The following is a 115,343-nucleotide window of genomic DNA, read 5'->3' on the forward strand; positions in this document are numbered from 1 at the left end:
CACCTGTAAGCGCTCCTGCCCCAGCAGTCCGAACACGTACATGGCTGACAACTCCCGCACACCCAGGTCCGATAGCAACGACACAGACGGCACCACCGACTTCAGAAAAAAAGCGGCAGATACGCCACTGATGTACTCGACTGGACTAAGTCGGACTTCAAAAAGAACGAGTAGCAACACGAATTGCAGGAGAAACACAAAGTAGCGCAACAGCGAAAGTAGCAGCACCCGGTTCATCTCCCCGAAGGTATAGCGCCCCATGATGGCCAGGTATTTCGCCAGTTTGCGAAGCGGTCCCACTGCCGCCACCAAGGCCACCATAGCGCGGGCATTGAAGAGCAGCAGCAGCATAGCCACATTGAGCACGAGCAGCAAGAAGAATACACTCAGGCAAATGGCCGGATAATCATTCCAGTAGAGCAGCACCGCAAAGTACAGCAAGCCCAGCGACCCCACCAGCACAGTAGCTACCAACTGGCAGAACCTTCCGATGAAGACCGCCCCTATACCTTCCAGGCGTTCTTTGCTTTTGAGTTCGAGCACACGGCCCGCATAGTCGCCCAGGCGGTTGGGGGTGATAAAACCCAGCGTGAGCCCCACCATGACAGCCCGGAAGGCCCGCAGGTAAGAGATGCGTTCCAGCTTCTGCCCCAACAGTTGCCACTTCCAGGCTTCCAATCCCCAGTTGGCAGGTATAAGCATAGCACTTAAAATCAGCAGAAAAGTATAATTGCTTTGGCGGGCAGCTTGCAGTATACCTTGCCATGAAAGCAGCGTGTCTGGTGTCGTGAAAATGGCCAGGTATAGGAAGTATAGCGTGAGCAGCAGCACGACAATTTTGCCGACGACTAAAAGGAACCTTCTGTTGCGGGTAATGTTCAAGATATTGTCTTAAATTGCGCCTCTTATGGTTTACTCTTCTGCACTCCCACCCAACAAATTAATTCTTGGCATTGACCCTGGTACACAAGTGATGGGCTATGGCCTGATTGAAGTGACTGGTTCCAAGGTAAAAGTAGTGCAGTATGGCGTGATTCACCTCAAAAGCTACAGCAACCACGCCATCAAGTTAAAGAAAATTTTTGACCGCATGATACAGCTCATCGACGAATACCTGCCCGACGAGCTGGCTATCGAGTCGCCTTTCTTTGGCGTGAACGTGCAGAGTATGCTCAAACTAGGTCGCGCACAGGGAGTTGCCATTGCCGCTGCCCTCTCTCGCGACATTCCTTACGTGGAGTATGCTCCCAAAAAAGTAAAGCAATCGGTAACCGGAAACGGCAACGCCTCCAAAGAGCAGGTGGCCAGCATGCTGGTGCAGATCCTCAAGATCCAGCCGGATCCTAAAATGTTCGATGCTACCGACGCCCTGTCCGTAGCTCTCTGCCATCATTATCAAAAAGGAAACAACGCCAAGCAAGGTGGCAGCTCCTGGAAAGCTTTTCTGACCGAAAACCCTGACAGAAAAGTAGGAAGTTGAATTGTCGGTGATGGAATGGTAGAAGATTCTACTAGGGCAAGTGGCGGCAGGTCCCAATCGTGCACCAAACCATCATTAATCAACAGCTTAGCCATTTAGCCTTACACCAATTAACAGAGTAAGCCCCATTCCATATCTGCCAACTCCCTCTCCAACCCGCAAAAGCCCCAACGCTCAAACCCTTAAACTCCTTTAAGTATAAGCTTTCGAAAATATTTCGCAGATTTGTAAAAAATCGCCTCTATATTTCGTAAGGCTTATAAGCTTGTTTGATTTCCCTTTTGCGAAAGCGAAAATTCAGCCTGCACATAGTGTGTTGCATCGCGCACAAATAAAGTTTAAACATGTTTTTTCACGTACGGTTAAATATAGCATCAGGCTTATTCTTAAAATTAAGTTAATTTGCCGCTCCCTTGTTAATAGGAAAGCGTACAGATGAATCCTAAAAAGCTTAAATGGATTTAGACAAAAATAAACCGGGAAGTGCTCCAGCCCGGCGTAGGTATGTAACAACACGCAGACTCGACAGAATATTTGTTGAGCTGGCCAAGATATACCGTTTCAATGCACGGTTTTTTAAGGAAATGTGGTTTCCGCCTTATGAGTTTAAAGAGATCATAAAGCAGTGTTACGAAATCGGCGTGCGCTCCCTGCCCCTGATTTCCCTGACTGGCTTTATCATAGGCATTGTATTCACGAACCAGTCGCGCCCTTCCCTGGCCGGCTTTGGTGCCACCTCTCTCCTGCCTGCTCTTATTTCGGTGGCCATCATCCGGGCTATCGGTCCGCTGGTGACGGCGCTGATCGCAGCTGGACGAGTGGGCTCCGCTATTGGTGCTGAACTGGGCTCCATGCGGGTAACCGAGCAGATCGATGCCATGGAGGTATCCGCTACTAACCCCTTTAAATTTCTGGTAGTGAGTCGCGTGCTGGCCTCCACGCTAATGATCCCGGCACTGACCATGTACACGACCCTGGTTTCCCTGCTGGGTGGCTACCTGAATGTGCATCAGAACGAACTGACTACCCTGACCACCTTCTTTTACCAGGTGTTCGATGCCATTACTTTTCTGGATATCGTCGCCTCTTCGGTGAAGTCGGTGATTTTTGGCTTTACCATCGGCATGGTGGGTTGTTACAAAGGCTATAATTCTTCTAAAGGCACAGAGGGCGTGGGCAAAGCGGCTAACTCGTCGGTGGTAACGGCCATGTTCCTGATATTTATTGAAGAGCTGCTTATTATGCAGGTCGTTAACGCAATCAGAGCTTTTTAATGGAGGCAAAAGAAATAAATCCCAATATCGATAGGAACAATAAAGTGATTTCTATCTGGGGCCTTAAAAAAGCGTTCGACGATTTTGAGGTTCTGAAAGGTGTGGATCTGGAACTGTATAAAGGTGAAAACCTGGTCGTACTGGGTCGCTCCGGTACAGGTAAGTCAGTATTGATCAAGATCATCTCGGGCCTCTTATACGGTGACGAGGGTTCTGTGAATGTGCTGGGAAAAGAAGTAGGCGACCTCAAGCCACGGGAGCTGGATGCACTCCGGCTTAAGATCGGCTTTTCGTTTCAGAACAGCGCCCTGTACGATAGTATGACCGTGCGTGAGAACCTGGAATTTCCGCTGGTACGGCACGCCAAACACATGTCGGAAGCCGAGCGGGAAGAGCTTATCCATTACGTGCTGGAAGCCGTGGGACTTGCGCAGGCCATCAATCAGATGCCGTCTGAGCTATCAGGTGGTCAGCGCAAGCGCATCGGTATTGCCCGCACCCTGATCCTGAAACCCGAAATCATGCTTTACGACGAACCTACTGCCGGTCTTGACCCGATCACCTGTATTGAGATCAACAACCTGATCAACGAAGTACAGCGTAGGTTCAACACCTCTTCTATCATCATCACGCACGACCTTACCTGCGCCCGCGCCGTAGGAGACAGAGTAGTGATGTTGCTTGACGGACAGTTCCAGCGCGAAGGAAGATTTGAGGAAGTGTTCGACAGTAATGACGAACGCGTACAATCATTTTATAACTACAACTTTATAGACTAGATGAGTTCTGCAGATAATAAACGCACAGTTATAGTTGGCATTTTCACGTTTCTGGCGATCGTGATCCTGGTGGCGGGTATATTCACCTTAGCTGGTCAGCAGAAGCGCCTAATCAGCACAATCACAGTTACCGCTATATTTGATGATGTGGCTGGTTTGCGTACAGGTAACAACGTATGGTTTTCAGGAGTGAAAATCGGCACGATCAAATCCATCAACCTGTATGGCGACTCGCAGGTAGAGGTGGTCATGAACATTGAGGAGAAAGTACAGCAGTACATTCGCAAAAACGCCTCGGCCCGCATCAGTTCTGAAAGCTTTATCGGAAACAAGAACATCGTGATAGACGGAGGCACTCAGTCAGCTGCTCCCATTCAGGATGGCGACAGAATAACGGCCATAAGTCCGCTCAACACCGATGACCTGATGGAAAAACTGCAGCAAAACAACGAGAACCTGGTTGCGATCACTGGGGACTTCAAGCAGCTTACTTCCCGACTCGTCAATGGCGAAGGAACTGTAGGAGCCCTGCTAACTGACACAACCATGGCACAGGACTTCCGCGACGTGGTGGCTAACCTGCAGCGTACCTCACAGAGCACCGTGAATGCTTCCCGTTCCCTTTCCGCTTTCACCAACAAACTCAACTCTCCTGGCGGACTGGCTAACCAACTTGCTACTGACAAAGAAGTTTTTCAGCAGCTGAAGAACTCGATGACACAGTTGGAAGAGGCCACCGCTTCGACTTCGGAGTTAACGGAAAATCTGCGCACGGCCAGCACCCGACTCAACAACAATAACAGCGCTGTAGGGGTGCTACTGAACGACCAGCAATTTGCCCGTCAGCTGCAGAGCACCATGCAAAACCTGGAGACAGGTACCGAAAAGCTGGATCAGAACATGGAAGCGCTGCAAAGCAACATCCTCTTTAGAGGCTTCTTCAGACGGCAGGCCCGGGAACAGGCCAAGCATCAGGAGCAGCAGAAACAGCAGCCTGCACCGCAGCAGGTACAGCCCAAAGATACCACCCGGCAGGAGTTCAAACCTTCTATCCTGATTGAAAACTAAGCACCAAACAAAAGAGGCGCATCATGAAGATGCGCCTCTTTTGTTTGGCTTCAGGTATAGCTATATCTTATTTGCCTTCATATGCCTTTCGGATCTTCTCCGCTACTTCCTCAAACTCCTCTTTGCTGAACTGCTGCTTGTTAGCAAAATTCATATCGGCCATCTTATTTAGCGGGATCAGGTGCACATGCGCATGGGGTACCTCCAACCCTACTACCGCTACACCAATACGCTTGCAGGACACAGCTTTCTCCACTGCAGCCGCCACTTTCTTAGCGAAAGCCATCAGCCCCAGGTATAGCTCGTCGTCCAGGTCAAACAGGTAGTCGATCTGTTGCTTGGGTATTACCAGTGTATGGCCCTTGGCCGTCGGGAACACGTCCAGAAAAGCAAGGTAGCGATCATCCTCGGCTATTTTGTAAGCGGAGATTTCGCCTTTTACAATTTTAGTGAAGATAGATGGCTCCATAAGCTTAGCGACTAATTTCCAGTATTTCGAATTCGATCTTACCAGCTGGTACGGTTATTTCTGCTTTTTCGCCGACTGACTTACCTAGCAGGCCTTTGCCGATCGGAGACTTTACCGAGATCTTACCAGAGGCCAGATCAGCTTCCTCTTCCGCCACCAAGGTATAATCCATCACCATGTTGTTTTTCAGGTTCTTGATCTTCACTTTGGAGAGGATCAGCGCCTTACTTGTATCCAGGTTAGACTCGTCGATCAGACGGGCGTTGCCTACGACCTCCTCTAGCTTCGCGATTTTCAGCTCCAGGTGACCCTGCGCATCTTTAGCGGCATCATATTCGGCGTTCTCGCTCAAGTCGCCCTTGTCGCGTGCTTCAGCCAATTGACGGGCCACCTCCGAGCGACCTTTTGTCTTCAGATCGTGTAGCTCTTCCTTCAGCTTCTGTAAACCTTCAGCGGTGTAATAAGAAATGTTGCTCATAATACTGTCTTCACGTTTTAAAACACAAAAACAAAAAGAACGGCTATGTCAAACATAACCGTTCTTTTTGCCTAATATGTAGATGATTAATTTTTTCTTCTTCAGCCTGGCTGCTTCAAAACAAGCCGGGTGTTCTGGGTAAGCCACAGGCGCACGGGCATCCCCCGGTGGCACTGTGTTGAGCAAATATACAAATTTATTTTAATACAAAATTTTTCGGCGATACTTATTTATCAGCACTAATTATGACTCATTTCTGGTGCCAGTACCTCTCCTATACGTAAATAAAGCAGCGTAGGACAGCCCTTGAGCAGGTATTATCAGGAAAGGCTGCCGGACTCCTGTAAGGCCTGAATTTTACCAACCAGCACCTCGTTTATCTTTACATAAGACTCGTGTGTCCAGCCTGCAATATGGGGGGTCAACACGACATGATCAGCTGATGTGAGATAGTCAAAATGACGGCGTTGCTCCTCTGTCAGGCTTGGGAGCTTTTCATTTTCAAGCACATCCAGCGCAGCCCCTTTCAACTTGCCCGTCTGCAGGTGGCGAACCAATGCGGTCTGATCCACCACTTCGCCACGGGAGGTGTTCATAAACCAGATCGGTTTGCGAAAGGCCCTGAAGAAAGCATCATCTGCGAAGGCCCAGTTCTCTGGAATGTAAGGTATATGCAGGCTCACGATATCGGCTTCCGCCTGCAACTCTTCCAGTGTCACACGCTCAGCTGGTCCTGTAATTTTTTCAGGTGCAAACCGGTCATAGGCCAGGATACGGCAACCGAAGCCACTCAACACACGGGCAAAGCTCTGCCCCATATGACCGTAACCAATTATACCGACTGTCTTCCCACTGATCTCCTCTCCTCTGTTTTCTTCGCGCAGCCATACCCGGCCGCGTACCTGCCTGTCACCACGGGTAATATTCCGCATCAGACTGAGTAGCATACCCAGGGCATGTTCTCCTACCGCCTGTCTGTTTCCTTCGTTGGCACCAAATAAGGCTATACCTTTTTCCTGGAGCGCCTCGGCGTCAATATTATCCAACCCGGCCCCAGCGCGTGCCACAAATTTCAGTTGATCTGCCAATTTGATAGTATCGGCTGTGATACGCATTTTGCTCCGCACAATCAGGCCATCAAACCCAACCAGTGCCTCGCATACCTCAATTGGTTTAATGTCTGGCCGATAGTCATAGGCTATACCTATACCTTCCAGCATCGGAAACAGACTGTCGTGTACTTCGTCAATAATAAGGATACGCATGGCTGACATGGTCTTATAAATCGTAAAGCATATGTGCAACACCAAAGTAGATCGCTAGGCCCAATAAGTCATTCGCCGTTGTGATAAAGGGACCAGCGGCAACTGCGGGGTTCACACCCATTTTATCGAGCAGCATGGGTGTGAGCGTACCCATGAGGGAGGCTAGCATCACAACCGAGAACAGCGCAAAAGACACGACCATGGAGAGTTTTAGATCCTGCCGGAATAGATAAGTGAAGCCGAACACTAGCGCTGAGATGATAAGTGCATTCAAAAACGCCACCATGATCAGCTTTAAGAGACGCTGCGCGAAATTTTCAAAGATCACGGCGTTGGAAGATAGCGTTTGGATAATGATGGATGAGGACTGTATACCTACGTTACCACCCGTCGCTGTGATAAGTGGCACAAACAGCGCCAATGCCGGCAACAGGGCAATGTCAGCCTCAAAGAAGCCCATGAAGTGAGCGGCCAGCAAACCGCCCACCATTCCGATCACAAGCCAGGGAATGCGGGAGCGTGAGATACGGAACACACTGTCATCTTCTTCCACGTTCTCCGAGATACCCGTCATGAGCTGACGGCTGAGTTCGGCCTGCTCCTGCATAACGTCGATCACGTCGTCGATGGTGATGCGTCCGAGCAGTTTACCTTGTATGTTCACGACAGGTATAGCCTCGAGGTCGTACTTCTGCATCACGCTCACCACTTCGTTTTCATCCCGGAACGACTCGATCGAGATCACATCCTCGTTGTAAATGTCTTTTACCAATTTGTCGTCTTTGGATAGCAGAAGTGTTTTAATACTGAGCCTGCCAACCAGTTTGTCACGGTTATCGACTACATACACGGTATAGATCCGCTCTACATCCTCTGCCTGCCTCCTGATCTCTTCAATGCACTGACGGACGCGCCAGTTGATATTCACTTTGATAAGTTCTTTCGCCATCAGACCACCGGCGCAGTCTTCTTCGTAGTGCAGGAGGTCCAGAATGTCATCCGCCTTCTCCTCATTCTCGAGCAGGGCGATCACTTCCTCACGACGCTGCACATTCATCTCATTCAGAATGTCCACCGCGTCATCCGAGTCCATCAGGTTGACGTAGCGGGCGACTTCTTGACTCGTAAAATAACCGAGGAAGTCCGTGCGAATGTCGTAATCGAGATCACTCAGAATTTGGGAACCGACTTCTGGCGCCAACAGGTCCAGCACGTACTTCGATTCGTTGGTATCGAGTTCATAGAGCACCGTCGTGATGTCGGCCGGGTACATGTCGGACATGGACTCGAGAATGAAGCCCTTGTCATCGCGTGCTATTGCCTCTTCAACCTGTTCAATGTATTCGCGTGTGATCTCTACCTGCATGGTATTAAATGTTCTGCTCTACGAGCTGGGTCAATGCTATAAAATCCTCTACTGACAGCTGCTCCGCTCTTTTGTCAAAAACAGGCTGTGTGGTTACCTCCGGCGGGAGATTAAATGTCTTGAGGCAGTTACGCAGCGTTTTTCGCCTTGTTCCGAAACTGTTCTTCACGACAGAGAAAAAGAGTTTTTCATCACAAGGCAGGCTTTGCCGATCGTTGCGCACGACGCTGATGACACCTGACTTCACTTTGGGTGGCGGGTGGAATACATTTTCATGCACCGTGAACTTATAATCTATGGTATAGAAAGCCTGCAAGAGCACACTCAGAATGCCATAGGCTTTAGAACCCGGAGGTGAGGCCAGTCGCTCAGCCACTTCCTTCTGGATCATGCACACGACCTCCGGCACCACATCGCGGTGCTCCAGCACTTTGAAAAATATCTGACTGGAGATGTTGTAAGGGAAGTTTCCGATGATGGCGAACTTGCCCGGGAACAGCTTGCTCAGGTCGGTCTTCAGGAAGTCGGCTGAGATGATGCGGTCGCCCAAAGCCGGAAAATGCTGTTGCAGATAAGCAATGGACTCGCGATCAATATCCAGCACCGTGGTACGATACTCCTTGTGTTCGAGCATGTACTGCGTGAGCACCCCCATACCGGGGCCGATCTCCAGCACATCCTCCACCCCACCGGGCAAAGTCAATTGCTCCACAATCTTGCGGGCGATGTTCTGATCGACCAGAAAGTGCTGGCCTAAGTGCTTCTTCGGACTTACTTTACTCACATGCTATGCGTTATGGTGCCGGCTTGTTGAGACAATTTCGCCGGAAACCCGTTATACCTTATTTATATGCGCCGCCCGATTGCCATACCTATGGCCGGGCTTTTTCGCATTACACTATATACTTACTATATTGCGCACTCAAAGATACGAATGACAAATGCCAACACAACTCAAATACAATACATCGGTAGGTAAAAATACAGACGTAGCCCTGATTGTGCGGGCTGATCAAGCGGATACACTCACAGAGCTAAGCTCAGATGAAACCGCCTACCTGAAACGTCAGCTGGAAGCGGAAGCGAAGATCGTTTCCCTGAACCGCTACACCCAGCGGGTATACGTAGTGGTATACGCCGAGGGGAAAACCCAGCATGCCACCAGAGAAAATCTGCGCCAGGCCGGTTATGCGCTGCTCAAGCAACTCAAAGCCGATAAGGTAGAGGAACTTGCCATACAGGACCTCACCAGGACAGACGCCAGTCCTTACCTGGCTGAGGGCTTATACCTGAGCAACTACCAGTTCCAGAAATACAAGACCAAGAATAACAAGCCAAACCCGCTGCAAACCATCACGCTGACTGACGAGAATTTATCGGAGTTTGACGTCATGGAGCTGCAGAACGTGCTCGACGCCGTGACCGTCACCCGCGATCTGGTGAACGAGCCGAACAGCCACCAGAGTGCTACGCAGTTTAGTGAGCAGCTAGTAGAGCTGGGTGAAAAAGCCGGTTTTACGACACAGGTGTTTGACGAGCTGCAGATCCAGTCATTAAAAATGGGCGGTTTGCTGGCCGTGAACCAAGGTAGCGAAGAGCCGCCTACCTTTAATATACTGGAGTGGAAACCGGAAGGCGCGGCCAACAGCAAGCCTTACGTGCTGGTTGGCAAAGGCGTAGTATACGATACCGGTGGACTCAGCCTGAAGCCTACGCCGCAGTCCATGGACTACATGAAGTCGGACATGGCCGGTGCAGCTGCCGTAACCGGCGTGATGTACGCACTGGCCAAAAACAACATACAGCTGCACGTAATTGCGCTTATACCTGCCACCGACAACCGTCCGGGCGGTAAGGCCTATGCGCCGGGCGACGTGATCACCATGCACAACGGCATGTCCGTGGAGGTGCTCAATACCGACGCCGAAGGCCGCCTGATCCTGGCCGACGCACTGAGCTTTGCGCAACGGTATAAACCGGAGCTGGTTATCGACATGGCAACCCTGACCGGAGCTGCGGCCCGCGCCATTGGTAAAGAAGGCCTGGTAGCTATGAGCAACGCAGGCGAAGAAGTAATGACTGCCCTGAAGAAAGCAGGCGAAGCAGAGCATGAGCGCATTGTGGAGTTTCCACTTTGGGATGAGTATAAAAAACACATTGAGTCGGACATCGCGGACATCAAGAACCTGGGTGGTGCCGAAGCTGGCGCTATTTCAGCGGGCGTATTCCTGGAGTATTTCACGGATTATCCTTGGGTGCACTTTGACATTGCCGGCACGGCTTACTTGTTAGGCGAAGACTCTTACCGAGGCAAACTGGCTACTGGTTCAGGCGTGCGCCTGGTTTACAACTACCTTAGCTCTCAGGCTAACTAAGAAAAAATGGACAACAGATACAAAGCAAAAATAGGCATCAGCATAGGCGATACGAACGGAATCGGTCCGGAGATCATCGTCAAAACCCTTTCAGACCAGCGCATCCTTAACTTCTGCACACCGGTGATCTATGGATCTGCCGGAGTGATCAACAAGGTACGCAAGGCCCTGAGTGCCGATCATTTCCATTATCAGCAAGTGGGCTCGGTGCAGGAGCTTGTCCCTAAAAAGATCAACCTGATCAATTGTTGGGAAGAAGACATCGCCGTAGAACCGGGAACACCAAAGCCGGAGTCCGGCAAGGCTTCACTTGATTCCCTGATGGCCGTCTGTCAGGATTTGAAAGCCGGTTTGCTGGATGGTCTGGTAACCGCGCCTATAGATAAAGACAATATTCAGTCCGAGGACTTCCGCTTCCCGGGACATACAGAGTTCCTGACTTCGTATTTTGACGCTGCCGATAGCCTGATGCTACTCGTGAGCGACGATCTGCGTGTTGCTACTGTAACAGGCCATATACCTGTGAAGGACGTAGCCAGCAAAATTAATTTTGACCTGATCATCCGCAAGATCACCATCCTGCAGGAGTCGCTTCGCCGTGACTTTGGCATTCTGAAACCACGCATTGCGGTGCTGGGCCTCAACCCACACGCTGGTGAGAAAGGCCTTTTGGGCACAGAAGAGACAGAGATCATCCGTCCGGCTGTGATGCACCTGAAAGACAAGGGACACCTGGTATTCGGCCCCTACCCGGCTGATGGCTTCTTCGGGATGCGCATGTACAAGCAATTCGACGCGGTGCTAAGCATGTACCACGACCAGGGATTGATTCCCTTCAAGACGCTTGCCATGGAAACTGGTGTGAATTACACGGCCGGTCTGCCGATCGTGCGCACCTCACCGGACCACGGCACGGCCTATGATATAGCCGGGAAGCACACAGCTGATGAAACCTCTTTCAGAGAAGCGTTGTTCCTTGCCTGCGACATCATAAAAAAGCGCCAGACAGAGCAAAAGCCTGTTTTATAAATAGGGCTGCTATTTTATTTGTCAAAATAATGTTCTAATTTTGCGTCTTGCAATAAAAACACGGTAGTGAAAAAGCTTAGAGACTACGAAATCGGCATTGCCAAACTCAGCAATAAGAAGCACTCTTATGAGTTTGAGATGGACGATTCATTCTTTGCTTTGTTTGAGCAGGAGATCATACTGGGGGGAAAGCTACTGGCCAAAGTAGAGCTCGATAAGACCGAGTCGCTGCTGACGCTGCATTTTGACATTAAAGGGCATGTACGCCTCACCTGCGACCGCAGTCTGGAAGAGTTTGACCAGCCGATGGAGGTAGAGGAGACACTCCGAATCAAGTTCGGTCCTGAGAATGCTGAGTTGGACGAAGATCTGTGGCAAATAACGCCCGAGACGCAGACGCTCAATATAGCGCAGCACCTGTATGATTACATAGGACTGTCGCTGCCAATGAAAAAGCTGCATCCCCGTTTTGTGGAGGAGCTGGATGAAGAAGATGAACGGGATATCCTGATCTACTCTTCACGCAAGGCAGGCGATAGTGAAAGCGATGATAACGATGGAGATGACGACGATGATGTTGATCCACGTTGGGACGCTTTGAAAAACCTGAACTAACAAGCAGTAGAATTATAAAGTATTAAATAACAGCAAGTAAATTATTAACTAAAAATGGCACATCCTAAACGCAAGATTTCGAAGACCAGAAGAGATAAGAGAAGAACTCACCAGAAACTCTCTGAGAAAGCGATTGCTATCTGCCCTACTACAGACACACCGCACCTGTTCCACCATGCTTACGTGGTAGAAGGCGACCTGTATCACAAAGGCAAACTGGCGATCAAAAATTATACAACTAACGCTCAGTAAGCTTAGACTGTACTCTGTTTAGTTCTGTATAATTTAACCCCATCCAGTACATGAGGATCGCCCTGGACGCTATGGGCGGCGACTTTGCACCCGAAGCAACTGTAAAGGGTGCTTTGTTAGCCGCAGAGCAGCTTGACACTGATTACGAAATCCTGCTGATAGGTAAGGAAGACGAAATCAAGTCGCTGCTGAACGAATATGGATACACAGGAACCGGCATTAAAGTAATGAATGCCACCCAGGTCATTGAAATGGGAGAACACCCCACCAAAGCCCTGACCCAAAAGCCTGACTCCAGCATTGCTGTTGGTTATGGATTGCTGAAAGCAGGGAAAGCACACGCTTTCTGTAGCGCCGGCAATACCGGAGCCATGCTAGTTGGAGCCATGTTCAGCGTAAAAGCCACCGAAGGTATACTGCGCCCCGCTATCGGAGGCCTGGTACCTAAACTTAATGGTGACTTCGGCATCATGCTTGACGTAGGCGCTAATGCTGACTGTAAACCAGAGGTTCTGGAGCAGTTTGGTGAAATTGGCTCTATCTATGCCAAGTATGTACTGGACATCGAAAAGCCTAAGGTTGGCCTGATGAACCTTGGCGAAGAGGAAGGGAAGGGAACTGTGAATACACAAGCAGCCCATCAGCGCCTCAAAGCCAACCCGAACATCAACTTCATTGGCAACATCGAAGGACGCGATATGTTCAACGACAAAGCCGATGTGATTGTATGTGATGGGTATACAGGGAACATCATCCTCAAGATGGCGGAATCCATCTACGACATCCTGAACGAGAAGAACATGCATGATCCGTTCTTCGACAAGTTTAATTACGAGGCCGTAGGTGGAAGCCCGATCCTGGGTATAAATGGCAATGCCGTAATCGGTCACGGGGTATCAAGTCCAAAGGCTATTTGCAGCATGGTGCTGCAGGCCCAGAAGATGGTTGCCTCCAACCTGTCAGAGCGATTTAAAAAGCATACAGGCGCCCAATAAGGCGCTGGCTTCGGCCAAACATATTTCTTGGCACAAACTGTCCCCCTACTCTTTTTGCGGTAACGACGGTTTGTGCCAAGTTTTTTTTATTATATTGCCGTCTTAAACTTCCAACACTTATACCTTTCACAACATGAGTAAAATTACTGCCGCGATAACAGGTGTGGCTGGCTACGTTCCGGATTACGTGCTAACGAACAAGGAACTGGAGACAATGGTGGACACGAATGATGAATGGATCCTTTCACGCACAGGAATTAAAGAAAGGCGCATTCTGAAAGGCGAAGGGAAAGGCACCTCGCACATCGCAGTACCGGCAGTACTGGAATTACTCAAGAAAACCAATACCAAAGCAGAAGAAGTAGAACTGCTCATCTGTGCCACTACAACCCCTGACATGGTGTTCCCGGCCACGGCCAACCTGATCACAGCAGAAGTAGGTGCCGTAAATGCCTTTGGTTATGACCTGCAGGCAGCCTGCTCAGGTTTCCTGTACGCATTGGCTACCGCCTCTAAATTCATCGAATCTGGTCAGTATAAAAAAGTGATCGTAGTAGGCGCCGATAAGATGTCTTCTATCATAGACTATACAGACCGCACCACCTGTATTATTTTTGGTGATGGTGGTGGCGCTGTGATGTTGGAGCCAAATACGGAAGGTTACGGCATCATAGACTCAGTTTTAAAATCTGACGGTACCGGTGCTCAATTCCTGCACATGAAAGCAGGTGGTAGCCGCAAGCCGGCCACGATGGAAACCATCCAGGCCCGTGAGCACTATGCTTATCAGGAAGGACAGCAGGTATTTAAGTTTGCTGTGAAAGGTATGGCAGATGTTTCAGCCGAAGTGATGGAACGCAACAACCTCACCGCACAGGATGTTGCCTGGCTGGTGCCCCATCAGGCGAACAAGCGCATCATCGACGCTACGGCAAATCGCATGGGCGTAGGAAGCGACAAAGTAATGCTCAATATTGAGCGCTACGGCAACACGACAAGCGGTACGATTCCACTTTGCCTATGGGAATACGAAAAGCAGTTGAAGAAAGGTGACAACCTGATTCTGGCAGCTTTTGGTGGTGGTTTTACCTGGGGTGCCATCTACTTAAAGTGGGCTTACGATCCGAAATAATCACTATCTTATATAAACAGAAAAAGCGGCTGATCGGCCGCTTTTTCTGTTTATATACAAAGTACAAAGCTTCAGACTAGACTTAGGCTACATCGGCACGCAAAGCGAAGCGCTTCTCTAACTGCGTAAGCAGGTCCTGAAAGCGATCAGATAACTTCTCAATGTCCTTCATACCAGCATGTGCCTGGTCTATACTGCCTCGACGGTACAGGCTGAACAGTTGATTCGCATTTGACAGCAAATCATCATGCGTCTTTTGCAAGCTGTACAACTCAGGCTCGCTGCCGTACTTTACTTTGCCTACAGTCGTAAACCAATTGCTGATCGGGCCAGCATTCGAAAAGAACTGACTGTCGAGCGCCCCACCGTACAGCACAGAACGCACTTTAGACTTAAACAAAATATGCTTAATCCTGATCTGCTGAAAATCTACCTGCGCTGAATTCACCTATCTCTTTCCTGATTGCTTCTCCTGCTAAAATTCATCTACAGCTACACCCAAATCCTGCAGCTTTTTCTTAAGCTGGTATTTGTCAGTCACGTTAAACCCAGCAATCAGAATACCGACGATCTGATCATGCTCGTCAAAAAGTGGTTGGAAAATGAAGGTAAGGTAATTATCCTCCAGTTTTCCCTCGGCGTTCGCAAGCTTTACAATGATCTCTTTGGCTTCGAAGGTTTCGCCTGTCTGGTATACATTGTCCAAAACTTGAATATACCCCTGGTCTGCAACTTCCGGCAGCGCTTCGGCCACCGTTTTCCCGATAAGGTCTACATGAGGGAACAGGTCCTGGTATTTAGGATTGACCATTTCGTAACGGTGCTCAGGACCTTTTAAAATACCAAAAAAGGTTGGGGCTTGCATGATGAGCCGTTCCAACGTCATGCGTTCGGTCTCTACTTTACGAAACGCAAGTTGCACCTGATCAGCCAATTCGGACATTTGTTCGTTACTGGCCAGTAATTCCTGCACGAGTTGTTTCTGCTCATGAATATCGCTGCAGGTCCCCAGCCACATCCTGATCGATCCGTCCTCATTTTGCATGGGTTGGTAGCGGCTCAGGTACCAGCGGTAATCCCCATCTTTGTCACGGATGCGAACTTCCATTTGGCTGGCTTCTTTTTTCTCAAGTGAATGTTTCCAGGCTTTTAAGGCTACCGGAAGATCATCCGGATGAATCGTCTCTTCCCACCTGCCTGCCATCAACTGCTCAATAGGTATACCTGAGTATTTTTCCCATTGCTTATTGAAGTAAGTGGAGTTTCCTTCGGGATCATCAGCATCAATCAGTTGGGGCATAGAGTCCGCCATGAATCTAAATTTCTGCTCTATATCCTGCAGCGCCTTCTTGGCATTCTCCCGCTCAGTTACGTCCTTGGTTTCCTGTATCACATACACCAGCTCACCTTTCTCGTTCAAAATCGGTGTATGGGAGGCTTCCCAGAAACGCTCATGATAACCGCTTCCGTCAGGCCGGGCTATTGCATAACGAATCACCTCCAGGTATACCTTTGTACCTTTCCGGATGGCTTCTTCAATAGAAAGACGAACCGGGTTTTCTTCATAAGACACGTTGGGCTCCGGAAAAGCCTCTAATAAAAAGTGCTTCCCTACAATGTCGTCTAATTGCCGCATTGTCACTTCCAGGTAGCGCTTATTGGCTCCTACAATCTTCATGTCGGGGTCAAGCAGCACCATGGCTTCGGGAGTCTGTTCAAAGATCAGCTTATAATCCATGCAAAAGAGATTTTCATTAAAACATGCACTGGTCAGGCGCAATAAGCATACAACCATACGCAAAAAGGTAAAAAGCGCATATCCTGTAGTAGCTTATTTTCAAAAATAAGGCTAAATTATACATAATATTTTGTTCACCTGTCCTTTCTACAGCCTTTGTTTAACAGAGCCAATTAATAGACCCGTCAGCCGAAATGCTGTAAGCTTTTTAATCAATATTTGAGTATAATACCTAACTTTGTTTGCAAGACAGCGATTTGCGCTATACTTTTATCGTTCCATTTAATATCAAGCGTAACAAAACCATACTATGGCAACCACAGCTGACATCAGAAACGGTCTGTGTATGGAATACAATAATGACTTATATGTTGTTATTGAATTTCAGCACGTAAAGCCAGGCAAAGGCCCCGCTTTCGTAAGAACAAAGCTTCGCAATATCAAGACAGGCAAAGTGCTCGACAACACTTTCTCTGCTGGCCACAAGATCACCACGGCCCGGGTAGAGCAGCGCCCTCACCAGTACATCTACAAAGATGACATGGGGTATAATTTCATGGACATGAATTCCTTTGAGCAGGTAGCGCTTGAAGAAAAGATGGTTCCTTTCGCTGATCTGATGAAAGAAGGCCAGGAAGTTACGATTCTGTATCATGCCGAAACAGAAACTCCGCTTACTTGCGAGATTCCTCCTTTTGTGGAACTGACGATCACCTATACAGAGCCGGGCATTAAAGGCGATACTGCCACCAATGCATCAAAACCAGCGATCGTAGAAACTGGCGCTACTATACAGGTACCGTTGTTTATTGGCCAGGATGAAAAAATCAAAGTAGACACAAGAACTTATTCTTACGCAGAAAGAGTAAAATAGAAAACATGAAAGCTAAAGAAATCCAGGACCTTATTGACTTTATCGCCAAATCTGGTTTGAATAAAGTAAACATTGAGACAGAAGAGTTCAAGATCTCGGTAAAGCGCGATCCAGACCAGCAAGTGACGTATGTAAAAGAGGCTGCTTCCGCTCCGGTACAGCATGCTGCAGCTCCGGCTGCTGCCCCTGCACCTGCTCCGGCAGCTCCTCAGGCGGCCGCCGCTCCGGCTGCTCCTGCTGCAGCGCCGGCCAACGACGACAGCAAGTACATCGCCATCAAAGCGCCTATGATCGGTACCTTCTACCGATCTTCCAGCCCAGACAAGCCAGCATTTGCCAACATAGGCGACGAGGTGAAAAAGGGTCAGGTGATTTGCATCATCGAGGCGATGAAACTCTTTAACGAAATCGAATCAGAGGTTTCTGGTAAGATCGTGAAAGTGCTGGTGGACAATGCCAACCCAGTAGAATACGATCAGCCACTGTTCCTGGTAGATCCTAGCTAATTCATTGATTTGAAAGTTTGAAAATGTGAAGAATTGAAAATGGAGAAGGCGTGTCCCTCTCCATTTTTATATCATTCTCACTAGAATCTCTACATTTCCAAATCGCCAAATCTTCAAAACCGACATTATGTTTAAAAAGATACTAATCGCTAACAGGGGCGAGATTGCCCTGCGCATCATCCGTACTTGTAAGGAGATGGGCATTAAAACGGTAGCCGTATACTCTACAGCCGACAAGGAAAGCCTGCATGTGCGCTTTGCCGACGAGGCCGTATGTATCGGTCCTCCGCCAAGTGCACAGTCGTACCTGAACATGCCAAACCTGATCTCGGCTGCCGAAATCACAAACGCGGATGCTATTCACCCTGGTTATGGCTTCTTGTCTGAGAACGCTGAGTTCTCCCGCATTTGCGCTGAGCACAACATCAAGTTCATCGGTGCTACACCTGAGATGATCAATGCCATGGGCGACAAGGCTTCGGCCAAGGACACCATGAAAAAGGCTGGCGTACCTACTATACCTGGCTCTGACGGCTTGCTTAAGTCAGCGGAAGAAGGAAAGAAACTGGCTAAGAAAATCAAATATCCGGTAATCATCAAGGCTACTGCAGGTGGTGGTGGCCGCGGTATGCGTATCATCAAGAGCGAAGAGGAGTTCGACAAGGCATGGAACGATGCCCGTACGGAGTCCAAGGCTGCTTTCGGTAACGACGGTATCTACCTGGAGAAATTCATCGAAGAGCCGCGTCACATTGAGATTCAGCTGATCGGTGACCAGCATGGTCAGGTAGCGCACCTTTCGGAGCGTGACTGCTCTATCCAGCGTCGTCACCAGAAGTTGGTGGAAGAGACACCTTCTCCGTTCATTACCGACGACCTGCGTGACCGTATGGGGAAGGCTGCTATCAAAGGTGCCAAAGCCATCAACTACGAAGGTGTAGGTACGATCGAATTCCTGGTAGACAAGCACCGCGAGTTCTACTTTATGGAAATGAACACCCGTATCCAGGTAGAGCACCCGATCACAGAAGAAGTGATTGACTACGATCTGATCAAAGAGCAGATCAAAGTAGCAGCCGGTCATAAGATCACAGGCAAGAACTACTACCCGAAGATGCATGCCATCGAGTGCCGCATCAACGCAGAAGATCCGAAGAATAACTTCCGCCCTTCACCGGGTAAGATCACCAACCTGCACGTGCCAGGCGGTCACGGTGTTCGCGTAGACTCTCACGTGTACTCTGGCTACACCATTCCGTCGAACTACGACTCTATGATCGCAAAACTGATCGTGAGTGCGCAGACACGTGAAGAGGCGCTCGTGAAAATGAAGCGCGCCCTGAGTGAGTTTGTGATCGAAGGTATCAAAACTACGGTTCCATTCCACCTGAAACTAATGGATGATCCGGGCTTTAAGGAAGGTAACTTCACAACAGCTTACCTCGACAACTTTGACTTTAGTGCACTCTAAGCAGCTAGCACTTAAAAAAAACCGGTTCAGCAATGGACCGGTTTTTTTATTTTGGCCCGGTATATGTGGTTTCAAAATATAGAGCGTTTAGCATATTTGCATTAACTTAGTTAACTGTCTGAAAGGAAACCGAAATGAAACCTATAAAGCTTATTGCTGCCCTATGCTGGGGTATGCTAGCCTTACAGCTGAGCAGCTGCGTATCCGTGGTTATGATGGAAACAGTGCGTCCGCCCGTCGTGCGTGTAAGCCCCGACCAATGGAAAGTACTGGTGGTGAACCGCTATGACGCGGCTACACAGGCCTCGAATAAAAACAGCAATGTGATAGAAGTGTTACGCGAAGGGGCCTATCAGGCGGCCGGAGGCGTGATGGGAGCCATTTACAGCGACTCTACCTTTGTGCTTATCAACCCTGATCAGGCCGTGACACTCCCCCCCTCCTCTCCACAACTGTGTGCAGGCGAGGTGCAGGAACTCTATAAACAATACAACCCTCACCTGATCCTGACACTCGACAAGTTTGACACGCGGTTCGGGAAGCAAATAGATTCTTATGAAGACGAGGATGGCTACAAGACCAAGACAGCCAACTTTGACCTGGTCGTAGCAAGCATCTGGTCGCTTTACGACAGCACAGGTACTTTGCTGGATCAGTCAACGATAGAACAGCAAACATACTACGATTCGCGCACAGTGATAAGTGGTCTGCTTGCCATTGGACCGGCCATGGGGAAAGCAGGTCCTGTTGTAAATGAGCTAGCTGTGGAAACAGGGTATAGCTATTGGGATCGTTTTTATCCGCAGCCGCTGGTGTTGGCAAGGCAGATCTATACTGGTAACCCCTTTCAGGATCTTAACTTAATGTTGCTGATGGGGCAGTTCCAGCAGGCTATTACCAAACTAGAGCCCTTGGCGCAGGACCTGTCCACTAAAACAGGTATAAGGGCTGCTCACAACCTGGCCATTGCTTACGAAGCCGCAGGTGATTACGAGCTGGCAACGCATTGGGCACGCCAGGCCCAAGGCAAAGGTGATAAGCTGTCCAATAACCTGATTCAACTTTGGGCTACTGCCGGTCTGATCAAATAAATGAAACTCTACATAAAACAGCAAAGCCCGACCTAAGTTGGCCGGGCTTTGCTGTTTTATATGCTATAGCTATAACTTAGGTAGTAGCAGTCTGTTCTTCTTTCTCGATCATTTCTGTCAGTTCGCCATACCACGCTTCGCCATACTTGCGGATCAGCGGTTCTTTCAGGAACTGGTATACCTTCACGCCTAGATCAGCGCCAAAGTTACAGGCAGCGGCGCAGATGCTCCAGCGATCGTAGTTCAGCGCTTCAAAGTCGTCGTATTTCGTAATACGGATAGGATACAGATGGCAGGATATCGGTTTTTTCCAGCTGATCTTGCCATCGTAATAGGCCTGTTCAATCGCGCACTTGAGTATACCTTTGTTATCATAAAGCGCATAGGCGCACTCTCTGTTTTCGATGGTTGGAGTAGAGTAGTCACCCTCAAAATCTTCGATGTAAAGGCCCTGCTCTTCTATAGCCAGCTTTCCAGCCCCTGTCATATAAGGCTTGATGTGCTCGTAGTTTTCCTCCAATATAGTCAGTTCCTCTTCGTCGAGTGGCGCACCGAGGTCGCCCTCTATACAGCAGGCCCCTTTGCATTTTTCGAGATTGCAGACAAAGAAATTATCACGGATGTCGTCGCTGATGACGGTATTTTGAAGAACAATCATGTGTAGGCGGTAAAATAAGCGGTCTTATACCGGTGTCACCGGCAAAGTAGAGACAAAATTAAAGTTAAATAAGTTTAGACTAACGTTTCGGTGCTCTTGCACCTGCCGCCATCAAAATATTCTGCACGCTTTCACGCTTGGCATAGTCCATGGCTGTTTTGCCAGCATAGTCACGCAAACTTGGGTCAGCGCCTGCATTGATCAGCATCACAATCACCTCGTTGCCTCCATCCAGCTGACAAGCCAGCATAAGCGGGGTGATCCCTTCCAGGTTCTGGATATTGGGGTTTGCCCCTCCTTTTAACAAGCGGCTCATCTCCATCATATGCGTTCCGTTGGCGAAGCGCACTGCATAATAGAGCGGGGTGTTGCCTTTGTTATCTACAATATTCGGGTCGGCCTGATACTTAAACAGTGTATCCAGCAACTGTGCCTGCTCTTGTTCGAATCCCTCTGTATTGATGCGGGCGCCGTACATGGCATAATGCAGGGCAGTCATTCCATCCTGATCGGTTGCATTCGCATTTGCGCCACCACGCAATAGAAGACTGGCTACCTCCAGTCGTACATCCGGCTGGTAGATCACACCATAATCTTCAAGCAGCAGCGGAATATAAATACCGTGCATCAGTGGAGTGCGTAGTCTAAAATCAAAGTCATAACCATTGGGAATAGCCAGTGTGTTCACGTTTGCGCCATTGCCAAGGGTACGATGCACGATTTCCGGGTTACGTTCAATTGCAGCCAATACCAGCTTCTGATCAGTGGACTGGTTCAAGTATTTGAGCTGCTCAAAAGCATTGGAACTGCCCTGCGAAATGGCCTCGTGGTAGAGTTTGCGTGCTTTTTCAGGTTCCGGCTTTCCGATATTACCTTCTTCATACAGCAGACCCAAGGTATAGAGCGCTTCCCGTTCGCCAACAGCGGCCCCTTTTTCAAGCCAGTACTTCGCCCGCGCCACATTTTCCTTTACACCCTCCCCTGCCAGGTATAGGTTTGCCAGTGAAGTATAGGCCACCACATCGTTTAGTTCAGCAGCCCGCTTGATATAGGTATAGGCATACTCCTTGTCCTGCATTTCGCCATAGCCGGTGTAATACATACTGCCCAGGATGCGGTTACTGAAGGCATCGCCGGCAATAGCCATATCCCGGATATCGAGAGCGGCACTGCGCATCAGGCGGGTAAAACGCTGTTTGTCCTCTTCGTTGCGCAGGGTCATCAGCTCAGCCAGACCCAGATTACCGAAGAGGCTGCTGCCCTCCAGTGCTTTCTCAAAAAGGATGCGGGCAGTGTCCGGATCAGCTACGTAGAACTTCTCCGGGTTGCGTACATAGGCGACCGAGTCGGATGTGATGATGGTGTTAATGGGTGCTCCATCCTCACGTAGCTCGCCATATTGGTGCATACGGCCCATGAAGTAATAGGCAGCTGCCTCGTCACGAGCCGCCGCCTGTCGGAACTTGGCATAGGCTTCGTTGTATTGCAGCCCGATGTAAAGGTCCATTGCTTCCTGCATTTCAGGTGTACGCCATACCTGTTTGGCAGAGCGAGGCACCTTTGCCTGTCTTAGGGAGTCAGGTATAACCTTGACAACCTGACTGGTATCGGTTTGCGCCATAGCCAGATGTCCGGCCGGGAACAGTGCAAGGAGCAGGAGTAGCTTTTTCATGCGAGGTAATGGGATCATATTTTTTTAGGTATAGCGCAGGCATCAAGTGACTGCAGCAACCCTCTCAATTTTACAAAGATACAGATAATGCGGCGTTTCTCTAAAAAGCCCTGCCCGAAGACACGCAAATCAGAGGCCAAAAACGCATTACTTTATAAGAAACCAATTGGAAGGGCTATCTGGTTCTCTAAATGTGCAAGTGCCGTTCCTAAAACGGATTGGAATGTGTAAATTGCATGAATTATCAAAGAAGCACGCGGAAGAGACGAAATGGATTATATTAGTTTACTGAACGAGTCGCAGCGCAAGGCAGTCCTCCATACCGAAGGCCCTGCCATGATCATAGCGGGTGCTGGCTCAGGCAAAACAAGAGTACTTACTTACCGGATCGCCTACCTGATCAGCCAGGGGGTGGATCCATTCAACATACTGGCTCTGACCTTTACCAACAAGGCGGCCAAAGAAATGCGCCACCGTATCGAAAAAGTGATCGGAAACGAGGCCAAAAACATCTGGATGGGCACCTTTCACTCGGTGTTCTCCCGCATCTTAAGAGCGGAGGCTGATAAAATTGGCTACCCAAAAAGCTTTACCATTTACGATACGGACGACTCCAAAACGCTCATCCGTAACATAGTGAAGGAGATGAACCTGGACGATAAGCTTTACAAGCCGAATATTGTGCTGGGTCGTATCTCTTCTGCCAAGAACAAGCTGATCTCAGTAAAGCAGTACCTCAACGATGCGGTAATTCAGGCCGACGACGAGGCTGCCATGCGCCCGAAGATCGGGAAGATCTATGAACAGTACGCGAACCGCTGCTTCAAGGCGGGTGCCATGGACTTCGACGACCTGCTCTTCCAGACCAACGTGCTGTTCCGCGACCATCCGGACGCGCTCAACAAATACCAGAACATCTTTAAGTTCGTGATGGTGGACGAGTATCAGGATACGAACTACTCTCAGTACCTGATCACACGTAAGCTGGCTGCTCAGAACCGTAACATTGTGGTAGTGGGGGACGATGCGCAGTCTATCTATGCCTTCCGTGGTGCTGATATTCAGAACATCCTCAACTTTGAGCGTGACTATCCGGAGCTGGAAGTGTTCAAGCTGGAGCAGAACTACCGCTCTACCAAGAACATTGTGAACGCCGCTAACTCGGTGATCAAAAACAACTCGGCCCAGCTCAAGAAGGACGTTTATACCGACAATGAGCAGGGACCGCTGATCGAAGTGATCAAGGCCAATTCCGATAACGAAGAAGGCAAGTTGGTGGCCACGACCATTTTTGAAGATAAAATGAGCAACCACCTCTCCTACGACGACTTCGCCATTCTGTACCGCACCAATGCGCAGTCCAGAGCCATGGAAGAGGCCCTGCGCCGCATGAACATCCGGTATAAGATCGTGGGCGGTTTGTCATTTTACCAGCGCAAAGAAATCAAGGACCTGATCGCCTACCTGCGCCTGGTCGTGAACCCGAATGATGAGCAAGCCTTGCGCCGCGTGATCAACTACCCGAAACGAGGTATAGGCGAGACGACAGAGCAGAAACTCTTTGTGACGGCCGATGAAACCAACCACTCCGTGTGGGAAGTGATTCAGAATGCCGGTCAGTTCCTGGGCAACCGCGTAGGTACGGCGATTGAGAACTTCTCGATTATGATCAGGGATTTTGCCCGCATTGCTGATAACCAGGATGCCTTTGAGGTAGCCAAGCATGTAGCTAAGCACTCCGGTATTGTAGACGACTTGTACCAGGACAAAACCGTAGAAGGCCTGGCCCGTTACGAGAACATACAGGAGTTGCTCAACGGTATAAAAGAGTATGTAGACGATCCGGAGAAAGAAGACAAGAGTCTGTCGGCTTTCCTGCAGGACATCGCTCTGATCACGGATGCCGATACCAAAGCTGATATGGATGGGGAGTTTGTTACCCTCATGACGATCCACTCGGCCAAAGGTCTGGAGTTTAAGAACGTGTTCATTGTAGGTATGGAGGAGAACCTCTTCCCGAGCCAGATGATGTTGAACTCCCGTGCTGATCTCGAAGAAGAGCGTCGCCTGTTTTATGTAGCCATTACCCGCGCCGAAAAGAAGCTATACCTGACGTACGCCACCAGCCGCTACCAGTGGGGCAACCTGCGTTCGTGCGAAAAGAGCCGCTTTCTCGACGAGATCGATCCGAAATACCTTAACTTCAAGTATGGCGAGCAGAACACAGCTAGCAGCGGTGGCGGAAACGTGTTTGACCGCGTCCTGCAGCGCAAGAGCAGCATCAGCAGTCTGGTACAGCCTCCGGCCCGTAAGCAGGCCGCTACAGCCTATACCGCTCCTGCCGATTTCAAGCCAAGCGATACGTCCAATCTGGCGGCCGGCATGAAAGTAGAGCACCCTAAATTCGGGTTTGGCGTAGTAACCAAAATAGATACACAGGGAAATAGCTCCAAAGCTATCATCAACTTTGATGAAGTAGGCGAAAAAACCCTGCTGCTGAGCTTTGCCAAGCTGCGTATACATGATTAATTGAGAGCGTTAGTGATTGAGTGAATGATTGTTTTATTTTTGATTTAGTAGTCGAGTGAGGAATTTTTTTTGATTGATTAATTTCGATTTCCAAATTTCTAAGCTCACTAAATTGCCAAACTCTCTCAACCACTAAATCAGTAACTCACTCAATAAAAATATATCCCTACATTTGAGATTCATAAATTGAGATAATGGAAGCAAGTACCACCTTTAAGCAAGACCTGTTGCTGCGCGAATACGGCAGAAACGTTCAGGACCTGGTCAACCACATCCTGTCGGTAGAAGACCGCTCGGAGCGCACACGTCTGTCGCACCTGCTCGTCAACCTGATGGCCAAGCTCAACCCGCAGTTGCGTGACACACAGGACTTTCAGCAAAAACTATGGAACCACCTGTATGTGATGTCCGGCTCTAAACTCGACGTGGATGCTCCTTACCCGCTCAGCGCCATGGAGTACCTCAACGACAAGCCACAGCGCATGCAGTATCCGCTTAACACGCCCAGGTATAAGCACTACGGCCAAAATGTGGAGTTGCTCATTCAGCGTGCTACAGAGCTAGAGGATGACCAGGAGCGGGAGGCCGCAACTATATCAATCGGAAAACTGATGAAGACACTGTACCGGTCTTATAACAAAGACAGTATCACTGACGACGTGATCCTCAACGATATACAGCAGATCTCTAAAGGTAAACTGAATCTGGACCTGGCCATGATCGAGAGCAATAACCTCTTCGAATCTGTGAGCAGCAAGTCACAGGACAGTGGCAGCAACCGGTCACAACAGCAACAAAACCGCGGCGGTGACAACCGTGGCCGCAAAAATACCAGATCAACTTCCAATCAACGAAACAAATAGTATTAAATGGCTTCATTTGAAGTAAAAGGCGGTGCAAAACTGCGCGGAGAGATCATTCCGCAGGGTGCCAAAAATGAGGCGCTACAGATCCTGTGCGCCGTATTGCTTACTCCCGAGAAAGTAACGATTTCTAATATTCCCGATATCCGTGACGTTAACAAGCTGATTGAGCTGCTGCGTTCGCTGGGGGTGAAAACAGAGCGCCTGTCGCCTGATACCTATACCTTCCAGGCCGATGATATCGATGTCAATTTCCTGGATTCCGATCGATTTGTGGAGCTGGGCCGTGCCATCAGAGGCTCTGTGATGATCGTGGGTCCGATGCTGGCCCGATTCGGCAAAGCAAAAATGCCTAAGCCAGGTGGTGACAAGATCGGCCGCCGCCGACTGGACACCCACTTTACAGGCTTCGAGAAACTGGGCGCTTCTTTCCAATACAGTGCTGAGGACGATTTCTATACTGTGACTTCTGAAGGTCTGAAGGGAGCCTATATGCTACTCGACGAGGCTTCTGTAACAGGTACAGCTAACATTCTGATGGCCGCCGTATTGGCCGAAGGCACCACTACGATTTACAATGCCGCCTGCGAGCCTTATGTGCAGCAGCTATGCCGCATGCTCAACCGCATGGGTGCTAAGATTAGTGGCATTGGTTCTAACCTGCTCGTGATAGAGGGTATAGAAAAACTGGGCGGCACCGAGCACCGCATGTTGCCGGATATGATCGAGATCGGTTCTTTTATCGGCCTTGCCGCCATGACCGGATCAGAGATCACTATCAAAGATTGCCAGATACCAGAATTAGGCCTGATACCAGATACCTTCCAGCGACTGGGCATCAAGATGGAGTTCCGTGGCGACGACATCTTTATACCGGAGCAGGATCGCTACGAAGTGGATACCTACATCGATGGCAGCATTCTGAACATCTCGGACCATACCTGGCCGGGCCTGACGCCAGACTTGTTGAGTGTGGCACTTGTAGTAGCTACACAGGCAAAGGGTACCGTGCTCGTACATCAGAAAATGTTCGAGAGCCGCCTGTTCTTTGTCGATAAGCTGATCGACATGGGTGCTCAGATCATTCTCTGTGACCCGCACCGCGCTACTGTGATCGGTCAGAACAAGCAGATTCCATTGCGTGGCATCCGCATGACCTCCCCTGACATCCGTGCTGGTGTGGCCTTGCTGATCGCGGCTCTTTCTGCGGAAGGCACCAGCATCATCGACAACGTAGAGCAGATCGATCGCGGCTACCAGAACATCGATGGGCGTCTGAACGCATTGGGCGCACAGATCAGAAGAATGTAGATTATTGGTGCCAGGCAGTTTGTTTGGGCATCATTTGATACATAGATAAAACAGGAAGAGCACCCTAAACAGGTGCTCTGCTTGTTTCTATACCTATCACTTAGTCCATCCTATACCTGCTTTATATCCTTATCAACCAAAAGAGCACACTCTGCAGCGTGCTCTTTTAATTTTGGGCTTGATACCGTAAAGCTATACCTGCAAGATTAGTCTTGTTGCACTTCTTCTTTGCCTTCTCCTCTTCTACTGCCACGGTATAGCTCGTATTTAAGCAAACGGCAATCGATGGCTCCATTGTAAAGTGGTGTGCGACGGGAGGCACGCAAGCCTATACTCTTGGCGGCGTCCAGGTTTCCGGTAAATACGAAAGCATCGAAGCCCTGGTAGTTGTTCTTGAGCGTGTCCCCGATCTGCTTGTACAGCTGATGGATGTCATCTGACTGGATTCGTTCGTTATAGGGTGGGTTCATAATTAATACACCTTCTTCTACCTGTGCCTTGGTCTCAAAGAAGTCAGCCATTTCAACTTTAATGACATGCTCCAGTCCGGCATTCTCAATGTTCTTGCGGGCAGCCATCACATAATCAGGATCGATGTCATAGCCGATAATCTGGGCCTGTGGCTCACGCTTCTCTTTGGCCTCAGCAGTTTTCCATACCATCTCAAAAAGCTCGGCGTTGTAGTCTTTCCAGCTTTCAAAGCCGAACGGATCGCGACGGAAAATGCCCGGTGCAATGTTCTGGGCCATCAAGGCAGCTTCGATCAGGAAAGTACCCGAACCGGCCATCGGGTCAATGAAGGTCGATTTCTTGTCCCAGCCTGACAGGGCGATGATGCCAGCGGCCAGTACTTCATTCAGCGGTGCTACGTTGGTTTGCAAACGGTAACCGCGACGGTGCAGGGAGTCGCCCGAAGCGTCAAGCGACAGGGTCACCATGTTCTCGTGCATGTGCAGGTTCAGGCGTACATCCGGCCGGATACGGTCCACGGAAGGGCGCTCGCCGGTCGCCTTGCGGAACTGGTCGACAATGGCGTCTTTGGTCAGCTGGGCTACAAACAGCGAGTGCTCAAAGGTAGAATGGCTCACCACGGCATCGATGGCAAAGGTCTGGTTCAGGTCAAACACCTCGGACCAGTTGGTTTTCTGCACCTGCTCGTACAGGTCACGCTCGTTGCGTGCTTTAAAGTTACGTATGGGGCGAAGTATACGTATGGCAGTGCGGCACCACAGGGCAGCTTCGTAAAGTTGACGCAGATTACCTGAGAATGAAACGGCCCGGTTGCCTACTTTAATAAATTCCATCTCGAGCGCACGCAGCTCTTCTGCCAGTACTTCTTCCAGGCCACTGAGCGTTGTGGCAATCATATTAAAATTATCGCTCTGCTTTTGCTTCGCCATCTTCTATACCTGTTTATGCTACAAAAATAAGGTTTTAAGTTGGGAAGTTGGAAGGGTAAAAAGCTAGAAAGTCCTCCCGGCAGCTTAAGATCACCAGAAAGAGCAGTTTATCTTGCTTCAACTGGTGGCTATGGCTTTATAATTTTCCATTTTTTACTACCTCAACTAGGACTCAACTCTTTCAACTAAATGAATGGATCAACTCTTGATTGTGCTATTTCTGCATTTTGTTCCCATACAGGCCTGTAAAATCAGAGAAGTTATACCTTCTAACTTCCTATCTTTTTAATTTTCTAACTTAGAACCCCTATTTTTGCCTTAAATACCCGCTTATGAAATTCGAGAAAGACTTTTCCCTTAAACCTTACAATACGTTTGGCATCGATGTCAAGGCCAGGCATTTTGCACGCTTCGACAGTGTGCAGGAGTTGCAGGAACTGCTGCAGCGGCCTGAGGTAAAGGAAGATCCGAAACTTATTTTGGGCGGAGGCAGCAATTTGCTGTTCACCAAAGACTACGAAGGGATTGTGCTTTTCAATGGCATCAAAGGTATGGAAGTTCTGCGTGAAGAAGGCGACTATAGTTTTGTGCGGGCTGGCGGTGGCGAACTGTGGCATGACCTTGTGCTCTTCTGCCTGGAGCATGACCTGGGCGGCATCGAAAACATGTCGCTTATACCTGGCACAGTCGGAGCAGCGCCTCTGCAGAACATCGGTGCCTATGGTGTTGAGTTAAAAGATGTGTTTGTGGAGTTGGACGCTGTACACCTTGAGTCTGGTGAAGTGCATACCTTTGATAAAGAGGCCTGCCAGTTCGGGTACCGTGAAAGTGTATTCAAACATAGCCTGAAGGGGCAGTATGTAGTCACTTCCGTAACACTACGCCTCCGCAAAAATGCAGAACTGAATACCACTTACGGTGCCATACAGACCACGCTGCAGGAGATGCAGGTACAACAACCTACTATACATGATGTAAGCGCTGCAGTTTGCCACATTCGCCGCAGCAAACTGCCTGACCCCACCCAAATCGGTAATGCGGGGAGTTTCTTCAAAAACCCTGAAATTCCAGTATTGCTTTTTGATGTGCTTAAGGTACAGTATCCCGATATGCCGGCTTACCCGGTATCGGAAACCAGCGTCAAGGTGCCTGCTGGCTGGCTCATAGAGCAGTGTGGCTGGAAAGGCAAAGTGATCGAAAACTATGGTGTGCACAAAAACCAGGCACTGGTATTGGTGAATTATGGCGGTGCTAAAGGTGAAAAACTCCTTCAATTGGCCCATGATATCATACAGTCGGTTCAGGAAAAGTTTGGAATTGCACTACAACCAGAAGTAAATATAATTTAACACTACCATCAGCGGAAAAATGCTGAAATTTTTAACTAAACTTCCCTAACTTATTTATACAAGCTGCGATATATAGGGTATACTTTAACCGCATATCACCCTATGAAACTTAATATATTCCGCTACTTGATTTTAATGCTGGTGATCCCCTTTGTGCTGGCCTCCTGCAAGAAGGATGATCCCAAACCTACGAAAACAGACCTCGCTGTGGCCCATGAGTGGCAAGGCGAACGTGTGCTTGTAAACGGCTTTGACGTGTCCGATCGTCCCGAGATCAAAGATATGCTGCTTGACATTAAAAGCACACGTCTGACATTGCGCCGTGACGGTACCTATACTGCGGTATACGATCAGGCGGGCACTAGCCAAACCACTACCGGCACCTGGGAATTCAAGGAAAATGAAACGATCATTTATTTTGACCTGCTCGGTGATCTCCAGATTGAAAACCTGACGACTACCAACATGGATCTGATTACCACTGTGAACCGTAACAACATGACATTTGATGCAAAGGTCCAATTTGTAAAAAAAGACTAAATTCAGTAAGTTAGATATCTTATACCCTTCTGCTCAATTTTTATCTTTTCTGAACACGGGGCTTTTTCATTTTAACCCAAAACCCATTATATGAAAATCAAAAATTTACTTCCCTTTTTATTTGCCCTGTTTCTGGTTACCAGCTTGACATCCTGTGATAAGGATAAAGACAAAGAGCCATCACAAACAGACTTACTAACAGCTAATACCTGGAATGGCAATTCTCTCTGGGCTTTTGGGCAGGATATTTCAGATTTGTTTTTAGAGCAGATAGGCTTTGACGTCAAGAAGAGCAGAGTGAAGTTCGATAAGGCCGGCACTTATGTAGATTCTTATGAAAGGAGCTCATTAAGCGGCACCTGGGAATTTGCTGATAATGAAAAAACCATCATTTTCGATAAAGGCACTGATGATGAATACAGGGCCAGTGTGTTGATGCTTACAAGCTCCGAACTACGCCTGCAACAAACGCTTGAGTTTGAAGATGATGAACCTGTTGACTTGGAAGTCAGATACACGCGATAAAACAAAAAAGGCTCCTTAACAGGAGCCTTTTTTTATTTCAGTACAGCCAGGGTGGCGCCATCGCCTCCCCTTTCCTCGGCTTCACTGGCCAAGCTGACCACTTCAGGCAAGGAGTATAAGTAGTCGCGCACCACCTGCCGTAGCACACCGTTGCCACGACCATGCACGATCTTGATCTCAGGTATACCTAGCATAATGGCTTCGTCAGTGAAGTTCATCACTTTATTTAAAGCATCTTCGGCATACTCACCCCGAATATCAATAGAGGAGCCAAAGTCAGCCATACGCTGCGTGATGTTCATACCACGGGTATAGCCTTCTGCTGTTTCGGCTTTCTTCTGCTTTTTGGTCTGCGCTTCTGCTCGCTCCAGGTTGTCCACCTTTACGATTGTCTTGAGCCCGCCGAAAAGCACCTCAGCCGTTTTGCCTTTTATACCTACGATCTGCCCCACTGAGTCCTGACCGATCAGTGAAACTGTGTCACCAGCCTTCAGTGGACCGCCGTTGTTAACCGCTCGCTTGTGAGCAGGTCGTGGCTCTTCCTTGCGTACTTTTTCGGTGGCAAACTCCTCCAGTTCACGGCGGGCCTGCTTGGTCTGCTCCTTTTCAGCCTGACTTTGTTTGATCTGCTGTATGGTCGCCTCAATCTTCTGATTTGCATCTTTCAGCAGGAGTTTGGCTTTGCCTTTGGCTTCGCGCATCACATCCTGCTTGCTCTCCTCCAGGAAGTTCTTCAGTTCCTGGTACTCCTTCACATTGCGCTTCAGCTTCAGTTCGAGGGCAGTGGCCTCTTTCAGCTTTTTCTCTAGCTCCTGCTTCTCAGTCTCGAGTTCTTCCAACAGACGGTCGTAACGGATTTTATCCTTGCCCACCAGGCTACTGGCTTTGTCTACAATGTGCTTCGGCAAACCGATCTTGCGGGCAATCTCAATGGCGAAAGAGGAACCAGGTTTTCCGATCTCAAGCTGATAGAGTGGCTGCAGGTTTTTGTGGTCGTAACGCATCGCCCCGTTCACAATGCCTGCCGACCGCTCGGCGAAGTTCTTCAGGTTGGTATAGTGCGTGGTGATCACGCCAAACACCTTGCTGTCGTTCAGGTTCTGCAGCACAGCTTCGGCAATGGCACCGCCTAGCACTGGTTCCGTGCCCGTACCAAATTCGTCTATCAGCACCAGACTCTTGTTATCGGCCACCGTCACAAATTTCTTCATGTTGGTCAGGTGGGAGCTGTAGGTACTCAGGTCATTTTCGATGGACTGTTCATCCCCGATGTCAATAAAGATGTCGTGGAAGATACCCGCTTCTGAATTGTCACCTACCGGAATCAGCATACCTGTCTGTAGCATGTACTGCACCAGACCAACCGTTTTTAAGCTCACCGACTTGCCACCGGCGTTCGGACCCGATATCAGCAAGATGCGCTGGTCTCTGGTTAGCTCAAGGTCCATCGGCACGGTCGGTTTACCCAAAGCTCTGTGGGACAGGAATAGCAAAGGGTGAATGGCCTCTTTCCAGGCGATATGCGGATACTTATGTAGTTTCGGCATCGTCGCCTCTACACGCCTGGCAAAAGCCGCCTTGGCCCTGATAAAGTCCAGCAGACCCAAGTACTGGTAAGCTTTGCGAAGCTCCGGTATAAAATTGCGCAGCGTATTGGTCAGCCCTACCAGAATGCGGATCAGTTCGCGGTGATAGGCATTCTCCAGGTCCTTGATATCGTTGTTGAGTTCGAAGATAGACTCCGGCTCAATGTAAACGGTCTGCCCTGTATTCGACTCGTCATGGATCAGACCTTTGATACGGCGCTTGTGCTCCGCAATGACAGGTATAACCAGACGGCCGCCGCGGATGGTCGGCTCTGCATCGCCGGGCGTCCAGCCTTCGTTTTTGGCGTGGCGAATGATCGAGCTAATGGTCTTGCGCAATTGCCCCTGTTGCGCAATGAGGTCACGCTTGTAGCGCTGCAGCTCAGGCGAAGCATCGTCGCGCACAGCACCGGCATCGTCCACGACTTTGTCAAGGGCGGCTAGTAGTGAGCGTTCGACCATCACATTGGCCCCCAATGCTTTCAGGGCTTCGTACTTGCCTTCTTCAGCACTGGAAATGTAGCGCAATGAGTCGCGTATAGTGCGCAGTGACATTTTGATCTCGAAAAAAGCCTGCACTTCCAGGAAAGTACCAGGTATAGCGGCCCGGTCGAGGTAGGCTGTTACATCAAAGTAGTGCTGCAGCGGAATCTCGGCATCGGACTCGAGCAATTGCTTAAACTCGTTTGTCTGCTCCAACAGGCGCTGCACCAGGTCATGCCGGTTCAGGAAAGTCATGCGGCTGACGAACTGGCGGCCAAGTGGGCTCAGGCAAAGTTCGGAGAGCATTTCACGTACCTGCGCAAAGCCAATCTTTATTTCAAAATTTTCTGGATAGATCAATTGTTATCTCTTAATTTAAAGGCAAATTTAGCATATTATAACAAGTAAAGCGGCCCCTTTCGTTCGCTCTGATTTTATAATATTTGCAACCCGAAATATGTAGCGTGTCACCGGACTCTGGTCAATGGGTAAATGATGGTGTCTGGTATACCTGCTTTTACTCCTGAGTACTCTATCTGATGTAGATAGAAGCGCATGGTATATACACAGCATAGTATCATGAAGCGGCACCATCATACTTAAGGACTTTTCTGTTATTTCGTCGCTAGTGTGAGGTCTGAAATAGTGACAATGCTTCTAAAGAGTTCAGATTTCTCACTATGTTCGAGATGGCAGTAACAGGCGCTTAAGTTTTTGGAACAAGGTCAAGGCCTGTCCCAACAGAACATTTCAACTTTTTAACTTTCTAACTTCCAAACTTTTTAACTTATATGGTTCTCGACAAACTCGCTAATGCCGACCGCTATACCTGCATGCACCCACTCTTTGCACAGGCTTTTCAATTTTTAAAAGAAGCCGACCTGCTAACGATGCCGATTGGGCAGAAAGCGATTGTGGGCAAAGACCTATTTGCGATCATCTCAGAAGGCAGCGGCATACCTGAAAAAGACGCTAAAATAGAGGTACACCGCAAATACATCGACATTCAGTTTGTCATTTCCGGAACAGACCATATGGGTTGGAAAGACCTGGCACTTTGCAGTGCGCCCAACGACCCGTATACTGATGAACGTGATGCGGCTTTTTTCCCGGATCGCCCCGCTTTCTGGTTTGATGTGCCGGCCGGTTCTTTCACCATTTTCTACCCAGACGATGCCCACGCCGCCATGATCACAGAAAGTAACGTGCGGAAGGTTGTATTGAAGATCGCTGTGGAGGCTCATGTATAACGCTGACTGTTCTACAGTCTCGAACCTAGTAAATGATTCCACTCGCTCAAAGGGTAACTTAAGATATTATATTTATGAAATACTTATACAGCCTTTTAATTGTAGCAGTACTTTATTCCTGTGTCGGGCCTGCAAATAGCAGCCAGGCTCCTGATAATAGCGTGAAGGCTGAAGATGGGGAGCATTACTACACCTTTAATGGCGTAAAACATTGGGTTAAAGTAAAAGGGAGCCAAAACAGCACCACTCCAATTGTAATCGTGCATGGCGGCCCGGGTGGCAACAATTATAACTTTGAAAGGACAGTAGGGCCAAAGATCGAATCCTTTGCTACAGTTGTATATTATGAACAGCGGGGAAGCGGTAGAAGCGAAGCTCCACAAGACCCAAACGACTATCTGCTACAAACCCTCATCAGTGACCTGGACCAGTTGAGAGAAGCTTTAGGAGTACAGAAAATGACTCTGCTTGGATACTCGTTTGGAGCAGAATTAGCCTTGCGGTACGCTATTGAGCATCCTTCAAGGGTTGAGAAATTGATCTTATCATCGCCTGCCGAATTATCGAAAGCAAACATGCTGGTGCAGATACAGGGTTTCTATGCTATAGGAGACAGTACACTCAAAGCCGGTATTGAGCAGATCTTAAAAGACACCACATCAATAGAAGATAAGTATGGAAAAGTATGGAATTCAAGTTCTTCTGAGATAGTCGATCGGTTCCTGTTCCTGCACCCTGAGCCGGCTCAGAAAAACAGGCAATTATGGCAGGAAAGCAATCTGAAAAACACAGGCCTCATGGCAAAGGTATACCTCAAGAACAATAAAGCTGACCTGGTAGAGAAGGCTACAGGTTTGAAAACACCAACTCTGATCATTAGTGGCGTGCATGACAAAAACGGCGGGTTACATACGGGGCTTGCCCTGAAGCAGGTGTTAAGTAACAGCCTCATCAAATTGTATGAAAACAGCGCCCATTTCCCGGACATGGAGGAAGAGGATCGCTTTGCTGCAGATGTCAAGATATTTACCCAAGGAAACTAACAGGTGATTCTAATACCTAAGCCAAGTCAAAACGGCCATAAAATCCATAAAAACCAGCGACAGAATTTATTAGATCAATGGCGCTAACAGTATCCCCAATAAGGTTAAGATTTGCCAGGGTAAAAAATAGCCTTTGCTTCAAAAGCAATTAATTAAGGTATAGGCTAGCGCGTCAACTCAAGCAGATCACTTACCAGTCGAGACTCCGGCCGGAGAAGCGGAAACCGATTCAACAAATCCAGAAAGCTGGTCAGCAGATGCGGATTATCGGCTATGTTTGAGAAGCAGGCGATCACAACTTCGTGATCAGGTATACGGATGACCAGGTTGCTGAAGCCGCTGGTATTGCCAGTGTGGTACATCTCAAGTCTTCCTGATTTACGTCTGCTGAAGAACCAGCCCATGCCGTAAAAGCCATTCCGGTAGCCCTCAAGTGGCGTGTATACCTGATTTAGCGCTGGTGCCATACCTGTTTGTTGGCTGAGTGCCTGGTGCCAGCGCAGGTAGTCCCGCACCGAGGTATAGATGCAGCCGTCGCCTTTGGTAGCGGTGCAGGTGCCCTGGTCAGCCAGCATGATTTCACCTCTCTCGTTTCGGGCATAGCCCATCGCGCGATTAGGTATAGTTTCATCCTTTTTGTAGAGCCTCGTGTGGTGCATACTTAGCGGCTCAAAAATGCGCTGCTGTAAATAATCCGCATAGGCTATACCTGAAACCTGCTCTACGATCAGTGCCAACAGCACGTAGCCGGTGTTGCTATACCTGAATTGGGTGCCGGGCGTGAAGTAGGTAGTAGATTGAGAAGCCGAGATAGCACGCACATCTGCGTCGCTGATCTGCCAGTCAGGCTGCTCCTCCACAAACTCCTCGTAATCCAACAGGCCGGAGGTATGGCAGAGCAAATGCCGCAATGTTACTTGTGTGCCTATACCTGACGCGAATGATGGAAAGAACTGCTGAAGTGAGTCATCATATGTTAAACGCCCCTCCTGTTCCAGTAATTGAATACAAAGTGCCGTAAACTGCTTGCTCACCGAAGCCAGCCTGAAAGTAGTGTCCGGTGTTATAGGTGCGCCCGTGGAAAGATCGGCTATACCTATGCCGCTTGCATACAGTTCCTCTCCTGCCACTGCCACCAGCAGGGCTGCGCCTGGTCCATTGGAGGTATAGGAGCTCCACAGGTGCTCGTCCAAAGCTTTATGCAAATGCTGCCGCATGGTAAATTAATTGAGTGCTATACCTTAAAACTTTTCTTCCACACCCAGTCCGAACAGGGCGTAGTCGTATTTCACCGGATCATGCGGGTCGAAGCTCCGGAGGTGATCGGTCAGTTCTTCTGCAGTTTGCCAGTCCATACCTTTGCGGGTGATCAAGCCCAGTCGGCGGGCGACGCGCTCCACATGCACATCGCAGGGACAAACCAGATCGGCAGGTAGCATCGTGTGCCAGATACCGAAGTCTACGCCACCATCGGCTGGCCGTACCATCCAGCGCAGGTACATGTTCAGTCGCTTGCAGGCTGACTTGCGGGCTGGGGTAGATACGTGCTTTCTGGTGCGGTGCGGCGCCTCCTCCAGACTGAAGACCAGGTCATGAAAATGCTCCAGCCTTGCGTTTTGTGCCTTTATCTCGTTGTGCTCTCCTGTAAAAGCTGTTTCCAGACTCTCGTGCTGCTCGTAGTACCACTTGAACCAGTGAATCAGGTATAGCAGGTCCGTGTCGTTGAAAGTGCGGTGCTTAAAGCCCAAAAAACGGGGCAGATCCTGCTCCTGATGATGGAGAATAAAGTCATGCGGGGCATTGTCCATCAGATCCATCAGCTTCAGGCAATTGTTGATGATCGTCTTGCGCTGCCCCCAGGCCAGAATTGCTGCAAAGAAGCCGCTGATCTCGATGTCCTGCTTCTTGGTAAAACGGTGCGGGATGGATACCGGGTCATTTGAAATAAAGTTTGGCTGATTGTAGCGGGCTACCCGGTCGTCGAGCAGGGCTTTGATCTGAGCAATATCCTGTTTCATGTGCAATGGTACGAGAAATGGCGCCCTGCAAGTTAAGTAATCTACTGTTGGCAGGCCAAATTAGCATAGCGCACTAAGGTATAAAAGTGGCCTAAAACAAAAAGCCCGGACATTGCTGCCCGGGCTTTTCTTTATTCCTATACCTGCTTATGGCATGTATGATAGTTCTACTCTGAACTTCTGGTCGATGGCGCCTAACTTCTGGCAAGCTTTCTTTGACAGGCGTACCACCACGTTGTTATTATCGCCTGTGCTTGGCAGTTTGCCGATCACACGCACATACACCACTTGGTCGTTCATAGCATTTTTCACTTGCATGATCGTACCCACCGGCGCTGTTTTGTGCAGTGCCAGGTATTTGTTGGTGTCTGCTTTCGGGTCAATCATTTCGGCCATACCTGTCTCAATGATCTTTTTGGCACCAGATACAGAATCTACCGTTTCCTCGTCATCGTTTGCCACCTTAGTGGTAGCTGCAGGTGTCGTCGCTGTAGCAGCAGGCTGAGGCGTCAGGACAATATGTGTATTGGCCGGATTTGGAGTTGCTGCTACAGGTTCTGTAGAGGCTACGGCTGTATCCGTTACTTTGTCTTTCGCAATGGCATCATCAGACTCGCTCACATAGATCGGATTCTTGGACGGAACTGCCTGCCCTTTGCCCACGATCAGGTGTGCGCCTACACTGATTGTATTATCAGGCAGGTTATTCCAGCGCTTGATGTCCTCCACTTTCACGCCATGCATGCGGGAGATCGAGTAAAGCGTCTGCTGTGGCTCTACCTGGTGCAGTTTTTCGCCGCGACTGTTCACAGTGAACGTACGGTTGCTGGCTGTGCCTGCAGTAGATGTCTGCTGTACAGAGGCTGGCGCCGCAGCATACTTGCGGGGTATCAGCACGATTTGACCAACGTTGATGGTTGTTTCCACCGATGGATTAGAATCCACGATTTGGGCCACCGATACACTATACTTTCTGGATAGGGCGTAGAGTGTTTCTTTAGGCTCCACACGGTGCTGCACATATACCTTACCGTTCTTTCGCTCCACACCAACTGAGTCGCGCAGGGCAACCGTATCGAAGGCTGAAGCCGAAATAGGAAGCAGTGGCACTGCGAAAAGGGCGATAAGTAAAATTCGGACCATAGCTAAAAGTCGTTACTAATAAAATTAAAGAGAATATGCCGTCAAGGATGTCTTGTTTTGCACGAAATACAAATTGCGCATAAAGATAAAAAAAGTATCTGAACCTACGCCATCAATTGCACCTGCAAGTAACTCATTTAAGTGCAAAAAACCATTTAAATCAAAAACAGCCAAAAAATTATCTAACTTATTTTCACCTGACTTACGGTAATAACTCACAATCAGGCAAGTGTCGGTTTCGGCGTACTCCAGCACGCTTACAGGTTCACAATCAAGCTCCTGCGCTATGAAATCGCGTACCTGTTCATAGTAAGTTTCCCCTTCCCGGTACAAATGCGGGTACTGCACATCCTCAAACCGGACTTGGTGAAAGTGCTGCACCCGATCAGCCGCTTCATTTTGGCTAATATCGTTTTGAATGGTTTTACCGTAACCGCTTTCCAGCAAAAGCAGTTCCACACGTTCTTGTGTAAGTCTATAAGCCAGCAGGCCCCCTTCCTCTATTCCGTAGAAAGCCAGGTCCGGCTGCTGCCAAAGTTCATGCCCTGTATCAGCTGTAAAGGCACGTATACCTTTGTGATGCCCCAGTTTGCGATCGCCATAGCCATGAAGGTAGACTATCTTATCATGCACATCCTCCAGGCCCAGCCACCAGGTGTTAGCGTCAGGCACTAGCAGCTCCCTCGGTTGCCCATCGGGCAGGTGCAAGGCATAGAAACGGGTCTGCAGCAGGTCGGCGTCACGCACCTCCAGCGCCATCCATCCTTCGCGTGCATCCAGCCGGATACGCCACACTGGTGCTTCAAAATCGTATTTAAAACGTAGGGAAAGAATAAGCGGGATTTTTTTAGTACCTTATTTCCGATTAAGCCCAAATGTATGAAAACTAACGCAAAAATCTGGCAATGGCCGTTACTCCTCTTGCTGGCTCTTCTTTTTTGTTTCACGGCTACGCTGGCACAGTCGCAAGAGCGACAGAAGGTTTTCATCATGGAGATCGGGTCAGAGATCGATCCGCGCACCAATCGCTATACTGAACTGGCCCTTGCAGAGGCTACACGCCTGGAGGCTGACCATATTCTGCTGAAGCTGAACACCTATGGGGGTGCCGTAAACGACGCTGATGCCATCCGCCTGCGCCTGTTAGAGTATCCGAAGCCGATCTATGTGTTTATCGACAAGAACGCAGCTTCAGCCGGAGCGCTTATCTCCATCGCCTGCGACAGCATTTACATGGCGCCGGGTGCCAACATTGGGGCGGCCACCGTGGTGGGTGCCGACGGGCAGGCAGCACCTGGCAAGTACCAGAGTTACATGCGCTCTATAATGCGCTCCACCGCCGAAGCCAATGGCCGTAACCCCAGGCTGGCCGAAGCCATGGTAGACGCTGCCGTGGACAGCACCCTTTCCGCCGGGCAGGTACTTACGCTGACTACTTCCGAGGCCATCCAGCACGGCTTTTGCGACGGAATGGCCAACAGCGTAGAGGATGTGCTGCAAACGCTTCATCTGCAGGATGCCGAGATCATCCGCTACGAACTCAGCACGACCAACAAGGTCATTTCTTTCTTCCTGAACCCGGTTATCAGCGGTATTCTGATCCTGATCATCATCGGCGGGTTGTGGTTTGAATTGCAGACACCTGGCATTGGCTTCCCACTGATGGCTGCCATTGTGGCCGGCGTGCTTTACCTGACGCCTTTCTATCTCAACGGACTGGCTGAGCATTGGGAGATCCTGCTCTTCATCGTCGGGCTCGTGCTCATTGCGCTGGAGGTATTTGTGGTCCCGGGCTTTGGGGTGACAGGTATAAGCGGCATTACGCTGGTGTTCTTGTCGCTGCTGCTGATCATGGTCAACAACCAGGCTTTTGACTTTACCTTCGTGTCATCTGAACGCCTCATGGAAAGTCTTGTCTCCGTGCTGTTAGGCATGATCAGTGCCGTCATCATTGTCATCCTGACCTGGAACCGCGTGCTGGGCAGTCGTGCTTTGCAGCGCGTTACATTGGTTAATACCTTCGATAGCAAGGAAGGCTACCGCTCCAGCAACTCAGCAGAGCACCTGATCGGCAAAACTGGTGTCGCCTATACCCGCATGGCCCCTAGCGGTCGTGTCATGATAGATGACAACGTGTACGATGCACAGGCCCGCGATGGCTTTATCGAGAAAGGCGATTCGATACAGGTAATCGACCAAAGCACCTTTGCGCTACGCGTGAAGAAGGTATAGGAACTTTTGAAACTGAAACAATTATGCTCCTGGCTGCAACCCAAGCGAGTAGATCAGGGTCTTAGGAATAAACCGCTATTGGTACCTCATATGAAAAAATTCAAGCTATACCTGTTGGCCCCGTTAGCCCTTATGCTGGCCGCCTTTTCTTGCGACAAAAACGAGGATCTGGAAGTACTAGAATCAACTGCTACGCTAATGTGGTCAGGGGACTATGCCGTCGATGGATGTGGTTTCATTATTTATTTAGAAGACAAGCAGTACAAGCCTGAGAATGAAGACGAAATAGACCCTAAATTCAAGAAAAAAGAATCGCAGGCTGTCCGCATTAAGTATATCTTATCACCGAAACCTATGGAGTATATCTGTGGTTGGAGCAAGCACAAAACAAGTGGCATCCGGCTGCTTTCTGTTAAAGAAGAATAGCCTATACCTATACATTCACGCATACCTACCTCCTAAACATATGAAGAACATCTTCTTTTCGGCTATACTAGCCTTAGTCACAACACTTGCCTTTACAGCCTGTCAAAACAATGCTGAAGGTAACGCCGAAACCGCTGATGCCACGCTGGTTTGGTCAGGCGAGTACATGGTAGATGGCTGTGGCTTTGAAGTTGAAATCGACGGAAAGCGCTTTAAACCTGACAATGAAAATGAGATTGACGAAAGATTCAAAGTGGAAGGCGAGACTCCCGTCATCATCACCTATGAAAAGCTTGGCCGCCAGCTCGACATCCGTTGCGGACTAGCTACGCAAAGCAGAGCCATGGATGCCATCCGGGTAATTTCCGTGAAGAAGAGAACCTAAGGCTCTTTACTGCTTTTTATACCTGTCTGCTGCATTACTCCCATCTCTTGTGTAACTTGCCGGGGCTAGCCAGAGCACGGCTGGCCACTGTAAACCGTCTGCCCTATGCAAATACTCGGCATTATACCTGCCCGCTACGCCTCTACCCGATTCCCTGGAAAGCCGCTCGTTGATATAAACGGCAAAAGCATGATTCAGCGGGTATACGAACAGGCTTCATCTTCTGGTTTAACTGATGTTATAGTAGCCACTGATGATCAGCGCATTCTGGACCATGTACATGAATTTGGGGGTAAAGCAGTCATGACAGCAGCACACCATCAGAGTGGTACCGACCGTTGCTTCGAAGCCTATCAGCTGCACGATCAGTCCTTTGAGTATGTGATCAACATACAGGGAGATGAACCCTTCATCAAGCCAGAGCAGATCGAACTGGTGGCTACCTGTTTCAACAACCCTCAGACGCAGCTGGCAACCCTTGTGAAGAAGATCATCACAGCGGAGGAGCTCTTCAATGTCAATGCTCCTAAAGTAGTTCTGAGCCGTCATGGAGAGGCCCTATACTTCAGCCGACAGCCTATACCTTACTGCCGCAACGTACCGAACGACATTTGGCACAAACAGCATACCTACTACAAACACATCGGAATCTACGGCTACCGTACCGACATATTGGAGCAGATTACCCAACTACCCCCTTCCAGTCTGGAGCTGGCTGAATCGTTGGAGCAATTGCGCTGGCTCGAAAACGGTTACCGTATCACGACAGCTGTCACCGAATTCGAAACCATCGGCATCGACACGCCGGAAGACCTGGAGAAAGTCAGAGAGTTGGGGAGATAGAGAGTTTGGGAGTTGAGGAGTTTAGGAGCTGTTAGGTATGGACTGAAATGACAGCTCGCAACTAAACGATCAACAATTCAGCTGATCACCAAATATTCATTAACTAACATCTATAAATCAAAACTTTACCACCTCAACAATAAACTATACCTTGAAGAACTATACCTTACTGCGGTTTGTAAAGCTGAACCTATATTTCTTTGGGATGTACGGGGTGCTGACTGCGATCTGGTATGGCTTCACCGGAAGATTTGGGGAGAAAGAGGCTACAGGGGCAGTCAGCGAGATATTGGTGAATGCGGCTATTTTCTCACTGCTTTTCACAATTGCCTTATTACTTTGGTATAGGAGGACGGAAGTTAGAATTCCAGTAAAGAACATCTCCCAGAAGGCGCTGGAGCAAAAGCTTGAGGAGATCGGCTACGAACGTATACCTGGTCATGTAAAAGGCACCGCGCAGGCATACAAGCCCCGGCCACCCAAAGCCCCGGCCCTGGCTGGCCGCCTGTTTGTACAGAAGTCAGCTAACTTCTACCACCTGCAAGGGCCGAAGAAACAGTTAAAAAGTTTAGAAATTAAAAGTTAGAAAGTTGATCTCAAGACAGCTTTCACAGTCTTTTGTTGCCTCCGCAACTTTTCAACTTCTTAACTTTTTAACTTTCTAACTTAAATCACCCTCCAGCCTTCTTCACCTTATACCCTGAAGCCTGAAGCACTTGCAGCGCTTTATCACGGAAATCGCCCTGAATCAGGATCTCACCGTCTTTGGCAGATCCGCCAACCCCACATTTGTTTTTGAGCATTTTGCCCAACTCTTTCAGGTCATCGTCAGTGCCCACAAACCCTGTGATCAAAGTCACTTGCTTGCCGCCTCGGGCTTTCTTGTCGAGCATCACTTTCAGGTTCTGCTGCTGTGGCGGAAGCGTTTCCGCCTCGTTTCCCTGCTCGTAGTCGTAGTTGAAATCAGAATTGGTGGAGTACACAACCCCCTGTCTTCCTTTTTTATTCTTGTCGCTCATCATCTTAGTTTCAAACTTTAGCGTGCTACCACATGCAACGATTGCGGCACCATGCGCACTTCAAACTCTTTTGCTTTTCCCAGATACTCCCCATCCGCATGATGCATCATGTCGTGGTCGGTCTGTACTGTTACGCCTTCGGTCTTAAAATATTCAGCACTGTCAGCACTCGCCGGCTTATTGGCCAGCATCGCATAGCTCAACTGCAGCGCTTTGATCATATCCAGTTTACGTATCAGGCACACATCCAGCATCCCGTCACGTATGTCAGCCATCGGGGCAATGTAGGCATTGTTCCCGTACTGCGCTGCATTGGCAAAAGCCATCACAAACATCTCCGTTTCGATGGTCTTACCATTGATAAGAGCCTTTACAGGAAGATGACGGTAATTGATCACTTCCTTCAATATCAGCTCCACGTAGGTCTGCAAGCCACGCTTCTTACTCCCCGCAAACACTGAACTGATGTAGGCATCAAAACCTATACCTGCCGTTGTGAAGAACGGTCGCCCATTGATGGTTCCGCTGTCAATCTTAGTCCGGTGCCCATGGTTAAGAAAGCGGATAGCCGCATCCAGGGTCAGGGGTACCTGCATATGACGAGCCAATCCATTACCAGAGCCCCGTGGAAGTATACCCAGCGCTGTGTCAGTATGCAGCAGCCCTTGCGCTACCTCATTCACAGTTCCGTCTCCCCCCACGGCTACCACTACGTCGTAGCCTTGCTCTGCAGCCTGCCTGGCCAGTTCCGGAGCGTGCCCTGCATAGTCAGTATACACGATGTCATGGTCAAACTTCTCATGGTCCAGATGGAGTTTGATGCGGGCGGCCACATCGACCTTGCTGCTGGGACCGGATGTAGGGTTGATGATGAACCGGAAATGGGGTCGTTTGCTCATATACGCTCAGGAAGGGCTAATGCCGTTGCTTTCTGGGTTAATTCTACGCAAATTAACCCAATCTGTCGGAGAATAAAAAAGCCCGGCAAATTGCCGGGCTTTCCGTTATATCGATGAACCTTTCTTATTTGAGATGGAAGGTCAGTACAGGTATGTCTGAGTGATTCACCAGATCTTCCGCAATACTGCCGCTCAGCAGGTGAGACAGGCCGGTGCGGCCGTGTGTCGCCATCATCACCAGGTCAGCTCCAATCTCTTCGGCAAAGTGCAGGATACCGTCCTCCTCGATCGTATCGTTATACACGTTGATGGTGAAGTTCTGCAAGCCGTAACGCTCAGCCGCTTTCTGCATACGCGTGCGCAGGTTACTGCTCGACTCGAAAGCGCCCGGCGTGTTAATATAGACCAGGTGCAACTGAGCGCCGAACATCTGCTGGAAGTACTTGAACTTCTCCACAGCCGTGCCAATCTCACGCTTGAAATCTGATGGCAGCACGATGTTCCGAATCTTGAAGTTAGCAATTGGCCCTTTGACAGTCAATACAGGGCACTCAGCTGTGCGTACTACTTTCTCCGTGTTAGAGCCTAAAAGGAACTCGTCCATGCCGCTGGCCCCTTTCGAGCCCATTACGACCAGGTCAACCTTATCATAGTTGATCACACGGCGGATCTTTCGGATCACATTGTCGGCATCTACTTCCTGCACCACTTCCACGCCAGCATGCTCAACAGAGCGCTCCAGATCAGCCATACGATACTTCGTGTTCTCCAGCAGTTTCATCATGTATACCTGTTCCATGCCATCTCCGCTTACCAGATCGCCGGTTGCACTGAAAGAGTAGGAATAAGGCATCTCCACCACGTGCAGCAGTTTGATAGCCGCCCCTGTCTGCCGTGCGATGGCAACGGCTACTTCAAAGGCATTGGTGGCCTGATCGGAAAAGTCGGTTGGTACAAGTATTCTTCTCATAATTTTGTGCGGTTAACTCTTATGTTTGATTTCAGGTGTAAAAATACAGGCTTGTATACGCCAGTACTATGACAATTGTCATTCCTGATGAAATATAGTGTTTTTCTTTTATATACGCCATAAAATCAGAAAAGCCCACCTGCTGAGGTGGGCTTTTCTAAAATATGCTTTAAAATCAGCTACTTAGCCGATGCGAGTGATCAAGTCAGCAGCTCTGGTAGAGTAACCTGCTTCGTTGTCGTACCAGCCTACTACCTTTACAAGGGTTTCGTTAGCTGATGTCATCTCTGCGTCGAAAATGCAAGAGTGTGTGTTGCCCACGATGTCGATAGAAACGATCGGATCCTCAGTATACTCCAGGATGCCTTTCATTTCGCCTTCAGCAGCTTTTTTCATGGCTGCGTTGATTTCTTCTTTCGTAGCTGGACGCTTCAATACAACAGTTAAGTCCGTTAGGGAACCATCCGGAACAGGAACGCGTACGGCCACGCCGTCCAGTTTACCTTTCAGGTGTGGCAATACCAAACCTACTGCCTTTGCAGCACCCGTAGATGTTGGAATGATAGAGTATGCAGCAGCACGAGCTCTTCTCAAGTCGCTGTGAGGTGCGTCCTGCAGGTTTTGATCAGAAGTATAAGCGTGTACTGTCGTGATATAGCCTTTCTCGATACCGAACGTGTCGTCCAGCACTTTCGCCATTGGCGCAAGGCAGTTAGTTGTACAAGAAGCGTTAGAAACGATTGTTTCGTCGCCAGTCAGGATGTCTTCGTTTACACCCAGTACTACAGTTGGGATATTGCCTTTAGCAGGAGCAGAAATAACTACTTTGCGGGCACCAGCCTCTAAGTGACCACCAGCGCCTTGCTCGTCAACGAAACGACCAGTAGACTCCAGCACTACGTCAACACCTAACTTGCCCCAAGGCAGGTTCTTAGGCTCGCGCTCAGCTGTGATCTGAATCTCTTTGCCGTTCACGATAATACCGTTGTCAGTGGCTTCTACTGTACCATTAAAACGGCCGTGTACTGAGTCGTACTTCAGCAGGTGAGCCAATGTTTTGGTGTTGGTCAGGTCGTTGATCGCTACTACCTCTACATTGTCCTTCTCCAGAAGGGCCTTAAAAGTAAGTCTGCCGATACGGCCAAAACCGTTAATTGCAACTTTAATTTTAGACATGGTATTTGGGATTGATTTGTTTTTAAATTTTGATGGTGCGAAGTTACGATTACAGATAAGGAAAACCAATATATTTTTTCCTGCCTGACTCCTAACGATTTAGGCAAAATAAGGTTGAAAACACAAAAAAATATTTGCCTTATAAATGCTTTGCCTTATCTTTGCACCACAATACGACAGAATGGTCCGTTCGTCTAGGGGTTAGGACTCCAGATTTTCATTCTGGCAACAGGGGTTCGATTCCCCTACGGACTACTCGAAAGCCTCTCAGTTAATTCTGAGAGGCTTTTTTGTTTCCATCAGTTACCTACTCCTCCCTCCTCTTAGATTAATAAAGCACCGGTACAACTTGTCTCATTGGATATCCAGAATCTGTGATCTCTAAAACAGAAACGCCCCATTGCCACGACTGGCAATAGGGCGTTGTCAAAGGCTTAGCGAGCCGTGCGCTGGGTTATCACATAATGGCAACTAATGTGCTAATTGACTTCAGTATAACATCACCTCCGCCTGAATCAGATTTGCTTCACAAAATCTAAAAAAACTTTCTTGTGAAGCTCAAGGTCCATATCAGGAGACAGGGCTACGCGGGCAATATAATCTTTGTCATCCTCTTTCGTCGTTCCCTGGGTGGAAGTGGCGGGAATTGTCCAGTAACATCCTTTCAGCTGCCCGTAGCTCACGCAGTATTTACTCTCATGTGGAATTTCTTCGATCATCAAATTGATCAGCTTCAGGTTTAACGCTCTCTTATAAGATTCTCTTTCTTCGTCCGTATTTCCTTTGGTAGGAAGATCCAGTGAAAAAACAGATGGCGTAAAGCCTTCTTCTGCCAACTCCTCTGAAACGAAATTGATCTTCGCTGCTGGTAAGGCCTCTTTGATGAAGTTTACAAATGCGCGTGTATTCTTGTAGGCATCTGCAATCCTTTGGTTCATAGAAGGCAATTGCTCTGCCAGTATCTCTAGTTGAAGATCTGTGGCTTCATTATCGCAAAGGATCAGGTGCTTTTCAATTTTCTCCAGCAACGCTCCGGCTTTAGTGTTGGCGACACAGTAGCCAGCAGTAGCTTTTCCGCCGCTTGGGAATTTAGATCCGCTCACATAAGATATGGTCCTGATCGAAGAGAGGATGCTATCGTCACTTGCGAACTGCACATTAGGGCAGAAGGTCTGATCTAAAATGAAAACCGGATCGATGGCAACTCCACCCGCTGTCGTCTTACGCTCTTTACTCAGCACAACTCTTAATTGATCGAGATCCGGAACCTCAACTCTTGGGTTTGTTGGAATCTCTGCGATAATGTAGGGTACAGCATCTTCTTTGGCAATATTGTCCAGTACTGTGTCGATGCTTTGCACCATATCATGGTCACCATCTACCAGAAGATCCACCACTTCGACATGTTCGATACAAGCGGCTACCCGTCTTGCCTGGTCATTCGTTCCACCATAGCAATTGGGAGGAACAATGAATCTGATTGCCTTTCCCGGATGATTATCCAGGGCATCGTGCACCAGTCCCATCATGATCGCATACTGAATAGACAGTCCGGACGAACCAACCAGGGCGTCGGTATTTGTCCCGGTGATCTTTTTGATGGAATCCAGGACACGCGTTTTGTTCTTTTCAACGTCACTTCTCTCCTGCTCAGCAGAAGTTTTTCCTGTCAGCTGCTGCAATGCAGACAAGCAATTGGCCGGAGTCATGGCAATCGTTTCTCTTCTTCGCACATGCTGGATCTCAGAGATGTAACTTTCGTTCTGTTCACCGTTGACCAATATAATGCTTCCAAAGTGAGCATGCACTTTGATGTAGAAGTCAATATTGGATCTAAGGTCAGCATAACCGATTTCCTCGTCATGCGAAACGAAAATGGTACTGCCGTTATAATCCCTTATCGCTTCTATATTGTCTACATGCTTTAAGTCAAAATTATAGCCGTAAACACGCTTTATTACGTCAGCATCAAAAGACTTTGGTAGCTCACCGGTATAAACAATTTGGGTGTTCTGGTGATTCAGCAAGTTTTTCCGGAGCACTGCTAAGATCGGGGCCGTCTTCGATGAAAAACTGATCACATTTTCAGGCCGCATATCATGCAGCTTCGCAATTGTCCATTCCAGCACGGACGATAAGGGATGCCCTAAGCGGATATAATCAAATGCAGTAGGTAACTCGCTGAGCGCTGCTGTTGCAGTATGGTTCTCTTTGAATAAAATGTCAAACTGCTCTAAGAATTGAGTTTTGGCTAATTGTTCGTTGTAAATATCCAGTCGATGCGTTGTTAGCCTCAACCAATCTGTCGGCATATTTTCTATTACAGCTTCAATGAAGTGTAGCACTTTATTGTCTTTCATAATTTTCACTTTGATGTAAGCTTCTATTATACAAAGTAGGGGAAAATATAATTTCCTGCCTAGTTTAAAACAGTGTATATATAGACTAGATCACCCATCTTATATTTTCAAAACTGATACATCAAAAGCATAACTTTATGCCCTGAAGAAGAAAGTGACAGGCTTAGTCTTCTTCCTCGGGATTCTTGTCACTGGTATAGTTATTTTTAGACGACTCCCGCTTAACTTTTTTTGCCGCTGCTTTCAAGGACGCCTGATGTTCTTTCCTTTCCTTAAATTCTTTTTGGCGCTGCTTTTTTTGTTGGTCACTTGCTCTGGTACTCATAATCTAACTTGCTTTATTAATCGCTTTTTCCTGAACCTTGCTAAACCCTATTTCCTCTTCTACTAGAAGGTATATGCTTAAACGAAATTAATTTATTTTCTGCATTAAGTGTACTACAACTTCAGGGTTCACACTCAACTGTCCATTACCTGTTTAGGAGGCTCTATAGCTTAGCCTATGGAATACGACAAAAGCCAATGAAAGCCAACTGGTAGATTCTTAGCCGATAAAATGGGGGTACTTAAGGTTAGCCTCCTTTGGCATACTCTGAATTTATAACAAGCTTTAATAGTGCTTCAGCCTGGTTACTTCACCATTATACCTGCTTCAGGATCCTGACATTGCATTGCTCCTTTCTAGATCAAGTAAAGTGTTTCAGGTAGCTGGTTTCTATCTAATCCGGTAGTTTATGAATTAATATTAGAAAACAAACGTACTACATATACACAATCAGAACCTGCTTTACATTACCTTGTAAAATATCCTGATCTCTTTGCTCATCAATCGCAATAGGTTCTAGTTTCTTTCCCAGCAGCAACGCCGTACCATACTCCCGGACTTGAGTATGCACTTAACCCAATTGAATGAAATTATACATTAAGTACATGGTCAGTAGTCGCTGCAAAGCGCTGGTGCAGGAAGAGTTAGCAAATCTTGGATTGCAATCGGAATATGTGGTTGTTGACTTAGGTCTGGTGGAGATCAACAAAGATATCACTGACATTCAGCTGGAACAGCTAAAAGAAAACCTCAGCAAATCTGGTCTTGAACTGCTCGATGACAGCAAAAGCAAACTGATTGACAGGATAAAGACACTGATAACTGACATGATCCACGAATCGGAACAACAGCCCATTGTGAATTATTCAGTTTACATAAGTGAGAAACTGGGCTATAACTACAACTACCTGGCAAACATCTTTTCAGAAGTGAAAGGAATAACGATTCAGCAGTTCATCATCATCCATAAAATAGAGAAAGCAAAAGAGCTGCTGTTTTATGACGAACTCTCTCTTACTGAAATCGCCCACCGACTGCATTACAGCAGTGTTTCCCATTTATCCAGCCAGTTTAAAAAAGTGACAGGCCTTTCCCCTACATTTTACAAGAAAATCAAAGATAAACGGGAGAGTGTGCTCGAAAACCTGTAATTTTTGAAACATACTTGAATAAGTATGTAAAGTTTTCCCTTCTATTCCCCTCACCTTTGTGCTTTCATTGTACATGCTATTTCCGGTTGCAAGTTGCATACCGTGACGCATGACTATACCTGGCTCGCATCATCTATCTTAACATAAGGTGTTAAGACATCAGGCTTAAATATAACTATCTGTACTGGTTACACCTCGACCTGCAAGTCCAGTATCATACCTCTTTCCTAAACGCTTACGTTTGCCTATGAACCTTAAAAAATTAGTAACCGGAAATACTTCTTTCGATCATATATCCCATGGCGGTCTACCAATTGGACGAACCACCCTGGTGGCGGGAAGTTCCGGTAGTGCCAAAACACTGTTTGGGGCACAGTTCCTGGCAATGGGCATCCAGCTGTTCGGTCAGCCGGGTGTATTTGTCACCTTTGAGGAGCAAGTAGATGATATCCGGAAAAACCTGAGAAGCTTTAACTGGGATATTGACACCTGGGAAGAGGAAGGGATGTGGGTCTTTGTGGATGCCGCCCCCAAAGAAGAAATCATTATTGCTGTCGGTGATTTCGACCTGAGCGCATTCAGAATTAGGCTGGAAAGAGCCGTGATGAAGTGCAAAGCACAGCGTGTTGTGATTGATTCCATAGGCAGCATTTTCACGCAGTTTCACGAAGAGACGCATACCATCAGGCGGGAGTTGATACAGGTGGCGCTAACATTGTCACGCCTGGGTGCAACGTCTATCATCACCGCGGAGCGCGTGGAGGAGTACGGCAACATCACTCGCTTTGGAGTAGAGGAGTTTCTGACGGATAATGTAGTAATACTCCGCAATGTACTGCATAACGAGAAGCGCAGAAGGACCATCGAAATTCTAAAGTTCAGGGGGAGTGACCATGAAAAAGGTGAAAATCCTTTTACCATTAATCCGGAGAAGGCGATCGTTATTATTCCTTTATCAGCCATGATCATGGAGCACAACTCTTCTAATGAGCGGGTTACCTCCGGTATACCTACCCTGGACGAGATGATAAACGGAGGCTTCTACAAAGGATCCATTAACCTCGTTTCCGGAGCCATTGGAGCTGGCAAAACATTGCTGGTGGCAAACTTTATTAATGGAGTACAGCAGAAAAAGGAGCGCTGTCTGCTAATGGCCTTTGAGGAGAGCAGCGAACAGCTATACCGGAACGCGGCTGGGTGGGGTATAGACTTCAAACAACTGGAAGATCAGGGACTCCTGAAAGTTATTTGTGTCTACCCTGAAATCTCTTCTTTGGAAGATCATTTCATCAACATCCAGGAGATTGTGAAGACCTTTAAACCAGACAGAATTGCAATTGACAGCTTATCTGCCTTGTCGCGCGCATCTTCAGATAAGGGCTTCAGAGAGTTTATTATCGCGTTCACGTCCTACCTGAAGCATCAGGAAATCACAGGATTGTTTACGTCTAATACGCCCTTGCTAGCAGGCGGCACATCTGATACCGAGGGCAATATCTCTCCTATCACTGACTCTATTATCCTGCTGCGCTATGTAGAAATGTCTGGTGAAATGCAGCGGAGCATCGCCGTGCTTAAGATGCGCGGCTCCAAACACGACTCTTCTATCCGGAAGTTTACGATCACGGATAAGGGTGCTAACATAGGAAAGCACTTCGAAGGCATTAGCGGTATCCTGACAGGGAACCCGATGCTTGTTAAGCTTGCTTAGAATTCGATTACAGTACACCCATAGTAGCCGGTTGATTCCGGAGCTTTTAGCCAAGATAAAAAAATGAGCATGCATGTATTTCAGCTCTTTATCAACGGACATAGCCTTAATTCTATTGAGGCTGTGGACACACTTCTTAAAATATGCAGGGAAAATTTAAATGGCAGATACCAGCTTGAGATAATTGATATCCAAAAAGATCCGGATAAGGCAGAAGAGGCGGGCATTATCGCCATACCTACTCTGATCAGAATGGAGCCAACCCCCATTAACCGGATCATAGGAGCTCTCAATGTAAGAAGTCGCGTATTAGCTGGATTAGGTATTTCGAGCATGCATAAATAAGCCTGGAATTATAAGCTTAATTAAGTATTATCGAAGATCTGCCTTGCTTTACTTTCAAGAATACTAGCATTATACCATCTTCCGGCTCTACCTATTCTGTGAAGTTCAGCAGAAACTGTGATTAAATCACAGCGCAGACCTTTAAGTCAAGTGTTTGTAATTTATTTATTGTATATTGTAAAAAATAATGAACGTATATACCTGCAGATATGTAGTAGGAATATAATAACAAACACAATAATGAATACAGGAACAGTAAAATTCTTCAATGACCTGAAAGGATTCGGGTTTATTAAAGAGACAAATTCAGATCAGGAATACTTTGTACATGCATCTGGCTTAGTTGACGAGATCAGAGAAAGTGATGAAGTGAGCTTCGATCTTCAGGAAGGAAGAAAAGGATTAAACGCGGTAAATGTAAAGCGCGCTTAGTTCTAAGCCATATTTACTAAAAAGCCTTACCTCCGGTAAGGCTTTTTTATTGCTGCTACAACATCACGAGCTTTAGCAGCCCCTTATACATGTAATTTTAATACGCTGAAGATGAACAGAAAATACCTGGTTGATACCACAACACACGAATACTTATGCATCGCACTTAAAAAGGGTCAGGATTGGGTACCTAACAATCAGAATGTGCTGCCTGACTTTATGAGCACCCGCACTCCTGTTACAGAGATTGATTCTGTGTTACTTTCAGGAGAATTCAATGACAATGCCTTTTTTGAAAAATGGATACGCAACGGCACTAACGTATTGTTCAAATATTAACAGAAGGTACACTCTATTGCCAAACCTACTATTGCTGTGTACGAACCACAGATTTAGATTCCGGAGGATATTACCTGAATACGCTATGATCCGTTGAAGCAACACAACGGACACAGCTATTAAAACTGCCACCTATACCAGCCACTTTGTCCATTTGATACCATTTTCAGGTGGCTGGTCATCTCCGGTTTTACAGCAATTCTTCATACCCGTTTCAGCTATACCTGCTATACCTGCATTTTATGAGGTATCTGGCTACAAGGTCCCTCGTACCTGACAAAAATATTGATCCAGATAACTCTTGATAACCGGAATATAATTGGCAGAAGCCCGACCATCACTACGGCTACCAATTCCATCATCATGGCCAAGGTTACCTCCTCTAAAAATTGATATAAGATAAAAAGAGAGAGCAGGAAAATAGCCACATTGAAAGCAAAGCTCACATACATGGCGCCATAGTAATAGCCTGGTTCAGGCTCGAAAACCTGACCACAACACGGGCAATTACTGTACATATCTGCGAAATTGGTTGAGTAAAGAGTGCCTTCCGGAAACATGTTCCCTTCACGGCAGCGAGGGCATTTTACTGATGCTACGCTGTATAACAATGAATTTTTGGTGCTCATTTTATGGATGTTTTAAACTACTAAGCAAAAGTAGACTAAGCTCCACGAAATCTGTCGGCACAAAAAAGACTAAATACTGTACTTTTAGGTCTACGTCTGTCTCCCCTAAGGTGGGGCTAAACCTTTATGGCTATGCGTACTTTAGAAACGTAAAATCTCACATGAGGAAAGAACTTTTACCAATCTACCAAATTCAGGATTTCGAAGCCCTTACCCACAAAGACCGGTACTTCTACTTCAGTTCTTTCGCTACCCACTTGAAAGAGCACTTGTTTATTCGTAAGCCCCATAAGCACGACTTCTACATTATCCTGTTGGTAACAGCAGGTACAGGTATACATACAATAGACTTTAGGGAATATGAAGTGAAACCAGGTAGGGTATTCTTAATGAACCCTGGACAGGTGCATAGTTGGGAGCTTTCCAGTGATGCAGATGGCTTTGTTGTGTTCTTTACGAAAGAGTTTTATACCAGAGAATATCCGGATAGGCTGCTCTCTAATTTCCCGTTTTTTAACGCACTGCTCTACACTCCGGTCATAAGCCTCACAGAAACCGATGAGGCTGCTCTAATGCCTGTCCTCCATATGCTGAAGCAGGAGTATGAACAGAAAAGTACTATGAGAGATGTTATGCTCAGCAGGTATCTGGACATACTTTTAATAAAATTAGCGCGAATTTTCATTCCGCATGGAAGTGCAACAGCCACAATCGGAAAAGAGCATACACTTCTTCAAAACCTGGAACGCCTCATTGATTTGCATTATAAGGAACACAAACCAGTAGCCTTTTATGCAGATCGCCTGCATGTGACTTCGAAGCATTTAAACGAGACTTGTAAGAAGTCTCTAGGCAAAACAACCAAAGAGCTTATCCAATACCGGATAATGCTTGAAGCAAAGAGGCTCTTGGTCCATTCTGACCTAACAAGCTCCCAGATAGCGAATGAACTTGGGTACTTTGATAACACTTACTTCTTCCGTGTTTTTAAAAAGCATCTGGGTTACACACCCGAACAATTTAGGGTTGCCAACAGGTAAGGTGTAGTTACTGCAAATTAGCCAACTCCTCGAGTTCCTCCCGCTGCAGTGGTTTATTAATAAAGCCCTGCACACCGTACTCATACATTTTCTCCAGGTCGTTCGGGTGACTGGAAGTTGTTAGCACAATCACAGTTACTTTTTCTTTTATTCTGGCCTCCAGGTAATCAAAATACTCCATGAATTCCAGTCCATCCATGATGGGCATGTTGATGTCAAGCAGAACAATCAGTGGGATGTCGGATTTGCCATCGGGGTTACCTGTGCTGAAACGGTTCTGGATAATTTCATGAGCTTTCTGCCCATTGAGGGCAACTATTATCTCTTCAACAATTCCACTCTTTTTTATGATCAAAGAATTGACATAGTTCGTGGTTTCATCATCATCCACGAGGAGTATGCAGGGAATTTTATTCATGTTAGCTATTAAGTAAGGCTAGTTCTACTGAGCGTATGATCAGGTGCTGTATACCTTGGTACTTGCAGTCAATCAACCGAAATATTGTTTTCCTTGTCTTGCAGTTTCAACCAAGCTGCTATCTCCTGTTTGGTGCTAAAAAAAAGAAACTCCATTTCTGCATGCTTTTTCAGCCACAGGTAACGCCCGATTCTTTCTCCGAAGCTGTTGGGCTTCGCTATATGGATAAAGCTATTCACTCCCAGGCGCCTCATTCTCAGGAGCCATACCTGTGAGAACCAATCAATGGAATCATCCCATACAGAAATGAGAGAACTGCAGTCATTCAATAAGTTTTCAAAAGGGATTTGCTGTATGAGCGACTCAACCCATACTGCTACTGCTTCTATCTGATGTTTTGTGGTATAGCCATACCACTCCATCACAAGAGCACGCTGTGCTGTGTGCAGGGTAACTTTACTGTAAGTCTTCCCAAATTCGTTTACAAAAGTCTTCTCCAGATTTATGGGTAGACCAGTAGGCATTAGATTTAGATTTTCGATAATGTTTTGTTCCTGAAAGCACTAGTTGAAAAGGATTGTAGTATACAGTTTAACAATGAAACAGAGGAAACAGCCCGCAAAAGGATTAACAAGGGGTATTGGTTGCGGGCTTCACTTTCGCGGTAAACAGGCTACCTGTCACTGGCGCTTATAAAGTGGAAAGCTATACTATATACAAAGGTAATCTAACCTATACCCGGATTGTTGAGCTGATCAGCTAAAGACATGTCACGAAAATGGGGATTGCTTTGTCGTATTTATTACGACAAAGCTTAAGAGCCAGCAAAGTGCTTCAAATGCCTAGGAATGGCGCACTAAAGTTATTCTCGGGCAGACTAAGTGAGTTTGTTCTGAATGCAGTAGCGGATAAGGTCTGTATTGGACGAGAACTTCATTTTCTCATTTATCCGGTTTCGGTACGTATTTACCGTACTCAGTGTCAGGCTCAGGTTCTCTGAGATAGATTTCAATGATTCTCCTTCCGCAATCTTGCACATGATTTGAAACTCTCTGTCTGAAAGTGTTTCATGCGATACCATCAGCTTATTGTCGCCTGCCAGCGTATCTGCCAATAGTTCAGCAAGTGAGGCAGTGATGTACTTACCGCCGTTCCATACCTTCTTTATTGCCATGACCAGTTCTTCTGCAGCACTCTCTTTGCACAGGTAACCAGAGGCACCTGCTTTCAGAGATCGCAGGGCATAGGTTTTTTCGGGATACATACTCAGGATGAGCACTGGCAATTGAGGGAACATGCGCTTCAGGTCAAACAATACATCCAAACCGCTTTTCACAGGCATGTTGATGTCGAGCACGACAAAGTTTGCTTCGCTCTTTTTCAGCTTTTTCAATACCTCTGCCCCGTTGGTGGCTTCCGCCACCACTGTGATATCGGGCTCGTTTCTAAGAACTTTTTTGAGTCCTTCCCGAATCAGCACATAATCGTCCGCGATTAATAAATTAATCATCCTATCAGGTAAGTTTAAAAATGAATGGTTTACTGTTCTATTCAGTTAAAAGGCACTTCCAGAATCAAACGTGTTCCATTGTTCTGCTTCGACTCTATTGACAAGCTCGCGCCAATTCTTTCGGCCCTCTCCTGCATCCCCAGAAGTCCGAAAGTTCTCACTTCAGATAGCTTGTCATCTTGCAGCCCTTTGCCATTGTCTTCAATCGTAAAACAGAAGTGGCTGTTTGTCTTCGCTATTTGAATGCTAGCCTTGGAGGCTCCCGAGTGCCGGACAATGTTGGTCATGGATTCCTGCATGATCCGGAACACCTCGATGGACTTCTCTTTTTCCAAGGCAACATAGTCCACATAGGAGAGTACATCCATTTGAATGGAGCTACGCTTCTGAAAATCCTGTGCCTGCGACTCTAGTTCGGATAGCAAGCCAAAGTTATCCAGCACTGCAGGCCGAAGGGTTGCTACAATCTCTCGCACCGATGCAATCGAACTATTGATGGTTTTCATCATTGACTGCAACTCTTCTTGCAGTGACTCCTGTTCCATCTGTCCTTTTGAGAGCGTTTTAAGCAGCAATGTTACATCAATTTTGAGAGCTGTAAAAGCCTGTCCAAGTTCATCGTGCAATTCACGCGCAATATACTTGCGCTCCTCTTCCCGCATTACCTGCAAGTGACGGGTCAGTGCCTGCAGTTGCTCATGCGATTTGGTAAGGGATTCGCTCGTCTTTTTCCGTTCTTTTATATGCTCTTTCAGCAGCTCATTCGTTTTTTGCAAGGCAGCCGTTCGATTCATCACACGATCCTCTAGATCACGGTTATTGTCTTCAAGTTCCGAGTTGGCCAGGTTTAGCTCATGGTTCGTTATGGCTAGTTGTTCCGCCATCGTTTTGGCCATCTGCTCACTTTCTTCCAGTGCTTTGCGGGCATTCACCTGCTCTGTTACGTCCGTTACCAAGGTATAGAAACCATGAACTACTTCTCCCCTCCGATCAGGTATATAGCTCACGTGAATGTGCTTCACAAAGTCTTCCCGGTAGGGCATAGTGGCTTCAAAGTCCAACATTTCACCGGTCAGGGCCCGTTGTATTTTAGATTTGATATTGTGGTAAGCTGGCTCCCCTACTACTTCCCGGACAGTTTTCCCCAGCAGCTCCTGCGAGTCCACCGGAAACCATTTTTCATAGGCCTTATTTGTGAAGCGATACCGCTCTTCCCGGTCCAGGTAACCAATTAGGACCGGAAGCGAATCGGTGATCAGTTTCAGCTGCTGCTCACTTGCCTCCACAGCAATTCTGGACTTCACTTGTTCCGTAACTTCAAGCGCAAATACGACCACACCATCAACCTGTTTCTGATCGTTAAACCGGGCCTGCAGTATAAACCGAAAATACCTGTCTTCGATTACGCCATCCGTAGGCCGCACAAAAGGTATAAGCAGTTCAGACTCCTCGTGGGTGATGCCTTGGTCATACACTTCCCTGAAACTCTTATAGACAGGGTTTTGCTCTATTTCGGGCAGTGCTTCGAGTATAGGTTTCCCGAGGAGCTTGCGCTCCGGGAAGAGCCCTTCGTAAACCGGGTTAACCAAGGTATACACCAGCTCCGGTCCTTCGACAATGCATATGGCTGCAGGCGCCTGCATGAAAAGATCCTCCAGGCGTCTGCTCTGCCTTTCAGCCTCTGCTTCAGCTCGCTGTAGCTCATGTGTTCGTGTCTTCACGCGGCCTTCCAGCTCCCGGTTCAACTCCAGCAGCGATTCAGACTTTTTCTCTAACTCCTGCTTTGTCTGAATAAACTCGGTAACGTCCAACGCAAAGATCAGAATGCCATCTACCTCACCCTGCGTATTGTAAATAGCCTGATAGATAAAACTCCAATAGATATTCTCGACTGGTTGATCTTCATAGCGCGCTACAGGAACCAAGACTTCCTTTCCTTCAAAAGTTACTCCAGTCTGGTAAACATGCTCTATGATGTGCGCTATTGGCTGGTTCTTCAGCTCTGGAAGTGCCTCGAATAGTGGTAGCCCGACCAGTTTGCGCCCCGGAAAAAGCTTTTGGTAACTATCATTTATCTCCTTGTATACAAAATCAGGGCCTTCCAGTATGGCTAAAGCCGCCGGGGCCTGTGCAAACAAACGTTCCAGCCGATTTCGCTGCTGTTCACCGAGCGCCGTAGCACGTTCCTCCCTCTCAAGACTTTCCGCTAACTTACGCTTCGTGATGGCCTGATCTGATACATTGATGGTTTCATGGAGGATGTAAGCAACTTTACCTCGTTCATCTAAAATAGGGATGTTGGTCACGTTCCAGTAACGCTCCAAAAACCGGCCAGGCTCCTGAGGGTCTCCAATGTCATACTGCTGAAAATCCATCTGGTGTAGTCTGCCTGTCGCCAATACCTGTTCCAAAGAAGCTCTCAGGTTCATGGTAGCGGAAGCATGAGGGGAGCCGGGGTTGTCAGGGAAAGCATCGAAAAGATACTTGCCGACAATGTCCTCCCGTTTCAAGAAAATCTCTTTTAAGAGCGCGTCTGTAGCGGCCTCTACGACAAATTGCGGAGAGAGCAGTAAGCTGGAGCCACTCTGGGATTGAAAAATATGGAGAAAGGGTATAGCATGCACACTTGCGCTTTCTCTTGGTGGAGAAAGTACAGCGTCAGACTCCGGGCTTGTGCTGCCAGGCAGATTTTCAAATGGTATATTATTCATAGGTTTTAAGCTTGTACTTTAACTCAGCGCTCGGTTAGGAGAAGTGAGTAAAGCAGTAGGGCATTCATACTAATTGCTAACTAGGTAATGGCTGAAGCTCAGCTGAACTAAAAGGAAATCCGCTAATAAACTCCCTTTGAGAGTGGAGGTTGTTCAGCCCCATGAAGGGGTCGATATGCTGCTGAATGTAGATGGGCAAAGGCTTGATGCATAGATTTTCGCTTAGTAAGTTTTCTAAGGCAGAACCTTAAAAAAACACATAAAAATTTTAAGCACTTCGGCTGGTTTCTAGACTGAAGAAAGTCAGCAGCAAAACCTATCAACAAGTCAGTTTCAGAAAAAGTGCCTTTAAAATATTTAAACCCCCTTTTTGCTATGCGCCAACCGGTGTATGTTATCCATGCATACTAGTTCAAAAATTCATGAACCTATAGCCGAATCTTTAAAAATGAAAACTTCACGAACCCTCTCATAACTACTCATACAGAGCTAGATGACGTATGATGAACAAGAAAATGGAATCACCGAGCACTATATCGCAGAAAGCATCTGCTATACTGGCATGCAGCAAAAAATAAGCGATCAGTATGAAAGAAAATATTTTCAGAAGCGGGACCAAAACACCATCCGTGCTCTGTAGGTGAAGCAGGATCTTACGCCTTGTATTGTCACCTAAAATAGCATCATCCTATGCGACATCTTACCAAATTCGGATCAAGTATTTGTCCTATGGCTAGGCATTGCAGAAGGGAAGAAAAGATAAAAAGAGAGACAGGTATACGCGAATGAATCTCGCTTTACTTGAGTGTGCGCGTACAAGTCATTTGCATGGTCACTCAAATAAATTTTACAGATGATCATCAACGATATTGATCCGTTTTAATTATTCATAAAAACCTCAGCTTTATGTCACTCATCAGTAGAATAGGTGCTTAATGCATTAATAGAAGCAAAAGCTCCGTTGCGTTGGCAGACTTTTTTTGATGACTGGATTTAAAATAATCTCTAATTTCACACTATGATGAAGTAGAGAGGCACTAAAGACGAATACCTATGAACGCTAGCAAGAAATGTCCGAATTGCGGTAAATGGTCCCACTGGAACCAGAATCCCACTGATCGCTGCGAGCATTGTGGCAGCGTGCTGGATCCCGTTGCCGTTGCCCGTCAGCAAGCACGCGAAGAACGCCGCATAGAGGAAGAAGAACGGTTTTCTATCAAATTCATCGAGATCAAACCGGAAGATCCCTGGTACCTGAATTTTATTAAACGGATCGGACTGGGTTTTCAGATCGCCTTTGTATCCATTGTCTCCTTTATCCTATGGCTGATCGCGATGCTGGCCGGATAAACTGGAGCACCCTTAGCCCCTTGTTCCGGGCACTGACAGCTGTATACCTGGGGCATTGGGGTTGGCGCTGGCTGGAGCTGCCCAGGCCCTGGTGGGTGCGGCATTACTTAGATGACTTGCTTTGCATTCCGCTGGTTCTCACAGTCACCCTGTTTTTGCTGCGTTTCTTCTACAAACCTCAGTTGCGCCTCTCCTGGTACCATGTGGCTTTTACGGTAGTTTATTTTTCCCTGGCCTTCGAGGTAATTTTCCCGAAGTTTATGCCGCGCTATACCGGCGACTGGGTTGATGCGGCACTTTATGCGGTGGGTGGCGTGATCTTCCATAAGTTTCTCAACAGGTAAGGCCTATTCAGACCTGCACTGTTTTAACGGCACTCAACTCTCTGGCTCTCAGCTTTTCATATTTCCTGCCAAAATAAACCATGGAGAACGCGGTCAGCAGTATTCCAACCGCGGAAAGGGCCATCACACTGTTCGAGAAGAACGTGACCCAGTTCAACTGTACCTGCAGAATCTCTTTGCTGAACAACACCCCGACACTGCCCACATAGCCAAATGAATCTGCCACATAAATTAAAAAACCTACGTTCCCGGTATACCTGAAGGCGGAGATCAGGCGGTCAAAAAAGACGGCATTGAAAGGAATGTACACCATGTATAAGCCAAGCCCAACCAGCATCATCCACCACACAGGGTCCAGTGACTGCGCGGCGAAAAGCGCTGTGGAAATACCGGCGATTGCAAAGCCCAGCAAGATAAAAACATGCGCCGTTTGCAGGGCCTTGTAGTTGTTTTTGATAAGCACCATACTGCCTATCAGAACAAGGATGATCAGGGTGATGGGCGTCTCTGTTTTCGAGAAGATGGCAGGCTGATCGATATACCCCAGCTCTATCCACATTTCTGCGCCAAAGTTATCGCGTATGTCCCGGAAGATCGTTGCAAAGCAGTAGATGATGACACAAACGACTATACCAGCAAAAAACTCTTTGATAAAGCGTTTCCGGTCTTCTTCCGTCATAGGCGCCCGCTCGGTTCTCAGCTTCACATCCTCTTCGCTGGGCGGCGGAATCTGCTCCATCAGGTATACAAAGAGCAATAGTGGCAGGGCAAAGACCAAACCAGTGCAAAAGGGGACCCAAAACTCAGAAACGCCAAACTGCACCATCAGCCAAGCTCCGACAGACTTGACAAAACCGGAGGCGAAGATGAAGCTCACCGCTAGCGTGGCACCGATAAAGTCGGTACTTCTTCTCCCCTCCACATAAGAGAAAACGACTCCCCAAAGCATGCCGAGTGGAAATCCGTTTATGAACAGAAAAGCAATGTTGTAAGGCGGTGGTACGAGGGCAAAAAACAGCCAGCTCAGCCAGGCTATACCTGTCAGGAGGAGAATCACGGTGCCTCTGCCTGTTCGTTTGAGCTCCGCAATGTACTTAATGCCGTAGAATTTGGCCAGCAGGTAACCCAGCATCTGACTAATAACCAGGATCGTTTTATAGCTATACCCGGCAATCTCTATCCCATCGAAAGTAGCGACTGTAAAAGACTTTCGGAAGCCGAAGATCATGGTATAGGCTAGAAAAACCACCACAGCAGCATACAATCCTACTTTGACCTGACTACTATTTCTCGAAATGATTGCTGCCATTGCCCTTAGACGTTATGTTAGATTTCTACTTTCCTTCCTAGAAATGTAGTCATTCGCGATGAAATTTCCTTCGCAGGCCATATGAATTATGCTATCTTTTTAAAAATTGTCCTGCCACACTATCAGATGCTTAGCTTCAATTCCTAACTTCCTCTATCACTGCCTGAGGGGGTGAACAGCTGTAATTTTGCTAACTTGCAGGCTATAACGCACAGCTTGAATAAGCAACAGATCAATTTGAATAAGCAGATCAGAAATCAGATAAAAGTCCTTGCGCTTTACCAGATCATCGGTGGTATTTTAGGTATAGCCCTCACGGTTTGGGTGATGTTCGGTGGCGAGATGGTGGTAGACCAGATAGCCATGCGCATTGGCCTGTTTGCCAGCGGCCTTTACATCTTCTCAATCCTTTGTGGACGTATGCTGCTCCGCAATCACCGACGCGGCCTGGTGCTCTCTATCGTAAACCAGGTGCTGCAGGTAGTGTACTTTTCCTTTGGCACCTACGCCTTTCAATATGTGGCGGGCCTTCGTATTGGGGTTGGAGTGGATATGGTCGAAGGCTGGATCTTTAAATTCAGGCTGGCCCTCTCCTCTTTCCACTTCAGCATCGGAACCGACCTCGGCCAGAAGTTCATTGGCGTCAACCTTGTCGCCCTGTTCCTAATCTTCTGGCTGGAACGGCTGTTGGAGAAGGTAAATGGAAATTAAACAAGGCCCCTACCCTGTTGACTAAGCCGACACGACTCGCTACCAAGATCCTTTCAAGATGACAATATAGAAGGAAAGCTGACTTCGATAAGCTGTTCCAGGTATAGGTATAGCATCAGGCAAATGCAAAAAGCCCCGACTGTTTAGTCGGGGCTTTCATTTAAACCAGGATCAAAAGGCTTTTGTCCTTTTTCTAAAGTGCTATTGTCAAAAGAATTAAGGATTCTCACCGCCATCATTATCCGGCAGATTACCGCCTTTGGCACGAAGTTCAGCCAGGCCTTTTTTGCCGTAGGCGATTCGGGTGATCACCACGTACAATACCGGCACCACGAAGATCGCCAGGAAAGTAGCGGCCAGCATACCGCCAATTACTACCCAACCAATAGTCTGACGCGACACGGCACCTGCACCGGCGGCGAGCGCCAGCGGCACCACACCCAGGATAAAGGCAAGCGAGGTCATGATGATCGGACGCAGTCGCAATTGCACGGCTTCAATCGTAGCCTCTATCAGGTCCATGCCCCGGTCCACACGTTCCTTGGCAAACTCCACGATTAGGATGGCATTTTTCGCGGCCAAACCAATCAGCGTGATCATACCGATCTGGGCATACACGTTGTTATCCAGCTTAGGCAGTAGGGTGAGCGCCAATATAGCCCCAAACATACCCAACGGAATCGCGAAAAGGATGGAGAACGGCACTGACCAACTTTCATAAAGCGCTGCCAGTAACAGCAGCACCAGCAGGATCGAAAGCGAGAAGATATAGATGGTGCTCGCACCCGCGGCACGTTCTTCACGGCTCAGGCCCGTGAACTCGTATCCATAGCCAGCCGGCAATACTTCTGCAGCTACTTCCTCCAGCGCATCCAGCGCCTGACCACTACTGTAGCCCGGTGCCGCACCGCCGTTGATATCAACAGAACGGAAGAGGTTGTAGTGTGAAATCACCGCAGCGTTTTCTACAACCCGCGAGGTCACCAATGCGCTCAGCGGCACCGACTGCCCTTGTCTGTTCATCACATAGTACTGCTTCAGGCTTTCGATGTCCATACGGTAGGAAGTATCGGCCTGCGCCACTACCCGGAAGTTTCGTCCGTATCGGGTGAAGTCGTTCACATAGCGACTACCCATGTAGGTAGACATGGTCGAGTAAATATCAGCGATGTTCACACCCAGTCGCTTCGCTTTCTCGCGGTCTACGTCTATATGGTAGCCCGGCGTTTTGGCTGTAAAGAAACTGTAGGCCATCCCGATCTCAGGACGTGCATTGGCGGCTGCCAGGAACTGGCCCATCACCTGCTCCAGCTCACGTACATCGCCGGCCGTGCGCTGCTGCAGCACGAAGGTGAAACCGCCTGACTGGCCCAGACCAGGTATAGCCGGAGGAGCTACAAGGCGTACATTGGCTTCTTTTATACCTGCAATCTTCTGCTGCACTTCGGCCATCACCCCGTTCAGGTGCGAGGCCTCATCCTTGCGTTGGTCCCAAGGCTCCAGCTGTACAAAGAAGGTACCGCTGTTCGACTTGAAAGAGAAGTTAATCGCGTTCAGACCAGCAATGGAGGTATAGTTACGGATCGCTTCCACAGAACCCAGCTGGTTGCCAATCTCCTCGAGTATCTCTGAAGTCCGGCTCATCGAAGCACCTTCCGGCAGCTCCACCGACACGAACATACGGCCTTCGTCTTCAGTAGGTATAAAGCCGGTTGGTTTAGTGGCAAACAGTCCGAAAGTGCCCACATAGATACAGATCAGGATGATCAGCACCAGTGGTGTCGCTTTAATACTCTTGCGAACGCCTACCGAATAACGCTCAGTCGTGCGGGCAAACCAGTTGTTAAAGTTGTAAAAGAACTTGTTGATGCCACGTGAGTCCTTGTTCACGTTCATCGGCTTCAGCATCAGGGAGCAAAGTGCCGGCGTGAGGGTAAGGGCCACAAAGGCGGAGATCAACACAGAGATCGCAATCGTGATCGCGAACTGTTGGTACAATTGACCTACGATACCAGGTATAAAGCCCACCGGTATAAACACCGCCGCCAGGATCAGACCGATCGCAATTACTGGTGCCGTGATATCTTTCATGGCTTTGCGGGTCGCTTCTCTGGCTGAGAGCTTCTCGTGGTCAATGTAGTGCTGCACTGCTTCTACTACCACAATGGCGTCATCCACCACAATACCGATCGAGAGTACAAAGCCAAACAACGTGAGTGTATTGATGGTAAAGCCCAGCGGGATGAAGAACACGAAGGTACCGATGATGGACACAGGTATAGCCAGGATCGGCACCAGCGTCGCGCGCCAGCTCTGCAGGAACAGGAACACCACAATGATCACCAGGATCAGGGCTTCTACCAGCGTTTTCACCACCTCATTGATCGACACCTGCACCACTGACACCGTCTCAAACGAGACAACGTAGTCCACGTCAGCCGGGAAAGAAGCCTTGAGTTCATCTAGTGCGGCGTAGATGCCTTCGGCAGTCTCGAGGGCGTTACTGCCCGGTGCCTGGTAGAGGAGCATCATGGTAGACGGATTGCCGTTGACCTTGGACTGGCGGCCATAGTCGAAGCGGCCGAACTCGATGCGGGCCACGTCACGCAGGTATACCACAGACCCGTCTGTCTGGTTGGTGCGCACAATGATGTCACCAAACTCCTCCTGCGTCTGCAGTCGGCCGGTTACCGTGATCGGGTACTGGAATGCCTGTGTGTTGTACTGCGGCGCACCGCCCACTGTACCAGCTGCTACCTGCAGGTTTTGCTCCTGTATGGCCGCCGTGATTTCGTTGGCCCCAATGTTATACTGCGCCAGCTTGTCCGGCTGCAGCCAGAGGCGCATACTGAAATCCTGCCCGATGGAAGTAATATCCCCCACCCCGCTCACACGCATGAGCGCATCCTTAATGTAAATGTTTGTGTAGTTGTCCAGGAACTGGATGTCATGGGTGCGTTTGGGTGAGTAGATACCGATCACCATCATGATACTCGGGTTACGCTTGCGCACCGTTACGCCCAGTCGTCTTACCTCTTCCGGCAGGGTCGGCTGCGCAATGCTGGCCCGGTTCTGCACGTCCAGCGTGGCAATGTCAATGTCGGTACCCACCTCAAAGGTAACCGACATGTTCATCTGGCCGGTACTGGTGTTGGTAGAGGTGATGTAGGCCATACCTGGCGTACCGTTGATCTGCGTCTCCACCGGTGTGGCCACCGACTGCTCTACCGTCAGGGCGTCAGAACCGGTATAGTTAGCCGATACCGATACGGTGGGCGGCGAAATATCAGGGTACTGCGTGACAGGCAAATTCATCATGGCCAGCAATCCCACCAGTACGATCACAATCGAGATCACCATGGCGGTGACGGGCCTTCTTATAAATACTTCTGAAATCATGTTGCTTGTTAATCTTCTGAAAGACCTATCTCCAATTATCTTGCGGCTCCTGCCTGTGGCTGCCCTTGCTCAGGGGCATCCAACTGTACCTTGGCTCCCTGGCGCAGACGCTGTATACCTTCAGTCACGATTTGCTGCCCCTGCTGCAGGCCTTCACGCACGACAATGTTGCCGTTCACGCGTGTTCCCAGCTGCACGTTCTGCTGCACTACGGAGTCACCTTGCACCACATACACGTAGTACTCACCCAACTGCTCTGTCACGGCCTTGAAAGGAATCACGATCTGGTCGCCCAGGTCCTGGTTCAGCACGTCCAGACTCACGGTCATACCTGGTATCAGTCTTTCATCCGGGTTTGGGAACTGCACGCGTACCGTCGTTGTACCTGACTGACGACCAATGGCTCTGTCAATAGCGACCAGTTTGCCATTGTGCTTGTACTGTTCGCCGTTGTTAAAGCGAATTGTGAAAAGCGAATCCGGCTGGTTGCCTTGACGCAGGTTGCTGAAACGACCCAGCTCGCTTTCATTAATCACAAAGTCAACCGCGATCGGGTCAGATGACGACACCGTGTTCAGCAAAGGCTGGCCCGGCGACACCTGCGCTCCTACCCTGACCTGCGAAATACCGATCACGCCGCTGAAAGGCGCTGTGATAGTCGAGTAACTCAGATCCGTGCCTGCGCTGCTCACCTGGGCCTGCGCCGCTGAAACCTGTGCACGGGCCGTCTGCACTTCGGTACGGGCGTAGTCTACCTGCTGCCTGGCGATGGCGTCACGTTCGGCCAGGCGCTCATAGCGCTCCAGATCCTTCTCGACACGTGCCAGGTTGGCTTTGGCGCTCTGCAGACTGGCCTGCGCCTGCTGTATACCTGCCTGGTATTTGTTCTGGTCTATCTCGTAGAGTTTCTGCCCCTTTTTGACACGCTGCCCGTCCTGCACAAAAATATTGGTGATATAGCCCGATACCTGCGGACGCAGCTCTACTTCTTGCAGCGGCACCACCCTGGCCGGGTATGTATCGCGGCCGGTTACGCTTTGCTGCTTTACCTGAATCGTGTTCACCGGAACGGCCATGGCTGCAGGGTTCATCTGCTGCTGTCCGGCATCGTCACCGCCGCAAGACACAAGCATAGTCGGGCTGATGATGGCTGCGAACAGCCAGGTGTATTTATTTTTCATTATCCTGTTTCTCTGATTTTATCGGTTGATGTCTATGTTTCCAAGGGCGCGCTGCAGGTCTAGTTTGCTGGAGAGCACGCCGTAGAGGGCATTGTAATAGTTCAGCTGGGTGGTGCGCAGTTCCGTCTCGGCTACGATCAGGTCCACGTAGGCTTTTACGCCCTCGTCGTACTGCAGCTTGATGATCTCGTACACCTCTTCGGCCATTTCCAGGTTCGACTGTACAGTGCGCCACTCTGTGTAGTCCCCTTTGTAATTGGCAAGGGCCGTCTGGTATTCGGTGTTGATGGCCCTGCGAGCATCTTCGATCTGCACATCCAAGCGGTCTTCCTGCAGCTGTGCAATCTTGAGGTTCTGCAGCCTTCTGGTACCCTGGAAAATCGGCAGCGCTACCTGCAGACCAACCGATGAGTTAGGGAAATGCTGATCGTAGAGGTTAGCGAACTCGTTGTTGAAGTACAGGAGGTTGTAGTTGGCAAAAGCCGAAACGGTTGGCAGGAAGCTCCAGCGATTAAAGGCTGTATTCAGTTTCAGGAGTTCGCGCTGCGTCTGCAACTGCTGCAGTTCCACCCGTTTGTCGAAGGCGATTATCTCAGTCGTGTCTACCTGCACCTCCTGCTCCATGCGGGCATACTGGTAGGTCAGGTTCAGCTCCTGCTCCACCGGATAGCCCATCAGTTGTTTCAGGTAGGCTACACTGGCTTTGATATTCTCCTGCACCCGCTTGCGGTCTGACCGGATGTTGGCCAGTGTGATGGCGGCGCGCTGGTAGTCCGTTTTATCTACCAGACCTACATCATAGCGGCTGCGGGCGTCGTTGAACTGCTTTTCCTGTCGCGAAATGTTCTGATCCAGGATGCGCAACTGCTCCTGCGTGAGTAGCACATTGTAGAAAGCTTTGCTTACTTCTACCACCGTGTTGATGCGGGTATCCGTCACCTGCTGATCCAGCAACAACTTTCTGGAACGAGACGCCCTGGAGGCGAGCAGCAGATTGTTGTCGAAAATGTTCTGGGTAGCCTGGAGCGCCAGGTTGGAGTTGTACTTCTGCCCGAAGGTGATGATCTCCCCTCCGATCGGTTGCTGGGGCCTTCTGATGTTGTACGTACTCCCGAAGTTGGCATTGATCTGTGGAAACCAGCCTGCCAGACTAGCCCTGATCTCCCGCTCACCGATCTGCTCGTCGATCAGCGCCTGCTCCATGGCTGCCCGGTTTTCCAGCGCATACCCTACGCATTGCTCCAGGGTCAGGCTGTCCGTCGCGGCTATACCTGACTTGTCCTGCGCCATCAAGGCACCTGGAACCAGGAGGCAGGCAATGAGCAGTCGTTTAAAATATGTAGTTAATTTCATCTATAATTTTGGTATTCAGCTTTTTGATTGAGTATTAAACGTGCAGGTACAGCAACTGATGGTGGCGTACCCGTTTTAGTTTTTCTTTCTTATTCCATTCCGGCGCTTGTGGTTATTGTTTAAACATCAGTATGAATGTAATTTTTGTCTCCAGGGGTGGCGGCTAACGCTCAAGGGCTATACCGTTCCAAATGAGCTGCAGTATCTGCTCGAGCTCTTTTCTATCCAGATGGAGTCTGCCACTGCCTGTCAGTTTGGCCATAGAGAGTACACTGCTGTGGGTGAGCGTAGCCAAAATCTTAGGGCTCACTTCTTTCAGCAATCCTTCCTGTATGCCGCGCTCAAAAAAGGAGAAAAGCAGGGTGTAAAACTTGTCTTCTTCAAGCGGTGGCCTTGCAGCGCTGTAAGGAGAGTTAACAAATTGCTCAAAGAACCTGAGCAGGTTCTGATTGTTCTGGTAAAAGGTATAGAGTCCGCCCCAGAGGTTGAAAAAACAGGCTTTGAAAGGTATAGCGGCACAGGTCTCCTGCTCCACCACTTCAATAACTTGCTGTTGTGCGTAGTCGAACAGTTCGGTGATGAGCTGCTCTTTGCTCTCGAAGTAATGGTAGATGGTACCCGCTGCCACACCGGCGTGCTTGGCGACCATACTCATTGGCGTACCATGGAAGCCCTTGTCACGGACCAACTCCATCGTGCTGATAAATATGGCTTTCTTCTTTTCTGCAATCGGCTCCATTCAAACTCCTTTCACTCCCAATTGAATGTTCATTCGGTCTGCAAAGCTACGTTTGTATCTACAATTGTGAAAGCTGTTCCGCCAAAAAACTGAATTTTCTGGTCAAACGACTCCTAATGCACGGCAAATAAACGGGATGGTAGCTGTGAACGTAAATATAGTAATAGCGCTCTTTTCACTTAAACCCCACTGCCATGGCACTCGCACATGAACTCCACCACACCCCTCGCGTCAACAGCGCCAACAACCCAGTCTGGATGGACGCCCTGAGAATTCTCCTCGGACTGTTCCTGTTTGTCAAAGGCCTGCTCTTCCTGGAGCACACTACCGATGTGTTTTACATCTTCAGTTCCAGTCAGGATGTTCTCTCTGCTGGCAAGGCACACTTTCTCACCAGCATGGTACACATAGTTGGGGGCTTGATGATCGCTTTTGGGATGCTCACCCGACTGGCCCTGCTCTGCCAGATCCCGATTCTGGTCGGTGCGCTGCTGATCGTGAACCCGCAACGCGGTGGCATCAGTCTGGGTAACACCGAACTGATTTTATCCCTGACTGTCACAGCCCTACTCCTCTTCTTCATGATCAAAGGCCCAGGCCGCTACTCCATTGACAACAAAGTGTTGCGGCAGCCACAGCCGGAGGAGGAACATGCAGACTAAGCTAGTCGGTATCATGTAGCCACTCCAGCGCATCTTCCTTCGATATGAAATCACGGGACTCGCAGGGCAAGGGGTATTTTGAGGCTATCTCATAAATGGTCTCGATGGAAATCTGCTGAAAAATATCGGCCCCCATGATATTGGCGACGCGGTTTAGCTTGCTGTGTTGCAGTATCTCGGCTGAGTGAATGGCAATCCAGGTCTGGTCTTGCAGGGACGGGGGCTGCATAAAGGTATAGTCAGCGAGTATCAGTTCCACTTCGTTGTTTATGATAAACTGACAGGCAAGATCCATGGCTTCACGTAGCGGTGCGCTTGGAATATTGCCCCGCCACTCGTTCCAAAGCATTTTCTTTTCGGGATTGTAACGGATTGTGACGAACTCCTGTTCATGCACCTTCTCAAATTGCTGTAAACTCATGTATCAAGCCGCTGCCTTTGTTATGTATCTCTAAAAGTATACGCTAAGTCTGAGAAGTGCATCATCTGAAAGTACAAATGTCCTGATTCCTGATATTTAGTACAGGCGATAAGTTGGAAGACTTTGCTGATGTAATTTAACACAATAGATTTTGAGCTTGGCAGCAATAGAATAGCAGGGTTAAAAATGATAACTCCCGCCATGCGCTATGTGAGTAAAGACGGTAAGGTTAGAACATATAAAAATCAACAGAGATGAGAGTAGCCTTTTTAATGCTGGTCTTCTTACACGGAGTGATCCATCTGTTAGGATTCCTGAAAGGGTTCGGAATCAAAGAAGTAAAAGAGTTGATGCTTCCCATATCCAAACCAATGGGAATAGTGTGGTTGCTGGCAGCTATGCTAGTGCTTACTTATGGTGTTTTATACTTTGCGAACAATAGGTATGCCTGGCTCATAGGATTCCTATCTGTACTCGTCTCGCAAACCCTGATCATTTTATACTGGCAAGATGCCAGGTTCGGTACTATTCTAAACATCATTATTTTAATTGTGTCTCTGGTATCCTTTGGCTTTTACAATTTCCAAAGAACTGTTCAGCAAGAAACCGAACAATTATTATCTCCAGGCAAAGCTTCAAGTGAAAAGGTAATCTCTGAAAGCGACATTAGTGACTTACCCGAACCCGTACAAAATTGGCTGAGACACTCAGGTGTTATCGGGAAGGCACACATCAGGGTGGGCAGGGTGCGACAAAAAGCTGAAATGAAATTGAAGCCCGACCAGCAGGACTGGATGAAAGCAACTGCCTTGCAGTATACGACCATCGACAACCCTGCTTTTGTCTGGACGGTGGATGTAAAAATGAATAGCTTCCTCAACTTTCAGGGTCGAGACAAATTTGAAGGCGGGGAAGGTGAAATGCTGATCAAATTAAACTCCCTTATACCTGTAGTAAACGAACGGGGTGAAAAACTCAACGAAGGTTCGCTGCAACGGTACCTAGGTGAAATGGTCTGGTTCCCTTCTCTGGCTCTTAGTCCCTATGTCACCTGGCAACAAGTAGACGATACGACTGCCATTGCAACCATGCACTACAAGGGAACAAAGGGAAGCGGGACTTTTTACTTCAATCCGGCTGGAGATTTTGTCAAATTTACAGCATTACGTTTCAAGGATAATAATGAAAATGCCAAACGCTATGAATGGGTCCTGCTCGTGAATGATTATAAATGGTTTGAAGGTATAAAGGTCCCCGCTGATATGACTGCCACCTGGAAACTTGACGAGGGCGATTGGACCTGGCTAAAGCTGGAAATAGAGGATATAAAATACAACGAGAATGCCTTCCGCTACTAAGGGCTATACCTGACGCGTGGACTGTACAGACCGTCCGCTCTCCAGATGCTTAGTATGTCTATTGACTGGCAGCGTGAGATTGAAGCAAGCTTGCATTTTGGCAAAAGCCGGGCTGCATACATCTACCTGCTTCTCTAAGATATAAATCAGGTGCAGGCTTTATTATTCCAGCGAATCGACAAAGAGACGGAGCTCCTGGTATACCTTGGCCAGTTTCTGTGGTGGGAAATGCGCATTCAGCCCACTGGGGTTGGGCAGCAGCCACAGCCTGGTACTCCCGATGGTCTGCTCCTGCATACCTATACCTGCATTTGCTTTCCCGAAGGCTACCCGGTAGGCCGAAATCCCCAGCAAGGCCAACACCTGCGGCTGATACTCCATCACTTTCTCCACCAACTTGCCCCCTCCTTCTTTCAACTCCATGGCTGACAGCTCAGCAGCATTAGCTGTTGCCCTATCCACGATGTTCGTGATCCCAAAACCCAGGTCCAGCAGGCCGTTTTCTTCTTCGGGCAGGTATAGCCGGGGCGTAAAACCCGCCGCATGCAGGGTTGGCCAGAAGCGGTTGCCCGGGCGGGCGAAGTTGTGCCCGACCACAGCCGTGTAAAGCCCTGGGTTAATTCCGCAGAAAAGGACTTTTAGATTGGGCGCAATGATATCAGGCAAGGTTCTTCCGTTAGCCGCCGCCAGTTCTTCTTTTGTAGGTCTTCTTTTTTGAGATTGCATCCCCTCCTTTACTATGACTAAACGCTTACAGTTATAGTTTTCGCTGGCAATTTTTATCACTAAAAGCTAGAGAAGCAACAGCTGCAAGCTTAATGCGGAATGCCTCTTGAATTAGTGCTAAGTAGTTTTGCCTTGTCGTAATTACCAGATCCAGAAAATTTTTTATCGAAAAAGAATACATAACTTTCTTATGCAAAACATTCTTATATATTTGCAGTATGAAAAACAGTTCGCTTTACAAAGGCAGTCTCTCGACCATCATCCTAAAGCTGTTGGAGGAGAACGACAGAATGTATGGGTACGAAATAACCCAGAAGGTTAAAGAGCTGACAGCCGGAGAACTCAATATAACCGAAGGCGCCCTATACCCTTCGCTCCACAAACTCGAAGCCGAAGGGCTGCTGCAGGCAGAGATGGTCCATATCGGCAACCGGATGCGGAAATACTATAAGCTCACAGAGTCAGGCAAAAAAGAAACAGCGGATAAGCTGGCCGAGCTGAAAGGATTTATAGAGCAAATGCAGGTGATCATGAACACGAACTTAGCTAATCCCTCAAAAACATGAAAAAGGAACTGACAGCCACAGACATCGAAAAACTGTATGCTTTCTTACAGAAGAAGTTTGTAGATACCTATGATATTCAAACCGAGCTGGTCGACCACCTTGCGTCTGACATCGAGAAGCAGTGGGAAGAAAACCCTGAGCTTACACTCGACGAGGCGATTCAAAAGGTATACAAGAGCTTTGGCATCTTCGGCTTTACGGATGTGTATGAAAAGCGGGTAGCTGCCATTCAAAAAGAGCATATGCTGCTGTGGCTACGGACATTCATCAGTTTCTTTAAACTGCCTTACGTGCTGCTTTCGCTTGCACTTTTTGTCGGTTTCCAATTGGCACTCACCTCACTCGATCCAGCTATGGTAAAACTGGTAAGCCTGGGCGCGATCACAGCCGCCATTCTGTATTTTGCAGTAAAGGAGTTTCTATACCTGAAGCGGAAACTACGAAAAAAGCTGTCCGTCATGCAGTATACTTACGGATTTTTGCCACTCATGTATTTTCCAATGTACCTGAACTACATGGTACTCGAAAAACTGATTCCCGAAGCCATTTGGCCTTATGCCTTACACATCACGCTTTCTTTCATTCTGTCCATCGCTTATATCGATACGATAGATAAAATTAAGCAGCGAGCCCAGAAGGTGTATCCCGCGGCATTTGCCTAAAGCTTAAATCGAGCTTCGACAAATTGCTTCCTACGCAGACTTTTGCAGCATTGTGCCTGTAAGCTCAGCGCTATACCTGCAATACATAAACGCGATGCAGTGGAAAGCTACGTCGCGTTTGTTTTTCTCCCCTCCTATACCTTGCATCAACTCGTGATAGCGGTATTTGTCCAGCCTGATCTTTGTCACTGACACTAGAATTACCTTCTCCTTTGCATTTGTCACCCTGGTTTCCCCTGCCGGAACCAAGTCCCCGCCTCCAAATCAAACGACGATCACCGACTTTTTAAGTCTCAAAACTTTATACCCCGCTCTCTCCTACGCTTCTCCAAAAAATATCCTTACTTTTGGTCTGAAATTGGCAATCCAGGAAAATTCGAATTTAGATGAGCAACAATCAGGAGAACCTTCTCTCCACACTGTTACCTCAGTTAGTAAGTACATATTGTCGTGCTGGCAGTATGCTCACGCTAGAAATGCCTCTGAACCTGGCTCCCCTACCTGCCCAATTATCTCAATTTGAACCGTATCTTTGCGTATAGAAATAAAAACTAAGCATGCTTCACTTCTTTTTTAGTCAACCTGATACAGTGTACGCCTTACAAAGCGAAGGTGAACTGAACGCTACTGACATCCAAAAACTGGAATGGTTATTCGGCAACGCCACTCTAAAGCAGGAAACTGTGCTGAGTGGCTTTTTTGTTGGCCCCCGTGCTGCCATGATCACGCCCTGGAGTACCAATGCCGTGGAAATTACCCAGAACATGGGCATCGAAGGCATTATCCGGATCGAAGAGTTTGCCATCGTAACGGAGGATTTCATGGATTTTGACCCGATGCTTTCGCAAAAGTACAATGGACTGAACCAGGAGATCTACACGATCAACATACAGCCGGAGCCTGTGCAGCCGGTGACGGATATTGCAGCTTACAACAAACAGGAAGGGCTTTCGCTTAGCGAGGAAGAGGTGGATTACCTGAATAAGCTATCAGAAAGAGTTGGCAAACCGCTGACTGATTCAGAAGTATTCGGCTTCTCGCAGGTGAACTCAGAGCACTGTCGCCACAAGATCTTCAACGGCAAGTTTGTGATTGATGGCGAAGAGAAACCTACTTCACTCTTCAAGTTGATCCGCAAAACATCAGAGACACACCCGAACGATATCGTTTCGGCTTACAAAGACAATGTGGCCTTTATCAAAGGGCCGGTGGTGCAGCAGTTTGCCCCTAAGCGTGCCGATGTACCTGATTATTATCAGGTGAGCGATTTCGAATCGGTTATATCGATCAAAGCAGAAACACACAACTTCCCGACCACAGTAGAGCCTTTCAACGGTGCCGCTACAGGTTCAGGTGGTGAGATCCGTGACCGTCTGGCTGGTGGTCAGGGATCGCTCCCGCTTGCAGGTACTGCTGTGTACATGACAGCTTTGTCACGACTGGAGAAGGACCGCCCTTGGGAACAAGCGACACAGGAAAGAAAATGGTTGTACCAAACACCAATGGATATCCTGATCAAAGCTTCTAATGGAGCTACAGATTTCGGTAACAAGTTCGGACAGCCGCTAATTACGGGATCGGTGCTGACTTTCGAGCACGACGAAAAAGCGGATCAGCTTGAAGCTCCTCGTAAACTAGGCTACGACAAAGTAATCATGCTGGCAGGTGGCATAGGTTACGGCAAAGCAAGTCAGGCCCAGAAAGGGCACCCGAAAACGGGTGACAAGATCGTGATCCTGGGTGGTGAGAACTACCGCATCGGTATGGGTGGTGCTGCTGTATCGTCCGCCGACACCGGTGAGCACGGTACAGGTATAGAACTGAACGCGATCCAGCGCTCTAACCCGGAAATGCAGAAACGCGCTGCCAATGCCATCCGTGGCATGGTGGAAAGCGAACACAACCCGATCGTTTCGATCCACGACCATGGTGCGGGCGGCCACTTGAACTGCCTTTCAGAACTGGTAGAAGAAACAGGCGGCAAAATTGACCTGGACAAACTGCCGGTGGGTGACCCTACCCTTTCAGCCAAAGAGATCATCGGCAACGAGTCGCAGGAGCGCATGGGACTGGTAATCGGTGAAGAGGATATCGCTACACTGCAAAAAATAGCCGACCGCGAACGTGCCCCGATGTATACCGTGGGCGACGTGACCGGCGATCACCGCTTTACCTTCGAGTCGGCCTCTACGGGCCAGAAACCGATGGACCTGGAGCTGAGCGACATGTTCGGCAGTTCGCCAAAAGTGGTGATGAACGACAAGACTGTTACCCGTGAATACCAGGCGGTGACTTACGATCTAAGCCAGCTGCATACCTATCTGGAGCAAGTATTGCAACTGGAAGCCGTTGCCTGTAAAGACTGGCTCACGAATAAAGTGGACCGCTGTGTAGGTGGTCGTGTAGCGAAGCAGCAATGTGCTGGACCGCTTCAGTTGCCACTCAATAACTGCGGCGTCATGGCGCTGGACTTCCAGGGCAAAGAAGGTATAGCCACCTCCATTGGCCATGCACCTATCTCTGCCCTGATTGATCCGGCAGCTGGTAGCCGCAATGCTATTGGTGAGTCGCTGTCGAACATCGTCTGGGCTCCGCTAAAAGATGGTTTGCAAAGCGTTTCGCTTTCTGCCAACTGGATGTGGGCTTCGAAGAACGAAGGAGAAGATGCCCGTCTGTACAAAGCGGTGGAAGCCTGTTCTGAATTCGCGATTGCCCTGGGCATCAACATCCCGACTGGCAAGGACTCGCTTTCGATGAAGCAGAAGTACAAGGACGAGGATGTAATTGCGCCAGGTACAGTGATCATTTCAGCAGCCGGCAATTGCAGCAACGTGCGCCAGGTGGTAGAGCCGGTATTGCAGCACAACGGCGGCAATATTTACTACATCAATCTATCCAATGACGCCTTCAAACTGGGCGGTTCTTCTTTTGCCCAGGTAGTCAACAAGATCGGTAACGAAACACCAGATATCACCGATGCGGCCCTGTTTAAAAATGCGTTTAACACGCTGCAGCAACTCATCAAAGAAGATAAGATAGCGGCGGGCCATGACATTGGCAGCGGCGGTCTAATCACGACCCTGCTGGAGATGTGCTTTGCCGACAATAACCTAGGTGCTTCCATCGACCTGACCTCACTGGGCGAAGAGGACACTATTAAAGTGTTGTTTGCGGAGAACATCGGTATCGTATTCCAGGCTTCGGCAGACGTTGAAGAAACCTTGAAATCCAACAATGTACCTTTCCATAAAATAGGCACGAGCACTTCAAGCGCTACGCTGGAGCTGAAGAACGGCGAAGCAACTTACAGCTTTGACATCGCACAGCTGCGCGACACCTGGTTCAAAACTTCCTATTTGCTGGACATAAAGCAAAGTGGCCCGCATAGCGCCAGAGAGCGTTTTGAGAACTATAAAAAGCACGAACTCACCTATACCTTCCCGGCAGGATTTGACGGCAAAAGACCTGCCATCGACAGCTCGAAGCCTAGAATCAAGGCCGCGATCATCCGGGAGAAAGGAAGTAACTCGGAGCGTGAGATGGCCAACGCCATGTACCTGGCTGGCTTTGACGTGAAGGATGTGCACATGACTGACCTGATCTCTGGAAGAGAAACCCTGGAAGATATCCGCTTCATCGGTGCCGTGGGTGGCTTCTCTAACTCGGATGTACTGGGTTCAGCCAAAGGTTGGGCCGGTGCCTTTATGTACAACGAGAAAGCGAAGACTGCCATTGAGAACTTCTTCAAACGCGAAGACACACTATCGGTAGGCATATGCAACGGCTGCCAGCTATTCGTAGAGCTTGGTTTCATCACAATGGGACACGACCAGAAGGCGAGAATGCTGCATAACGTGAGCCAGAAACACGAAAGTATCTTCACTTCCCTGACCATTCAGGAAAATAAATCGGTGATGCTTTCGAGCCTGGCCGGTGCTACACTAGGTGTTTGGGTATCGCACGGCGAAGGTCGTTTTAGTCTGCCACACACCGAGGATAAGTATCAGATCGTGTCGAAGTACGCATACGAGACCTATCCGGCTTGCCCGAACGGCTCTGACTACAACACTGCCATGATCTGTGATGAAACAGGACGTCACCTGGTGATGATGCCACACATCGAACGTTCGCTCCTACAGTGGCAGTGGGCGCACTACCCGAAAGGCCGTCACGATGAGGTATCGCCTTGGATGGAAGCTTTTGTGAACGCCAGAAAGTGGCTGGAAGCGAACCAATAGGTATAGCACTTCGATAAATTTAAAAAGGCGCTCCGGAATTTCCCGGAGCGCCTTTTTTATTCTTAGCTTTTATCGGCTTTGATGATACTATTATACCTTCCAGTTGTTCAATGAAAAAGCAGGGCTCTAAAGAGCTGGCGTTGTTTCATCTTAAAAAGCTCTTTCAACGTTCTCTGTCATTCTGTTAAGAAGCTTGGTCAGAGGTGTGATTAGCCTGAGCTACTTGCGAACAAGATTCCTTCGGAATGACAAAAAAGTTAACCGAATTGGCGCGTCCTCCATGAGCGAACTCCCTGGCATGAAACAACCTTACAAGTGAGATTAGTCCCTCGGAGAAACAACAGCTCGTTTATAAAAACTGCATCACCTTAGGTATAGGGTTCAAATACTGTGCAGCTGCTGCATATAGGAAGCCCCCACCGGCACTTCATTTCCTTTGATGCATACCTGGTGGCGCTCTATCTTATCGATCTGCTTTTTGGCGACGATGTACGAACGGTGCACCCGCACAAAACTATCGGCAGGCAGCTGTTCGCACAGTTCCTGTATGGTCATGCGCGAAAGCAGTTTCTTTCCATCCGCCAGTACGAACGTCACGTAATTGCCCGCCGCTTCCAGGTATAGGATCTCATCGTAGTGCACCTTCACCTGCTCGTAACCGGTTTTGAGGAAAAGGTAATCTTTTACAGGAGCTGTCGTGCCGCGCAGTTGCAGGAGCTCCTGCGCCTTGTTGCAGGCCTTAATAAACCGGGGCAGCGAAAATGGCTTCAGCAGATAGTCAACCGCATCCAGCTCAAAACTGGTGACGGCGTGTTCAGAGTATGCCGTTGTGAAGATTACCATCGGCTTTTTCTGAAGGCTCGTCACAAACTCCAGTCCGGAGATGTCAGGCATTTTGATATCCAGAAACAGCAGGTCAACCGGTTCGTTTTGCAGAAATTCAAGCGCCTGAAAGGCATCCGTAAAACAACCCACCAGCTCCAGGTAAGGCACCTTGGCAGCATGTGCCCGTACCACTTCCAGCGCCATTGGTTCATCGTCTATTGCTATTGCTTTCATGCTTGCTGCTCTATATCTGTTCTGAAATCAAATATACTTACAATTGGAGTGTGAGGTGCACAAAGAACTCTTCCGGCGTATCGCGGATGATCAGTTCGTGCCTTTCAGAATATAAAAGATCGAGGCGCTGCTTTACATTTTTCAGCCCTATACCTGATTTGTCTTTCTCCGGATCCTGCTCCGACTTCTTCTGCTTGCTGTTGTATACGTCAAAGTACAGCTTATCCTGATCCGTATGCAAGGTTATCCTGATCCAGGATCTGTGCTTCAGGCTAATACCGTGTTTAAAAGCATTCTCTATAAAGGGGATCAGCAACATCGGGGCGATGTACTTTTCGCCGAGCACCTCATCTATCTTCGTCTCGATCGAGATGTTTGGCGAGCTGGAAGTACGTAGCAGTTGCAGGTCAATGTAGTTGCGCATGTACTCGATCTCGCGGGAGAGCAGGATTTTTTGCTGGTGGTTCTCGTGCAGCATAAAGCGCATCATGTCACCCAGCATCTGTATACCTTGTGCGGTACGCTCGCTGTTCTCCTGCAAAGCCGTGCCATACAGTGTGTTCAGGGCATTGAAGAGGAAATGCGGATTGATTTGTGAGCGCAGGAAATCCAGGTTGGCGCTTGTTGTTCCCAGTTCCTGCTTCAGCACCACCATCTCCTCATTCCCTTTCATCTGGCGCTTGAACAGAAACCAGACAAAAGGCGCCGTGATAACCAATTGGAACAGGGAGTTGAAAAAGCTCAGACCAAAGGCATGGTCTTCGTCATGAAAGAACATCAGCAGCAAAAAGGCAACTGGCAAATAGGCCACAATAACCACCAACAGCGACGTGAGCAGGTACTTCCGGAAAGGCCGCTTTGACTTGAATGCGTTCGGAATCAAATAATAGTAGGCACCGCAATACAGCAGCAGAGCACTCAGTGAAATGATCGCCATGGTCACGGTGAATTCCATCTCCAAATGGAATACCATCAGCAGAAACACACTGACCATCCAGATGATGAAGGCTGTTAGCGTTTCACGGTTAATAAATCTATACCTGGCCGAGATAGCCGTTGCATTGGACAACAGGTATAAACCGCTGTATTTGATAAAGCTATAGATTCCAACCAATAGCAACAGAAACAGGGCTTGTCGGTAGCTGTCCTGAAAGATCAGATCATAGTTCTGTTCGACGCCATAATACCAGGTTAGAAGATAGCTTTTGGTATACGTATCCAACACGCCTGACACAAAGGCATAGCCCACGTAAAGGACCAGCAGCAACAAGGCATAAAGCGGCACCCGTTCCTTCTGCATCAGCTTGGGTATGATCCTGAAATTGATGAACAGAAAACCCAGGTATAACAAGGTATAGCGTATCAGCTGCGGCCAGAAATAATGCTTGTAGAATTGATAATCTATTCCCGCTTCTTCAAAAAACCATCTATTGGGTTCATGAGAAGTAGAGAGCGAGAAAATAGAAAAGACAAAAATGGCAGTAGCCGCCCAGAACTCAATTTTAGAAGTCTGAAGTGGTTTTGCGATGTGAGAGTCGAGTGTCATATCATTCATGAAACAATGTTAAATGAAAGGGTTGAGTATAAACAAAAAATGTGATGAATGCGGGTGTATTTGTGACGGATGGTGCTAAAACATGGTGTCCAGCATAAAATTGATCAGTTGCGCTGCCTGCCTTGCTACATCGAGGTCATCCAATAGAAACTGCCCCTTATCAGGTTCCTGCACCGTAGCCAGTGTCCGCATCAGCGTGGAATCTCCTGCCCCATTTGGGCACAACAACTTATACAGAACTGGCAGCAATATTAGCCCGACATCTCTTAGAGTCTGCGCACTAACCGTATAAGTTTTGGAGATGTTTCTGATCGTTAGTTCCATCATGCCTCTTAACCTATTTTTCAGTTTTCTAAAAACCTGGCTATTGATTACCAAAGTCTTAACAGGTGTAAGATTAGAAAACTGAAAACAGAGCTTCAACTTAAAGTGATGAAACAGCAGAAAGATGTGATAAACTGTTATTTACTGTTAAAAAACACTGAATCAAAGTATATTTCAAGCTACCTCCATGCTTGCAACTTTAGATAAAAGTATTGCCTATAAAACATAAAAAAACCGCTCAGGCAATGCTGGAGCGGTTTTCAGGAAAGCTAAAAAAGATTGTTTAGTATGCCGCCTTTATTAAGTGGCAGTATCCTGCAATTGGGGTGAACTGAAAATACAAGCAGGTAGAAGCAGCCTGATGAAATTAAGAATTCAATCTCTCATCAGCGCCAGGTAGTAATAGAACTTGTCATCATATTCTGACCTGCTCAAGGTTCTATCCTGATTCAGGTCCCATCTTTCAAAGATGCCACTGACAAGCTCGTGTTCGGATACCAAATGGTCCTTGTTCAGATTCCATTTCTTAAATAAGTCAAGTCCTTCTAACCCTTTCTGGAATTCAGCACCATCTATTTCACCATTGCTATTCTCATCCCAAGTAGACCAGTTCTGGTCTTGGAACCTGAAGTCTGTCATGAATTTTTCCCATGCCTCTCTTTTCATGTTGTCCATACTTACCATCAGATACATGCCTGTGCCGAATTCCTGTTCGGTGAACTGTATCCCATTGGTAAAATCAAGACCAAACCAGCCCCAATCGAGATTGTGGTAAAAACTGCCCTGTTGAAAAGCATTCGTAAATTCTGTTCGGCCGATATCAGGTGCATGCACGCCTATCATGACTGAGTCTTTCGCTATGTTATTTTGCCTGTCCCGCGCTTCCACCACTACCGTATAGGTTCCAGGCTCTACCCCACGCAAATAAAAGAAACCGCCGTATTCTGCATGTGTGGTGACATTATAAAACTGCATCGGCGCTACTACCTCCGTTCTCTGCCCATCAGCATCTACAAGCAAAGTACGTATAGTCGCCAGTTCCCTATTGTCGGTTACATTAGCTGTCGCAATGCAACGGCCAATTACCAGATAGGTGGAGTTTATCGCAGGAGCGGTGATTCTTACCACCGGACTTTGTGTGTCAGGGTTCTTAACTATAGCTGGTGCTGGATCTTCATCGTCGTTGTCACAGGACATCAATGCGCACAACAGGAAAACGAAAGAGAGTTTATAGATTTTATACATATCATTAGCATTACCAAGGAACAGAAAAACAAGCATGACAGCATTTAATCAGCCCATTAAAGTGGCTGAACCTGGATGATGAATAGCGGAGACGACAGGCGATTTAATTTTCCTGTAAGAAAGAGGGGGACTGAGTTCAGGTCAGGTATCCGATGCGGATATGAATTTTGAGCAAGTCAAAATTAGGTTACCGTGCCATATGATGCATACCTACCGCTGCACGCAGCTTAGTCAACTACACTTAGGCACAAAGCCAACATTGCTTAAGCACAGCAATCTGTATACCTCATTGTATACGAACCTGGCATAATTCCAGTAAAACTTTGCCAGGTTGGCGAAGTACTTTTACGTAAATGGATTCCTTAGTCCCTCGAATCAGGGCTGGACATAGGTGAGTTGGGGGGTAACGCTTACGAAAGTGCTTGTGGTGACGGACCACCAGCCGGTTTGGAGCGGTCTGCTGGCAGTGGCACAAACTCCAGGTTATCGGTAGGTGGCAACAGAATGCGTCCTTCTTTCCAGTCCGCTTTTGCCTGTTCGATCCTGTCCTTGCGCGACGACACAAAATTCCACCAGATGTAGCGCTCCCCCAGCGGTTCACCACCCAGGAGCATCAGTGTGGCAGGTTCTTTGGCCAGGATAAGTGGATCGGCCCCTTTGTTGAACACCAGCATCTGCCCAACAGTGTATGTCCTGTGTGCAACTTCTATACTGCCCTTGGCCACATACAGTCCTCGCTCTGCGTGCTCTTTTGGCAAACCAAAGCGGGCGCCTTTTTCCAGCACGACATGCAGGTAAAACAAAGGTGAGTGGGTTTTTACGTCGTTTCGAAGTCCGTAGGCGTCACCGGCGATCAGGCGCATCCAGACGCCGGTCTCTGTAAATATGGGTAATTGTTCGGGCTTGTAATTCTCAAAGGCAGGGTCAGCTTCTTCGTCCTTTTCGGGGAGCGCCACCCAGGTCTGTATCATTTCCAGTTCGCCGCCAGCCAGGGTAGCTGGGTCTTCAAAGCGTTCGGAGTGCGCAATACCGCTGCCGGCCGTCATCCAGTTCACCTCTCCCGGCCTGATGATCTGCTCCACCCCCAGGCTGTCGCGGTGGGTGACCTGCCCGCCAAAAAGATAGCTAACGGTAGACAAGCCGATGTGTGGATGCGGCAACACATCCATGTCGTGGGTAAGCGGTGGCTGCAGGTCCACAGGACCGGCATGATCCATGAAGATAAAGGGGCCGACCATGCGGCGCATACGGAAAGGCAGAATACGCCGCACATCCATTCCGTGAGCCAAGGAGGCTTTACGGGCTTCAATTACAAGATCCAGCATAATTATCCAATTTTATTGATGCTATACCTGCTACCATACCACCCGCCTGCTCACAGTGGCAGCTTACGTACAGTGGCCAATCTTACTTGCTGAAGTATACGCTAAAGGTCGTACCTGCGCCTACCTCACTCTCTACTTCTATTTTGCCACCTGCGTTTTCTACGATCCTTTTCACCATATACAAGCCCACGCCAGAACCTTCCACATGATCGTGGAAGCGCTTGAACATGGTGAAGAGTTTATTCTGCTGCGCCGGACGCAGGCCCAGGCCGTTGTCCTGTACCTTCAGTACCTGAAACTCATTCTCGTAAAAACAGCTGACCTTTATATGCGGCTTTCTGTCCGGGTCGCTGTATTTGATGCCGTTCGAGAGTAAGTTGTATAGAATACTGCGAAGGTTTTTCTCTGAAAAAGCCATAGTCGAGCAGCCGTCTACAGCTGTCTCGATCCGGGCATCGTAACTGCTGATCATTTTCTCCAGATCGAGCTCCACTTCCCGAATTACATCTGCTACAAACACATGCTCCTGTTTGTTCAGGTCCTCTTTCTGCAGCTTAGAGATATCCGTTAAGCTGGAGATAGTCTTTTTGAACCTGGATACGGAGCCCTGCATCATATCGAGTATCCTTTTCACCTCCTGCTGGCCGAGGCTGACCTGCGGAAGTTCAAGCAACAGTTCGTTCATTAGCATCTCGATGTTTGAAATCGGCGCCTTCAGGTCGTGCGAAGCTGTGTAAATAAAGTTGTCGAGGTCTTTGTTGATATAAACAAGTTGCTGATTGGCGATGTCAAACTCTTTGTTTGCTACCTGCAATCGCTGTTCGCTGGCTTCTACCGTCTTGCGGGACTGCACCTGCTCCGTCACTTCCAATGCAAATACAACCACCCCATCGATCTGGTTTTGTTCGTTGTAGCGCGCCTGTTGAATGTAGCGGAAATACCTGTCTTCCATCGTGCCGTCTGGTCTCAGAAACGGAATATACATCTCTTTCTCTTCATGACTATGGCCCGATTCATACACATCCCGAAATGTTTTGTATACCGGGTTGTTTTTAATTTCGGGCAGGGCTTCCAGAATGGGCTTGCCGAAGAGCTCCCGATCAGGGAATAGCGCAGCATAAGCCGGGTTAACCAGCTCGTACACCAGGTCAGGTCCGTTCAAAATACAGATGGGAGCGGGCGCCTCCATAAACAGATTTTTAAGTCGACTGCTTTGCCGCTCTGCCTCTGCTTGTGCTTGTGCTAGCTCAAAAGTGCGGTTTCTGATCACTTCCTCCAGCCCCAGGTTCATGGTTTGCAGCGATGCGGCACTCGACTCTACCTGTTGTCTTGCTATCACAAAATCCGTCACATCAAGGGCAAATATCAGAATGCCATTTACATTCCCTTCCGCATCCAGCAGGGCCTGGTATATAAAATTCCAATAGATGTCTTCGGCAGGCTGCCCTTTGTAGCGGGCCACTGGTATCAGCACCTCTTTTCCTTCGTAGGTGACGCCCGTCCTGTACACCTCGTGAATAATCTCATAAACCGCCTGGTCCCTTAGTTCAGGCAGCGCCTCAAACAAAGGCAGGTTCAGCATCTCACGACCCGGAAAAAGTTGCTGGTAAGCTGTGTTGATCACCCGGTAGATAAAGGTAGGTCCTTCGAGCATGGCACAGGCAGCCGGTGCCTGATTAAAAAAGCGATCCATGCGCAGCCGCTGTTGCTCCGCCTGGGCAAGTGCCGCCTGTTCTTTTTCACGGCTTTCCTTAAGCTGCGCCTTTGTTTTTAGAGCATCCGAAATGTTTTTCGTCTCATGTAGGATACAGATCAACTCACCCTGGCTGTTGTAAATGGGGGTATTAGTGGCAGTCCAGAAACGCTCCATAAACTCCCCGGGTTTGTCAGGGTGCTGAATGTCATACTGGATGACGTCTATCTTGTCGGGCTTTCGGGTTGTAATCGCCCGCTCCAGCGATTCCCGCAGGGTTTTGGAAGGAGATACCTCCGGTGTATTTGGGTTATCAGGAAAAATTGAGAAGAGATGCTTCCCCATAATTTGCTCGCGCACAACGAACGTTTCGCGCAAGTAAGCCTCAGAAGCGCCTATAACCGTAAGTGCAGGCGAAATGAGCAGGAGTAACCCACTCTGTGCTTCCAGTAATTGCTGGTATGGTATAGTTTGGTCAGGCTGTCTTTCCTGAGCAGAAACGGTGCTATCTAGCATGTGGGAATTTCTTAATGAACACGGAATAAGTGTGCTTATGGATATTAGTACTAAAAAGCGACCTGCCCTCTACATAGCCCTAACTTTGTACCTGCAACAATGTTTTGCATGGGCTGTAAATAAAAGATCGGCATGATCAGGGTCATTCATCGCTGAACCTGGGATTTCAGGTGTTGGATGCTGCCATACTTGTTTTATCCAAGTTGGCCATGTTCATATTATCTTGCTGCTTTTGCTTAAAAGAGATCTTAAACACGGAGCCTACTCCCTCTTCGCTTTCCACTGTTATACTGTCGCCTGAATTTTCGAGTATGCGCTTCACCAGGTAGAGGCCTATACCTGAGCCTTCCACATGGTCATGCGCCCGCTTGAAGAGAGCAAATATCTTACCTGTCTGACCTGGTGATAAGCCAAGGCCATTATCCTCTACCGTGAGTTCGTGTACTCCTTCTTTCCTGACCCTGGTACTGATCGTCACTACCGGCTTTCGGGTCGGGTCTGAGTACTTGATGGCATTGGAAACCAGGTTGAACAGAATACTACGAATGTTTTTGCGCGCATAGCGCAACGTCTCAAACTCCATCTGCTCAACTTGTATAACTGCGCCGGTATGTTCGATGTAGGGCTGCAGGCTGATCTTGATGTCTTCCAGCATGTCCTGGATCTTCACATCCTCAGGCGTGTCGTTCTCGTGCTTGAGTTTTGTTACATCCGACAGGTCAGCAATCACGTTCTTGAGCGTGCTGAGCGAACCTCTCATGTGCTTTAAGATGACTTCATGCGACTGCACGTTGTCACCCAAATCCTCTTCCAGGGCATGCAGCAGGCCTTCGAGGTTGATGATCGGAGCTTTCAGATCGTGTGAGGCGGCGTATACAAAATTGTCGAGTTCGTTGTTGATCTTGATCAGCTCACCGTTTTTCATCATCAGCTCCTCATTACGACGTCGCTCCGTCAGGTCACGGGTCACTTTAGAGTAGCCAAGCAGACGTTTTTTAGAATTGAAGATGGGGGTAATCACGACATTGGCCCAAAAGGCCGTGCCGTCTTTGCGAATACGCCAGCCTTCATCTTCAAAACGGCCCAGCTCCTGTGCCTTTTTGAGTTCGTACTGCGGAAAGCCTTTTAAGATCGACTCCCGGTCGTAGAAAGTGGAAAAATGGCGGCCAATGATTTCCTGCGGTTTATAGCCTTTGATTCGCTCAGCTCCTTCGTTCCAACTCATCACGATACCGTCTGGATTGAGCATCAGGATGGCGTAATCCTTTACACCGTCGATCAGAAGGCGGCTTTTCTCCTCGCTCTCCCGCAGCTCTTCGTTGACACGGAACAACTGCTGTTCCATTTTCAGCTTTTCGGTGAGGTCCCGGGTGATCTTGGAATAACCGATCAGCACTTTGTCTTCGTTGTAGATGGCGGTGATCACGGTATTGGCCCAGAAGGCAGAGCCGTCTTTTCTGTAGCGCCAGCCGTTGTCCTCAAACCGGCCGTGCTCTCTGGCCTGATTGAGTTCGTACTCCGGAAAACCTTCTTCGACCAGTTGTTGGCTGTAGAACTTGGCAAAATACTTTCCGATGATTTCGTGCGCCTCGTATCCGTTCATGCGGCGGGCACCATGATTCCAGGTAGCCACATTACCGCCCGGGTCCAGCATGAAAATAGCATAGTCCGTCACCCCCTCAATGAGCAACCGGAAACGCTCTTCGCTTTCCTTCATTTCCTCAAAGGCACGGTACAGGTCATCCTCGGCTTTCTTCCGCTCTGAGAGGTCTCGGGTAATTTTGGAGAAGGCGATTAGCTGGTTCTGGCTGTCATACACAGGCGTGATGACTACATTGGCCCAGAAAACGGAACCATCCTTCTTAACGCGCCAGCCTTCCTCTTCGTACTTACCCGCCACAATAGCCATTTTCAGCTCTTTTGACGGGTAGTCGTCTGTGATATCTTTCTGGGTATAAAACTGGGAGAAATGCTTTCCGATGATTTCATCGGCTTCATAGCCCTTTATCTGTCTGGCCCCGGAATTCCAGGTAATCACATATCCTTCGGGGTTCAGCAGAAATATTGCATAGTCTGTTATACTATCAATCAGGATCTGATATTGCTCTTCTCCGCGTGCGGCTATACCTACAACGGCGGCAGTATCAGGCTTTAAGTTCGTGTTCATTCAAAAAAGCTGTTAGGGTGAGTAAGGAGAGAGTTCAGTCTTTTTTGTTTAAAACTGTTGTCAGTGGGCTAATATAAGGAATAAAAAACGGTTAAAGTCTCGCGGCTAGGTATAACGGTTTCCATTATACCTCATGCACCTGTAAACTTGGCTCTGCAGCAGGTATAGCATCTGTAGGGTTCAGTTGCTTAATCACGCGGGCAGGGTTTCCGACTGCTATGCAGTTATCCGGGATGTCTTTGACCACCACCGAGCCTGCACCAATACGCACATTGTTACCAATGCGTACCTCTCCTATGATGCAAACGTTGGAACCCAGCTCTACATTGTTACCGATCACAGGCGAACCGGTATAGCTTCCATCAGCTCTGCGTATGTTGCCGAGGGTGGTAGAGTGACGGAAAAAGCAGTTATCGCCGATCACTGAGCAGCCATTCACTACAAGCGCCTGCCCGTGGCCCAGGAAAAAGTTCTTGCCTACCGTAGTCCAGTGCGGCAATTCTATACACATGAACCATTCCACCACCACTTTGTAGAAAATCAGGTATGGCAGCCAGATAATACGAAAAAAGGTATTGATGGATGCAGGGCGTGCCAGGCGGAAGAGCATCATCACAAGGCGACCTTTTAAATTACCCTTGTTAGCTTTCCAGTCCTGAAAAACGTAAGATAAAAACATAAGCGTGCGTTAATTTATATTCCGCATACGCTATGTTGCGGCCCGGCGTTGCAACATTTAGAACCAGCTATTTGTTATACGCCCTTTTTCTTGATGGCACCATACAGCACGGGGCTGAAAAAGCGCAGATTTTCAAGCATGCAGGCCATGCTGAAAAATTTTTCAGGATCGATCTCCGGCTCTTCAGCCATAGTAGCCAGCAGCACGTCCAGTGTATAGGTGAAGGTGGCGTCAAACTCTTCTTCTGTCATGGTATGGTAGGTTAATGGTGTAAGCTATACCTGAAACAATCTGACAGGCAAATCATTTCAAAAGGCTGATTTGTTTTGTGATGGCACACACTTCGTCCCAACAAGCGTCGCCTGTGACCGTACCTTATTAAGGTATAATCTTTTTTCTGATAAAACTACAGATAACTATGACAATCAAACTTAAACCATTAAAAGAGCAGGTAATCGTGATTACCGGTGCATCGAGTGGTATCGGGCTGGCCACGGCCTTTGCCGCCGCCGAAAAAGGCGCTCGCCTGGTGTTGGCAGCACGCAATGAACAGGCCTTGCAGGAGATAGCCCAGGAAATAAATGATAATGGCGGTCAAGCTATTGCCGTGCGTGCCGATGTAGGCCGGCAGCAGGATGTGCAGCGCATCGCCGACGCGGCCCTCTCCCATTTCGGAGGCTTCGACACCTGGGTGAATGATGCCGGTGTCTCTATCTACGGCCGACTACTGGAAGTGAGCGACGAAGACAACCGGCGCTTATTCGACACCAATTTCTGGGGATTGGTATACGGCTCCCAGATGGCAGCCATGCACCTGCGCAGCCGTGGAGGCGCGATCATCAACATAGGCAGTATACTCTCTGATATGGGCATTCCGCTGCAGGGCATGTACAGTGCCACGAAGCATGCTGTGAAGGGATTCACAGACTCCCTGCGCATCGAACTCGAAGAGGAAGGAGCGCCTGTTTCAGTCACTTTGATAAAGCCGGCTGCGATAAATACGCCTTACCCTGACCACGCCAAAAACTACACGAATCACAAACTGACTCTTCCACCGCCTGTATATGAGCCGGAGGAAGTAGCCAAAGCCATCCTGCACGCCGCTACGCATCAGAAGCGTGACATTATCATAGGTGGTGGAGGTAAGTTGATGAGCCTGACCAACAAACTGGCACCTGGCCTGATGGACCTCTCCAGCGAAAAACTGATGACAGACCAGCAGTTGCTTGACGAGTCAGCGCAGCACCATGAGGGTGCTTTACACCAGCCAGGTGAAGGCGGACGCATACACGGACGCATCAAAGACACGATGTCAACCAGCCTGTATACCCGTGCTGTGACCAATCCGGTAGTAGCAGGTGCCGTAGTGGCCGCCGCCGGAGCTGCTGCCCTGGCACTGATGGGCAAAAAGCGCACAAACGATAATAAGAGTAACTATAAGCAGGCGAATACAAAGCCCGAGGTGGTAGAAGTTGTTGAGATAGTGGAAGAAGTGAATGTAACTCCACCGCCACCGCAGCGACCGATCTAAGCCACTCCCTCCGCACAAACAATACTTGCGGAGAAACAATTTAAATAATTTAAACAGGTGCAAAGGTTAGAACTTTTGCACCTGTTTTTGTTTTATAAACAGTACTCTGGAAATTTATAAAATGTTAAAATAAAAATAATACAATCAAAACACACATAAAGGCTTTATATTACCAGAAGCTGATTTAACTAAAAACTCACCAAAATAGCTCATTATTACCTCTGAGGCTTTATTTAGCAAATTACACTTCAAAATACATCTTATATTATATTTATAATAAGCAAATCACTATATCAAAAAACTACCAAATTACGTTGAATTAAATTGAAAGTCACACTGTTAGGGCTTCATTGGCAGGTAGGCAAGTGCAGTTGAAAAGGCGGTGATCAAATTATTTTAAAGGATCGCTCTATTTACTGATGTATAACCACCGATTTTGCCACTATATTTGCAGACTTTCTACAAAGCTTAGCTTATTTTTAGAATAATATGTTTGAGACGCTTTTATATACTTTTCTTTTGAGCATCTCCCCTTTCGGTGAAGCACGGGCAGGCATACCTTACGCCATTTTGAATAATGTGCACTTTATCCTGGCCTTCTTGATCGGTACGGTAGCCAACACGCTAGTTTTCCCGTTGTTCATGTGGCTGATCGATACATTTAGCCAAAAATTCTGGCCTTTCAAAGCTTACAAGAAAGGTGTTATTTTTCTGTCGAAGCGAGCTAAGAAGATCGCTGGCGACAATGTAAAAAAACACGGTTTCTGGGGTTTGATGGTGTTTGTGATGATCCCGCTGCCAGGTACTGGCGCCTATATGGGTACCATCGCAGCCAACATCTTCAAGATTGAGCGCAAGAAAGCCTTTATGGCCATTAGCCTTGGGGTGGTGATTTCCTCTATTTTCATGGCCCTGGCCACGCACCTGGGTCACCTGGGTGTAACGCAGCTTTCTTTTAACTAAGAGACAAAACGATTTCACATACCGAAGCCCTGCTTGCAAAGCCTAAAGCTGAACGCAAGCAGGGCTTTTTGAGTCTTCCGCCTTCTGCTCGCTTCAGAAGAATTCGTAATTTTGACTTATGACGCTAAAACGGATCACTTTCTATACCTTCCTTTTCCTGGTGCTGCTCATTGGTATTGCCAGTTGCAGCTTCATGCAGCTTTCCCCTCAGTTTGGCGCTGAGGCCAATGGCCAGCGATTGCAAGCCATGCAGGCCTCTCCCCATTACCGGGATGGCGTGTTTCAAAACCCTGTTGAGACCAACATGGACATCGGCTTCAAAGGCTATGTGAAGATGATCCGTACTCGCTTCTTCGACGAGGTTGAGAACCAGGAGCCGGATTGGTACCTACCCGTTGACAAAATAGCGCCGTCTCAACTGGAGCGCGTGCAGGACACGGCCACCGTCATTACCTGGTTCGGGCATTCTGCTTTCCTGATCGAGCTGGACGGCAAGCGTCTCCTTCTGGACCCAATGCTGGGCGAAAGGGCCTCTCCTATCAGCTTCATCGGTCCCAAACGCTTCAATGAGGAATTGCCTATTCCGATCGAAGACCTGCCCTATATCGACGCGATCCTGATCTCGCATGACCACTATGACCACCTGGACTATGGCTCCATTAAACAACTGGCCGATAAAACCGGACACTTCTATGTAGCCCTTGGTGTAGGAGCACACCTGGAGCGATGGGGAGTGCCAGCCGAAAAGATCACAGAACTGGACTGGTGGGATGAAGCCGAAATGGCAGGTATAAAGTTTGTCGCTACTCCGGCCCGCCACTTCTCCGGCCGCGGCTTCTCGGACCGCATGAAAACCCTGTGGGCATCCTGGGTGATCCTGGGCAAAAATGATCGCATCTTCTTCAGTGGTGATACCGGCTACTTCGAAGGCTTCAAAGAGATCGGTGAGAAATACGGTCCTTTTGATATTACACTGCTGGAGTGCGGCCAATACAACGAGCTTTGGTCCAGCATCCACATGATGCCGGAGCAAACGGTGCAGGCACACCTCGACCTGAAAGGGAAACTGATGATGCCGATCCACTGGGGTGCTTTTGCACTCGCCCTGCATTCCTGGACTGATCCGATCGAGCGCGTGACCAAAGCGGCCAACGCACAAGGTATAGCGCTTACCACACCGCGCATTGGGCAGCCTGTTGTGCTCGGACGTAAAGCTCCCCGCAGCAAGTGGTGGGAATAAGGCGGCACAGCCCGGAAAAGCAACACACCAAGCCTGTTCGCAGTATTGCTAATAGGCATCTACACAAGCATCACGTTTTGAAAAAAAGCACGAACACCACACAGCAGGCCAGACCTGCACGCCTTTTCGACTGCATCGACTGGCAATTACAGCAGTTTCCGTTGGATGATATGCTGGCCTCGAAGGAAGACGGCCAGTGGCGCACCTACAGCACCCGGGAAGTAAAGGACCTGGTCAACCGGATCAGTGCGGCTTTGCTGCATGCCGGTATAAGCAAAAACGACGGTACCCCCGAAGGCCGCGACAAAGTGGCCATTATCAGTCCGAACTGTCCTGAGTGGATGCTCATGGACATGGGCATCCAGCAAATCGGTGCCATCTCAGTGCCTATTTACCCGACCATCAGCAACAGCGAACTCGAGTTTATCCTGCGTGATGCCGCCGTAAAAATGATCTTCGTGGGCAATGAAGTGTTGTATCGCAAGATTGTAGGCATGCAGGATGCGCTGCCTGACTTACAGGCTATCTATACCTTCAAAAAGGTGGAACAGGCACCGCATTGGACGCAGTTGCTGACTGAGCCTGATCCTGCAACAGCAAGCCAGGTCGCTGCATTGCGCGATGAAATAGACACCCAAGACCTGGCCACCATCCTCTATACCTCCGGCACCACGGGCACGCCTAAAGGGGTGATGCTCTCGCACTTTAACATCCTGAGCAATGTGTTTGACAGTGCTCTGATCATTGAGGAAGTGGGTGTGTTCCGTAAAAAAGCCATCAGTTTTCTGCCGCTCAACCATGCCTTCGAACGCATGGCTACTTACTGTTACTTTTACTGCGGGGTGTCCATTTATTATGCCGAAGGGATGGAAACCATCGCCGGCAACCTGCGGGAAGTCAAGCCCACTATTTTCACCACCGTTCCTCGTCTGCTGGAGAAGGTATACGAGGGCATTGTGGCCAAAGGCTCTGAACTCACGGGCAACAAAAAGAAGATATTCTTCTGGGCACTGGACCTGGCCGAACGATTTGAGATCAACAAGCCGATGTCCTTAAGTTACCGGCTGCAACTGGCCATAGCCGACCGGCTGGTGTTCAGCAAATGGCGTCAGGCGCTGGGCGGCGAAGTGAAATCGATCATCACAGGTGCGGCTGCCTGCCAGGTGCGCCTGCTTCGCATCTTCACAGCAGCCGGCATTGTCATACAGGAAGGTTACGGCCTGACCGAAGCCTCCCCGATAATCAGCGGCAACCGTTACTCCGAAGAGAATCGCATGTTTGGCACTGTCGGTCCCTTGTTGAAACATGTGGAAGTGAAGATTGCCGAAGACGGAGAGATTCTGTGTAAAGGACCAAATGTAATGATGGGCTATTACAAAAGGCCTGACCTGACAGATGAGGTGATTGACCAGGAAGGCTGGCTGCATACCGGCGACATCGGGGCTATGATCGATGGTAAATTCCTGAAAATAACAGACCGCAAGAAAGAGCTTTTCAAGACCAGTGGTGGCAAGTATGTAGCACCCCAGCCGATTGAGAATAAAATGGTAGAAAGCGGTTGGATCGAACAGATCATGGTGGTAGGCGAAATGCAGAAGTTTGTGGGTGCCCTGATTGTGCCGGCATTTAACAAGTTGCGGGAATGGTATGACCAGCAGGGCAAATCCTACCCGGGCAATCAGGAAGTACTGGAAGACAAAGAGGTATGGACGCTGATCAAACAGGCTGTGAATCAATACAACGTAGAGTTCAACCCGGTGGAACAAGTCAAAAAATTCGCCCTTATACCTGCCGAATGGTCCATTGAAACCGGTGAGCTCACACCTACGCTCAAGCTGAAGCGTCGGGTGATTCTGGAAAGGTATAATCACCTGGTTAGTTCACTCTATGTATAGTCCGGCCCATCGAATAGCATGCTCGGCTAGCGAATAATGCCTATATTAGTCCTTCTAAATTCAGAAACATGATCAAAAGCTTACTGACAGCTCTTTTGCTGACGACCGGTATGTTGCCTATAGATTCACCCGGCAACATACCTGCTACCAACAAACCGAACGACACTCTGAAAGAAAGTCTGGTGCGAGGCCAGCAGGTATACGCTGCCAACTGTACGAGCTGCCACATGGCCGAAGGCGAAGGTATACCGTCTACCTTCCCGCCGCTTGCCAAATCTGATTACCTGATGAAAGACCAGAAACGGGCGATCCGCACGGTGCTGCACGGGCTGAGCGGTGAGATCACCGTGAATGGCAACTCTTATAACATGGCCATGCCTGGATACGACTCCTTATCTGATCGGGAAGTAGCCGATGTGCTCAATTACATCCAAAACAGCTGGGGTAACAAGGCCAAACCAGTAACACCTGCCCAGGTAAAAGCGGAGCGTAAAAAATAATCCTGCTGCACCGCATGCCACACTGGGAGTTACTGTTCTTCTTTTTCGTGATTGCCTTTGTGTATGCCTCCGTAGGCTTTGGCGGCGGATCGAGCTACCTGGCGGTGCTGGCCATGTATAGCCTGCCTTTTCAGGAAATTCGCCTGATCGCCCTGCTCTGCAATGTGGTGGTGGTGACGGGCGGTACCCTGCTGTTCATCAGGCACGGACAAGTCAACTGGAAGAAGATCATTCCACTCGTGCTAGTGAGCGTGCCGATGGCTTTTCTGGGAGCGAGTCTGCGGCTGGATCAGGAAACCTTTTTCGTTTTGTTGGGATGCAGTCTGCTGACGGCGGCGGTACTGCTTTGGAGACAAAACCGCTCTATACCTGAGCAGGTCGACGCACCTCCTACAGCACCCAACTATACCCGTGATGGTTTGCTAGGCGGCAGTCTTGGTTTGCTGTCGGGTATGGTCGGTATAGGAGGTGGTATATTCCTGGCGCCATTGCTCAACCTGATTCGCTGGGACAATGCCCGGCGTATTGCTGCCACGGCGAGTTTGTTTATTTTGGTGAATTCGATTTCAGGTATAGCAGGCCAGCTCACGCACCTGCCAGCCTCCATTGATTGGAACCGTATACTCCTGCTAGGTATAGCCGTGCTCGCCGGCGGACAATTAGGTTCCCGCATTGCCATTGCCAGGTTCAACCCATTGGTCATCCGCCGCATGACGGCCGTGCTGATATTTGTGGCAGGTATAGAGGTGCTCTACAAGCAGCTAACTTAATTGTAAAAGATAAGCTTGGTGGCGTTGCAAAACATTAGCACCACGTGAGGCCGAAACACTTCGCTAAAATTGTTATAAGCAGTGTTGTTTATGGTCTCAAATTCATTGTTTAGAAAAAGAATATGAAAGTAAAAGTCCTGGCATTCGGTATCGCGAAAGACATCTTCGGAGCTTCGTCCACGGAGGTAGCACTCTCTGGTGAAGCGACAGTGGAGACGCTGCGAACGGCCCTGGAAACGCAGTATCCCCGGTTGAAACAACTGGCTTCTTTTATGATCGCAGTGAATGACGAATATGCTGCGGCCGGTCAGGTGTTGGCACCAGAAGATGAAGTAGCCATTATCCCACCGGTAAGCGGCGGTTAAGCACAGAGCACATGATCGATATACAACTAACTGAAGAGCCGCTCGATATTTCGGCCTGCATCGACTGGGTAATGTCGCCCACTTGCGGGGGCATTGACGTGTTCATCGGTACGGTGCGCAACGCCACCAAAGGCAAAGCCGTGCTGCGACTTGAGTTTGAGGCCTATGGTAAAATGGCCCTCAGGGAAATGCAGAAAATTGCGGAAGAGGCGCAGGCCAAATGGCCCATCGAAAAGATACTGCTGCACCACCGCACTGGCGTGCTGCAGGTAGGCGAAGTCCCTGTGATTATAGCCGTGGCCGCTGCTCATCGCGATGCTGCTTTTGATGCCTGCCGTTACATCATCGACACGCTCAAGCAAACGGTGCCCATCTGGAAGAAAGAGATTTTTGAAGATGGTGCGGTATGGGTGGCTGCCCACCCATAATTACTGCTGTTCTTTCCAGGCTTTCATGCCGCCCTCAAGGGAGTATACCTCCAGCTCGGGTAGCGCCTTTTTGATGTGCTTCACTGCCTCTCCACTCCGCTTACCCGAAGCACAGTATAGCACGAGCGGCTTATTTTCTGGCAACTGATTTATTCTCTCCTGTAGCTGATCGAGCGGCACATGTCTGCCACCAATGTGAAAAGCGGATCGCTCCTCTTCACGCCGCACATCCACCAGTTCATAAAGCCCATTGGCTATACCTTGTTTTAATTCCGGCACGGAGATAAGCGGCACTTCTTCTGTATCCGGCAATTTGTCAATCGTCACTGTTGACACTTTCCCGACTTTAATGATGCGGCTTTGCATCGTCAAAGCATCCAGCAAAAGGAGTTTGCCTACCAGCGGCTCACCAGCACCAGTGATTAACTTGAGTACCTCGTTTGCCTGCATACACCCGATCATACCGGCCAGTGTAGGAATCACACCACCCTCGGCACAATTGGGTACCTGCGACGCATCCACCTCCGGGAAAACATCGCGGTAGTTCGGGCTTCTTTTGTCTGCTTCAATCAGCGCATTCCAGACCGCCACTTGTCCTTCAAATTGGTATATGGCTCCATACACCAGTGGCTTTCCGGCCAGTACACAGGCGTCGTTAAGCAGGTATTTCGTGTCGAAATTATCCGTCCCGTCGAGCACCACGTCATAGTCCTGCAAGAGCTCCAGCACGTTGGCCGAGGTCACTTTCAGTTCGTGAGGCACCAGCTGTATACCTGGGTTCTGCTGCTGCAATTTGTCACAGGCTATACGAGCTTTGTTTTGCCCTAGTTCTGCGGGTGTAAAGAGGATTTGGCGGTGTAGGTTACCCAGCGAAACCATATCGAAGTCGGCTATACCTAGCGTGCCTATACCTGCGGCCGCCAGATACTGCGCTGCCGGGCAACCCAGCCCGCCAGCCCCCACCACCAGCACACGTGCCTGCTGCAGACGCTCCTGGCTCACCTCCCCGAAGCCCGGCAAGGTGATCTGGCAACTGTAGCGTAACAAATCGGAATCTTGCATTAGTAAGTGGTTTTTTGTTGAAGCAACAGCTGTACCTGCTCCAGTTCTTCCGGCGTGTTCACATTGCGGAGGGCATCTCCATTCGCAGCTTCTATCAAATGGATCTCACTGTTACGCAGCACCTTGCGCGGACAGGTATAGCCTTGCGCCAGGAATGAAAGAAGTACCGGATAGCTCTTTGGCTCCCAAATGGCAATCAGCGGCTCCGGGAAGCCATCCTGCGGACTGGCATAGGTAGTGGCGATAGCCGATGTATTTCTGTACTCTACGAGGTGCCGCAACGTAGCTGAGTCGAGCAGCGGCAGGTCGCAAGCCACGACAAGCCAGGCGGCATCCGGATCTTCGCGGAAAGCAGAAAGGATGGCACCATATGGTCCGAGTCCGGTAAAGGTATCAGGGAGGGTGTTGTAGTTAGTATCCAGTTCTACCTGCTGCTCCGGTCGGCAGGAAATGTATACCTCCTGGCACATTTCGCGCATCAGATCAGCCATGTGATAGCGCTGTTCCTTTCCATGCCATTGCATCATGCCTTTGTCCTGGCCCATACGCAGGCTTTGTCCGCCGGCAAGCACCAGGCCCTTCAGCTTTGGCCTGGCTTGTTGCATTTGGTTTTGAAAGAAGGAGACAATCTTGTCAGTTTCGCTTAGCCGGAACACAGGTATAGCCTGCCAGTCAGGTATAGCCTCCTGCAGGAAATCGTAGACCTCCTCCATCCCATCAGCCAGTAAAAAGAGCACGACACTCGTCAACTGCGACAGCCTTTTCTGCAGCGATGTTTTTTTAGCATCATCGATGATCACCACCTGTGCTTTGGCCTGTTCATGATTGCCGTTCACCAAAACCAGGTCAGTTCCGTTAAATAGCTGCCTGAATTGAAATGAATTCAACTCGCGCTTTATATCGAACTGGTGGTAATGAATCTGGTCGGTATACTCAGACACAGCACCAGAAGCTAATCGCCCCGGCAGCACCGTTTCTTCATCGGCTTTTGCATGCTGCGCGTCCACGTAGGCACATGCATACTTAGGGGACAACTCTTTGATCAGTGCATCCGCCAGTATTTTGATGTTACCGCAAGTGGCACCTACAATCGCCCACTCGTTGCGCCCAAAATTGCCATAATCCGGACGGGCGATCTTGCTGTGTTTGCTATGCTCTTTTAAAGTCACGTTTTCCTCCTGTCTTTTCGATCAGCTTTGTTTCCCTGATCACGATGTCGTGGCTCAGGGCTTTGCACATGTCGTATACGGTGAGCGCCGCTACCGAGGCCCCCACCAACGCCTCCATCTCTATACCTGTCTTGGCCGTGATGCTGGCTGTGCAGTCAATCACCACCTCCTGCTGTTCGTTGAGTTGGATGGTAATGTGGCAGTTGTCCATCCCGATCGGGTGGCAAAGCGGGATCAGCTCCCCTGTTTTCTTCGCTGCCATGATACCGGCAATGATCGCCGTTTGAAAAACGGAGCCTTTTTTAGTCTGTATGTCCTCGGCCGCAAATTTCTCCAGCACCTCCGCCGGCAGCGACACAATGCTGCGTGCAGTAGCCGTACGGTGCGTTACCTGCTTCCCCCCCACGTCCACCATGGTCGCCTGGCCTTTATCGTTCAAGTGTGAAAAATCAGTCATTTCTAGTTTTTTAATAATGTATGCTATTGTTAACCTGCCCCTTCTTTGTGGAGGGCCAATACCTCCAGAGGAGAATTGAGAACGATTGTCATCCCCCTACCCCCTTCTTTGTCGAGCGCCCCTACCTCCAAGGGGGACTTTTCTGTGGCTACTCCTAATGAGATATAAGCATAGTGATGCTGGTATTTCACCACACTTGCTAAAGAACCCACCCCTGCCCCTCCCAAGAGGGGAATTTCGGCCTACACCTTCTCAGAAGTATAAGCGTTGTAGCACTAAACACTGGCACGCATCGAAAGACATCCTTGCCCCTGTAGCTATGAAACAGTAAACAACAGCCAGGTGCACCAAATGACGCTCCACTGTTGGGGGTGAAGGGGTCCCCCTGTCAAGAGCGTTCAGCGAGTGGGGGTAGGGGCCCTCGATTTGGAGCGTCTTGATTTTTTTGCTTACTGGGGGTAGGGGCCCTCGATTTTTTCATCAAGGAAAAAAGTAAGGCCCCGCCGGCCAGGCGAAAAGGTGCTCGCCGCACAGGCGAAGCAATGAAACAATACACTCGCTACACCTGCAACTGCTATACCTATACCCCTAATCCCTTAAAGGGCCATACCCGATATACCTCCCCTTCCTTAAACTCATTAACATCCGCCGGTAACTCCAGAAAAGCATCTGCTTCAATCAGATTTGAAAAATCACCGGAACCGTTGCCTTCCAGAGGCGTAGCCAGCAATTGACCACTTTCACTGATGCTAAGTTTCACTTGCAGAAAGTACTGCAGCGGTGGCTGGAAAGTGAAGTCCTTGGCTAATGCTGCATAAACTTCGGTTGAGCCTGTTTTACCTAAACAAGCCTGCAGCCAAGGGACAAAGTAGCGGTGCAGGCACATGAAAGTGGAACCTGGGTTGCCCGGCAGGGCAAACACAACCGCACCACTGGCATGCGTTCCAAACCAAAAAGGCTTACCGGGCCGCTGCTGCACTTTATGAAACAGTTTTTCCACGGTTAGTTCTTCCAGTACCTGCGGCACGTAGTCGAATTTACCCATTGAAATCCCCCCGCTCAAAATCAACACATCGTACCGCTCCAGGCAATCCTGCAGTTTCGTTCCAAGTTGACTTTGATCATCTGCTATATGCAATAGATCAGCCGCGAGACCGTTTTTCTCCAGTGCCGCTTTCACCATATAACTGTTCGAGCGCCTAATCTGGAAAGGTGAAGGGATTTCCGTCACATCGACCAGTTCATCACCCGTGGAGATCACCACTGTTCGGGGCAGTTTTTTAACGGTTAGCTGAGTGGCACCCACTGCTGCTGCCATACCTACCAGGGCTACGGTGATGACCTGATTGGCGGCTGCCACGACCTCGCCTTGCTTCCGGTCCTTGCCTTGGATATGAATACTCTGCCCTTTTTGAATCGTCTCAACCTTGACGATTGCTTGCCCGTCCTGCAGTTCCAGATCCTCGTAGCGGATCACGGTATCTACTGAAGGCGGGAGCGCCGCTCCGGTCATGATCTCGACACACTCGTCTGGCGAATTAATCTCGATCGGACTATCCCCTGCTGCCTGCGTACCTTTGATGCGGAAAGTACGGGTACCCGCTGCAAAAGCTTCGTAGCGGATGGCAATGCCGTCCATGGCAACCCGGTTGAAGGGCGGCAAGTCGCGGTCGGTGCGCAGGTCTTCAGCCAGCACCCTGCCCAGCGCTTTTTCGAAAGGCAGTTGCTCAGTGCCAAAGTCTTTGACCTGGGCCTGTATAATGGCTTCCGCTTCTTGAACTGATATCATGTTTCTGGTAGTTTAGATCAGCCTCCAATACTGGCCATGGAGGTATGAAGCGACTGACTGTTTTTCTCAGCTTCCCAACCATCTTTTTCCTTCAGACTGATCGCTTGGTTAAGTGCCTGCTCCAATTGTTGCACTGGCATACCACTGCGCATCAAGTCCTTTACGTTCAGCACACTGTCGCCATATAGACAGGTCTTAAGCTCACCCTGTGGCGTGAGTCGGATGCGGTTGCAGGTACCGCAGAAAGAACGGGTATAAGCAGCAATAATACCCACGCTGCCCTTGTGCTCCGGTATCTGGTAATTGTACGAGGTAGAGTGTGGCGGATCGATCGTTTTAGTAATGGCTGGGTACTGCTCTTTGATCTTCTCCAGGATGCGAAAGTGATCCCAGGCGAGCGTGGTGTAGTGACTTTCGCCACCATTAAAAGGCATCTCTTCAATGAAACGCACACTTACTGGATGGTTTTTGGTGAGCTCTACCAGCGGTAGGATATCTTCGGTATTTTTTCCTTCCATCACCACGGCATTGATCTTCACTTCAATTCCATGCTGCAACAATGCTTCGAGTGTTTCGAGTACAGCCGGCAATACATCGCGTCGGGTGATAGCGAAGAATCGATTCGGATCGAGTGTGTCGAGGCTGAGGTTGACACTGTGTATACCTATCTTCTTCAGTTCCGGCACGAAGGGGGCTGTGAGCACGCCGTTGGTAGTAAGCGTCAGCTGCTGGAGTCCCTGCAGTTGAGAGAGCTTCGTCAGGAAGTCCATAAAATCTTTGCGCACAAAAGGCTCGCCTCCCGTGATGCGGATCTTTTCAATCCCCATGCGCAGCATCACCTGGCTAATGTGGAGCATCTCCTCGTACGTCATCACTTCGCTCCGTGAAAGCCAGTCCAGCCCCTGCTCCGGCATGCAGTAAAAGCAACGCAGATTACACCTGTCGGTCACCGCCAGTCTCAAATAGTTGATCTTCCTTCCGTGTCTGTCTACCAACATGCTTACTCTCTACTCGTTATCTGCTGCGGATGTTTTGATTGCAATACCGGGTCAAACCACCCCCTGCCCCTCCTTAACCAAGGCGGGGAGCCTGATATTACTATTTGGTCTGTAGTAGTATAATAGTTACTGTTACTCTTCATTAACTAAATTCCTTCACTATATACATCCAAATTGATGTAGTAGGAAAAGCTCCCCTCCTTGGTTAAGGAGGGGCAGGGGGTGGTTCGTCTGCACTTTGCCTGATCAACTGCAGTAGCTAATTGCAAGTATTTGTCATCCCCCTGCCCCCTTCTAAGTGGGACTTTTTCTAACCGCCTTTCTAAATACTAACTTATTTATGCACTCTTAAACTCTACCTGCTCCATAAACGGCTGGTTGCGCAGTCGTTTGCCTGTTGCTTTGTAAATGGCATTGGCCACAGCGCCTCCGGTCGGTGGGAGCGCCGGTTCGCCTAAGCCCGTTGGGTCGATGCCGTTGTTGACGAAATGTACGTCGATCTCCGGCACTTCTTTCAGGCGGATGAGGCGGTAGTTGTTGAAGTTCTTCTGCTCAACGGCTCCATCTTTGAACGAGAGTTTGCTGTACATGGCGTGGCCCAGACCGTCCACGATACCGCCGCGCACCTGCTGGTAGGCGCCGCTCAGGTTCACGACAATGCCACAGTCAGCCGCGGCGTATACCTTCTCAACCACCGGCACTGATTTTACCAGTTTCACCTCGGCCACTTGCGCCACATAGGAGCGGTGCGAGAAGTAAACGCTGAAGCCCTGGTGCACACCTTTCTTCTTGCCCCAGTTTGATTTCTCAGCGGCTAGCTCGATTACGCCACGCATGCGGTCGATGTCGTATTTGATGGCACCTACCGGTGCTTTTTTGGCTTTGTCCAGCAATTCCAAGCGGAACTGTATTGGATCTTTCTTCGCAGCTTGTGCCACCTCGTCCAGAAACGCCTGCTCAGCAAAAGCCAGGAAGTTTGTGATCGGGGCACGCCACGGTCCCGTCGTGATCGCTGATTTATGCTCTACGGAGTCGATCAACAGATTGTCAACGGCACCAGATGGGAAGTTGTCTTCTCTCGTTGGGTTACCGGAATTGATGCCTACGCCACGCAGTTTATAGCCGATCATGTTGCCTTTGGCATCGAGTGCGGCCTCAAAACGGTAGCGCACGGCCGGACGGTAAGTTCCGCCTGACATGTCATCTTCACGCGACCAGATCACCTTTACCGGAGCTTTTATAATGCTCGACAGTTCCGCCGCCTCCAACACATAGTCGGCGCTGAGTCGGCGACCGAAACCACCACCCAAACGTGTCAGGTCCAACGTGATTTTCTCGGGCGCTATGTCTAAAAGTTTCGCCACCATGTCGCGGGCACGCTGCGGGGTTTGGGTTGGACCAGCCAGTTCAACGCCATCCGGACGCACATGCGCGAAGAAGTTCATCGGCTCCATCGGGCTGTGTGACAGGAACGGACACTGGTACTCGCTCTTGATCACTTTTGCAGCATTTTTGAAAGCAGCCTCTACATCTCCATCCTGGCGACGAACAGAGGCTTCTTTGCTGTTCAGCAATTCCTTGAACAAACGGTCGTGGTCGGCAGAGCTTTCCAGGGTACCATCCGGTTCGTAAGCAATTTTCAGTTCTTTGCGGGCCTTCATCACCTGCCAGGTCGATTTGCCAACCACGGCTACGTTGTTTTTGAAGGTCACCACATCTACTATACCTGGCATCGCTTTGGCTTTGGCGGCATCTACTGACTTCAGTTTCATACCAAAAGCCTCCGGACGCTGGATCATGGCGAAGAGCATCCCTTCTTTGTATACATCCAGTCCATACAGTGGCTTGCCGGTGATCATTTCGTGGTTGTCGACATTGCGAACGACCGTACCGATCAGCTTGAAGTCTTTGCTGTCCTTCAGCTTCACATCCGCTGGCACCGGAACCTTAGAAGCTTCGGTTGCCAGTTCGCCATAGTTCAGTTTACGACCGCTGGCAGCGTGCACCACCATGCCGTTTTCTGTGCTGAGGGAGTTGGCCGCTACGTTCCAGCGCTTGGCTGCAGCTTCTAGCAGCATGTGACGCGCAGTAGCACCAGCCTTGCGAAGACGTTCCCATGAGTGCGGCACAGCACCGCTACCACCTGTTACCTGGCGCTCAAATTTGTTTGTATCGAGGGGTGCCTGTACTACCTTCACTTTGCTCCAGTCAGCATCCAGTTCCTCTGCCACGATCATCGGGAAAGAGGTCTTGATGTTCTGCCCCAGTTCCGGGTTTGGCGACAGGATGGTGATGATGTTATCAGGAGAAATGGAAAGATAGCTGTTGAAATCGATGGCAGCAGCCGGCAGGTTCGATCCGTCGATCAGGCCCAGGCCTGAAGCAATAGAGCTGGTCGAGTTGAAACCCAATACAAGACCGCCACCCGCCACGGCGAACAGCTTCATGAAATTGCGTCTGCTTTCCTGTGTTAGTTCTGACATGGCTTATTTGAGTTTAGTGGCGGCTAATGCAACTGCTTCCCGAATACGGTGGTAGGTACCGCAACGGCAGATGTTACCATTCATGGCATTGTCAATTTCCTCAGCACTCGGCTTTGTGTTCTTGTTCAAAAGCGCCGTGGCCGTCATGATCTGACCAGCCTGGCAGTAGCCGCACTGGGCCACATCCACCTCATCCCACGCCAACTGCACCGGGTGGTCGCCTGCCTCTGATAAGCCTTCGATCGTGGTGATCTTGGCGCTGGCAGCGGCAGAAACCGGGTACACGCAGGAGCGCATCGCGTTGCCGTTTACGTGCACGGTACAGGCGCCGCATTGTGCAATGCCGCAGCCATACTTGGTACCTACCAGTCCCAGGTTGTCGCGCAGCACCCACAACAGCGGGGTGTCCGGCTCTACATCGACCTCATAGCTTCGGCCATTGATTTGCAGTTTGTATGTCGCCATCTTTCTAATCTGAAATTTTGAACTCTAAGTTAGGAAATTATATGGAGCGGGAAATAAGCACCCCCGCTTAAAATCTGTTTAATCCGGCAAATCTGTCTGAAGCAGTGCCGCATAGTCTGCTGCCGTGTCAATGTCGGTCGCCCCTGCTTCAAAACGCAGCGAACTGACAGCAGACGGATGTTTCAGGATGATCTTCTTGGCTCCCTCCTGCCCTTCCAGCGCCAGTAGCTCCGGAAAGTAAACCTTGTCAAATAGCACCGGTGTACCTAGTGTTCCCTGGTAGGCACTGGCGATGATACCGCTTCGGCCGTCCTGCTTTGCCTGCAGCAGTTGCCTCAGCACAGCAGCATCAACAAACGGCTGGTCGCACACCATAAAGGTAACGTCGTCCAGCATAGGCTTTAATTTCAAAAGTTCCTGTAGTCCTTTACGGATAGAAGAAGCCATTCCCTCCTGCCAGTCCGGATTCTGCACCGTTGTAACAAGTAAGTCGGTAATTTCAGGTATAAGTATGTCTGCATGCGCTCCCAGTACCACGACAATAGGCGAAAAACCAGCTTCCGTAGCCGCTTGCACTGCTCGTTGCAAAAGACTCTTGCCCTGGTAGTGCAGCAGTTGTTTTGGTTGACCTAACCGTGTGGAAGCGCCAGCCGCCAATATGACCAGTCCGCTTATAGAAAACATCCTGATATGCTTGTCTGCTTGACCAGTTCCAGATTTTCCTGGCCACGATCATGAATAGCACCCGGTTTATCACGCAATAAGCCACCGGACTTGTTAGCCAGCACCGCTTTGATCTCAGCCAGCACCGACAGGGCAATTTCCTCGGAAGTTTCAGCGCCGATCTCCAATCCTGTCGGACCATAGACCCGCTGCCGCATTTCTTCGGTGATCTCCATTCCCTCGTCCTGCAATTCTGCCAGCATGCGCTCCAGTTTCTTTTTCGGTCCGAGTGAACCAATGTAAGGTATAGCCAGGGGCATAAGCTGTCGCAGCATGGCAAGATCGTAGTTGTAATTGTGTGTCATCAACACGAAAACCGTCTGTTCATCCGGTATAAGCTGCGTCAGCACCTGCTCCGGTTTTGCCACAAGCACCTGCTTTGCGGCTGGAAAAAGACTTGCTTTGGCATAGTTCGCACGACCGTCCACGACCCTCACCTGCCAGCCCAGTATCGCGGCCATGTTCACCAAAGGGATAGCATCATTGCCAGCCCCTACCACCACCAGCGAAACAGCCGGTTGCAGCAATTCCACAAAGCCTGTCAAAGAGCCTGCGTCGGTCATATAAGCTTTTGTGATGGACTTCCGCTGCGTAAGCACCTCTTGCGCATCATTCAGTAAGGCAGCTTGCAAATTTTTATCCGCACAAGCACCTACAACAGCTCCTTTTTCAGGTATAAAAAGGCAGGTACCCGGCTGCAGATTCGTGCGGTCCTCCAGCGAGAAAAGCGTCACGACCACCGCCGACTGCCGGTTGCTCAGAAAAGCTTGAAAGAAAGCGATCGGATTTGCCGGATCTTCTGGATTAATCGGCTCGATCAGTATCTGGATGATTCCGTTACAGCCCAGGCCCACACCCAGTTGCGCATCGTCTTCATCAGTAGTATCATAGGTCACCAGCATGGATTGCTTCTCGTGCATCACGAGTCGGGCTTTGCGCAGCGCATCGCCTTCCAGACAACCACCGCTGATCGCACCGGTCAGCTGCCCATCTTCCGTCACCAGCATACGGGCACCAGGTCTCCGGTAAGAAGAGCCCTGTACCTGCACCACCGTCGCCAGCGCCGCCTGCTTCCCCTCCTGCCGCGCTACTTCGTACGCCCCTACAATATCCTGCAGTTCTTTCATGTGTTAATAAAGTGCTCTTGAAGCTTACAAGTTACGAAATCTGAGACTTTTTTGGAGGGTTTTGGTTTAATGGGGCTTCTTGTCTGAATCTAAACATAGGGCCCCCTCCCCAAGGATTTTCAGGATTAAAAGATTTACAGGATTTTTGCAGATGCCGGGTCGCACTACCCCATCCCTCCCCTAGAACAGGGGATGGTGCTATGCACGATTAACATCCACCTGCCCATTTCAAGAGGAGCGTCGTTTCATTCTAAAAAACTTACTCAAATATCACTGTCATTCTGAAAGAAACTTGGTCACAAAGGTGATTGGCCTACGCTATTTACAACCAAGATTCTTTCAGAATGACAAAAAAAGCAGTATCAAACGGCTCTGCTCTCAAGAGAGGAACCTGGGAATGAATGTCATCCCCCTACCCCCTTCGAAGGGGGACTTTTCTAAGACTACCATTTGATAAGAATTTGCGCTGTAGTTTCTGCAAGTTCCACAAACCCCAGGCACGCATATCCAGCTAACTTGCACTTCTACTATGAAACAAAGTCATCAGCCATGTGCACCAAACGACGATTTTGTGTCTGAGCGTTCAGCGAGTTTAAAAGCGTCTTGATTTTTTTGCTTACTTTTTTCATCAAGGAAAAAAGTGAGTGCCCGCCGCACAGGCGAAATAGCTACCCGGCTGGCCAAGCCAAAGCTATGAAACAAGAAAGTTATACATAAGAAGGTGTGCTATACCTGCGAAAGCCTCGGCTATACCTATACCTGGGCCAGAGGCCCCACCATAGCAGACACGAGCGAGGACGCTCGCGCCATACCATGGTATCGTCATACCCCACCGCCGGTCAGGCGAAAAAAATCACAACAACTTATCCATTGTAATCGGTAACTCCCTTACCCTTTTCCCAGTTGCATGAAAAATCGCATTTGCTATCGCAGGCGCTACACCGACCACCCCAATCTCACCAAGACCTTTCACACCCAGTGGATTCACTACTTCATCCTTTTCCTCTACAAAGATCACCTCCATTTCCTGCACGTCGGCGTTCACGGGCACATGGTATTTGTCGAGGTCGTGGTTGATGAAGCGGCCGAGGTTGTTGTCCATCACAGTGTGCTCGTGCAGGGCGACGCCCATACCCCAGACCATGCCGCCTAATATCTGGCTGCGGGCAGTTTTGGGGTTGACAATGCGGCCACCGGCTACAGCGGTTACCAAGCGGGTGACCTTCACGGTACCCAGATCTTCGTCTACTTTCACTTCAGCGAATACGGCGGAGTGCGCGTAACGGGCGTATTCCTTCGATTCATCCGATGGCTTGGTAGAGACCTCTCCCGTTATACTGCCGTTTTCGCTTAGCTGTAGTAGGTCCTGCAACTGCATACTTTTAGAGGCATCACGCTTCAGGCTAATCTTACCTTCTGAGAAATCTACATCTTCCAGCTTTGCTTCAGTCAATGGCGAATCCGGCTGCTGCTGGGCCAGCTTCAGCAGTTTTTCCTGTACCTGTTCGCAGGCCTTTTTTACGGCGGAACCTACCGTAGCAACGGTCTTGGAGCCACCTTCCAAAGGCGCCTTTGGCAGATCAGAGTCTCCCAATTTAAACGTTACATCATCCAATGGCAGACCCAGTGTCTCGGCTGCGATCTGGGTCATGACGGTGTAGGTACCGGTGCCAATGTCGGCGGTGGCGCTGCTTACGGTAAGCTTGCCTTCTTTACTAAGCACGGCCTTGGCGCTGGCCTCGGACTGATTCGCTTCCCAGGCTCCCTGCGCCATTCCCCAGCCGATCAACTGGTGACCGTCTTTCATGGAACGTGGCTCCATTTTGCGCTTAGCCCAGCCAAACTTCTCAGCACCCTGCCGGTAACACTCCCGCAGTTCTTTGCTCGAAAAAGGCTTGTCTTCGTTCTGGTCTTTCTCGGAGTAGTTTTTCTTGCGGAACTCCAGCGGATCTATACCTGCTTCGTAGGCCAGTTCATCAATGGCGCACTCCAGCGCGAAGATACCGGTGGTACCACCTGGGGCCCGCATGTCGAGCGGGGTATAGACGTCCAGCCCTACCAGTTTGTGTGTCAGCTTGGTGTTGTCGCATGGGTACAGCACACCTGGCCAAAGCACCACATCTTCGCTGTAGTCTTCAAAGCGGGAAGTCTCGCCGTATACCTCTTGCTGTAGCGCCTGTAGCTTTCCATCGGAATCCGCGCCGAGTTTAAAGCGCTGCAGGGTTTTGGGGCGGTGGCCAAACGAGAACATCTGCTGACGCGTCATCACCACACGCACCGAGCGCTGCAGTTCATGGGCTGCCAGCACAGCCAGGAAAAGCTGGTATTGTGGACGCAAACCGGAACCAAAGGCTCCTCCTACAAATGGTGAAATCACCCGCACCTCGTCCTCCGACATTCCAAAGGCACTGGCAATGTACTGCTGACTGTTCTGCACGCCCTGAATCTTGTCGTAGACCGTCAGTTTTCCGTCGCCTTCCCACACGGCTGTACTCGCATGCATTTCCATCGGGTTATGGTGCTCAGCCGGATGGGTATAGGTTTGTTCGACACGGGCACTTGCCTCAGACAATGCTTTGTCTACATCCCCGCGTGGCTTGGGCGGTTCTGAGGCCTTGTATTCTTTCGGCTCATAAGCCTGCTCCAGGTTGGCTTCAAAATCGGTGTCGTGTTCGTCTGTTTCGTAGTCCACTTCTACCAGCATGGCTGCATATCTTGCCAGTTCAAACGTCTCGGCCACTACCAGCGCAATAGGCTGCATGCTGAACTGCACTTCGTTGTCATAAAGCGGACGGAAAGGGGAACCCGGAGGCGCATCTTCGTCTTTGTAGTTTTTGTCGAGCCACATGTAGCCGGGACGGTTTTCATGTGTGAATACCTGCAGTACGCCGTCCAGTGCCAGGGCTTTGCTGGTGTCGATGCTCTTGATCTTTCCTTTGGCAATGCCGCTGTTCACGATCACACCATACGCCAGGTTCTCAGCATCAAACTCTGCTGCATATTTTGCTTCGCCGGTTACCTTAGCTTTGCCGTCTACCCGATTTCTTTCTTTTCCTATCTGATCTGTTTTCATGCTGCACCCTCCTTATTAAAAGCCTGCTCCAGCGCCCGCACAATGGCCCGCTTCGCCAGCTCTATTTTAAAATCATTATCCCCATAACCCTTTGCTCCTTCCAGGTAAGCCTCTGCCACTTTTTGGAAGTTCTCACGCGTTGCCTGCTGTCCTTTCAACATGGCTTCTGCCTCTGGTTTTCGCCAGGGCTTATGCGCCACGCCACCCAGGGCAATGCGGGCATCCTTGATCGTGCCGCCGTCCAGGTCCAGGGCAGCGGCCACCGATACGATGGCAAAGGCATACGAAGCGCGGTCGCGGAGCTTGAGGTAGGTATAGTGCTTGGCAAAGCCTTTTGCCGGCAGGTCGATGGAGGTGATGATTTCGTCCTCCTGCAGGTTGGTGTCGATGTGCGGCGTATCGCCGGGTAGCCGGTGGAAGTCGGCAATAGGTATGGTTCGCTCGCCTTTTGGTCCGGTTACGTTGACGGTAGCCTCCAGCGCAGCCAGGGCCACGCACATATCGGAGGGGTGGGTAGCGATGCAGTGCTCGCTTGTACCTAGTATGGCCAGGTCGCGGTTGTAGCCCTTGATGGCCGAACAGCCGGAGCCGGGTTCACGCTTGTTGCAGGGCGTTTGGGTATCATAAAAATAATAGCAGCGGGTGCGTTGCAGGAGATTGCCGCCGTCGGTGGCCATGTTGCGCAGCTGCCCGGTCGCGCCGGCCAGTATAGCGTGCGAGAGCAGCGGGTAGCGCTTCTCTACCTGCCCATGGTAGGCGGTGTCGTTGTTGGATACCAGCGCACCCAGCCGTAAACCGCCGTCTGCTGTTGCTTCAATCGTTTTTAGGGCAATGCGGGTGATGTCCACCAGGTGCTGCGGGGCCATTACATCGATCTTCATCAGATCGAGCAAATTGGTACCGCCCGCTACAAATTTCGCCTTTTCATGTCTGGTGATTTCCTGCACGGCGCTGTTCACATCCGTGGCCCGGGTATAGGTAAATGGTCTCATCTGGCCTCGCTCCTTTCCAGTGCTTCCTGCACCACTTTCACAATGTTCACATAGGCACCGCAACGGCACACATTTCCGCTCATCAGGTCCCGGATATCGTCCATCGTTTTGGCTTTCCCTTCGTTCACCAGCCCGATCACCGAACAGATCTGCCCCGGTGTGCAGTAGCCGCACTGGAAAGCATCGTTGTCAATAAAGGCCTGCTGTACCGGATGCAGTTCGCCGTCTTTGGCCAGTCCTTCGACCGTGGTGATCTCTTTATCTTCCTGCATCATGGCCAGGGTCAGGCAGGAGTTGATGCGCTTGCCGTCGACAAGCACGGTGCAGGCACCGCACTGGCCGTGGTCACAGCCTTTTTTGGTGCCTGTCAGGTGCAGGTGCTCCCGTAGGGCATCAAGCAGGGAGGTCCAGGGAGCCAGCTCCAGGCGTTGCTCTTTGCCGTTGATGCGAAGCGTGACTGGTTGCAGCGGTGGTAATGGGGGATTTTCTTTTTCCATAGCAGAAGGAGATTAAATGACCAGCCGACTGTCTTTGAAAAGAATTTTTGCCAGTCAGGTGAGCGAAAAATGAATAGCTTAACTTTACGCTCCTTTCCTTCTTATGTTGGCTCTAAATGGCGCAGGACAACTATCTGCTATTCCTGGTAGTATGTATAGGCATGGATGAACCTGAAGAAACGCTGGAAGAAGCCGGCACCGTATTGCCAGACCCCAAGACGCTCGTACCGACTACGCTCAACAAAGCGAACGTTTTGTTTATAGGGTCTGTGGATGAAGGCTATTTTAAGCCGGTGCCGGATCTGAAGAATGACCCGCCCCGCTGGGAACCAGGCTTGTACAGTCTGGCAGCAGGCAAATGGCCATCGCCTAACCTGACCGCCGACTTGCTGGACCTCAGTCCTTACAACGGGCAGGCCATCATGGTCATTGCCTCAGACTGGAACCAGGAGGTGATCAGTGAAGCGCGGATCTTTGGCGTGCTCGACAAAGTATCCTGCGATGTGCTGCAGAAGTTTGCCTACGAACACATGCAGGATAAGGAGCAGGAGATAGCCTCCTACATCTCAGGTATAAGCAATTAGATTTATAGCAGATGCTGTAGCAGGAAATGGCGACTAGAGCACAAGCAAGGTGTTGGTTCCGCCAAACTCATTAGGCGCCTCTCCATCGGCATCCGGATCGTTGCGCCAGTCGGTGCCGTTTACCAGGTATTTGAATTCGTGCTGTGTATGGCGCGGAAGTGTCTGCACACATTCAAATATACCGCCCTTTTTCTTGCTCATTTTGATCGGTGTGTTCCAGTCGTTATGCAGGCCAAGGATCTCCACTCTGTCGGCATTTTCGATGCTGATCGTGAATTTAACTTTACACTGGTCTTTCGTTTTCAGGTAGGTTTTCTGAATCATTCTTCTTTTGTTTTTTTCTGTGACGTATGGTTGCTAAAGCGAATCAGTGCTGGAAGGTGTTGCATTTTCCTGCCAGCAATATCATGTACTCTTTCCTGACAAGTTTTGTTAATGTTTTGAGTTTCCGTCGGGTTATCCTCAAGCCCTTGTGCAGGTATAGCCCCTCTTTTTAAGGCTACGATAATTCAACCGGGCTAATCAGACGCTCAGCATTGCCTACTTATCTGTTCGGCGGAAAAACAACCGAATTTGAAAACAGCATCCATTGAAAAGAAAGAATAAACGTATCTAAAGGCTTTACTTTTTAGCAACTTGCGTCTTTATTTTTCCGCAATGCATTCTATCACCACGAACCGACTTTCGCTTAGTCTCTTTTTCTTTCTTTCCGGCTTCAACTTTTCAAGCTGGGCTTCCCGCATCCCCACCATTGTTTCCAAGCTTCACCTGAATGAGGCCGAACTGGGCAGCATTCTGCTGACCATGCCGGTGAGCTCGCTGATCGGCTTGCCTTTGTCGAGCTGGCTTGTCACTCGGTTCGACAGCCGTTTCCCCTTGATCGTGGCTATGGTTATGAATGCCGCTTCGCTCTCACTGATCGGAATTGCTGCCACACCATTTGCCTTGGTCGTGGCCTTATTCCTGTTTTCGCTGAGTATGCGTGTGTTTAACATCGCCATAAACACCCAGGCCATTACGCTGCAGAAATTGTACGACCGCAAAATAAACGGGGCCTTCCACGGTCTCTGGAGCACGGGCGGCATTGTGGGTGTTGGCGTTACGACACTGCTGATTTCGCTTGGCATATCGATCGTGCCACACCTGGTAATAGTTTCTATCACCACGACGCTCATCGTGCTGGGCGCCTTCCCCTACCTGCTGCGCAACGACCGCTCCACGACGGGCAACAAACTCACACTTGGCAAGCCCGATCCCTACATCCTATACCTGGGGCTGCTCGTATTTTTTGCGGCGGTGTGCGAGGGTGGCATGTTCGATTGGAGCGGCATTTACTTCCAGCAGGTGGTGGGCGAAGAGGTCTTTACCGCAGGCTACCTCATCTTTATGTCGTTTATGGCGCTTTCGCGGTTTGTGTCAGATCGGATCATCGAGAAGATCGGGATGGAAAAAACCTACGTACTCAGTGCCAGCCTTATTTTCTCAGGTATAGCACTGGCCATTCTGTTCCCGAGTTTCTGGCCTGCCATGGTGGGTTTCTCACTCGTAGGCTTCGGTACGGCCTCGGTTATACCGATGACCTATACGCTGGCGGGCGCTTCCAAAAAGTATTCGCCTGGCATCGCCATTTCCATGATCGTGACATTCGGTATTGTGGGTATGCTCATGGGCCCGCCACTTATCGGTTACCTGGCCCATGCCTTCAACCTCAAGTTCGCTTTTGTCACATTCGCCCTGGCCGGCGCCATGCTGATCCCGATCTCCAGAAAGTTCTTCCGCTTGGAAAGGTAAGTTGGTTTTGGGTGTGGCGGGGACCTAATCTTCCGGCTTTCTGAAGATTTCCTTTCCCCCTTACATTCAGTAATTTCTGTTCAAACGGGCCTTCGGTGGGAAGAATAAGCCGGGATAAAATCTTCAGTTCTGAAAATTTCTGTCTAATTTAAAGTGCAGAAACCTTTCGTTATATAAAAACAGGGTTTCAAACTATACTTGACACGATTAAAGCCCACCTTCTCTCCATGGAAAATTTCATCAGCTCGGTAAACGACATCGTCTGGAGCAATGCACTTATCATACTTTGCCTTGGGGCAGGTGTATACTTCTCTATCGCCACCAAGTTTCTGCAGGTACGCTATCTCGGCGAAATGCTGCGCCTGCTCTTCAAAGGGCAGGCTTCTAAAAAAGGCATCAGTTCCTTTCAGGCCTTTACCGTAGCCATTGCCGGGCGTGTCGGTACAGGTAATATTGCCGGTGTCGCCACGGCCATTGCCATGGGTGGACCGGGTGCTGTGTTCTGGATGTGGGTGATCGCTTTCCTGGGCAGTTCTTCTGCCTTTATAGAAGCCACACTGGGACAGATCTACAAGCAGGTAAAGGATGGTCAGTACCGAGGTGGTCCGGCCTTCTACATCGAAAAAGGACTTGGCGTAAAATGGTATGCGGTGCTGTTTGCCGTAGCGACGATTATCAGCATGGCCCTGTTCCTGCCAGGTGTGCAGAGCAACAGCATCGCCTCCGGCATCAGCAATGCCTTCCAGATACCGGTCGCCTATACAGGTGGTGCCGTTACCTTGCTGCTGGCCCTGATTATTGTAGGCGGCGTGAAGCGCATCGGCAACGTGGCACAGGTGGTAGTGCCTTTTATGGCGGGCGCTTATATCCTGATGTCGGTGGTGATCATTCTGATGAATATTTCGGAAGTTCCTGCCGTGTTCAGCCTTATCGTCAGTTCTGCATTTGACCTGGAGCCTGCTTTTGCCGGTGTGTTTGGTATGGCGATTTCGTGGGGTGTGAAGCGTGGCATCTACTCCAACGAAGCCGGTCAGGGTACTGCACCGCATGCGGCTGCAGCGGCTGAGGTAAGCCATCCTGCTAAGCAGGGGCTGGTGCAGGCCTTTTCTGTATATGTCGATACATTATTTGTTTGTACGGCTACGGCCTTCATGATCCTGTTTACAGGGCAATACAATGTGGTCAATCCGGAAGGAGGCTTCCTGGTGGAGAACCTGCCGGGTGTGCCATTCGGACCTGAGTATACGCAGTTGGCTGTGAGCTCTCACTTCCCGGCGCTGGGCAGCGGCTTTATCGCTATTTCGCTGTTCT

At 49.2% G+C, this 115,343-nt stretch carries 111 protein-coding genes and 1 tRNA gene (2 of these 112 cut by a window edge); 53 read left to right on the plus strand and 59 right to left on the minus strand.

What is annotated here, in order from left to right; genetic code table 11:
• Nucleotides 1–882 carry the 5' portion of a lysylphosphatidylglycerol synthase domain-containing protein gene (locus AC5FX6_RS06030; RefSeq protein ID WP_493596120.1) on the minus strand. Its footprint begins 108 nt before the window's first position, so 882 of the gene's 990 nt are visible here — the first part of the coding sequence; the start codon lies at nt 880–882; the stop codon falls past the left edge of the window.
• Between the two features lie 25 nt (nt 883–907).
• Here AC5FX6_RS06030 and ruvC point away from each other — a divergent pair, with 25 nt between their 5' ends.
• The 4 genes from ruvC to AC5FX6_RS06050 all read left to right on the plus strand — a co-directional run bounded on the left by ruvC (nt 908) and on the right by AC5FX6_RS06050 (nt 4,601).
• Complete coding sequence (gene ruvC, locus AC5FX6_RS06035) at nt 908–1,480, plus strand: crossover junction endodeoxyribonuclease RuvC (RefSeq protein WP_493596121.1); 573 nt, start codon at nt 908–910, stop codon at nt 1,478–1,480.
• Between the two features lie 455 nt (nt 1,481–1,935).
• Complete coding sequence (locus AC5FX6_RS06040) at nt 1,936–2,754, plus strand: MlaE family ABC transporter permease (protein WP_493596122.1); 819 nt, start codon at nt 1,936–1,938, stop codon at nt 2,752–2,754.
• Nucleotides 2,754–3,533, plus strand: a complete 780-nt coding sequence (locus AC5FX6_RS06045) for an ABC transporter ATP-binding protein (RefSeq protein WP_493596123.1) — start codon at nt 2,754–2,756, stop codon at nt 3,531–3,533. Before AC5FX6_RS06040 ends, AC5FX6_RS06045 begins: the two co-directional genes overlap by 1 nt.
• Nucleotides 3,534–4,601, plus strand: coding sequence for an MlaD family protein (locus AC5FX6_RS06050; protein ID WP_493596124.1), 1,068 nt, complete (start codon nt 3,534–3,536; stop codon nt 4,599–4,601).
• 67 nt (nt 4,602–4,668) lie between these two features.
• Here AC5FX6_RS06050 and AC5FX6_RS06055 read toward each other — a convergent pair whose 3' ends face one another.
• The 5 genes from AC5FX6_RS06055 to rsmA form a co-directional block, all read right to left on the minus strand.
• Nucleotides 4,669–5,070, minus strand: a complete 402-nt coding sequence (locus AC5FX6_RS06055) for an HIT family protein (protein WP_493596125.1) — start codon at nt 5,068–5,070, stop codon at nt 4,669–4,671.
• A 4-nt stretch (nt 5,071–5,074) separates the two neighbouring features.
• The gene (gene greA, locus AC5FX6_RS06060) at nt 5,075–5,548 is read right to left on the minus strand and encodes a transcription elongation factor GreA (protein WP_007658900.1); all 474 of its coding nucleotides are present in this window, start codon (nt 5,546–5,548) and stop codon (nt 5,075–5,077) included.
• Between the two features lie 320 nt (nt 5,549–5,868).
• Complete coding sequence (locus AC5FX6_RS06065; RefSeq protein ID WP_493596126.1) at nt 5,869–6,813, minus strand: NAD(P)-dependent oxidoreductase; 945 nt, start codon at nt 6,811–6,813, stop codon at nt 5,869–5,871.
• A 13-nt stretch (nt 6,814–6,826) separates the two neighbouring features.
• On the minus strand, nt 6,827–8,179 hold the full coding sequence (gene mgtE, locus AC5FX6_RS06070) for a magnesium transporter (protein WP_493596127.1): 1,353 nt from the start codon (nt 8,177–8,179) through the stop codon (nt 6,827–6,829).
• Between the two features lie 4 nt (nt 8,180–8,183).
• Nucleotides 8,184–8,963, minus strand: a complete 780-nt coding sequence (rsmA, locus tag AC5FX6_RS06075) for a 16S rRNA (adenine(1518)-N(6)/adenine(1519)-N(6))-dimethyltransferase RsmA (RefSeq protein WP_493596128.1) — start codon at nt 8,961–8,963, stop codon at nt 8,184–8,186.
• Between the two features lie 157 nt (nt 8,964–9,120).
• Here rsmA and AC5FX6_RS06080 point away from each other — a divergent pair, with 157 nt between their 5' ends.
• The 6 genes from AC5FX6_RS06080 (at nt 9,121) to AC5FX6_RS06105 (ending at nt 14,577) form a co-directional block, all read left to right on the plus strand.
• Nucleotides 9,121–10,554, plus strand: coding sequence for a leucyl aminopeptidase family protein (locus tag AC5FX6_RS06080; protein ID WP_493596129.1), 1,434 nt, complete (start codon nt 9,121–9,123; stop codon nt 10,552–10,554).
• A 6-nt stretch (nt 10,555–10,560) separates the two neighbouring features.
• Nucleotides 10,561–11,583, plus strand: coding sequence for a 4-hydroxythreonine-4-phosphate dehydrogenase PdxA (gene pdxA / locus AC5FX6_RS06085; RefSeq protein WP_493596130.1), 1,023 nt, complete (start codon nt 10,561–10,563; stop codon nt 11,581–11,583).
• Between the two features lie 66 nt (nt 11,584–11,649).
• Nucleotides 11,650–12,198 carry a YceD family protein gene (locus AC5FX6_RS06090; protein ID WP_493596131.1) on the plus strand — a complete coding sequence of 183 codons (549 nt, stop codon included), beginning with the start codon at nt 11,650–11,652 and terminating at the stop codon, nt 12,196–12,198.
• A 54-nt stretch (nt 12,199–12,252) separates the two neighbouring features.
• Entirely contained in the window at nt 12,253–12,450 is a 198-nt protein-coding gene (gene rpmF, locus AC5FX6_RS06095) for a 50S ribosomal protein L32 (RefSeq protein WP_007658910.1), read from the plus strand.
• A 50-nt stretch (nt 12,451–12,500) separates the two neighbouring features.
• Nucleotides 12,501–13,445: a phosphate acyltransferase PlsX gene (gene plsX, locus AC5FX6_RS06100; protein ID WP_493596132.1), complete on the plus strand. Its 945-nt coding sequence runs from the start codon at nt 12,501–12,503 to the stop codon at nt 13,443–13,445.
• A 133-nt stretch (nt 13,446–13,578) separates the two neighbouring features.
• Nucleotides 13,579–14,577 (plus strand): beta-ketoacyl-ACP synthase III, encoded by a 999-nt coding sequence (locus AC5FX6_RS06105; protein ID WP_493596133.1) that lies wholly within the window; start codon nt 13,579–13,581, stop codon nt 14,575–14,577.
• A gap of 82 nt (nt 14,578–14,659) precedes the next feature.
• Here AC5FX6_RS06105 and AC5FX6_RS06110 read toward each other — a convergent pair whose 3' ends face one another.
• Complete coding sequence (locus tag AC5FX6_RS06110) at nt 14,660–14,977, minus strand: histidine kinase (RefSeq protein ID WP_493596134.1); 318 nt, start codon at nt 14,975–14,977, stop codon at nt 14,660–14,662.
• A 75-nt stretch (nt 14,978–15,052) separates the two neighbouring features.
• Nucleotides 15,053–16,315: a PAS domain-containing protein gene (locus tag AC5FX6_RS06115; protein WP_493596135.1), complete on the minus strand. Its 1,263-nt coding sequence runs from the start codon at nt 16,313–16,315 to the stop codon at nt 15,053–15,055.
• Between the two features lie 310 nt (nt 16,316–16,625).
• Here AC5FX6_RS06115 and efp point away from each other — a divergent pair, with 310 nt between their 5' ends.
• From efp to AC5FX6_RS06135, 4 genes are all read left to right on the plus strand, one after another.
• On the plus strand, nt 16,626–17,189 hold the full coding sequence (efp, locus tag AC5FX6_RS06120) for an elongation factor P (protein WP_493596136.1): 564 nt from the start codon (nt 16,626–16,628) through the stop codon (nt 17,187–17,189).
• 5 nt (nt 17,190–17,194) lie between these two features.
• On the plus strand, nt 17,195–17,695 hold the full coding sequence (gene accB / locus AC5FX6_RS06125) for an acetyl-CoA carboxylase biotin carboxyl carrier protein (protein ID WP_493596137.1): 501 nt from the start codon (nt 17,195–17,197) through the stop codon (nt 17,693–17,695).
• Between the two features lie 127 nt (nt 17,696–17,822).
• Nucleotides 17,823–19,166 carry an acetyl-CoA carboxylase biotin carboxylase subunit gene (accC, locus tag AC5FX6_RS06130; protein WP_493596138.1) on the plus strand — a complete coding sequence of 448 codons (1,344 nt, stop codon included), beginning with the start codon at nt 17,823–17,825 and terminating at the stop codon, nt 19,164–19,166.
• A gap of 173 nt (nt 19,167–19,339) precedes the next feature.
• Nucleotides 19,340–20,257 (plus strand): DUF6340 family protein, encoded by a 918-nt coding sequence (locus tag AC5FX6_RS06135; RefSeq protein WP_493596139.1) that lies wholly within the window; start codon nt 19,340–19,342, stop codon nt 20,255–20,257.
• Nucleotides 20,258–20,333: 76 nt separating this feature from the next.
• Here the strand turns inward: AC5FX6_RS06135 and AC5FX6_RS06140 are convergent, their stop codons facing one another.
• Nucleotides 20,334–20,915 (minus strand): DUF3109 family protein, encoded by a 582-nt coding sequence (locus tag AC5FX6_RS06140; protein WP_493596140.1) that lies wholly within the window; start codon nt 20,913–20,915, stop codon nt 20,334–20,336.
• Between the two features lie 79 nt (nt 20,916–20,994).
• On the minus strand, nt 20,995–22,605 hold the full coding sequence (locus AC5FX6_RS06145) for an ankyrin repeat domain-containing protein (RefSeq protein WP_493596141.1): 1,611 nt from the start codon (nt 22,603–22,605) through the stop codon (nt 20,995–20,997).
• Nucleotides 22,606–22,857: 252 nt separating this feature from the next.
• Here AC5FX6_RS06145 and AC5FX6_RS06150 point away from each other — a divergent pair, with 252 nt between their 5' ends.
• The 3 genes from AC5FX6_RS06150 to murA all read left to right on the plus strand — a co-directional run bounded on the left by AC5FX6_RS06150 (nt 22,858) and on the right by murA (nt 27,290).
• The gene (locus AC5FX6_RS06150; RefSeq protein ID WP_493596142.1) at nt 22,858–25,116 is read left to right on the plus strand and encodes an ATP-dependent helicase; all 2,259 of its coding nucleotides are present in this window, start codon (nt 22,858–22,860) and stop codon (nt 25,114–25,116) included.
• Nucleotides 25,117–25,310: 194 nt separating this feature from the next.
• Nucleotides 25,311–25,979, plus strand: a complete 669-nt coding sequence (locus AC5FX6_RS06155; RefSeq protein ID WP_493596143.1) for a DUF4290 domain-containing protein — start codon at nt 25,311–25,313, stop codon at nt 25,977–25,979.
• A gap of 6 nt (nt 25,980–25,985) precedes the next feature.
• Complete coding sequence (murA, locus tag AC5FX6_RS06160) at nt 25,986–27,290, plus strand: UDP-N-acetylglucosamine 1-carboxyvinyltransferase (RefSeq protein ID WP_493596144.1); 1,305 nt, start codon at nt 25,986–25,988, stop codon at nt 27,288–27,290.
• Between the two features lie 206 nt (nt 27,291–27,496).
• Here murA and AC5FX6_RS06165 read toward each other — a convergent pair whose 3' ends face one another.
• Complete coding sequence (locus tag AC5FX6_RS06165) at nt 27,497–28,690, minus strand: THUMP domain-containing class I SAM-dependent RNA methyltransferase (protein WP_493596145.1); 1,194 nt, start codon at nt 28,688–28,690, stop codon at nt 27,497–27,499.
• A 332-nt stretch (nt 28,691–29,022) separates the two neighbouring features.
• Between AC5FX6_RS06165 and murB the strand changes: the two genes are divergently transcribed.
• From murB to AC5FX6_RS06180, 3 genes are all read left to right on the plus strand, one after another.
• Entirely contained in the window at nt 29,023–30,039 is a 1,017-nt protein-coding gene (murB, locus tag AC5FX6_RS06170; RefSeq protein WP_493596146.1) for a UDP-N-acetylmuramate dehydrogenase, read from the plus strand.
• 102 nt (nt 30,040–30,141) lie between these two features.
• Nucleotides 30,142–30,579: a hypothetical protein gene (locus AC5FX6_RS06175; protein WP_493596147.1), complete on the plus strand. Its 438-nt coding sequence runs from the start codon at nt 30,142–30,144 to the stop codon at nt 30,577–30,579.
• Between the two features lie 90 nt (nt 30,580–30,669).
• Complete coding sequence (locus AC5FX6_RS06180) at nt 30,670–31,104, plus strand: hypothetical protein (protein ID WP_493596148.1); 435 nt, start codon at nt 30,670–30,672, stop codon at nt 31,102–31,104.
• 32 nt (nt 31,105–31,136) lie between these two features.
• Here the strand turns inward: AC5FX6_RS06180 and AC5FX6_RS06185 are convergent, their stop codons facing one another.
• On the minus strand, nt 31,137–33,533 hold the full coding sequence (locus AC5FX6_RS06185) for an endonuclease MutS2 (RefSeq protein ID WP_493596149.1): 2,397 nt from the start codon (nt 33,531–33,533) through the stop codon (nt 31,137–31,139).
• Between the two features lie 431 nt (nt 33,534–33,964).
• Here AC5FX6_RS06185 and AC5FX6_RS06190 point away from each other — a divergent pair, with 431 nt between their 5' ends.
• Together AC5FX6_RS06190 and AC5FX6_RS06195 are read left to right on the plus strand one after the other, a co-directional pair.
• Nucleotides 33,965–34,423: a NanQ anomerase/TabA/YiaL family protein gene (locus AC5FX6_RS06190; RefSeq protein ID WP_493596150.1), complete on the plus strand. Its 459-nt coding sequence runs from the start codon at nt 33,965–33,967 to the stop codon at nt 34,421–34,423.
• A 74-nt stretch (nt 34,424–34,497) separates the two neighbouring features.
• Entirely contained in the window at nt 34,498–35,466 is a 969-nt protein-coding gene (locus AC5FX6_RS06195) for an alpha/beta fold hydrolase (protein WP_493596151.1), read from the plus strand.
• A 164-nt stretch (nt 35,467–35,630) separates the two neighbouring features.
• On the opposite strand, the gene AC5FX6_RS06200 is transcribed toward AC5FX6_RS06195, so the two are convergent.
• The 4 genes from AC5FX6_RS06200 to AC5FX6_RS06215 all read right to left on the minus strand — a co-directional run bounded on the left by AC5FX6_RS06200 (nt 35,631) and on the right by AC5FX6_RS06215 (nt 39,422).
• Nucleotides 35,631–36,659: a serine hydrolase domain-containing protein gene (locus AC5FX6_RS06200; protein WP_493596152.1), complete on the minus strand. Its 1,029-nt coding sequence runs from the start codon at nt 36,657–36,659 to the stop codon at nt 35,631–35,633.
• Nucleotides 36,660–36,707: 48 nt separating this feature from the next.
• The gene (locus AC5FX6_RS06205) at nt 36,708–37,484 is read right to left on the minus strand and encodes a TIGR02757 family protein (RefSeq protein WP_493596153.1); all 777 of its coding nucleotides are present in this window, start codon (nt 37,482–37,484) and stop codon (nt 36,708–36,710) included.
• A gap of 147 nt (nt 37,485–37,631) precedes the next feature.
• Nucleotides 37,632–38,627 (minus strand): septal ring lytic transglycosylase RlpA family protein, encoded by a 996-nt coding sequence (locus tag AC5FX6_RS06210; RefSeq protein WP_493596154.1) that lies wholly within the window; start codon nt 38,625–38,627, stop codon nt 37,632–37,634.
• Between the two features lie 24 nt (nt 38,628–38,651).
• Nucleotides 38,652–39,422: a DUF4905 domain-containing protein gene (locus AC5FX6_RS06215; protein ID WP_493596155.1), complete on the minus strand. Its 771-nt coding sequence runs from the start codon at nt 39,420–39,422 to the stop codon at nt 38,652–38,654.
• 84 nt (nt 39,423–39,506) lie between these two features.
• Between AC5FX6_RS06215 and AC5FX6_RS06220 the strand changes: the two genes are divergently transcribed.
• The 5 genes from AC5FX6_RS06220 to AC5FX6_RS06240 all read left to right on the plus strand — a co-directional run bounded on the left by AC5FX6_RS06220 (nt 39,507) and on the right by AC5FX6_RS06240 (nt 43,099).
• A complete protein-coding gene (locus AC5FX6_RS06220) occupies nt 39,507–40,859 on the plus strand; it encodes an NfeD family protein (protein ID WP_493596156.1) in 1,353 nt (450 codons plus the stop codon).
• 90 nt (nt 40,860–40,949) lie between these two features.
• The gene (locus tag AC5FX6_RS06225; RefSeq protein ID WP_493596157.1) at nt 40,950–41,285 is read left to right on the plus strand and encodes a hypothetical protein; all 336 of its coding nucleotides are present in this window, start codon (nt 40,950–40,952) and stop codon (nt 41,283–41,285) included.
• 40 nt (nt 41,286–41,325) lie between these two features.
• Entirely contained in the window at nt 41,326–41,670 is a 345-nt protein-coding gene (locus AC5FX6_RS06230) for a hypothetical protein (RefSeq protein WP_493596158.1), read from the plus strand.
• 105 nt (nt 41,671–41,775) lie between these two features.
• On the plus strand, nt 41,776–42,513 hold the full coding sequence (gene kdsB / locus AC5FX6_RS06235) for a 3-deoxy-manno-octulosonate cytidylyltransferase (RefSeq protein ID WP_493596159.1): 738 nt from the start codon (nt 41,776–41,778) through the stop codon (nt 42,511–42,513).
• A 151-nt stretch (nt 42,514–42,664) separates the two neighbouring features.
• Nucleotides 42,665–43,099, plus strand: coding sequence for a hypothetical protein (locus AC5FX6_RS06240; protein WP_493596160.1), 435 nt, complete (start codon nt 42,665–42,667; stop codon nt 43,097–43,099).
• A gap of 85 nt (nt 43,100–43,184) precedes the next feature.
• Here AC5FX6_RS06240 and AC5FX6_RS06245 read toward each other — a convergent pair whose 3' ends face one another.
• The 4 genes from AC5FX6_RS06245 to gap form a co-directional block, all read right to left on the minus strand.
• Nucleotides 43,185–43,532, minus strand: a complete 348-nt coding sequence (locus tag AC5FX6_RS06245) for a translation initiation factor (protein ID WP_493596161.1) — start codon at nt 43,530–43,532, stop codon at nt 43,185–43,187.
• A gap of 17 nt (nt 43,533–43,549) precedes the next feature.
• Nucleotides 43,550–44,431: a diacylglycerol/lipid kinase family protein gene (locus AC5FX6_RS06250; protein ID WP_493596162.1), complete on the minus strand. Its 882-nt coding sequence runs from the start codon at nt 44,429–44,431 to the stop codon at nt 43,550–43,552.
• A 124-nt stretch (nt 44,432–44,555) separates the two neighbouring features.
• Nucleotides 44,556–45,401, minus strand: coding sequence for a universal stress protein (locus tag AC5FX6_RS06255; RefSeq protein ID WP_493596163.1), 846 nt, complete (start codon nt 45,399–45,401; stop codon nt 44,556–44,558).
• A 183-nt stretch (nt 45,402–45,584) separates the two neighbouring features.
• Entirely contained in the window at nt 45,585–46,577 is a 993-nt protein-coding gene (gene gap / locus AC5FX6_RS06260) for a type I glyceraldehyde-3-phosphate dehydrogenase (RefSeq protein ID WP_493596164.1), read from the minus strand.
• A gap of 183 nt (nt 46,578–46,760) precedes the next feature.
• Here gap and AC5FX6_RS06265 point away from each other — a divergent pair.
• A tRNA-Glu gene (locus AC5FX6_RS06265) sits at nt 46,761–46,832 on the plus strand.
• Between the two features lie 260 nt (nt 46,833–47,092).
• Here AC5FX6_RS06265 and AC5FX6_RS06270 read toward each other — a convergent pair.
• A complete protein-coding gene (locus AC5FX6_RS06270) occupies nt 47,093–48,889 on the minus strand; it encodes a cystathionine beta-synthase (RefSeq protein WP_493596165.1) in 1,797 nt (598 codons plus the stop codon).
• A gap of 211 nt (nt 48,890–49,100) precedes the next feature.
• Nucleotides 49,101–49,262, minus strand: coding sequence for a hypothetical protein (locus AC5FX6_RS06275; RefSeq protein ID WP_493596166.1), 162 nt, complete (start codon nt 49,260–49,262; stop codon nt 49,101–49,103).
• 584 nt (nt 49,263–49,846) lie between these two features.
• Here AC5FX6_RS06275 and AC5FX6_RS06280 point away from each other — a divergent pair.
• The 5 genes from AC5FX6_RS06280 to AC5FX6_RS06300 all read left to right on the plus strand — a co-directional run bounded on the left by AC5FX6_RS06280 (nt 49,847) and on the right by AC5FX6_RS06300 (nt 53,240).
• Nucleotides 49,847–50,413 (plus strand): helix-turn-helix domain-containing protein, encoded by a 567-nt coding sequence (locus AC5FX6_RS06280; RefSeq protein ID WP_493596167.1) that lies wholly within the window; start codon nt 49,847–49,849, stop codon nt 50,411–50,413.
• 247 nt (nt 50,414–50,660) lie between these two features.
• On the plus strand, nt 50,661–52,124 hold the full coding sequence (kaiC, locus tag AC5FX6_RS06285; RefSeq protein ID WP_493596168.1) for a circadian clock protein KaiC: 1,464 nt from the start codon (nt 50,661–50,663) through the stop codon (nt 52,122–52,124).
• 63 nt (nt 52,125–52,187) lie between these two features.
• Nucleotides 52,188–52,469, plus strand: coding sequence for a circadian clock KaiB family protein (locus tag AC5FX6_RS06290; RefSeq protein WP_493596169.1), 282 nt, complete (start codon nt 52,188–52,190; stop codon nt 52,467–52,469).
• 240 nt (nt 52,470–52,709) lie between these two features.
• Nucleotides 52,710–52,901: a cold-shock protein gene (locus tag AC5FX6_RS06295; protein ID WP_493596170.1), complete on the plus strand. Its 192-nt coding sequence runs from the start codon at nt 52,710–52,712 to the stop codon at nt 52,899–52,901.
• A gap of 111 nt (nt 52,902–53,012) precedes the next feature.
• The gene (locus AC5FX6_RS06300; protein ID WP_493596171.1) at nt 53,013–53,240 is read left to right on the plus strand and encodes a hypothetical protein; all 228 of its coding nucleotides are present in this window, start codon (nt 53,013–53,015) and stop codon (nt 53,238–53,240) included.
• Between the two features lie 227 nt (nt 53,241–53,467).
• Here AC5FX6_RS06300 and AC5FX6_RS06305 read toward each other — a convergent pair whose 3' ends face one another.
• Nucleotides 53,468–53,869, minus strand: coding sequence for a DUF983 domain-containing protein (locus tag AC5FX6_RS06305; RefSeq protein ID WP_493596172.1), 402 nt, complete (start codon nt 53,867–53,869; stop codon nt 53,468–53,470).
• 161 nt (nt 53,870–54,030) lie between these two features.
• Here AC5FX6_RS06305 and AC5FX6_RS06310 point away from each other — a divergent pair, with 161 nt between their 5' ends.
• A complete protein-coding gene (locus AC5FX6_RS06310; RefSeq protein ID WP_493596173.1) occupies nt 54,031–54,909 on the plus strand; it encodes a helix-turn-helix domain-containing protein in 879 nt (292 codons plus the stop codon).
• A 7-nt stretch (nt 54,910–54,916) separates the two neighbouring features.
• Here the strand turns inward: AC5FX6_RS06310 and AC5FX6_RS06315 are convergent, their stop codons facing one another.
• From AC5FX6_RS06315 to AC5FX6_RS06330, 4 genes are all read right to left on the minus strand, one after another.
• Complete coding sequence (locus AC5FX6_RS06315; protein ID WP_493596174.1) at nt 54,917–55,327, minus strand: response regulator; 411 nt, start codon at nt 55,325–55,327, stop codon at nt 54,917–54,919.
• 68 nt (nt 55,328–55,395) lie between these two features.
• Nucleotides 55,396–55,851, minus strand: a complete 456-nt coding sequence (locus AC5FX6_RS06320; RefSeq protein ID WP_493596175.1) for a hypothetical protein — start codon at nt 55,849–55,851, stop codon at nt 55,396–55,398.
• 353 nt (nt 55,852–56,204) lie between these two features.
• Complete coding sequence (locus AC5FX6_RS06325; protein WP_493596176.1) at nt 56,205–56,837, minus strand: response regulator; 633 nt, start codon at nt 56,835–56,837, stop codon at nt 56,205–56,207.
• A gap of 41 nt (nt 56,838–56,878) precedes the next feature.
• On the minus strand, nt 56,879–59,548 hold the full coding sequence (locus tag AC5FX6_RS06330; protein ID WP_493596177.1) for a PAS domain-containing protein: 2,670 nt from the start codon (nt 59,546–59,548) through the stop codon (nt 56,879–56,881).
• A 1,053-nt stretch (nt 59,549–60,601) separates the two neighbouring features.
• Here AC5FX6_RS06330 and AC5FX6_RS06335 point away from each other — a divergent pair.
• Nucleotides 60,602–60,898 (plus strand): RNHCP domain-containing protein, encoded by a 297-nt coding sequence (locus tag AC5FX6_RS06335; RefSeq protein ID WP_493596178.1) that lies wholly within the window; start codon nt 60,602–60,604, stop codon nt 60,896–60,898.
• Entirely contained in the window at nt 60,871–61,242 is a 372-nt protein-coding gene (locus tag AC5FX6_RS06340; protein ID WP_493596179.1) for a hypothetical protein, read from the plus strand. The genes AC5FX6_RS06335 and AC5FX6_RS06340 overlap by 28 nt, the downstream gene beginning before the upstream one ends.
• 7 nt (nt 61,243–61,249) lie before the next feature.
• Here the strand turns inward: AC5FX6_RS06340 and AC5FX6_RS06345 are convergent, their stop codons facing one another.
• Nucleotides 61,250–62,551 (minus strand): DUF5690 family protein, encoded by a 1,302-nt coding sequence (locus AC5FX6_RS06345; protein ID WP_493596180.1) that lies wholly within the window; start codon nt 62,549–62,551, stop codon nt 61,250–61,252.
• Nucleotides 62,552–62,767: 216 nt separating this feature from the next.
• On the opposite strand from AC5FX6_RS06345, the gene AC5FX6_RS06350 reads away from it, so the two are divergent.
• Nucleotides 62,768–63,262 carry a hypothetical protein gene (locus AC5FX6_RS06350; protein ID WP_493596181.1) on the plus strand — a complete coding sequence of 165 codons (495 nt, stop codon included), beginning with the start codon at nt 62,768–62,770 and terminating at the stop codon, nt 63,260–63,262.
• Nucleotides 63,263–63,478: 216 nt separating this feature from the next.
• Here AC5FX6_RS06350 and AC5FX6_RS06355 read toward each other — a convergent pair whose 3' ends face one another.
• The 4 genes from AC5FX6_RS06355 to AC5FX6_RS06370 form a co-directional block, all read right to left on the minus strand.
• Nucleotides 63,479–66,661, minus strand: coding sequence for an efflux RND transporter permease subunit (locus AC5FX6_RS06355; protein WP_493596182.1), 3,183 nt, complete (start codon nt 66,659–66,661; stop codon nt 63,479–63,481).
• A 35-nt stretch (nt 66,662–66,696) separates the two neighbouring features.
• The gene (locus AC5FX6_RS06360) at nt 66,697–67,842 is read right to left on the minus strand and encodes an efflux RND transporter periplasmic adaptor subunit (protein ID WP_493596183.1); all 1,146 of its coding nucleotides are present in this window, start codon (nt 67,840–67,842) and stop codon (nt 66,697–66,699) included.
• An 18-nt stretch (nt 67,843–67,860) separates the two neighbouring features.
• Nucleotides 67,861–69,195: a TolC family protein gene (locus tag AC5FX6_RS06365; protein WP_493596184.1), complete on the minus strand. Its 1,335-nt coding sequence runs from the start codon at nt 69,193–69,195 to the stop codon at nt 67,861–67,863.
• A gap of 163 nt (nt 69,196–69,358) precedes the next feature.
• A complete protein-coding gene (locus AC5FX6_RS06370; protein WP_493596185.1) occupies nt 69,359–69,934 on the minus strand; it encodes a TetR/AcrR family transcriptional regulator in 576 nt (191 codons plus the stop codon).
• Nucleotides 69,935–70,128: 194 nt separating this feature from the next.
• Between AC5FX6_RS06370 and AC5FX6_RS06375 the strand changes: the two genes are divergently transcribed.
• A complete protein-coding gene (locus tag AC5FX6_RS06375; protein WP_493596186.1) occupies nt 70,129–70,596 on the plus strand; it encodes a DoxX family protein in 468 nt (155 codons plus the stop codon).
• Between the two features lies 1 nt (nt 70,597).
• On the opposite strand, the gene AC5FX6_RS06380 is transcribed toward AC5FX6_RS06375, so the two are convergent.
• Nucleotides 70,598–71,017: a hypothetical protein gene (locus AC5FX6_RS06380; protein WP_493596187.1), complete on the minus strand. Its 420-nt coding sequence runs from the start codon at nt 71,015–71,017 to the stop codon at nt 70,598–70,600.
• A 254-nt stretch (nt 71,018–71,271) separates the two neighbouring features.
• Here AC5FX6_RS06380 and AC5FX6_RS06385 point away from each other — a divergent pair, with 254 nt between their 5' ends.
• Nucleotides 71,272–72,375 (plus strand): DUF6544 family protein, encoded by a 1,104-nt coding sequence (locus AC5FX6_RS06385; RefSeq protein WP_493596188.1) that lies wholly within the window; start codon nt 71,272–71,274, stop codon nt 72,373–72,375.
• A gap of 162 nt (nt 72,376–72,537) precedes the next feature.
• Here AC5FX6_RS06385 and mug read toward each other — a convergent pair whose 3' ends face one another.
• The gene (gene mug, locus AC5FX6_RS06390) at nt 72,538–73,101 is read right to left on the minus strand and encodes a G/U mismatch-specific DNA glycosylase (RefSeq protein ID WP_493596189.1); all 564 of its coding nucleotides are present in this window, start codon (nt 73,099–73,101) and stop codon (nt 72,538–72,540) included.
• Between the two features lie 218 nt (nt 73,102–73,319).
• On the opposite strand from mug, the gene AC5FX6_RS06395 reads away from it, so the two are divergent.
• Both AC5FX6_RS06395 and AC5FX6_RS06400 read left to right on the plus strand, forming a co-directional pair.
• Nucleotides 73,320–73,667: a PadR family transcriptional regulator gene (locus AC5FX6_RS06395; RefSeq protein WP_493596190.1), complete on the plus strand. Its 348-nt coding sequence runs from the start codon at nt 73,320–73,322 to the stop codon at nt 73,665–73,667.
• Nucleotides 73,664–74,329, plus strand: coding sequence for a hypothetical protein (locus AC5FX6_RS06400; protein WP_493596191.1), 666 nt, complete (start codon nt 73,664–73,666; stop codon nt 74,327–74,329). The genes AC5FX6_RS06395 and AC5FX6_RS06400 overlap by 4 nt, the downstream gene beginning before the upstream one ends.
• A gap of 30 nt (nt 74,330–74,359) precedes the next feature.
• On the opposite strand, the gene AC5FX6_RS06405 is transcribed toward AC5FX6_RS06400, so the two are convergent.
• A complete protein-coding gene (locus tag AC5FX6_RS06405) occupies nt 74,360–74,554 on the minus strand; it encodes a hypothetical protein (RefSeq protein WP_493596192.1) in 195 nt (64 codons plus the stop codon).
• Between the two features lie 332 nt (nt 74,555–74,886).
• Here AC5FX6_RS06405 and purL point away from each other — a divergent pair, with 332 nt between their 5' ends.
• Nucleotides 74,887–78,567 (plus strand): phosphoribosylformylglycinamidine synthase, encoded by a 3,681-nt coding sequence (purL, locus tag AC5FX6_RS06410; RefSeq protein WP_493596193.1) that lies wholly within the window; start codon nt 74,887–74,889, stop codon nt 78,565–78,567.
• A 381-nt stretch (nt 78,568–78,948) separates the two neighbouring features.
• Here purL and AC5FX6_RS06415 read toward each other — a convergent pair whose 3' ends face one another.
• The 9 genes from AC5FX6_RS06415 to AC5FX6_RS06455 all read right to left on the minus strand — a co-directional run bounded on the left by AC5FX6_RS06415 (nt 78,949) and on the right by AC5FX6_RS06455 (nt 89,381).
• Nucleotides 78,949–79,626, minus strand: a complete 678-nt coding sequence (locus AC5FX6_RS06415) for a LytR/AlgR family response regulator transcription factor (RefSeq protein WP_493596194.1) — start codon at nt 79,624–79,626, stop codon at nt 78,949–78,951.
• 37 nt (nt 79,627–79,663) lie between these two features.
• Nucleotides 79,664–81,181 (minus strand): sensor histidine kinase, encoded by a 1,518-nt coding sequence (locus tag AC5FX6_RS06420; protein WP_493596195.1) that lies wholly within the window; start codon nt 81,179–81,181, stop codon nt 79,664–79,666.
• Nucleotides 81,182–81,256: 75 nt separating this feature from the next.
• Nucleotides 81,257–81,508: a hypothetical protein gene (locus tag AC5FX6_RS06425; RefSeq protein WP_493596196.1), complete on the minus strand. Its 252-nt coding sequence runs from the start codon at nt 81,506–81,508 to the stop codon at nt 81,257–81,259.
• Nucleotides 81,509–81,880: 372 nt separating this feature from the next.
• A complete protein-coding gene (locus tag AC5FX6_RS06430; RefSeq protein WP_493596197.1) occupies nt 81,881–82,750 on the minus strand; it encodes an EF-hand domain-containing protein in 870 nt (289 codons plus the stop codon).
• Nucleotides 82,751–83,160: 410 nt separating this feature from the next.
• The gene (locus tag AC5FX6_RS06435) at nt 83,161–84,075 is read right to left on the minus strand and encodes a pirin family protein (protein WP_493596198.1); all 915 of its coding nucleotides are present in this window, start codon (nt 84,073–84,075) and stop codon (nt 83,161–83,163) included.
• 82 nt (nt 84,076–84,157) lie between these two features.
• The gene (locus AC5FX6_RS06440) at nt 84,158–86,284 is read right to left on the minus strand and encodes a PAS domain-containing sensor histidine kinase (protein ID WP_493596199.1); all 2,127 of its coding nucleotides are present in this window, start codon (nt 86,282–86,284) and stop codon (nt 84,158–84,160) included.
• Nucleotides 86,285–86,450: 166 nt separating this feature from the next.
• Complete coding sequence (locus AC5FX6_RS06445) at nt 86,451–88,451, minus strand: PAS domain-containing sensor histidine kinase (protein WP_493596200.1); 2,001 nt, start codon at nt 88,449–88,451, stop codon at nt 86,451–86,453.
• A gap of 124 nt (nt 88,452–88,575) precedes the next feature.
• Entirely contained in the window at nt 88,576–89,130 is a 555-nt protein-coding gene (locus tag AC5FX6_RS06450) for a serine acetyltransferase (RefSeq protein ID WP_493596201.1), read from the minus strand.
• 74 nt (nt 89,131–89,204) lie between these two features.
• A complete protein-coding gene (locus AC5FX6_RS06455; RefSeq protein WP_493596202.1) occupies nt 89,205–89,381 on the minus strand; it encodes a hypothetical protein in 177 nt (58 codons plus the stop codon).
• 167 nt (nt 89,382–89,548) lie between these two features.
• Here AC5FX6_RS06455 and AC5FX6_RS06460 point away from each other — a divergent pair, with 167 nt between their 5' ends.
• From AC5FX6_RS06460 to AC5FX6_RS06495, 8 genes are all read left to right on the plus strand, one after another.
• Nucleotides 89,549–90,661: an SDR family oxidoreductase gene (locus AC5FX6_RS06460; RefSeq protein WP_493596203.1), complete on the plus strand. Its 1,113-nt coding sequence runs from the start codon at nt 89,549–89,551 to the stop codon at nt 90,659–90,661.
• Between the two features lie 519 nt (nt 90,662–91,180).
• Nucleotides 91,181–91,624 carry a COG2426 family protein gene (locus AC5FX6_RS06465; protein ID WP_493596204.1) on the plus strand — a complete coding sequence of 148 codons (444 nt, stop codon included), beginning with the start codon at nt 91,181–91,183 and terminating at the stop codon, nt 91,622–91,624.
• A 118-nt stretch (nt 91,625–91,742) separates the two neighbouring features.
• Complete coding sequence (locus AC5FX6_RS06470; protein WP_493596205.1) at nt 91,743–92,864, plus strand: MBL fold metallo-hydrolase; 1,122 nt, start codon at nt 91,743–91,745, stop codon at nt 92,862–92,864.
• Nucleotides 92,865–92,941: 77 nt separating this feature from the next.
• The gene (locus AC5FX6_RS06475; RefSeq protein ID WP_493596206.1) at nt 92,942–94,759 is read left to right on the plus strand and encodes an AMP-dependent synthetase/ligase; all 1,818 of its coding nucleotides are present in this window, start codon (nt 92,942–92,944) and stop codon (nt 94,757–94,759) included.
• A 68-nt stretch (nt 94,760–94,827) separates the two neighbouring features.
• Nucleotides 94,828–95,259: a c-type cytochrome gene (locus AC5FX6_RS06480; protein ID WP_493596207.1), complete on the plus strand. Its 432-nt coding sequence runs from the start codon at nt 94,828–94,830 to the stop codon at nt 95,257–95,259.
• 14 nt (nt 95,260–95,273) lie between these two features.
• Nucleotides 95,274–96,029, plus strand: a complete 756-nt coding sequence (locus AC5FX6_RS06485; protein WP_493596208.1) for a sulfite exporter TauE/SafE family protein — start codon at nt 95,274–95,276, stop codon at nt 96,027–96,029.
• Nucleotides 96,030–96,151: 122 nt separating this feature from the next.
• The gene (locus tag AC5FX6_RS06490; protein WP_493596209.1) at nt 96,152–96,394 is read left to right on the plus strand and encodes a MoaD/ThiS family protein; all 243 of its coding nucleotides are present in this window, start codon (nt 96,152–96,154) and stop codon (nt 96,392–96,394) included.
• 11 nt (nt 96,395–96,405) lie between these two features.
• Nucleotides 96,406–96,822: a molybdenum cofactor biosynthesis protein MoaE gene (locus AC5FX6_RS06495; protein WP_493596210.1), complete on the plus strand. Its 417-nt coding sequence runs from the start codon at nt 96,406–96,408 to the stop codon at nt 96,820–96,822.
• Here the strand turns inward: AC5FX6_RS06495 and moeB are convergent, their stop codons facing one another.
• The 14 genes from moeB to AC5FX6_RS06565 all read right to left on the minus strand — a co-directional run bounded on the left by moeB (nt 96,823) and on the right by AC5FX6_RS06565 (nt 111,657).
• Nucleotides 96,823–97,884 carry a molybdopterin-synthase adenylyltransferase MoeB gene (moeB, locus tag AC5FX6_RS06500; protein ID WP_493596211.1) on the minus strand — a complete coding sequence of 354 codons (1,062 nt, stop codon included), beginning with the start codon at nt 97,882–97,884 and terminating at the stop codon, nt 96,823–96,825.
• On the minus strand, nt 97,884–99,053 hold the full coding sequence (locus tag AC5FX6_RS06505) for an NTP transferase domain-containing protein (protein WP_493596212.1): 1,170 nt from the start codon (nt 99,051–99,053) through the stop codon (nt 97,884–97,886). The genes moeB and AC5FX6_RS06505 overlap by 1 nt, the downstream gene beginning before the upstream one ends.
• Entirely contained in the window at nt 99,034–99,510 is a 477-nt protein-coding gene (moaC, locus tag AC5FX6_RS06510; RefSeq protein ID WP_493596213.1) for a cyclic pyranopterin monophosphate synthase MoaC, read from the minus strand. The genes AC5FX6_RS06505 and moaC overlap by 20 nt, the downstream gene beginning before the upstream one ends.
• A gap of 29 nt (nt 99,511–99,539) precedes the next feature.
• On the minus strand, nt 99,540–99,701 hold the full coding sequence (locus tag AC5FX6_RS06515; RefSeq protein ID WP_493596214.1) for a hypothetical protein: 162 nt from the start codon (nt 99,699–99,701) through the stop codon (nt 99,540–99,542).
• 389 nt (nt 99,702–100,090) lie between these two features.
• Nucleotides 100,091–101,299, minus strand: a complete 1,209-nt coding sequence (locus tag AC5FX6_RS06520) for a molybdopterin molybdotransferase MoeA (RefSeq protein ID WP_493596215.1) — start codon at nt 101,297–101,299, stop codon at nt 100,091–100,093.
• A 17-nt stretch (nt 101,300–101,316) separates the two neighbouring features.
• Nucleotides 101,317–102,297, minus strand: coding sequence for a GTP 3',8-cyclase MoaA (gene moaA / locus AC5FX6_RS06525; RefSeq protein ID WP_493596216.1), 981 nt, complete (start codon nt 102,295–102,297; stop codon nt 101,317–101,319).
• Between the two features lie 338 nt (nt 102,298–102,635).
• Nucleotides 102,636–104,780 carry a xanthine dehydrogenase family protein molybdopterin-binding subunit gene (locus AC5FX6_RS06530; protein ID WP_493596217.1) on the minus strand — a complete coding sequence of 715 codons (2,145 nt, stop codon included), beginning with the start codon at nt 104,778–104,780 and terminating at the stop codon, nt 102,636–102,638.
• A gap of 3 nt (nt 104,781–104,783) precedes the next feature.
• Nucleotides 104,784–105,245 carry a (2Fe-2S)-binding protein gene (locus AC5FX6_RS06535; protein ID WP_493596218.1) on the minus strand — a complete coding sequence of 154 codons (462 nt, stop codon included), beginning with the start codon at nt 105,243–105,245 and terminating at the stop codon, nt 104,784–104,786.
• A 78-nt stretch (nt 105,246–105,323) separates the two neighbouring features.
• Nucleotides 105,324–105,929 carry a nucleotidyltransferase family protein gene (locus AC5FX6_RS06540; protein ID WP_493596219.1) on the minus strand — a complete coding sequence of 202 codons (606 nt, stop codon included), beginning with the start codon at nt 105,927–105,929 and terminating at the stop codon, nt 105,324–105,326.
• Complete coding sequence (locus AC5FX6_RS06545) at nt 105,917–107,095, minus strand: XdhC family protein (RefSeq protein WP_493596220.1); 1,179 nt, start codon at nt 107,093–107,095, stop codon at nt 105,917–105,919. Before AC5FX6_RS06545 ends, AC5FX6_RS06540 begins: the two co-directional genes overlap by 13 nt.
• Before the next feature lie 691 nt (nt 107,096–107,786).
• Nucleotides 107,787–107,921, minus strand: a complete 135-nt coding sequence (locus AC5FX6_RS06550) for a hypothetical protein (RefSeq protein ID WP_493596221.1) — start codon at nt 107,919–107,921, stop codon at nt 107,787–107,789.
• A gap of 27 nt (nt 107,922–107,948) precedes the next feature.
• On the minus strand, nt 107,949–110,168 hold the full coding sequence (locus tag AC5FX6_RS06555; protein ID WP_493596222.1) for a xanthine dehydrogenase family protein molybdopterin-binding subunit: 2,220 nt from the start codon (nt 110,166–110,168) through the stop codon (nt 107,949–107,951).
• A complete protein-coding gene (locus tag AC5FX6_RS06560) occupies nt 110,165–111,160 on the minus strand; it encodes an FAD binding domain-containing protein (protein WP_493596223.1) in 996 nt (331 codons plus the stop codon). The genes AC5FX6_RS06555 and AC5FX6_RS06560 overlap by 4 nt, the downstream gene beginning before the upstream one ends.
• The gene (locus AC5FX6_RS06565) at nt 111,157–111,657 is read right to left on the minus strand and encodes a (2Fe-2S)-binding protein (RefSeq protein WP_493596224.1); all 501 of its coding nucleotides are present in this window, start codon (nt 111,655–111,657) and stop codon (nt 111,157–111,159) included. Before AC5FX6_RS06565 ends, AC5FX6_RS06560 begins: the two co-directional genes overlap by 4 nt.
• 161 nt (nt 111,658–111,818) lie before the next feature.
• Between AC5FX6_RS06565 and AC5FX6_RS06570 the strand changes: the two genes are divergently transcribed.
• On the plus strand, nt 111,819–112,241 hold the full coding sequence (locus AC5FX6_RS06570; RefSeq protein ID WP_493596225.1) for a hypothetical protein: 423 nt from the start codon (nt 111,819–111,821) through the stop codon (nt 112,239–112,241).
• A 33-nt stretch (nt 112,242–112,274) separates the two neighbouring features.
• Here AC5FX6_RS06570 and AC5FX6_RS06575 read toward each other — a convergent pair whose 3' ends face one another.
• A complete protein-coding gene (locus tag AC5FX6_RS06575; RefSeq protein WP_493596226.1) occupies nt 112,275–112,565 on the minus strand; it encodes an isoamylase early set domain-containing protein in 291 nt (96 codons plus the stop codon).
• 333 nt (nt 112,566–112,898) lie between these two features.
• Here AC5FX6_RS06575 and AC5FX6_RS06580 point away from each other — a divergent pair, with 333 nt between their 5' ends.
• The gene (locus AC5FX6_RS06580; RefSeq protein WP_493596227.1) at nt 112,899–114,032 is read left to right on the plus strand and encodes an MFS transporter; all 1,134 of its coding nucleotides are present in this window, start codon (nt 112,899–112,901) and stop codon (nt 114,030–114,032) included.
• Between the two features lie 227 nt (nt 114,033–114,259).
• Nucleotides 114,260–115,343: the 5' portion of an alanine/glycine:cation symporter family protein gene (locus AC5FX6_RS06585; protein ID WP_493596228.1), read on the plus strand. It continues 392 nt past the right edge of the window; the window shows 1,084 of its 1,476 coding nt (coding positions 1–1,084); the start codon lies at nt 114,260–114,262; its stop codon lies beyond the right edge, outside the window.

Source organism: Pontibacter sp. LHS2, assembly GCF_058932845.1.

Excerpts from the sequence above, each read along its gene's own strand:
- ruvC (WP_493596121.1), top strand. The coding sequence starts at position 908 with ATGGTTTACTCTTCTGCACTCCCACCCAACAAATTAATTCTTGGCATT.
- AC5FX6_RS06040 (WP_493596122.1), top strand. The coding sequence starts at position 1,936 with ATGGATTTAGACAAAAATAAACCGGGAAGTGCTCCAGCCCGGCGTAGG.
- AC5FX6_RS06045 (WP_493596123.1), top strand. The coding sequence starts at position 2,754 with ATGGAGGCAAAAGAAATAAATCCCAATATCGATAGGAACAATAAAGTG.
- AC5FX6_RS06050 (WP_493596124.1), top strand. The coding sequence starts at position 3,534 with ATGAGTTCTGCAGATAATAAACGCACAGTTATAGTTGGCATTTTCACG.
- AC5FX6_RS06055 (WP_493596125.1), bottom strand. The coding sequence starts at position 5,070 with ATGGAGCCATCTATCTTCACTAAAATTGTAAAAGGCGAAATCTCCGCT.
- greA (WP_007658900.1), bottom strand. The coding sequence starts at position 5,548 with ATGAGCAACATTTCTTATTACACCGCTGAAGGTTTACAGAAGCTGAAG.
- AC5FX6_RS06065 (WP_493596126.1), bottom strand. The coding sequence starts at position 6,813 with ATGCGTATCCTTATTATTGACGAAGTACACGACAGTCTGTTTCCGATG.
- mgtE (WP_493596127.1), bottom strand. The coding sequence starts at position 8,179 with ATGCAGGTAGAGATCACACGCGAATACATTGAACAGGTTGAAGAGGCA.
- AC5FX6_RS06080 (WP_493596129.1), top strand. The coding sequence starts at position 9,121 with ATGCCAACACAACTCAAATACAATACATCGGTAGGTAAAAATACAGAC.
- pdxA (WP_493596130.1), top strand. The coding sequence starts at position 10,561 with ATGGACAACAGATACAAAGCAAAAATAGGCATCAGCATAGGCGATACG.
- rpmF (WP_007658910.1), top strand. The coding sequence starts at position 12,253 with ATGGCACATCCTAAACGCAAGATTTCGAAGACCAGAAGAGATAAGAGA.
- plsX (WP_493596132.1), top strand. The coding sequence starts at position 12,501 with ATGAGGATCGCCCTGGACGCTATGGGCGGCGACTTTGCACCCGAAGCA.
- AC5FX6_RS06105 (WP_493596133.1), top strand. The coding sequence starts at position 13,579 with ATGAGTAAAATTACTGCCGCGATAACAGGTGTGGCTGGCTACGTTCCG.
- AC5FX6_RS06115 (WP_493596135.1), bottom strand. The coding sequence starts at position 16,315 with ATGGATTATAAGCTGATCTTTGAACAGACTCCCGAAGCCATGGTGCTG.
- efp (WP_493596136.1), top strand. The coding sequence starts at position 16,626 with ATGGCAACCACAGCTGACATCAGAAACGGTCTGTGTATGGAATACAAT.
- accB (WP_493596137.1), top strand. The coding sequence starts at position 17,195 with ATGAAAGCTAAAGAAATCCAGGACCTTATTGACTTTATCGCCAAATCT.
- accC (WP_493596138.1), top strand. The coding sequence starts at position 17,823 with ATGTTTAAAAAGATACTAATCGCTAACAGGGGCGAGATTGCCCTGCGC.
- AC5FX6_RS06135 (WP_493596139.1), top strand. The coding sequence starts at position 19,340 with ATGCTAGCCTTACAGCTGAGCAGCTGCGTATCCGTGGTTATGATGGAA.
- AC5FX6_RS06140 (WP_493596140.1), bottom strand. The coding sequence starts at position 20,915 with ATGATTGTTCTTCAAAATACCGTCATCAGCGACGACATCCGTGATAAT.
- AC5FX6_RS06145 (WP_493596141.1), bottom strand. The coding sequence starts at position 22,605 with ATGATCCCATTACCTCGCATGAAAAAGCTACTCCTGCTCCTTGCACTG.
- AC5FX6_RS06150 (WP_493596142.1), top strand. The coding sequence starts at position 22,858 with ATGGATTATATTAGTTTACTGAACGAGTCGCAGCGCAAGGCAGTCCTC.
- AC5FX6_RS06155 (WP_493596143.1), top strand. The coding sequence starts at position 25,311 with ATGGAAGCAAGTACCACCTTTAAGCAAGACCTGTTGCTGCGCGAATAC.
- murA (WP_493596144.1), top strand. The coding sequence starts at position 25,986 with ATGGCTTCATTTGAAGTAAAAGGCGGTGCAAAACTGCGCGGAGAGATC.
- AC5FX6_RS06165 (WP_493596145.1), bottom strand. The coding sequence starts at position 28,690 with ATGGCGAAGCAAAAGCAGAGCGATAATTTTAATATGATTGCCACAACG.
- murB (WP_493596146.1), top strand. The coding sequence starts at position 29,023 with ATGAAATTCGAGAAAGACTTTTCCCTTAAACCTTACAATACGTTTGGC.
- AC5FX6_RS06175 (WP_493596147.1), top strand. The coding sequence starts at position 30,142 with ATGAAACTTAATATATTCCGCTACTTGATTTTAATGCTGGTGATCCCC.
- AC5FX6_RS06180 (WP_493596148.1), top strand. The coding sequence starts at position 30,670 with ATGAAAATCAAAAATTTACTTCCCTTTTTATTTGCCCTGTTTCTGGTT.
- AC5FX6_RS06190 (WP_493596150.1), top strand. The coding sequence starts at position 33,965 with ATGGTTCTCGACAAACTCGCTAATGCCGACCGCTATACCTGCATGCAC.
- AC5FX6_RS06195 (WP_493596151.1), top strand. The coding sequence starts at position 34,498 with ATGAAATACTTATACAGCCTTTTAATTGTAGCAGTACTTTATTCCTGT.
- AC5FX6_RS06205 (WP_493596153.1), bottom strand. The coding sequence starts at position 37,484 with ATGAAACAGGATATTGCTCAGATCAAAGCCCTGCTCGACGACCGGGTA.
- AC5FX6_RS06210 (WP_493596154.1), bottom strand. The coding sequence starts at position 38,627 with ATGGTCCGAATTTTACTTATCGCCCTTTTCGCAGTGCCACTGCTTCCT.
- AC5FX6_RS06220 (WP_493596156.1), top strand. The coding sequence starts at position 39,507 with ATGAAAACTAACGCAAAAATCTGGCAATGGCCGTTACTCCTCTTGCTG.
- AC5FX6_RS06225 (WP_493596157.1), top strand. The coding sequence starts at position 40,950 with ATGAAAAAATTCAAGCTATACCTGTTGGCCCCGTTAGCCCTTATGCTG.
- AC5FX6_RS06230 (WP_493596158.1), top strand. The coding sequence starts at position 41,326 with ATGAAGAACATCTTCTTTTCGGCTATACTAGCCTTAGTCACAACACTT.
- kdsB (WP_493596159.1), top strand. The coding sequence starts at position 41,776 with ATGCAAATACTCGGCATTATACCTGCCCGCTACGCCTCTACCCGATTC.
- AC5FX6_RS06245 (WP_493596161.1), bottom strand. The coding sequence starts at position 43,532 with ATGAGCGACAAGAATAAAAAAGGAAGACAGGGGGTTGTGTACTCCACC.
- AC5FX6_RS06250 (WP_493596162.1), bottom strand. The coding sequence starts at position 44,431 with ATGAGCAAACGACCCCATTTCCGGTTCATCATCAACCCTACATCCGGT.
- AC5FX6_RS06255 (WP_493596163.1), bottom strand. The coding sequence starts at position 45,401 with ATGAGAAGAATACTTGTACCAACCGACTTTTCCGATCAGGCCACCAAT.
- gap (WP_493596164.1), bottom strand. The coding sequence starts at position 46,577 with ATGTCTAAAATTAAAGTTGCAATTAACGGTTTTGGCCGTATCGGCAGA.
- AC5FX6_RS06270 (WP_493596165.1), bottom strand. The coding sequence starts at position 48,889 with ATGCCGACAGATTGGTTGAGGCTAACAACGCATCGACTGGATATTTAC.
- AC5FX6_RS06275 (WP_493596166.1), bottom strand. The coding sequence starts at position 49,262 with ATGAGTACCAGAGCAAGTGACCAACAAAAAAAGCAGCGCCAAAAAGAA.
- AC5FX6_RS06280 (WP_493596167.1), top strand. The coding sequence starts at position 49,847 with ATGAAATTATACATTAAGTACATGGTCAGTAGTCGCTGCAAAGCGCTG.
- kaiC (WP_493596168.1), top strand. The coding sequence starts at position 50,661 with ATGAACCTTAAAAAATTAGTAACCGGAAATACTTCTTTCGATCATATA.
- AC5FX6_RS06290 (WP_493596169.1), top strand. The coding sequence starts at position 52,188 with ATGAGCATGCATGTATTTCAGCTCTTTATCAACGGACATAGCCTTAAT.
- AC5FX6_RS06295 (WP_493596170.1), top strand. The coding sequence starts at position 52,710 with ATGAATACAGGAACAGTAAAATTCTTCAATGACCTGAAAGGATTCGGG.
- AC5FX6_RS06300 (WP_493596171.1), top strand. The coding sequence starts at position 53,013 with ATGAACAGAAAATACCTGGTTGATACCACAACACACGAATACTTATGC.
- AC5FX6_RS06305 (WP_493596172.1), bottom strand. The coding sequence starts at position 53,869 with ATGAGCACCAAAAATTCATTGTTATACAGCGTAGCATCAGTAAAATGC.
- AC5FX6_RS06310 (WP_493596173.1), top strand. The coding sequence starts at position 54,031 with ATGAGGAAAGAACTTTTACCAATCTACCAAATTCAGGATTTCGAAGCC.
- AC5FX6_RS06315 (WP_493596174.1), bottom strand. The coding sequence starts at position 55,327 with ATGAATAAAATTCCCTGCATACTCCTCGTGGATGATGATGAAACCACG.
- AC5FX6_RS06320 (WP_493596175.1), bottom strand. The coding sequence starts at position 55,851 with ATGCCTACTGGTCTACCCATAAATCTGGAGAAGACTTTTGTAAACGAA.
- AC5FX6_RS06325 (WP_493596176.1), bottom strand. The coding sequence starts at position 56,837 with ATGATTAATTTATTAATCGCGGACGATTATGTGCTGATTCGGGAAGGA.
- AC5FX6_RS06330 (WP_493596177.1), bottom strand. The coding sequence starts at position 59,548 with ATGAATAATATACCATTTGAAAATCTGCCTGGCAGCACAAGCCCGGAG.
- AC5FX6_RS06335 (WP_493596178.1), top strand. The coding sequence starts at position 60,602 with ATGAACGCTAGCAAGAAATGTCCGAATTGCGGTAAATGGTCCCACTGG.
- AC5FX6_RS06340 (WP_493596179.1), top strand. The coding sequence starts at position 60,871 with ATGGCTGATCGCGATGCTGGCCGGATAAACTGGAGCACCCTTAGCCCC.
- AC5FX6_RS06345 (WP_493596180.1), bottom strand. The coding sequence starts at position 62,551 with ATGGCAGCAATCATTTCGAGAAATAGTAGTCAGGTCAAAGTAGGATTG.
- AC5FX6_RS06355 (WP_493596182.1), bottom strand. The coding sequence starts at position 66,661 with ATGATTTCAGAAGTATTTATAAGAAGGCCCGTCACCGCCATGGTGATC.
- AC5FX6_RS06360 (WP_493596183.1), bottom strand. The coding sequence starts at position 67,842 with ATGAAAAATAAATACACCTGGCTGTTCGCAGCCATCATCAGCCCGACT.
- AC5FX6_RS06365 (WP_493596184.1), bottom strand. The coding sequence starts at position 69,195 with ATGAAATTAACTACATATTTTAAACGACTGCTCATTGCCTGCCTCCTG.
- AC5FX6_RS06370 (WP_493596185.1), bottom strand. The coding sequence starts at position 69,934 with ATGGAGCCGATTGCAGAAAAGAAGAAAGCCATATTTATCAGCACGATG.
- AC5FX6_RS06375 (WP_493596186.1), top strand. The coding sequence starts at position 70,129 with ATGGCACTCGCACATGAACTCCACCACACCCCTCGCGTCAACAGCGCC.
- AC5FX6_RS06380 (WP_493596187.1), bottom strand. The coding sequence starts at position 71,017 with ATGAGTTTACAGCAATTTGAGAAGGTGCATGAACAGGAGTTCGTCACA.
- AC5FX6_RS06385 (WP_493596188.1), top strand. The coding sequence starts at position 71,272 with ATGAGAGTAGCCTTTTTAATGCTGGTCTTCTTACACGGAGTGATCCAT.
- mug (WP_493596189.1), bottom strand. The coding sequence starts at position 73,101 with ATGCAATCTCAAAAAAGAAGACCTACAAAAGAAGAACTGGCGGCGGCT.
- AC5FX6_RS06395 (WP_493596190.1), top strand. The coding sequence starts at position 73,320 with ATGAAAAACAGTTCGCTTTACAAAGGCAGTCTCTCGACCATCATCCTA.
- AC5FX6_RS06400 (WP_493596191.1), top strand. The coding sequence starts at position 73,664 with ATGAAAAAGGAACTGACAGCCACAGACATCGAAAAACTGTATGCTTTC.
- purL (WP_493596193.1), top strand. The coding sequence starts at position 74,887 with ATGCTTCACTTCTTTTTTAGTCAACCTGATACAGTGTACGCCTTACAA.
- AC5FX6_RS06415 (WP_493596194.1), bottom strand. The coding sequence starts at position 79,626 with ATGAAAGCAATAGCAATAGACGATGAACCAATGGCGCTGGAAGTGGTA.
- AC5FX6_RS06420 (WP_493596195.1), bottom strand. The coding sequence starts at position 81,181 with ATGAATGATATGACACTCGACTCTCACATCGCAAAACCACTTCAGACT.
- AC5FX6_RS06425 (WP_493596196.1), bottom strand. The coding sequence starts at position 81,508 with ATGATGGAACTAACGATCAGAAACATCTCCAAAACTTATACGGTTAGT.
- AC5FX6_RS06430 (WP_493596197.1), bottom strand. The coding sequence starts at position 82,750 with ATGTATAAAATCTATAAACTCTCTTTCGTTTTCCTGTTGTGCGCATTG.
- AC5FX6_RS06435 (WP_493596198.1), bottom strand. The coding sequence starts at position 84,075 with ATGCTGGATCTTGTAATTGAAGCCCGTAAAGCCTCCTTGGCTCACGGA.
- AC5FX6_RS06440 (WP_493596199.1), bottom strand. The coding sequence starts at position 86,284 with ATGCTAGATAGCACCGTTTCTGCTCAGGAAAGACAGCCTGACCAAACT.
- AC5FX6_RS06445 (WP_493596200.1), bottom strand. The coding sequence starts at position 88,451 with ATGAACACGAACTTAAAGCCTGATACTGCCGCCGTTGTAGGTATAGCC.
- AC5FX6_RS06450 (WP_493596201.1), bottom strand. The coding sequence starts at position 89,130 with ATGTTTTTATCTTACGTTTTTCAGGACTGGAAAGCTAACAAGGGTAAT.
- AC5FX6_RS06455 (WP_493596202.1), bottom strand. The coding sequence starts at position 89,381 with ATGACAGAAGAAGAGTTTGACGCCACCTTCACCTATACACTGGACGTG.
- AC5FX6_RS06460 (WP_493596203.1), top strand. The coding sequence starts at position 89,549 with ATGACAATCAAACTTAAACCATTAAAAGAGCAGGTAATCGTGATTACC.
- AC5FX6_RS06470 (WP_493596205.1), top strand. The coding sequence starts at position 91,743 with ATGACGCTAAAACGGATCACTTTCTATACCTTCCTTTTCCTGGTGCTG.
- AC5FX6_RS06480 (WP_493596207.1), top strand. The coding sequence starts at position 94,828 with ATGATCAAAAGCTTACTGACAGCTCTTTTGCTGACGACCGGTATGTTG.
- AC5FX6_RS06485 (WP_493596208.1), top strand. The coding sequence starts at position 95,274 with ATGCCACACTGGGAGTTACTGTTCTTCTTTTTCGTGATTGCCTTTGTG.
- AC5FX6_RS06490 (WP_493596209.1), top strand. The coding sequence starts at position 96,152 with ATGAAAGTAAAAGTCCTGGCATTCGGTATCGCGAAAGACATCTTCGGA.
- AC5FX6_RS06495 (WP_493596210.1), top strand. The coding sequence starts at position 96,406 with ATGATCGATATACAACTAACTGAAGAGCCGCTCGATATTTCGGCCTGC.
- moeB (WP_493596211.1), bottom strand. The coding sequence starts at position 97,884 with ATGCAAGATTCCGATTTGTTACGCTACAGTTGCCAGATCACCTTGCCG.
- moaC (WP_493596213.1), bottom strand. The coding sequence starts at position 99,510 with ATGACTGATTTTTCACACTTGAACGATAAAGGCCAGGCGACCATGGTG.
- AC5FX6_RS06520 (WP_493596215.1), bottom strand. The coding sequence starts at position 101,299 with ATGATATCAGTTCAAGAAGCGGAAGCCATTATACAGGCCCAGGTCAAA.
- moaA (WP_493596216.1), bottom strand. The coding sequence starts at position 102,297 with ATGTTGGTAGACAGACACGGAAGGAAGATCAACTATTTGAGACTGGCG.
- AC5FX6_RS06530 (WP_493596217.1), bottom strand. The coding sequence starts at position 104,780 with ATGTCAGAACTAACACAGGAAAGCAGACGCAATTTCATGAAGCTGTTC.
- AC5FX6_RS06535 (WP_493596218.1), bottom strand. The coding sequence starts at position 105,245 with ATGGCGACATACAAACTGCAAATCAATGGCCGAAGCTATGAGGTCGAT.
- AC5FX6_RS06540 (WP_493596219.1), bottom strand. The coding sequence starts at position 105,929 with ATGTTTTCTATAAGCGGACTGGTCATATTGGCGGCTGGCGCTTCCACA.
- AC5FX6_RS06545 (WP_493596220.1), bottom strand. The coding sequence starts at position 107,095 with ATGAAAGAACTGCAGGATATTGTAGGGGCGTACGAAGTAGCGCGGCAG.
- AC5FX6_RS06550 (WP_493596221.1), bottom strand. The coding sequence starts at position 107,921 with ATGACGATACCATGGTATGGCGCGAGCGTCCTCGCTCGTGTCTGCTAT.
- AC5FX6_RS06555 (WP_493596222.1), bottom strand. The coding sequence starts at position 110,168 with ATGAAAACAGATCAGATAGGAAAAGAAAGAAATCGGGTAGACGGCAAA.
- AC5FX6_RS06560 (WP_493596223.1), bottom strand. The coding sequence starts at position 111,160 with ATGAGACCATTTACCTATACCCGGGCCACGGATGTGAACAGCGCCGTG.
- AC5FX6_RS06565 (WP_493596224.1), bottom strand. The coding sequence starts at position 111,657 with ATGGAAAAAGAAAATCCCCCATTACCACCGCTGCAACCAGTCACGCTT.
- AC5FX6_RS06570 (WP_493596225.1), top strand. The coding sequence starts at position 111,819 with ATGGATGAACCTGAAGAAACGCTGGAAGAAGCCGGCACCGTATTGCCA.
- AC5FX6_RS06575 (WP_493596226.1), bottom strand. The coding sequence starts at position 112,565 with ATGATTCAGAAAACCTACCTGAAAACGAAAGACCAGTGTAAAGTTAAA.
- AC5FX6_RS06580 (WP_493596227.1), top strand. The coding sequence starts at position 112,899 with ATGCATTCTATCACCACGAACCGACTTTCGCTTAGTCTCTTTTTCTTT.